The following is a 115,343-nucleotide window of genomic DNA, read 5'->3' on the forward strand; positions in this document are numbered from 1 at the left end:
AAAATCTATCAAGCCGATTTCGTCATCTAGGTGAATCCAGGGCATCCATTGCCGGCCATTGCCTTGCCGCCCACCCAAGCCCAAACGAAACAGCGGAAGCAGGCGCTGCAGAAATCCACCGTGCCGTGCCAGCACCAGTCCGGTGCGTACCAGCACAACCCGGATCCCGAGACGCTCTGCACGCAAGGCGCTTTCCTCCCAGGCATTGCAGAGCTGCGCGGCAAAATCGTTGGTGACCGGGGCATCGCCTTCGCGAAGTTCGCGCTCGCCGCCATCGCCGTACCAGCCCACCGCCGACCCCGAAATCAGCACTGACGGTTTCTGCTCGCGCTTCGACAGCCACTCGACCAGGGCCTCGGTTAGCTTTATTCGGCTGTTCCAGAGGAGCAGTCGCCGTGAACGGGTCCAGGGGCGATCAGCAATCGGTGCACCGGCCAGGTTGATGACTGCATCGAGCGGCACCTGATCAAGCTCTTGCAACTGACTAATGCCCGTAACCTGCTCGCCACAGTGCTCAGGCACATGCTCAGCGGAGCGGCTCCAGACCCAGAGGCGATGCCCCTCAGCCACCCAACGGCTGCACAGGGCCTTTCCGATCAGGCCAGTCCCTCCGGTTAGCAAAATATTCATGGACGACCCTCGTGTGTTCGACGGGTGAACCGGTCCGTACGGAAAAACCAGATCGGGTAAGTCGCTGAGAATAGCCCTATACGTCGCAGCAACGTTTGTACAGCTTTCATCAGCAACACCATCGCGCTCACACGAATCACCAGGTACGTGTAGGGGCTAGTCGCCGCTGACCCGCACGTCGTCAATGCCTAGCCTTTGATCTGCCTATAGGGCCGCCGGGAAATAATTGTACAAGACTAATTGACTTGTACAAGAAGAAACCTAAGATAGCCATAAAGTTGTACAGCACATCACTTTTGTACAACGGCACTGAGGCCACGCTAATGACTGACTCTTTACGCCCTACCATCAAGATCGGCATCAGCTCGTGTCTGCTCGGCAATCCGGTGCGCTTTAACGGCGGACACAAAGCGTCGCGGTTATGCAGCGAAACGCTGGCGCATCATTTCGAGTTCGTGCCGGTATGCCCGGAGGTTGCAATCGGCCTGGGCACGCCACGCGAGCCGATACGGTTGGTTGGTGACCCCGATAGCCCTCGTGCCGTTGGGACGAAGCATCCCGAGCTCGACGTTACCGAAGCCCTAACCGCCTACGGCAAGCGAATTGCCGCCGGGCTCACCGACGTGAGCGGCTACATCCTCATGCAGAAATCCCCGTCGTGCGGCATGGAGCGGGTAAAGGTCTACCAGGCCAACGGTCATCCCGTTGAAGGCGGCGGTTCGGGTCTCTTCGCCCACGCCCTGATGCAGGCGCGGCCGGACCTGCCAATCGAGGAGGACGGCAGGCTCAACGACCCGGTACTGCGTGAGAACTTTCTGACGCGAATCTTCGCCTATGCCGAGTGGCAGCGCCTGCTGGAGGCAGGCCTGACGCGCAAGCGCCTGGTGGAGTTTCATTCGCGCTACAAGTACCAGCTGATGGCGACCGACCCGCTGCAATACAAGGCGCTGGGACAACGCGTGGCGACGGTGGGCAACACGCCGCTCGAGGCGTTTGCGCCCGCCTATTTCAGCCAGCTGATGTCTGCCCTGAAAACAACCGCGTCGCGTGGCACCCACAGCAACGTGCTGCAGCACCTGAGCGGCTACCTCAAGCGCGATCTCGAACGTGAAGACAAGCAGGAGCTGCAACGGCTGATCGCCCAATACCGTGAAGGAATCGTGCCCCTTGTGGTGCCGCTGACGCTGCTAAAGCACCACTTCCGGCGGCATCCGGATCGCTACATCGCCAACCAGGCCTATATGCAGCCGCACCCCGAAAACCTCAGCTTGCGTAATGGAATCTGATCATGCCCCGTTTCTCTGATGCCAGCCTCGATGAAGATCTCGCAGACGGCTGGGTTCCAATCCGCGAAGTGGCCCGTCTGACGGGCGTCAACCCGGTCACGCTGCGAGCGTGGGAGCGCCGCTATGGTTTGATCGTGCCCAGGCGCACGCCGAAAGGTCATCGGCTGTATGACCAAGGTCATGTGCAACGCATCCAGGGCATCGTCAACTGGCTCAACCGAGGCGTTGCGGTAAGCCAAGTCAAACCGCTGCTGGACGGCAGACAGGCCGTAATCCTGGGTGAACACAATCAATGGAGCGGGCTGCAGGAGGAGATGATGCTTGCGGTCGCTCAGCTGTCTGAACGCCGCCTCGATGAAAGCTTCAACCGAGCCTTGGCGATCTATCCGCCTCGCACGCTTTGCGAGCATTTGCTTATGCCGCTCATGCTGGGTCTCGAACAGCGCTGGGTCGACGGGTTTGGTGCCGAACTCGAGCGCGGCCTCTTCAATTCCTGGCTACGCACCAAGGTCGGTATGCGCCTCTACCACAACAACCGTCAGCAAAACGGTGCGCCGCTGTTGCTGATCAGCCTGAGCGAACAGCACTTCGAGCCTGGTCTCTGGCTCTGTGCCTGGCTCGTCTCAAACACGGGCTGCCCCGTGGAAATAATCGAGTGGCCCGTTGCCCTGACAGAACTGCCCCTGAGCCTTGAACTACTGGCACCGCGCGGACTATTGCTATACGCGAGCCAATCGCTGGATGCCGGCTACCTCAGGCGCCAGTTGCCTCGACTGGTTCCCCACGCCGCATTACCCGTGCTGCTGGCTGGCCCAGCCGCCAGCATTCATCAGCTCGAGCTTCAGGATCTCCCTGATCTGACGCTGGCGAACGACCCTCTTAGCGCGGTTGAAGCTTTGCAAGCCAACCAGCTGATCGGCTGAAAGGAATCCGAGATGAACCAACTTTTCTGGCTACGCAGCGACCTGCGTGTGGCCGACAACACGGCGCTCGCCGCTGCGATGAACGCCGGACCGACGATTGCCCTGTACCTCATCACCCCGACGCAATGGCTGGCCCATGACGATGCCGCATGCAAAATCGATTTTCGCCTGCGCAACCTGCGGGCGCTTTCGGCTCGCCTCGCCGCGCTGAACGTACCCATGCTGATCCGCTGTGTGGCCGATTGGCAGGCGGTGCCTGCGCAGATCCTAGGGATCTGTCACGAGCATCACGTTGACGGTGTGCATATCAACGACGAATACGGGGTAAACGAACAGCGCCGGGATGACGCAACCGCAGAAGCGCTGCAGCGGAACGGGAAGACACTGCATCGCCATTTGGACCAACTGCTTTTTGCACCCGGCAGCGTGAAGACACTGGCAGGCGAATGCTTCAAGGTTTTCAGCCAGTTCCGCAAGGTCTGCTACGCGCGGCTGAGCTATTCATTGCCGCATTGTTTGCCCGTCCCGGCAGCGCAAGCGCCTATGTGTATTGCAAGCGATCCGGTTCCGAATACGGTGGATGGCTTCGCCCTGCCTGACGATGCGTTGCAGGCGTACTGGCCGGCCGGCGAGGATGCTGCGCTAACCCGCTTGGGAGCGTTTGCGCAGCAAGCATTGGCTGATTACCAGCTGAGTCGCGATTTTCCCGCCGAGCCAGGGACCAGCCAGATATCGCCCTACCTCGCTGCAGGCGTCGTCTCGCCGCGTCAGTGCCTGCACGCGGCGCTGGCTGAAAATCAGGGGGAGCTCGACAGCGGCAATCCGGGGGCGGTTACCTGGATCAACGAACTGCTATGGCGCGAATTCTACAAACACATCCTGGTCAGCTATCCGCGCGTGTCGATGGGCCGTGCCTTTCGAACCGAGACGGACGCCTTGCCCTGGCGCCACGCGCCCGACGAGCTGATCGCCTGGCAGCAAGGCCGTACCGGCTTTCCCATCATTGACGCTGCCATGCGCCAGCTTCTATCGACCGGCTGGATGCACAACCGCCTGCGCATGGTGACTGCCATGTTTCTGAGCAAGAACCTGCTGATCGACTGGCGCGAAGGTGAGCGCTGGTTCATGCAGCATCTGATTGACGGCGATCTTGCGGCAAACAATGGCGGATGGCAGTGGAGCGCTTCAACCGGAACCGATTCGGTGCCCTATTTCCGGTTGTTCAACCCACTTAGCCAGTCGACACGGTTCGACCCGGACGGGCGCTTTCTACGCCATTGGCTGCCGGAACTGGGCCATCTGAACGGACGGGAAATCCATAACCCCGCAAAGCAAAACGGACTGTTTGCCTCCATTGACTACCCGCCACCCGTTGTTGATCTGCCTATGAGCCGCGCGCGGGCGCTCACAGCCTTTCGGCAGCTGGGAGAGACGCTGTGAGCGGGCTGTGATCCGGGTATTTCACTGCGAGGGTGATTTGAGAACTGGGAACGCCAGCCGCGGCGTGGTCAGCGAATCGACCATAGCTCCTCCGCTCCTGTGCCGATCAACGGTATGCGTCACGCTTCTGAATCTGCCGATAACACGATGCGCATCCTGGCGCCAAAATGAGATGGGTCATGACTAACAAAACCGTCACGTTGCACGATCACTACCGCAAAGCCGATCGGATCATGCTCGGCGTCTTGTGGCTTCTGGCCCTGTATGCGTTCGGTTTGGCCGGACTCACGGGCAACTGGGCGCAGGCCCTGATTATCGGCGGCGGCACGGCGCTCGCCATGACGGCACTGCACGCGCTGCTCGCGGGCGAACGCCTGATGCGCTGTCTGATTGGCGCTGCCTTCATGGTCATGTCTGCGCTGCACATCAACTTGCAACACGGGATGCTGGAGATGCACTTCGGCATCTTCACCCTGCTCGCCTTTCTGGTGTTCTATCGCGACTGGCTTCCGATCGTCGTCGCGGCAGCCACCATCGCGGTCCACCACCTGGGGTTCTTTGCGCTGCAACAGCAAGACGCCGGGGTGTACCTCATGCCAGACGGTGACTGGGGCCAGGTTCTGCTGCATGCGTTATACGTCGTGGTTGAAAGTGCAATCCTCGTCTACCTCGCGGTGCGCGCCGCAACCGAAGCCCGCGAAGGCGAAGCCCTGTTGAGCGCAGCGGCCGACATCACCCGCGATCCTGAGAGGATTGACCTGCGTCAGCGCAGCTTGTCCGGTGGCGCCATCGCGCAGCGCTTCAACCACTTCCTCGAACAGCTCGCCGAACTCGTCGGTGCGGTAATCCAGGACACACGCGGCCTGGAGAGTACCGCCGGTAACCTTCACACAGCGACCCGGCATATGCGCGACGGCGCTGACCGACAGCTCGAAGAGACGGCATACATGGTCAATGCGATGCAGCAGATGTCGACCGCCATCGAAGAAGTCGCCAGCCACGCTGACCAAGCCGCACAGGCTGCGCAGTCGGCCAACATCAAAGCCGAACAGGGACGTGTTGCGGTATCGACCAGCCTCGAGGAAATCAGCCGACTCGCCCATCGCATTGACGGTACTGACGAGGTGATGCAGGACCTGGCGATGCAATCCGAACAAATCGGCCGGGTAATGGAGGTGATCCGAAGCATCGCCGACCAGACCAACCTGCTCGCCCTCAATGCTGCAATCGAAGCGGCCCGAGCCGGCGACCAAGGTCGAGGCTTCGCCGTCGTCGCCGATGAAGTGCGCAACCTGGCGCGCAAGACAGCCGCCTCCACCAGTGAAATCCAGGAGATCATCAGCCGGCTGCAACAAGGCAGCCGCAAGGCCGCCGAATCCATGCAGGAAAGCCGGGACAGCGTCACCAGCTGCGTTGCGGACAGCCAGCAGACCGCAGCGCTGCTCGCGTCCGTCGCTGGAGAGATCAACGCAATCAGCCAGATGAACGAGCTGATTGCCGCGGCGACACATCAACAGACTGCCGTGTCGGCTGATGTCGCGCGTCACCTGCAAAGTGTTCAGACCATCGCCGACCAGAACGCAGCGGACGCAAATCGCCTCGATCAAGACAGCAGCAGCCTCAGCGCGTTGGCCTCACGACTGGGGGCACTCAGTGGTCGCTTTGCGCTGAGCTAAGCCAACACGGGACGAAGCATCAAAGGGAATGGTCAAGCCGCACCCTCGTCGCTCGAGACGGTGCGGGGCTCGCTGCGCTAGCCCGACTCAATAAGCTGCTCGGTTGTTTTGCCGACTTGGAATCGGCGCGGTCCGGTGCTTTCATTCTGCGTTCAGGTGATAGCCCAAGGAGCCGCGACAATGATTCCAGATGCGTTGATCAATGCCGTGCGCGACGCGCGCCATATTGTGATCTTCACCGGCGCGGGCGTGTCGGCCGAAAGCGGGATACCGACTTTTCGCGACCCGCTGACCGGCCTCTGGGAGCGCTTCGACGCAGCCTCATTGGCGACGCCGGAAGCCTTCCGCGCCGACCCAGCGCTGGTATGGGGCTGGTATGAATGGCGAAGAATGAAAGTCCTGCAAGCCGAGCCCAATCCGGCGCACCGTGCCATCGTCGAATTGGCCCGCCACGTACCGCATCTCACGCTCGTGACACAGAACGTTGACGACTTGCATGAGCGCGCCGGCAGCACCGATGTTCTCCATCTTCACGGCAGCTTGCATCAACCGCGCTGTTTCACGTGCGGTAAACCACCTGAAGAGCCGTTAGGCACACCCGACGAGCCTGAGGGCGGTCGCCGGCTTCAACCGCCGCAATGTGAGCGCTGCGGTGGGCACTTACGTCCCGGCGTGGTCTGGTTTGGCGAGAGTCTTCCTGCCTATCAGCTGGACGCTGCGTTTGCAGCGGCGAAAGACTGTGACGTGCTGATATCGATAGGCACTTCAGGCTTTGTCTACCCGGCGGCGGAAGTACCGAACCTCGCCTGGCAAGCCGGCGCGGTCGTTGCGCACGTCAACCCCCTCGCGAATATCAGCCGTGGCGAACGGGAGTATGCGCTGGCCGGCGCGGCGGGTGAAACCCTGCCAATGCTCATCGAGCGGGCATTCGGACGCACCGGAAGTTGACGCTGCAAGCATTGACCGAGCGTTGTCAGGTCAGCGGTGTAACCACCGCCGTCTGATACCCCGGCCGGCGTTGCAGCTGTTCATACCAGCGCCGCAGGTGAGGCAAGTCCGGCCGTTCGATTGGCATTTCAAACCAGGCATAGGCATAGCAGCCCAGCGGAATGTCGCCCATGCCCAAGGATTCGCCGGAGAGATACGGTTGTGTCGCCAGCGCCTGGTCAGGAATAGCGAGCAGCTTCCCGCACGCATCCAATGACGCCTGCACAGAGGCCATGTCACGCTGTTCCGGCGCGGTGCGGACGATATTCCAGAAGACCGGTCGGAAGGGTGCGGCGAGTGTCGCCGTAACCCAATCCATCCACTTGTCCGCCTGCGCACGCTGGGCAGGATGGGATTCCCATAGCGAGCCCTGACCATATTGTGCCGCCAGGTACCGCACGATGGCGTTGGACTCCCACAGAACCAGCTCGCCATCCTCAAGACACGGCACCAACTTGTTGGGGTTCTTGGCGATGTAGTGCGTCTCGTCGACTACGCCGAACGCCCCACCCGCATCGACCCGTGTGTAGGGGATCTGCAGTTCTTCCAGACACCAGAGCGCTTTCTTAACGTTGGTCGAGTTCGTGCGTCCCCAGAGTTTCAGCATGGCGATTGCGCTCCTGTCCGGTCGTGTTGAGGGTATGGCCTCAACCCTAGCTGGAAAGTGTGACGGGCCGCCAGCCGCTACTCGCCTATCGAGCCTTCCCTTTATCCGCCAGCACCCGCGTCGCACCCTGGGCTTTCTGCGTGTACCAGAATACACGGCTGACACCACGCGTGATCGCGACATAAGCGAGCCTCAGACTTTCGTCAGCCATGGCCTGGTCATAACTGTTACGAAAGAAACCGCAATAGGCGTACAGCGCATTGCGCAACGGGTGGCGTTCCGGGGGCAGGCAGTCATCGACGATGAATACCACCTCAGCCTGCAGCCCTTTCGCACGGTGGATGGTGTAGGTCTTGACCGGTAATTTGCGGTCCAACTGCGCCTCGATCGCGCGCAGGGGTTCGTTACGCCGGCTCAGCACCAGCACGGCGTTTCGATCGGCGTTCGGGCGATTGGAGACGTGTTCGCACTGAGCGTGAATCTCCTTGATTAGTTGAGGCAGGCGCGCGCTCACATCGAAGCGGGTTACCAGCTTCGCCCCATGATCTCCCGGCTGTGCCGCCTTTGCGGCTTTGCTGGTTTTGGCTTGCTTGAACGTCACCCCAGCCAACACCGACTCTCCGTCCCGGATGATGGGCTCGATCGACCGGTAATTGGTTTCCAGCATCAACACCCTGCTTTTCTTCGAGGCCCCGCGGCCAGGGAAATACTTGTCGAAATCCATGAACAGCTCCGGAGAACTGCCGCGCCAACCATAGATCGACTGCCAATCATCACCGATGGCCATCAGACTGACCGCCTCACCCTGGCGTACCAATGCGCTGTGCACGGCCTGAAGCCATTGAACAATTTGCGGTGAAATGTCCTGGAATTCGTCGATCAGCAGATGACTGAAAGGTGCCAACGCGTTGGACGACGCGTCGCGACCGGAGGCAGTCAATCGCTGCGTCAGCGTTTGAAACGCGCCATTGAAGGTAATCAGACCTTGACTCTCAAGCAGCGCCTGGAAGCGTCTCCAGAACAATATCAACGCCTCGACGAAGGAGCGCTCCCGCGCCGAGCACTCCATCCGTGCAGGCTCAATCTGCTCGATCCGGATGCCGATGCTCTCGATGAAGCCCGCTTGCGCATAGAACGCTTCGTACAGCGGCATCGGCGTGAATTCGCCGGCCAGCTTGAAACCGTCCAATGGTGCTTTGGCGGTGCGTTTACCGCCCGACTCGTCTGGTTGTGGCAACTGCAACAAGGTATGCACCTGCGCGCGAAACGCCTCGTTTTCGCCATAGCAGCTCTGGTACGCCTGCTTAAGCAGGCGTTGCTGCGCAGGTCGCAAGCGCGAGGACGTGAGCGGATTATCCAGTTCGGTAGGCGATGCGCCCTTCTCATCCAACTGCTCGAACCACACCGGCTTGCCCAGTACCTCCTTGGCCAGCGACGCCATTGCCGAATGGAAGGTCCGCACGCAGTGTCGCGCAGTGGCGGGATCGAAATCGACATTCCAGAACCCCAGCACACGAACCAACTGCTCGCGTAGTTGCGCGCAGGACGCGTTTGTAAATGAGATCACCGTCAGTCGTTCTGGCGCGATGCTCATGTGGCACAGCATGAATACGACGCGGAGCACCAGCGTGGTGGATTTGCCCGAGCCCGCACCAGCAAAGATCCTCGTCACTGGACTGTCGCTCAGGATCATCGCCCACTGTTCGTCTGACGGCGCGCAGATCACACCAGCCTCGACAGCCCGGCCAACACGCAGGCGCATCGCCTGAGTCTGCGAGTCATCGACCGTCAGCTTTCCTGGGCCGTAGAGACCTTCGCTGGAGTCTTTTCGGGTTTTAGCGCGAGACTTGGGCGGCGTGTTAACGGCATGCGATGGCGTGGGTGTTCGACTCGCTTTGGCTGGTACCCGGCCGGGCTGCTTCTTCGAACGTGTGGCGATCTGCTTGACGCTTTGCTTGGCTTTGGCGCTCGGCCATCGCCGCAGGACCAGGTCCTCTTCGGACTTCACGTAGGCGGACGTACGTGGAAAGCAACGCGCCAGCGCTCCGGACAGCAGGCGTTTGTAGCGTTTGACGGCGGACAACATCGGAAACCAACCAGAGCATCAACAGGTGCTTGATATGGTAAGGGTTTTTCCCGGCCGGCTGGTGGTTAACGCGAGGAATGGTGCCAGCCGCACATACCAACTGGTTCGTCTATCCGCACTCTATTGGCAGTGCCAGCATGTGAATTTTGTGTGTCATTCGCACCGCAGCAACCCGCTACGTTCGTCAGCTGCACGGCACCTCAACGTTTCAACATGCACTAAACAGAACAGTCAATTAATGCAGCGTCTGGGTCTGAAGCAGCGCGCTGCCCAGACAGGTCGCTATGTACAGAATCGGTTTCGCCTGCATGTACCGTCACCCCGGCCACAGCGAATCGCTGAAGGAACTGGAAGCGATCGAGCGCGCGTTCAATCCGCGATCGACCACGCTGCGCTGGTTGAACAGCGTGTCCCAGGACGTGGCAAGGGAGAAACTGAACGGCATCATCGAGCACAATCTGGCCGCTCAGCTGCGCTTGCTTGAATACGTTGGAACCCTGCCGAAGCCGTTGCGTATGCTGCGGTTGAGCAGCGATCTGCTGCCGTTCTACAGCCACCCGGAAGCGCTCGACTTCTACAGCCAGGCGGACGTCCGCCACGCAATGGAAACGGGCTTCTCGAGGATTGGCGATTGCGCCAGGTCGCTCGACATTCGTCTCTCGTTGCATCCGGGACAGTACTGCGTGCTGGGTTCGGACAAGCCCAATGTGGTGGAGAACAGCCTGGCGGAGTTCGAATACCACGCCGATATGATCCGCATGATGGGCTTCGGCCAGCGGTTTCAGGACTTCAAATGCAACGTCCACATCGCCGGGCGGCTTGGCGTCGAAGGCATCCGCACGGTCTGGCCGCGGCTATCCAGCGAAGCGTGCAACTGCATTACGTTCGAGAACGACGAAAAGACGTATGGCGTCGATGATTGTCTGCAGCTGGCGGACCTGGCGCCTGTGGTCCTCGATATCCACCACTGTTGGATCAATGAGAACGACTACATAGATCCACAGGATGCTCGTGTGGAGAAAATCATCGGCAGCTGGCGCGGCGTGCGGCCAGCCATGCACTACTCGCAGCCCCCGGAGAGCCTGATGCAGCTGGGATTTGCCGCCGATACCAAGCTCGAAATGCCCGCCTTGCTCGAAAAGGTCAGCAAGCGCGACCTGTACAGCCACAGCAAGCGGATGTGGAATCACTGGACCAATCTCTACGCACGCGAATTTCTCGACCGCTTCGACATCATGTTCGAGGCCAAAGACAAGAACCTCGCAGCCCTGGACTACTACCGGGATTACCTCGAGAGCGAGGGCACAGGACTGGCACCCAGTGACCGGAGTGGGCAGCCGCTTCGAAAATGCAATCAAGCAGAGCTGACGCGCGAGAACACTAACCCGTTGAAATGACCAATGCAGTCAAAACTGGCATGGCGGGGCGGCGGAGAAAGTGATTTGGCTTCTGGCTTTTGACGCAGCGGGTGTACCGCCCACCTACGCGAGTCCTTAGCTGATCGCGTTGGGGGAGGCAGACGAAAAACTGGATGGACGCGCGGTCGGGTTACCCCGTCTCACCGGGCAGTCGATGAACAAGGTGGATGAACAGGCGTCTCCAATACTAGGCGGCCCGCTGGACTGAATCTCCTGAACCCTGCGCAAGCCCCGTGACGGTTTGCGCAGGCGAACAACGGTTAAGAATTCCTTACCTGAATTGCCTGTTCATGCCGCTTGGCCAGCACGTCCGCTGCCACAAGTGCCAGCAGCGGTAGCACGCCGACCTTAAGCGCAAGGTCCCAGGACCCAAAGAACCCGATAAGCACCGCGCCCACAACCACGATTATCGCTATGCAGTGCGCACAGAAGCGCCACAATTCGAGTGCAACGACCTGAGCATTCTGGTTGTTGATCATACTGAGCCCCTCTTTGTTGTTGTAGTAAGCCTTTGTATAACTTGAGCGTAGCTACCCTGCGCTCTTCTGCAAACACATTTTTGTTTCAACAATATGTCTAGCACGCGGGTTACAGCGATATTTCACAATAGTTCTGTTCAACTGAAACAGATCATGAGTGGAGCTCAGCGAGTGGTATCACGCCGTAGCGCTTACAACCCGCTTGAAGATCGAGCATCTCGCCAGTCCAAATTAACCGGCCAGAATGTCGTCCAGCGCACGCTCCAGGATATCCACGGTGCGCTGGACGTTTTGGAGCTTCTCCAGGCCGAACAGGCCGATTCGAAAGGTTTGGAAGTCGGCCGGCTCATCGCACTGCAAGGGTACGCCCGCCGCGATTTGCAAACCTTGGGCAGCGAATTTGCTGCCGTTCTTGATTCCGCCATCGGTGGTGTAACACACCACCACACCGGGCGCTTCGAAGCCTTCAGCCGCAACACTTTTGAAGCCTTTATCGGCGAGCAGCGCCCGCACACGCCGACCCAACGCCAATTGCTGCGTACGCAAGGTTTCAAAACCATATGCTTGGGTTTCCATCATGACGTCCCGAAAAAGCGACAGTGCGTCGCTCGGCATCGTCGCGTGATAGGCGTGCCCGCCCTGCTCATAGGCCTGCATGACCTGAAGCCATTTCTTCAGATCACACGCGAAGCTGCTGCTCTGCGTCGCTTCGACGCGTTTCAGCGCCGCCTCGCTGAGCATCACCAGTGCGCAGCACGGCGATGCACTCCAACCTTTTTGCGGTGCACTAATCAGAACGTCGACGCCGCTTGCTTGCATATCGACCCAAAGCGCACCAGAGGCGATGCAGTCCAGGACAAATAAGCCACCAACGGCATGCACGGCCTCCGCGACGCCACGCAGGTAGTCATCTGGCAGGACCATGCCGGACGAGGTTTCTACATGGGCCGCGAACACCAGGCCCGGCTTTTGCGCAGCAATGGTTGCGATGACTTCGTCGAGGGGCGGCGGTACGAATCCCGCCTGTGAGTCGTGGCTATGCGGTCGCGCCTTCAGCACGGTGGAGTGCGCCGGGATCCTGCCCATTTCAAAAATCTGGCTCCAGCGATAGCTGAACCAGCCGTTACGGATCACCAGGCAATTCTGATCCTGCGCCAACTGGCGTGCCACCGCTTCCATACCGTACGTGCCGCTGCCCGGCACCACGACGACCGCATCGGCGTTGTAGACAGATCTGAGGGTAGTGGATATCTCGTTCATCACCGTCTGAAACGACCGGGACATGTGGTTCAACGACCGATCGGTATACACAACCGAATACTCGATCAGCCCGTCGGGATCGACGCGGGGATAAAGGTCCGACATGGAATGGCTCCGCAACTGAAGACCTGTCTCGACCCTGCCCGAAGCGAGAGGGCTTTACAAGCACGCCACTGCGATCCCGTTTTGCCAGACTTCGTATTCAGTGCCCAACCGCGACGAGAGATATCAAACGGCACGCCCGCACGCCGCGAAATAAAGCGCCGAATACCTTTTTTTTAATTAGTTCAATTCGCCGACTACCGTTTGTCGGAATAATTGCACGCGCAACTTAGTGACCGACTTAACGGCTAATTCAAAAAAATGACGCCATCATTGCCGCAAACCCCGTGGCACCTAGGTTTCACGCCGTTACGTTGGAACCACCCATTGGCTATTTAATATCAAAATAGTAGCAGCATCACGCAGTGACAATTTACTGGCGACAATAACCAGCCGACTATAGTTCACTACATTGAAGAAACAAATTATAAATATATAACCGAAACGGTAGAGCGCCTGGCTATTGCCGTTTTGCCTAGTGGTTTGTTCTGTTGGTGGGATCCGTCTGCTTTGCAGCTCCGCTTATTGATCAACCTCCCCATGCCGCTTCATCGACACGCGCTGAATCGCGACTCGATGTCCCTACACGGTGAGCCAAATGTCCGTCACAGCCTTTCCCAGCGCCGTTAAGTCTCTTCTGTCTGCAATCGTCTTAAGTGCATTACTGGCCCCTCTTCCGGCCGTTGGCGATGCGCATGCAGCAACCACAAGCAGTTCAAGCGTCGCGGGGATTTCCTACTCGGCGTTGATCAACAAATTCACCAACAGCTCTTGGCTGAATGGTTCTTGGCGCGCATCCGCAGGCGTCTCGGTCGCCGCCACTCCACAGAACCTTGCGGCGTTCCGCCCAGGAACATCCGTGCGAACTGTCGATGGCCAGATCCGTTTTGTCACCTCAGTCAAACCCGCGAGTGGCGCGCTCACCGTATTCATGAGCGGGCCGGTACTGGACGGCGGTGTCATCGGCTACCCGAATCGCCTCTCCGTAAGCAGTATCCCCAGCACGACGCCGGTGGTTACCGTGCCGGACACCCAGCCCGTCGCAGCGCCTACTTACGCTGCCCTGATTAATAAGTTCACCAACAGCTACTGGCAGAACGGTTCTTGGCGGGCGTCCGCAGGGGTCTCCGTCGCGGCTACCGCGCAGAACCTAGCTACCTTCGTTGCGGGCGCATCGGTACGTACAGCCGATGGCCAGGTACGCACCATCACCTCGGTGAAGCCCGCCAGCGGAGCTCTGACGGTTTTCATGAATGGCCCGGTGCTTGATGGCAACGATATCGGCTACCCAAACAAACTCCGCCTGGTTGCGGCGCCAGCTAGTTTGCCGGTAGCCCCATCGAGCCCGATTGCTGACGTAACGCTGCCCACGCAGCCGGTGCAGCTGGTCGGAGTTGCGCTCTCGGGCGCTGCATTCGGTCCGTCGGTTCTGCCAGGCAAGCACGGCACCAACTACATTTTTCCTGCCGAGTCGTACTACCAAAAATACGCTGAGATGGGCATGAAGCTGGTTCGCCTGCCCTTTCTCTGGGAACGCATCCAACCGCAGCTGGATACAGAACTGGACGCAGCGTATCTGGCGTTGCTCAAGCAGTCGCTCGATTTTGCGCAGAAGCATGGCGTAAAGGTCGTGCTCGACATGCACAACTACTACCGCTACTACAAACAACCGATCGGCTCGGAGACCGTACCCATTCAATCGTTTGCCAACACCTGGAAACGCATCGCACAAAAAATTGGCAACCACCCGGCGCTCAGTGGCTACGGCCTGATGAACGAGCCAAACACCAAAGGGCTCTGGCCGGAGGCGGCACTGGCTGCAGCTAAAGAGATCCGCAAAGTGGATCGAGCCAACTGGATTTACGTTGCCGGGGATCGATTCTCCAGCGCTTGGCATTGGCCGCAGTCGAACACACAGCTCATCGCGGATCCCTGGATGCGTGATCCGAAAAACAACCTGATCTTCGAGGCGCACATGTACCTCGATCGCGATACGTCGGGGCTATATAAAGACAAGACTGAAACCTTCGCACCTGACCTGGGCATCAACCGCGCCAAACCCTTCGTGGAATGGCTGAGAGCGAACGAGCTGCGTGGCTTCATTGGCGAAATGGGCGTTCCGGCCTACGCGCCGGATGCGATCGTTGCGATGGACAATCTGCTCGGTTACCTACGCGAGAACTGTGTACCGCTTACCTATTGGGCTGCCGGTCCATGGTGGGGCAACTATATTCTTGCCCTGGACGTATCGGGAGGCGCACCACAGCCCCAGCTACCGGTTCTGAAGAAGCACGCCGCTACCCCGAACACCTGCACCGCTATTGGCGAACCGCTGTAGCGTCATCTCCATCCCGCTCGACTGAAAGGCCTGCCACCTCGCACGTGACAGGCCTTTTTTCATCTACGCGCTAACCAGCCCGTCGCCTTGTCCATTCTGTGCTGTTGGATTCAAGCGGAACCAATCAGCCATCGGCGGGACGAAATCCTTGTGCCTGAATTCAGGTTCCGAACGGGCGACATGACGTCGTGCCGAAAACGTTCGAGGAACGGGAATGACGGAAGGAATCTTGTTAGCGGCTACCGGCCTGCTGTTTGTGCTGACGTTTTTACCACTTTGGAAAAATCCCGCCTGGTGGGTGCGGGGGTGGGATTTCCCGCGGTTACAGCTCTGTGTATTGGCCTTCGCGCTGCTGCTGGCCCAAGCCTTGCTGCTGTCTTATTCCGAACCGCTGCAGATCCTTATATCCGGCGTCGCGCTCGTCTGCCTCGCCTATCAGGCCTGGTGGATCATCCCGTACACATGGCTATGGCGTCCCGAAGTGAAATCCGCCGACACGAGCCGCGACCGGCCTCGCATTCGCGTCATGGCCGCCAACGTCCTGACACCGAACCGCGGTGCAAACAAGCTGATCGCATTGGTGCGCGAGCACCGACCCGACGTCCTCGTCACGCTCGAATCCGATGATTGGTGGGAAACCCAGCTCAACGCGCTGAGCGAGGACTATCCTCACAGCATCCGCTGCCCACTGGATAACCTCTATGGAATGCATGTCTGGTCGAGGCTCCCGCTGGAGAATTCGGAAACCTGTTTTCTCGTGGAAGACGACGTACCCTCGATGCATGCACGGGTCCGGCTGAACACACAGGTCGCGATCCGCATGCACTTTCTTCATCCGGCCCCACCAAGCCCCACGGAGAATGATGAATCCACCGAGCGCGATGTCGAGTTGCTGCTCGTGGCGAAAAGCGTAAAGGACGACGAGCCTGACACGCCTATCATCGTCACGGGTGACCTCAATGATGTCGCGTGGTCCGCCAACACGCGACTGTTTCGCAAGATCAGCGGGCTGCTTGATCCTCGGGTTGGACGCTGCATGGTCAACAGTTTCCATGCGCAGCATTGGTTTCTACGATGGCCACTGGACCATCTGTTTCACAGCCACCATTTTCAGTTGGTTAGCATTCAACGATTGCCGTCGTTTGGCTCCGACCATTTTCCCGTGCTGGTTGAGCTGCAATATGACCCCGCGTCCGAGCAACAGAGCCTGCAAGGTGACGCCGAAGACGAGCGGGAGGCCGACGAGAAAATCAGCGAGAAGGACGTCAGCGAAACCGACGTGCCTGAGCCAGAGAAGCGTTGATGTGGGGCTTCTAGCGACCCTAGACCGCGAGAGGATGTGTAATCACACGCAGCCCCGGTGATGCATCGCAAATGCCACCATAGCCCTTTGTTCGCTACGTTAGACGCGCTGCGCCCGTGAGCAAAATCCACATAGCGTAACGATCCACAGCGCCGCGCGCCCTCTTAGAGACCGCCGCCGCTTGATGGCAGATAAAGCCACCTCCTCACCGTGAAATTTAGGAGTCTCAAATAAACCCTGCTATCGCTGGGACTTCTTGAGCCCCGTGGCGCTTTAGGCGCAGTCAGCGCAGGCTGATCTCATCGCGCCTATTAATACGAACGATTTGTATTTGATGTTGGTTCTCGATTGGCTTAGCATGCTGCCGCCTGTCAACCGAGCCCACCACCATGAATGCTGCCGTACCGACGAGGATCGCCGTACACCTTGCGATGCTGATCAACATGCTGTCGCTGGGCAGCTTGATGATGGTCATGCCGCTTGGGCCCGATCTGGTTCACGACCTTGGCATGGAGCCAAGCCATGTCGGTTACATCAGCGGCGGCGCGACTCTAGCAGCAGCATTGAGCGCCGTTGTGAGTGCACCCTGGCTTGATCGTTTTGCCCGTAAGCCCGCACTCGTCGTGCTGCTTGTCCTGCGTTTCGCGCTTTTGCTCAGTTGCGCGTTGGCGACCGAACCACAACAGCTGATTGCATTTTTCGTCCTCTCCGGGCTCGTCGCCGGTCCGATGGGTGCGATCCTGATGGCAACCATGCTCGACCTGATTCCACCCGCCGAGCGCGGTCGACAGCTTGCCTACGTTGGCATGGGCTTTTCACTTGCCGCCATTCTGATCATTCCACTGGCTCTTGAATGTTCGATGCGCTGGGACTGGACCAGCCCGTTTCTCCTGCTTGGCGGGGCCGGCCTGGCGCTCGCGCTGCTATGTCAGCTTTATCTTCCGGCGCCAGAGCCAGTTGCCCGTCCAAAGGCTTCGCTCAAGGCGTTGCTTGCATCGCGGCTTTGTCTTGTCGCGCTAGCCATCACGTCACTGCAGATGTTCGGGCACTTCCTGCTGGTGCCGCACTTCGCGACGTACTTCCAGTTCAACCTTGATTTCCCCCGTGAACAGCTCGGAATGCTGTACCTGGCCGGCGGCCTTGCAAGCCTTGCGGCCATGCGCATGGGCGGTGCGTGGATCGATCGTGGCGGCGCCATGACCGTCGTACTGGCCAGCAGTGGTGGTCTCACTCTGGTCACCCTCCTCGGGTTTGCCGCGCCTGTCGGGATATCGCTCTACATCATCTTCACCTTGTTCATGGCGCTGAGCGCAGTGCGCAGCAACAGCACCATGACCATTGCGGCTGGCGTGCCGCCTGCTCATCAACGCGCCGCATTCATGGCCTTCCAGGGCACGGTTTCAAACGTCGCCGCGGGGCTTGGCAGCCTCGTTTCAGCGCAATACCTGATGGGTGGCGCGCAGAACGAGCTGCTTGGTTTCGAGCGCTTGGCTGCCTTCTATGCAGCCGCCGGCATCGTAGCGGGCGCCGGTGTGCTGTATCTGATCCGTGCCATCAGGCAGCGCGATGTCAGCCAGACGCTTGCAGCAGAACAACAGGCGGGATGAACCCGCCGGGAAAACGTGATGAGTCGATTCCAAATAACGAGCAGCAACGGAGCATGCTATGAAAATCGCAACCAGTCGGGGCATCAGCCGCCCTCGTCACCTTTCCTTGACCGTCCTGGCCAGCCTTTTACCTTTCGCCGCACTGGCGGACGAGCCTGTAGCACTTGAACAACAAGTCATCACGGCCACCCAGACAGCCCATAGCGAACTCAGCGCACCGGCCAGCGTGTCCGTGGTGACCCGTGAAGAACTTGAGAAACGTCCGGTCTATAACCTCGCCGATGCTGTGAAGTATCTCCCCGGCGTCCATCTGAACCCGTCTTCGGCCTACGGCCGTCAGGAGATCAAGCTCCGCGGCATGGATTCGGATTACACCCTTTTGCTGGTTAACGGACGGCGCATTAATTCACGCGATGTCCTGACATCCGAATACGCCAACGATTTCGATCTGTCATCCATTCCAATAGCGGCAATCGAGCGTATCGAGGTAATACGCGGGCCGATGTCGTCGCTGTATGGCGCTGATGCTATCGGCGGCGTGGTCAACGTTATCCTTCGCCAACCAAGCAACCAGACTAGAGCTGGGGTGGCCTACGTCTACGAGACGCCGACCGAGGGCGAAGCGGGCGATAGCCACAAGGCCAGCGGCTATATCAGCGGTGCACTGATAGAGGACAAGTTGTTGGGCAATTTAATCCTCGAAGGTACAGATCAGGCCGCTTGGCGCTCCGACCAGACCGTCTCGCCTGATGCAGACGCCTCAGAACACAGCCAGGCGGGCAGCGCCTACGGCTCGCTGAGTTGGCTGCTTAACGAGCGTCAGACGCTCGACCTAGACGTAACCCATCGCCAGGATGATCGCGTGGCGAATTGGTACCCCGGCCTGCGATACGGCGTGGTGCAGAACGATCAAGAGATGGAACGCACTAGCCTTGGCCTAGCTCACACCGGTCGGTGGGATGGCTTCGATAGTCGTGTGCGTTATTACTACGAAGACGTCGAGCTGGCCGATGGATCAGCGCTCATGACTCGTTTCAATGGTGGCGTTGTCGGGCAGGCCGAACAGCAGAATCACACCTTTGACGGTCAACTCAGTGGTTCCGTTGCTGGACAGCTGCTCACCTTTGGGGCCGAGCGTCGGCGCACCGACTTCAAACACAACCAGAACCTTGGAACCGAGACCAACATCGACCAGTACGCGCTCTACCTGCAGGATGAATTTTCTGTGGGCGAGCTGGACGTAACCTTGGGAGCTCGCTGGGACCACCACGAAGCCTTCGGCAGCGAATTAAGCCCGCGTGCCTACGGCGTCTACAACCTCACCGACAACTGGGTAATCAAGGGAGGTGTCGGTCAGTCATTCAAGGCACCGGCGATCTACCAGTCCGACGAAACCTATAGCGTCGCGGCCTGCCAGGGGGGCTGCCGTGTCCGGGGCAACGCTCAACTCAAACCAGAGACGGCACTTAGTTATGAACTGGGTACGCTGTACCAGAACGGTCAGGTCGAGGCTGGCGTTACGCTGTTCCAGACCGAGATCGATGACATGATCGTCAGCGACCGGTGGGCCCCTGGCTATTTCCCAGCGGTGATGACCTATAACAACATTAGCAAGGCACGGATCAGCGGTTATGAATTACAGGGCCGCTATGCCTTGGATGATGCACTCGGTATCCGTGTTAATTACACGTATTCGGACGCCGAGGATCGCGAGGCCGAGACTCAGCTGAATAATGTTCCTCAGCATGTCGCCAATATCGGCGTCGACTGGCGAGCATTGCCTGCAGTGGCGTTGAACCTCGACTACCAGTACGTCGGTAGCCAGTGGCTGCCCACACCTGCGAGCGGAGCACAGGAAAGCGGAGCCTTTCATGTCGTCAATCTCAGCGGCCGCTACCAAGCCTCGCCCCAGCTAGCGCTGAATGCCGGCCTCAATAACCTGACCAACGAAAAACGCGACGATGTCGCTCAATCGGTCGACAACATTCTCATGGGTCGCACATTGTTCGTCGGCTTCAGCTACGACATCTGATTCACCACGACACCCCGGCAGCCGCGCTGCCGGGCCTTTGGAGTTCTCTGCTTTCGATGATCCGAACCGAATCCTTCCCTGCCTTCCAGCAAGCGGTACTGCTGGGAGGCGGCGGTCTTTTACTGGGCTTTTTGGTGCTGTCGATGAGTACCGGCGCCGGCGTATACGGTGCAGCCGAGGTGTTTCGCTATCTGACCGGTGATCCTGCGGCGGTGGCGGATGAAAAACTCGCCATGGTGGTCGATACGCTGCGTCTGCCGCGAACCCTGGCCGCATTGGTGGTGGGTGCAAGCCTCGCAGTTGCCGCATCGCTATTGCAAAGCGCCACCCGTAATCCGCTGGCAGAGCCCGGCTTGCTGGGGGTCAACGCTGGCGCCGTGCTCGGTCTGGTAATCGGATTGATCTTCTACAACGTGGAGTCGACCCGAGGCTATCTGCTGTGGTCCGGTAGCGGTGCCCTGCTGGGCAATGTGATCGTTCTGGGCATCGGGCTGATGCTGGGTCAGGCCAGTCCGCTCAAATTGATACTCGCCGGGGTCGCGCTTGCCGCAATCTTCGGCGGGCTCGCCAACTTCATGCTGCTGCGCACCCGCGTTGCGCTCGACCAGTTCCGTTACTGGAATCTCGGTTCACTGTCGGCTTCGAGGCTCGATGCCCTGGGGACCATCCTTCCGGTCGCACTGCTTGGCATCGTGCTGGCCGCCCTGCTCTGCCGGCAGCTGACGTTGATGCAGATGGGCGACAGCCAGGCCAGAGCGCTGGGCATTCACACCACCTGGGTGCGGGTTGGCGTATTGGTCGCTTCAACACTGCTCACCGCCTGCGCCATATCAATCGCTGGGCCGATAGGCTTTGTTGGCTTTCTAGCTGCTTATTGCGCGCGACTGATCGAACCCGTCGGGCTGCTCCGGCAACTGCTGTTTTCGACTCTGTTCGGCATGCTTTTCCTGCTTGCCGCGGATGTTCTCGCGCGATGGCTGCTGCAGCCCTATGAGTTACCCGTGGGTACGCTGCTGGCTGCAATCGGCGCTCCCGCCTTGATCACCATCGTGCTGTGCGGTGGTTTTCGTTCACTGCTGACCGTGAGGTAGACATGGCCTCCATCACCCCTAGCGGTTTCTGGACCGTCCGGCTGGGCAGCCTGAGCGTGTTGCTGCACCGGAGAAACTGGCTGATGTTCGGCCTGCTGACCACGCTGCTCGCCGGTTTCGCCGTTGTCGCCATCAGCCTTGGCTCCGGCAACATGGGCGTGCGCGATGTCATGGCAACGCTGGGCGGCAACGGCAGCAAACTGCACGAGATCACGGTGTTCAAAATCCGCATGCCGCGCATCGCTGCGGCTGTTGTGGCGGGTTTGGCCATGGGCATGGCGGGCTGCCTGATCCAGACGCTGGTACGAAACCGACTGGCTACGCCGGACATGATCGGGGTGAATGAAGGCGCTTCCCTCGCAGTGGTCGGCTTCGCCATGTACCTGACATTGGGCAGCTGGCCCTGGTGGGCGTCGCCGCTGGGCGCGCTCTTCGCCGCCGCAGCGCTGTTCACGCTCTGCCGACGCCCTGGCGAGCAAGGTTATCTGTTCATCGTCATCGGTATCGCACTCTCCGAGTTGCTCGGCGCTATCGGCGACTTCGGCATGTCCACCCAACCGCTGTCGCATCTGGGCAGCATTTACCTCTGGACGATGGGCCACTTCGCCGGGGTCAGTTATCAAACGGTCAAGCCCATCACCCTGGTGCTGCTGGTGCTATGCCCGCTGATGGCGCTGGTCAATCGCCCACTGGCATTGCTTCGCTTCGGCGATGCCACCGCGCAGAGCCTCGGCGTTCGTGTGCCGCTTATCCAACTCGGCGTACTGGCCTTGGCGATTCTGGTGGCGTCCCTGGGCACGGCTATCGCCGGCCCGGTGATCTTCATCGCCATGGCCGCGCCTATCCTGGCGAGCTGGCTGGCACGGGACAACCTTGCGCCGATCTGGCTCGCCGCGATGTGTGGTGCCGTGTTGATGCTGGGCAGTGACACGCTGGTCCGCGTGCTGGCTCAACCAGAAGAGATTCCGACGGGAATCATGACTCGCCTGCTCGGTGGCATTCTGCTGTTGGGCTTGCTCATCAAGGACAGACGAGGAGCTGACTGATGACCGTTCTCCAGGTGCGGAACCTGCACTTCGCCTATCAGGACAAGGTCGTGCTCGAAGACCTGTCCTTTTCGCTGCCCAAGGGGCGGCTGATCGGAATCGTCGGCCCGAATGGCAGCGGCAAATCCACCCTGCTGAAGCTCCTGGCGCGACAGCTACCCCAGCAACGTGGCGACATTGAAGTTCAGGGTGAATCACTGACTCGCTTCACGCTGAAGCGTCTCGCCAGGCAGCTGGCATTTCTGCCGCAACGCCCGGTCATGGCTGAAGGCATTCGCGTGGAACAGCTAGTGCAATACGGACGCCACCCCCATCAAGGCTGGTTCAATCAGTGGAGCGAAGAAGACGCCGCTCAAGTTGAAAAAGCCAGAGTGGCGATGCAGCTCGACGCCATCTGGCAGCAGCAGGCGTCCTCGCTTTCCGGCGGCCAGGCGCAACGCGCGTGGCTGGGCATGATCCTGGCGCAGAACACCGATCTGATCCTGCTGGATGAGCCCACCAGCGCGCTGGATATCGGCCATCAGGCCGAGGTCATGGAAGCCGTGCATCGAATCGCGACCGAGGGCCGCACGGTGCTGATCGTCATCCACGACCTGGGCATCGCAGCGCGCTATTGCGACGAACTGATCGCCCTCGCCGATGGCCGCATTCAGGCCATGGGGCCGGCGCGGCAAGTGATCACCAAGGAGCTGGTGGATCACCTTTACCAGACCGAAGTTGACATCCTCCCGGCACCTGGGGATGGCGCGCCGGTAATCGTGCCGCGCCGACGACCACTGACCCCATCCCTAGCGCCTGCATTCAAGGCAAGCGCCCATTACGAACTTGCACCACAGGATGAAACCCTATGAGCCTGAGATTCCCCCTGACCCTGACTGCCGCATTGCTGACCGGCCTGCTGACACTCAATACCCAGGCACAAACCCGTCAAGTCGAAGATGCGTTTGGCAACAGCGTAATCATCCCGACAGCGCCTGAACGCATCATCACCCTCAGCGAGATCGACCTCGACACCGCTTTGACCCTGGGCGTTACGCCGATCGGCACCGTCAACGGTCGCGGCCAGGCCGCGCCGCCTCGTTACCTTGAAGGCAAAGTGCCAAAGGGCATCAAAGTCGTCGGAGATCTCGACAACCCCAATCTGGAAGTGCTGCTTGAGCTCGAGCCAGACCTGATCCTCACCGGCCCGGTAAAGCCGGAGCAGCTCGCCATCCTCAACGAGATTGCGCCAACCGTCATCACCTTCAACTGGGCGCGCCCATGGCAGGAGAGCATGTTGCGAACCGCTCACGTGCTGAACAAGGATGCCGAAGCCCAGGCCTTTCTTGAGCGATACAAGGCCCGGGCTGCGGAAGCACGCCAAAGGCTGCAGGATCATCAGGGCGAAACGTTCAGCATCGTGCGCTGGAACCCAAAAGGCCCGTCCTACATGTTCAAGGACGCGTTCTCCAGCACCGTCCTCGAAGACGTCGGCTTGGTGCGCCCGGCCCATCAGCAGGACCCAGGGCACACCCATTCGATGGCCCTCAGCCTCGAATCGCTCGAACTGCTCGACGGCGACTGGCTGGTAATCGGCACCCTCGCCACCAGCGGCGAAGCGGTCGAGGCGCTGAACCAGGCCGAGGAGACGGCCGCCTTCCGTCAGTTATCGGCGATCCAGGCCAAGCGCTTCGCCGCCGTGGATGGTTCGCTGTGGACCTCGCTCGGTGGCCCGATGGCTGCCCTGCAAGTAATCGAGGACATCGAATCCATCATCGGCAAAGCGGACGCCGAGCCAGCAGCCAGGGACTGACCGATGCGGCGAGCCCGTTGCTGTGCTCAGCACGGGCTCGCCTCCTCATTGCTCAGACCGGCTCGGGCAGGCGCTTGCGATCGATCTTTCCACTGGGGGTTTTGGGTAACGCGTCGAGCATCACAATGCGGCTCGGAATCATGTAGTGCGGCAGGGTCAGATGAAGCGCTCGCCGAATCTGAACCCGACTGGGGGCGCCCTGGCATCCTGCCTCCACATAGCCCACCAGACAGGCATCATCGCCTGCGCCGAGCAAGCGCACCGCCGCATCCTGGACCCCGTCTATCTGCCTTAGGTTCGCTTCGATCTCCCCCAGCTCGATTCGGAAGCCACGCAGCTTGATCTGGTCGTCCAGGCGTCCGAGGTACAGGAACTCGTCGTCACCGGTTCGGCGTACCCGGTCACCGGTGCGATACAGACGCCGCCCCCGCCAGCTAATGAAAGCCTGATCGCTCAACTCGCTGCGTTGCCAGTAGCCTTGGGCCAGTGAAATACCTTCGATACACAATTCACCCTTGCCGCCGGATCCGACATCATCACCGTCCTCATCCACCACCCAGTGCCGATACCCATCAAGTGAGTGCCTGAGGCGTACGCCTTGCTCAGCCGACAAGTCGACCGGCGCCATCATTGACCAGATGGTCGCCTCCGTGGGTCCGTAGCAGTTCCAGAGTTGGCCAACCGATGCGCCGAGCCGGGTCGCGAGTGTCGTGTCCAGGGCTTCTCCACCGCACAACGCGATCAGGCCGGCGCGGCCCTGCCATCCTGCTTTGAGCAGCATCCGCCAGAACGCAGGGGTTGCTTGCAGCGTATTGAGATCCGGTCGGCTGTCGAGTAACTGCAGCAGTGCCACCGGGTCCTTGTGAGCAGGAGCACAGACCACCTCGACATAGCCGCCCGCCCAGAGCGGCCCCAGCATTTCCAGCAGGGAAATATCGAAAGCCGGGGTCGTGGTGAACAGCCAACGCGTATGCGGCCCGACTCCGATTCTTCGCGTCGCCGCATCGAGAAAATTGGCAAGGGCGGCGCGGCCGACGACCACGCCCTTGGGTCTGCCTGTGGAGCCGGAGGTGAACATCATGTAAGCCGGCAATTCATCACTCAGCACTGGCGAAGCGGGCATGTCCGCGATACCCGGTTTCAAGAGCAGCGACGGCGAAAGCGACCGCAAAGCCTGCTCATCCTGAATCACCCAATGCACCTGCGCGTCGTCAGCGATGCCTTGCAGCCGGTCGAGCGGAAAGTCCGGTTCGAGTGGCACGAAGCACAGACCTTCATGCACGCAAGCCAGCAACGCGGCGATCAGATCGGGCCCCCGACTCAGATGCAAACCGACGCGATCACCCGCAATCAGCCCTTTGCCACGCAGCTGCAGCACGATGGCCGCCACCCGCGCCTGCAGTTCGGCATAGCTGAAACTGACACCCATACATCCCAATGCCGGCTGGTCGGGGTGACGGGCAAAAACACCGGCGAATCGAGAATTGAGTGAGGTCATGGTGCGTCCTCATTCAAGGCCGCCAAGCGTTGAAGATTCATCTTCAGCGACGTCAGCAGCTGCGCACTCATATCCGCACGCAGTCTGCCGATCTGGCGCAGGGTCAGCAGCCCGTCGAACACACCGCCGTGCAGACTGATCAGCTCCGCGGACAGGTTGCCCTTACCGCTCGGGTTGCCTGCAGGCATTGGCAAGGGCTGCCAATGCCCTGCTCCACTGCCGTAGACGCCGAGGTAGTTCAGCGCCACAGGTGGTAATGGCAGCGAATCGCGATGGACCGGGTTGTTGCGCAGTGGGAGATAACCCACGCCCTTGTCGGGGACCTGGCACAGCTGGTCAGCGGCGTGCCGTAGCAGCGCCGTCCAGTCGGCCTGGTTGCACACCCTGACCGGAAACATGCTGGTGAACCAACCCACCGTACGGCCGACGTCCAGTCCAGCTTCGATGTGCTCGCGACCATGACCTTCGAGCATGATCCACTGCTGTTCGCCGAGGCCCAGGTCGCTCAGGGACCGCGTCAGCGCCGCCAGCAGGATTTCACGTACATCGCTTTGCAGTCGCACGATAGCAACCTGTGTCAGTTGCCGAGTGGTGGCCTCGTCAAGCTCCAGCAATTGCGGTTCGGCTCGCTCGTTCGAGGACCAGTCGGCAGGGCACCGGATATCCATCTCACCCACCTGCTCACGCCAATATGGCAGCTGCGCTTCAGCGCGTTTGGCATAAGCGGCAAGACCCTCACCCCACTGTCTGTAGCTGCTGCTCTTGTCCGGCAAGGTTTCGCCCCGGGCAAGACGCTGCATGTCCTCAACCAGGATGCGCCAGGACACCGCATCGACCACCAGATGATGGAGCGCCAGGAACAGGCCTCGCTCGCCGCTCGGCAAGTTCTCGATTACTGCCCACGCCAGCGTTCGCGCACTGGCCGGGTCCATGTGCGCCTGCAGCTCGGTCAACGCTTGCTGCACGCCCGAAGGCCCGAGTTCGGCTGCGTCCAGCCGCGCAGGCTCGGCCAGTGGCAGGAAGGCTTGGTAACACTGGCCGGACGGGATGACGATCAGGCGCAACGCGTCGTGATGTGCCAGGAGCTGCCGCATGTAATCCATCAGCTGCGGCGTCGTTGTGGCCTCTGGCAAATGCAGCACCACACCCTGATTCCAGTGCTGAGGCTGAGCGAATGGCTGTTCGTAAAACCACTGCTGGATCGGTTGCAACGGGAACTCGCCTGTCAGCAGGCCGTGCTCGGCGCGGATCGTCTCGGCGGCTCGCGGCATTTCGAGTACCCGACACAATCGCCGAACCGTTTTCGCCTCGAAGACTTCCTTTACGCTGCAGGGGTAGCCGGCGTCCCGAAGCCGCGTCGCCAGCTGAATGCTCAGGATGGAATCGCCTCCCAAACGGAAAAAATCACTTTCAACACCAAGCGGCTGCTGCAGGACGTCCTGCCAGATGCGCAGCACCTCGCTTTCCAGCGCTCCGGTCGGAGGCACAAGCGACTCATCCGAAGCCAGTCGAACCGCAGGCAGCAGCCTCACATCGAGCTTGCCGTTGGCGGTCAGCGGCATCTTGTCGAGTAGGACCAACCGTTGCGGCACCATGTATTCAGGCAGTCGCCGCGATACCTGCTGCAATATGTCGTCCGGCTGAGGGGCCGTTGTACCCAGGGTCACGGTCGCATAGGCCACCAGCGCCGGGCGCGTTTCCTGGCTCGCAACGATGACCTTTATCTCCTGCAGGCCTGGGTAGCTGGCGTGCAGTTGGGCTTCGATTTCGCCCGGCTCGATGCGATAGCCGCGCAGTTTGATCTGCGCATCCAGGCGTCCCAGATACTCGTATTCACCATTGGCGAGCTGCCGAGCACGATCACCGGTGTGATAAAGACGGACTGTGACACCGGCGATACGATGCTCACGAAACACGTCCGAGGTGCGCTCCGGCTGGTTGAGATAGCCTCGGGCAAGCCCCAACCCGGCCAGACAGAGTTCGCCGGGAACACCGGCTGGACACAGCGCGCCATGGCGATCGAGAACCACCGCTTGCAGACCGTCGATGGGTTCACCGATTGTCAGGCGTGCACCCACCACGAGCGTCTTGGTCAGCGCCGTCACGGTGACTTCGGTGGGCCCGTACATATCGATCAGGCGGAACTGCCGCGCCCAGCGGTGTGCAAGGGCCGGTGGACAGGCCTCACCGCCGAAGCCCACGGCTTTCATGGCTGGCAATCGCCGCTCGGGCAAGGTCGCCAGCAGCGCCGTGGCGAAGATCATATGGGTGGTCTGAGTTCGTTCGATTTCGTCCAGCAGCCCCTCACCCGGGTCTGCCCAGATCAGGCAGGCGCCATGGACCAGCGGCACCAGGGCGCACATGTTGCCGGCATCGAATGACAGGGACATGCAATCGAGCATGCGGTCGCCAGGCTCAACCATAAGTCGTCGGCCATGATCGCGCAGCAGATTGACCAGCGACCCGTGCTCCACCATGACGCCCTTCGGCGTGCCGGTCGAACCGGAGGTGTAAATCACCTGGGCGAGTCGCTGGGGCTCTTGCCGCAACGGCGGCGTGATGAGGGATTGGACGTCCAGCTGTGTCTGTACTTCATGGCTGCCGAGATCGACCCAACGTTGGCCCGAATCCAACGCAAAGGGTGCCTCACCTTGGCCGATGATCAGCCGCAGCTCGGCGTCGCGCATGATGTGCACAATACGCTGCTGCGGATAATCCGGGTCCAGCGGAACGTACGCGGCGCCGACTTTCCAGCACGCCAGCAAGGCGGTAACGAATGCATTCTCACGCCGGGCAAGCACGCCGACGAGGTCACCATCGGCGCAGCCCTGCACTTGCAGCCAGTTGGCCAGCCGGTTCGCCCGGGCGTCCAATTCTCCGTAACTGATCCAGCCGCTGCCCTGGCGCAGCGCGGGTCTGTTCGCATGGGACCGGACTATGTCATTAAACAGCGAAAGCGCAGTGAGCCCATCAGGATAGGCAACGGGCAGCGCGCTCAGCTTCTCGGCGGTCTGCTTCACCAGCGCCTGATCGTGCATCGGAAGCTGCCAGATATCCTGCCCCGGCGTCTCCACCACCGCCTGCAGCAGATTCAGCAGACGACTCGCATAGCCTTCGACGCTGCTGCGGTCGAACAGGGCCGTAGCGTAAAGCCAATCAACCCGCACCGAGTCGACCAGCTCGGTGACCTTGACCGAGATATCCGTCTTGGCTGGCAGCACGGGGGACGTCTCTTCCACCGCATTGCAACCGGGGATCAGGTCGTTGAAGTCCACGCGCGCCTGGTAGACCAGCATGATCTGGAAGATCGGGTTGATCGCGGTGTGGCGATCCATGCCAAGGGCCTCGCTCAAAGCTTCGAAGCGATACAGCTGATGATCGAATGCCTGAAGGTCTTCAGTTCGGCACTGAATCAGGTAGTCGACGAAGCGCTGTCGCTCGGGCAGTTGCGTGCGCAACACCAGCGTGTTGACGAAAAACCCTACCAGCGGCTCGACTTCAGGACGCTCCCGATACGCCAGCGGCGTGCCAATCACGATGTCGCGTTCCCCGGAGTGGCGCGCCAATAGCAACGCGAACACCGCGTGCAGGCCTATGAAGGGTGACGTGCTGTGTTGCTGGCATAGCGCTTTGAAGCGTGCCCAGAGGTTGTCGTCGATGGTCGAGAACACGACCTCACCGCCACTCGCCGGCTGTGCCGGGCGCGGCTTATCGAGTGGCAGGCTGTGTACATCGGGAATTCCCGCCAGCCGCTCAACCCAGAACGCCTTGAACTGTTCGTGGTAGTCGCGAAACAGCGGTGAATTGAACCAGTGCGCGTAGTCGATATAGCTCAGTCGCGGTTCTTCCCAGCTTGGCTGCTGACGATTCTGATAGGCGAGATACGCGACCTTCAGGTCGGCGAACATGTTCTTAACCGACCAGCCATCCGAGATGATGTGGTGCTGGTTGATCATCAGCACGTGCTCGCGTTCGCCCAGCTCCAGCAGCGTGACCCGGGTCAGCACCCCGCTGGTGATATCGAACGGCTGCAGAATTTCCTCGCGCACCCGCTGCGCTACTCGCTCTTCGCGCGCCTGAGGCTCCAGGTAACTCAGGTTCTCGCGCGCAAGATGGAACTCGGTGTGGGCCAGGATCTCCTGTTCCCCCCGGCCCTCAGCGCTACGCTGGAACCGCGTGCGCAGGCTGGCATGACGGGCGACCAGCGCATCGAATGCGAACGTCAGCGCATCCACGTCCAGTTCGCCAGTCAGGCGGAAGAACACCGGCATGTTGTACAGGTGTGAGCCTTGCTCGTACTGCTCGATGAACCAGAGCCCGCTCTGCGACGAGGACAGCGGTCCGGCGCTGCCGTGCTGCGCGGTGATGGGTGCATCGAACGCCTGCTGCGACCGCAGGCACTCAATGATGGCGTCGCGGTTATCGCGAATCTGCTGTCCGAGCGCCGGGGTGATGGCGTCCTTGCGGGCCTGCGAGACCAGCTGTTGCTGATCGTTGAGCGCAAGCTGCACCCCCTGCTGAGCGAAATGCTTCAGCAGGCCGATTATGTTGTTGTGCATTTGCTACCTCTCGGAAAGCTCAAGCCGCCAGGGTGGCGCCACCATCGACGACGATGTCCTGCAGGGTGATATGGCTTGCCAGGTCCGATGCCAGAAACAGCACCGCACGGGCGACCTCTTCCGGTGTGGCGATCTTGCGCAGCGGGATGCCTAGCTTGTACTGCTCAGGAAAGCCGGCGATGGTCCGTTCACGAGCGTCCTCGGTTTGCCACATGTCTCGCTGCATCGCGGTATCGGTGGAACCCGGCGAGACCAGATTGCAGCGCACGCCGTGCTCGGCCAGTTCGAGGCCGGCGGTGCGGATCAGGCTCGAAAGTGCAGCTTTCGAAGCGCTGTAGGCGGCCATCTGCATGCGCGGGACGTGGGTCGCGTTGCTGCTGACGGCGACCACCGCCCCGCTGCTCTGCGCCTTGAAATGTGGAATAAGCTCGCGCAGGAAATAAAACGGGCCGGATGCGTTGACCCGCAAGGAGTCGTCCCAATCGGCCGCACTCAGCGCCTCGATCGTCCCCAGTCGCAGGATGCCAGCGACACTGGCGAACACATCGACGCGCTGTTGCACTTCGAGTAGCTCGCCGCAGGTGTGTTTGACCGCCTCGGCATCACCGACATCGAGCACATAGGCGGTGAATCCGTAATTCTGCTCCGGGAAGGCGCGGTCGAAGCCGGTGACCTGCGCACCCAGCCGCGCAAACCCCTCAGCAACTGCACGGCCAATCCCCTGCCCGGCGCCGGTAACCCAAACGCACTGCCCGGTGAAACTCATCTGATCGTTCATCTGCCCGCCCTCACCAAACCAGTTCAACCTGCTCTTCTCGCTGCCCCATGCGGGCGTCGAGAAAACTGCAGAAGTCCGCGAGCCGCGGGTGATCGAATACGTCCGAGACTTTCACAGCGGTACCGAATTCAGCGCCCAGCCGGTTCACGATCTGGATGGTCTGCAACGACTGCCCGCCGAGTTCGAAGAAGTTATCGTCCGGCGCGATGGCACCGACGCCAAGAATCTGCTGCCAGATAGCGCTCACTCGCCGCTGTGTTTCGTCGTTCAGCACATGTTCGGTAGCGCCTTGCAGGTAGCTCTGCTGTAACCGCTTGCGGTCGATCTTGTTGCTTGCGGTACGGGGCAATGCGGAGAAATGACGGTAATCGGTGGGCACCATCGCGGCGGGCAACACGTCGGCCAACTCACGTTTGATCGCCCGAATGTCTTCACGAGGCCCGGCAATGAACGCAACCAGTCGCCGCACGCCGGCTTCAAGCTCAAGGCCGAGCACGCATGCCTCATCAATACCGGGCAGCGCAAGCAGTCCCGACTCCACCTCGCCAGGCTGTATGCGGTAGCCGCTGATCTTGAACTCGTGATCCACGCGACCGAGATAAACCAGCTGGCCATCGACCAGCCGAACCCGGTCACCAGTCCGGTAAACACGCTCCGTCTCGTCGCCAATACGCAGATGGGCGAACGCCGGCGAATCACTGTTCAGATAACCGTTCGCAAGCTGGGCGCCCAAGAGCACCAACTCACCTTCGCGCGCCGGACGATTACCGCGTTCGAGCACCAGTGCCTCGACACCTGCCAGAGGGCGGCCGATTGGCAATTGCCCGTCGTGCGGATCGAAGTCTTGCAGCTCGCTGGTGCAGGCCACGACGGTGGTTTCTGTCGGACCGTAGGTATTGATCAGTCGGATGCCCCTAGGCGCGACGCGCTGCCAGGCGAGCAGTTGCTCGGGGTAAACGGCCTCACCACCAATGATCACCGTTGCAAGGATTGCGGGGATCCGCACCTGGCCGCCGCGTAGCGCCACGACCCACTCGTTCCAGAACGCCGTAGGCAGATCGACCACCGTGACGGCCAGTTGCTCAAGCCCATCGACGAAAGCCGTCATCGATTGCAGCAGCGCGTCGGTCCGCAGTACCAGTGTCGCGCCGGCGGACAAGCTGACGAAGACTTCCTCGATGCTGGCGTCGAAGTTGAACGGGGCGAATTGCAGCACCCGGTCGGTAGCGTCAATGCCGTAACGCTGCCGGGCGGCCTGGCTGAAATGCGAGAGCGCGCGGTGGCTCACTTCGACACCTTTGGGTGTGCCCGTCGAGCCCGAGGTAAACATCAGATAGCAGGCATCGTCCGTCCCGCACGGGCTGTAAAGGCGATTGGCTGAAGTCAGCAGGCCGATCAACTGGATCGGGCCAGCATGAATTTCAGCCAATCGGTGACGATAAGCCGCCTCGGTGATGACGAGCGCCAGCTCTGCGGTCTCGCAGATAAGCCGCTGCCGATCGGCAGGCTGCTCCGGATCGAGCGGCACATACACCGCCCCGGCAAGCAACACGCCCAGCTGCGCAAGAATGGCCTGTGGCGCTCGACTCAACATCACACCGATCCGCTGCCCCGGTTGGACGCCCTGTTCAGCCAGCGCGGCGGCCACCATTTCGGCACGCGCCTGCAGCTCGGCGTAGGTCAGTGCCTGCTCATGCTGAACCAGCGCGATGCGCTCCGGCTGGGCCTGTGCCTGCTGACGAATCGCCTCCAGCACGCTAGCCGCCTGCGGCTGGGCTGTGACGCCCGGCGCCTTGATCACCTGCCACGCACGTCGAACCGCGTAGAGCTCATCGAGCAATACATCTCGCGGTTGCTGGGGATCGGCCAGCCAGCATTCGAGCAGATCGAACAGCTCTTCCTGCAGGCTGCGGACCTGATCAAGGCTGTAGCAGGATGGATTGGCGTCATAGTCCAGCACCGGCACGCCGTCGGTACCGATCTGCACTTCGAGGGTCAGGTCTTCCACTGGTCCGGCGCTGAGGTTCAGCGTGCGCGCCGGGCAATTGCCGTACGCCAGCGGCCGGTCGAACGGCATGATGTTGATCAGCGGGCCGAACAGTCGTTGCTCACCGCCGACACGGCCAAGATCACGACGCAGCGACTCGTAACGGTAATGCTGATGCTTGCGGCTGCTACGCCGTAATTTGCCGATGGTTTTGGCGCAGGCTATGAGGTCCGCGTCATCCGGGAGATCCAGGCACAGCGGAGCAATGTTCATCTGCATGCAGGGCACGTTGAACGATGCTGAACCGATGCGGTTCATCACCATCAGCCCCAGTACCTGTGTCCGGGCGCCACTGACCTGACGCAACTGAGCCGAAACACCGGCGAGCAGCAGATCGGGCCAACCGATCCCGTGGGCCTCGGCGGTGTTCTGCAGCGCATGCCAGAGGGGTGCCGGGAATGCTGCGCCGTGACGAATGAAGGTGGCTGAAATCGGCGCGCTACGGTCGCTGAAGCTGACCGGCTCGGGCATGCGTGACAGGGCTTCCAGCCAGTAACCGCGCGCCGCTGCTGTACGGCCATCTGCATGCCGCGCGGCGTCTTCGGTCAGGACGTCCTCATAGCAGCCGAAACCGTTTGGCGGTGTCGATTCGCCAAAAAGCGCAGCCCCATAAAGCTCGGCGATGCGCTGATACAGCAGGTTGGTGCCATAACCGTCCAGGGCGATGTGGTGGATGCAGCTGTACAGGAAGTCACCCGCCTCACCTTGCAGCAACACGAAACGGCACGGCAGGTCATTTTCCAGGTCCATCGGCTCCCGAATGTCGCGCATGGCCCAGTCGCGCACCCAGCTTTCAGCCTCGACACCCTGCGGAATCTCCAGCTGGCGCACCTCCAGCGGCAGCTTACATGGGTTGAAATACACCGCGTCTTCGTCAGCTACGAACAGCCCGGACAGTGCGTCGCACTCGCGGACCGCCCGCTGAACCGCGTCGATCAGCGTCGCTGCCTGAACTTTGCCGTCGAAGGCGATGCATTCGGCCGTGTTGAACATGGCACGGTCCTCGTTCAGCAAGTAGCCGAACCAGAGCCCTTGCTGGGCGATGCCAAGCGGCCTCATCGTGTACCTCCCTGTTCGGCGATGAGCGCCCACCACCCGTTAAGCGTCGGAGTTTTGGCCAGATCAGTGAAATTGAGCTCAAGGCCTTGTTCCCGCCACTCACTGAGCAGCGTCATCATCTGAATGGAGTCGAGGCCGTAGTCGAGCAGGTTCTCATCCGGATCGAAGGGCTCGTCCATCTCGTCGAGCAGCGTCAGCAATCGCGCCTTGAGGCCGTCGCGGGTGGGCAGTGATTGCGCAGCGGAGCCGAGCGAGACGACTTCACGACAGGTCACCACTCGCCCACACCGAGTCGCCACGTAATCGAGGGCCATTTGATGCTCGGCCTGACTGAAGTCAGCGATGCCATCGGCAAGCATGAAGGGCTGGATATCGCGCATGAAGGCGTCGCATGCGGTCATCAGGCAGCCAATGTGTCCGTAAATGCCGCCGATGATCAGCTGATCACGCCCGAGCTCGCCCATCATGGGCTCAAGCGGTGAACGCTGAAACGCGCTATAGCGCCACTTCACCAGTACGGTGTCGTCGTCAGCCGGCTCGAGTCCGGCAGTGATGGCTTGCCGATCGGGATGCTGGGTGATGCCTGGCCCCCACATGTCGGTAAGCAACGCACGATCCGCGTCGGTTTGTTGCCCCGGCTGCGCGGTGTAGATGACGGGAATCCCCAATGTCTTGCAGCGTTGGCGAACCTGCGCCAGACGCGAGACCAGCTCGGCAACGAAGGGGCTCTCCGCGCCCCAGAAATCGCAGAAGTACGCTTGCATGTCGTGAATGAGCAGCACAGCGCGACCGGGATCCAGCGTCCACTGAACCTTGTTTTCGCGCCATTCGCGAGGCAACGGGTACGGCGTGAGAGTGGGAATAGCCATTGAAACGGATCCTTATTCGGTCACTGTCAGTTTTTCAGCGGCACGGCGGCGCAGGCGGTTCTTGTCCACCTTGCCCACGGCGGTCATCGGGAGGGAGTCGAGTTTCTCGAAGCGATCGGGCAGCTTGTAGTCAGCAAGTCCGAGCCCGCGAAGGAACCTGCGCAGAGCGATGCCCTTGAGACTGAGATCGGGACTGACGATATAGGCGCAACTCTTCTCGCCCATCGCCTCGTCGGGGATCGAAACCAGCGCAGCCTGTGTCACGGCCGGGTGCGCCATGAGGAGGTTTTCCACCTCTTCGGCGGCGATCTTTTCCCCGCCACGGTTGATCTGGTCCTTGATACGACCGACGACGACGAGGTAGCCGTCCTCACGCAGCCGCACCAGGTCACCGGAGCGATAGAAGCCCTCGGCGTCGAAGGCGCTGGCGTTGTGTTCGGGGCTCTGGAAATAACCACGGATGGTGTAGGGCCCACGGGTCGTCAGCGCACCAACCTCCCCGTCTTGAACCGGATTGCCGGCTCGGTCGACGACCTTGAGCTCATCATCCGGGCTCATCGGCCGGCCCTGGGTGAGGTAAACCCGCGCGTCGTCATCCTCCAGGCGGGTGTAATTGACCAGACCTTCGGCCATGCCAAACACCTGCTGCAGCCGGCAGCCCAGCAAAGAAGGCACGCGCCTGGCCTGCGTTTCCGGCAGTTTGGCGCCGCCGACCTGTATCAACTCAAGCGTAGTGATTTCGTCCCGATGGGCCGGTGCCGCCTGCAGCCACAACGACAGCGCGGAAGGGACAAGCGCTGTCACGTTGACCTGCTGCTGCGCAATCAGCGGGAAGCAGCTGGCGGGACCTGGATCAGGGCTGAGCACCACCCGGCCACCGGCAAGGAACACGCCCAGCGCACCGGGCGAACTCAGCGGGAAGTTGTGCGCAGCGGGAAGCGCGCAGAGGTAACGAGTGTGGCGATCGAACTGGCAGATCTCGACGCTACGCCGAACGCTGTAGAGGTAATCATCATGGGTCCGCGGAATCAGCTTGGGCGTGCCGGTGCTGCCGCCGGAAAGCTGGAAGAATGCCACCTCACCGGCCGGCGTCGGGCTGAATGGACGCCCTGCTTCGACCGGCTCTAACCAGCTCTGCAGCCGCAACTCCGGCTGGGGATCCTCATGCAGCACGACGGTATCGAGCTCCGGAATGAGGTCGGCCAACTCTTCGACGAATGCATCGTCAGCAAATAACGCGTGACTACGGCTGGCGATCAACAGACGCGGGCGAATCTGAGCGGCATAGGCCACCAGCTCGAGGCGGTTGTGACTGAACAGTGCATTGACCGGCGCGATACCAGCCTTCATCAACGCGAAGAACACGATATAGAGTTCGGCCTGATTGCCCAGCTGCACCAACGCGCGATCACCCTGCCCCAGCCCCCGGTTAGCCAGCCGTCGAGCCAAGTGTGTAGAGGCCATGTCCAGCTCGACATAACTGATCGCCTGGGCGCCACTCACCACGGCTATGGCGTCCGGTTGGCTGCTTGCCTGGTCGACAAGCATCTGGCTCAGAGGCTCGCCGCGCCAATATCCAGCGCGCCGATAATGTTCGGCGAATGCTTCCGGCCAGGGTGTGAACGGAACCCGACTCATATCGCCTCCCGATCCAGACCGAACGCTGCAAGCATGGTCCCGAGCTTGGTACCGGTCTCGCGCCATTCCGATTCCGGACAAGAGGCCGATACCAACCCGGCCCCGGCAAACAGCCGAACCTTGTGCTGGTCGATCACTCCGCAGCGGATCACTACCGCCCATTCGCCGTTTCCAGCGGCATCGCACCATCCGACGATGCCGCCGAATACACCACGATCAAAGGGCTCCAGCTCGGCAATCAGTTGTTTGGCGGCCGCAGTGGGAAAGCCGCACAGGGCTGGAGTCGGGTGCAGCTGGCAGGCCAGATTCAAGGCGGAGACAGGCTCTGCCAGTTCGCCTTCAATCCGCGTCGACAAGTGCCACAGCTTGGCCGTATTCACCAATGACGGTGAGTCAGGTATGAACAGCTCGCGACACAGCGGCCGCAGTTGCCGCTCAATGTCACGAATCACTAAGCGGTGTTCGTGCTGGTCTTTACCAGAGGCCAGCAGAGATTGTGCCGCCTGTTTGTCAGCGTCTGGCTCGGCGTAGCGCCTGGCCGAGCCGGCCAACGGGTTGGTTTCGATTCGCGTCCCGCTCTTGCGCAGTAGCAACTCAGGGCTGGCACCAATCAACACGCCGCCGTCCGGCAGGTCTGCAAAGAAGTGATACGCCTGCGGATTCTGCTGCCGCAGCCCCTGAAAAATCGTTGACGCACATGGCTGCTCGTCAAACTCAAGCTGCAACAGCCGGGACAGCACCGCCTTATCCAAACGACCGCTACGCAGCTCGGCAAGTGCGCAGTTGACCGCCTGCTGGAAACCCGCCTGGTCGGGGTGCTCTTTGCACACACGCGCACTGCCGCAGCCGAACCCGCAGATGGCTATGGGTGGCGGCACGGGCGGAAGATGGCTGACGTGTCGTGGAATGAAAAGACTGGAGGGTTGACGCTTGTCAAACGGGATGACGCCGACCAGCACCGGGTTGCGTAGCCCGGCTGACTGGGCCTCGGCAAAGGACCGCTGCACATTGCTATCCAGGCCCGGTCCAGCGCCCTCCGCAGGCGTATCAATCGCCTTGAAACACCCACTGGCTTCGATGCCGCCTGCTCGTGAATAGAATCGATACGACGGTGGGAATTTGTATCCCAGCGCCGTTCCGTTGCAGGCAACGCGAGTCAATGCGTTCACCACCACCTCCGTAAATGCAAATGAGATTGCTTGTCATTTGCTGCGGAACGATAGATAGCGCGATCGAATGCGTCAAATTGTTTCTGTATGAAATGCCGAACGGCGTTTCATTGGCGCAATGCATCCCAAGCTAGCGCCGTCGGGGAGATCAAGAACAGTAAGAATTCTGGTGGTCGGCTGGGACTAATGGCTCGATAAGATATCGATGTTAATCATGCAATATTTCAATACGTTAGCTCACGTTACTAACGTTACTTATAAGAATTACGGCTCTACAGCATCAAGCCGAAGAAACACCTAAATATTTTATTAGGTTGGTTGGCTAACTCTATGACGCTGAACAGATTTTTTATCTAAGAGTGCCAGTAGGACGAGCCTGACGGAGCCACCACTAGCAGACCGTGATCAACTCGTAGTGCTGAGGACGGCCTTCAACGAGCACCTCGACCTCATCACCTTCGCAGCGACCGAGCAGTGCCTGCCCCAACGGGGCGTTTGGCGAAATAACCAGCACATTCGTGTCATCGACAACGACCCGTAACCCTGCTGCGTCCGGCCCCAGGAAAACCCAGCGTTGCTTCCCTGCAAGCTTCAATGCCACCAGTGCACCCATCGTGATTGCCTGGTCGACGTGCGAGAGCACTGGCAGGTTGCGGTAGCTGCTCAGGGCCACTTCAATTTCATGTACCCGTCGCCGCTGGCCGTCAGCCAGGTAGGCGGCCTCCAAGCCGCGCGTGTCGTATTTGTTCTCGGCTTTACTCTCGGCGTGCGTCGCGGCCTCGTGAGACGCCTGTAGCGCGTCCTTGGCAACAACCAGATCTGCCTGCAATTTGTCGATGATCGTTTGTTGAAGGCGATGCTTGTTCATGCGGGCTCAACGAGGTGGCGGGACGCCTAGCATGGCATCGGTACGTTCCGAGCACCAAAAAGTTCGGCTCTGGCTTATCGACCCAACGCAAGCAAACGCGGAGACACAAGCGGGGTGGACCTGATTTTTATAGTTCTACTGGCCGGCCTTCCCGGCGCACGGCACTATCGCAAGACTTGACTCGGTGTACCGACACCGGTCAGAACATGCCGCGCCTCAACCCAACGAAGATTAAGGAGCGATTCGATGACACTGCGCCTAGCGCTAACCCTAGCGGCAATGGCGGTCAGTCAGGCCGCCATTGCTGATGGCCTGCCGATGACTGTCCGGCTTAACGGTGTGGAACACGATAATGGGACCGTTCGAGTCGCGCTTTTTTCCGAGCCCAAGTCATTTCGCAAGGCCGATATGGCGTTTGCAACGGCTGAGGCGAATGCCAAGACAGGAACAATGACGATAGTTTTCAACGAGGTCCCGGCCGGCCAGTACGCAATCATGGCCTACCACGACGAGAACGGTAACGGTGAGTTGGACCGCCGCTTCGGGATGTTCCCAACCGAGGGTTACGGGCTGTCGAACAACCCCAAGATCATGGGGCCACCTACGTTTGAAGACAGCCAGTTCGAGGTGTCAACGGATCAGCCAAGCAACGTCGACATCGACATCCGCTACTAAAGTTGTAGGCGAGCCAGCCTTGATAGCGCGAACGGTCATCATGTTCTTCATTGTGCTGCCGGCGAAAGCGGCATCGAATGACTAAGCGCTGGTAATTCAAATGGCTAGCGAGGGCTGGTGCCATCCAGACGACATGCCCGGCGTCCGCTACCCAGCACCGTGTGGAGCCTATGCGGGTCCCGCGACAACGCTACCGCAGCCACGACCAATGAACCGATTCCGAAATCGTGCTGTCCAGACAGAAGCGTCTGGATCAGCTAAACACGCGATTTGTCTGTCCGAGCGGAAATTTTTCAGAAACAGGAGATTTGCCGCACGCGACGGAGCGAGACGCTGCTTATACTGACCACCCATTCCAATCTGGAGCCACACCCGTGAATAAAGCCGAGTTGATTGAAGCGATCGCAGCCTCTGCCGACGTACCGAAGAGCACAGCTATCCGTGTATTGGATGCGTTCACTGAAAGCGTAACCAACACCCTGCAGAAGGGCGACAGCGTAACGCTGGTCGGCTTCGGCACCTTTGCAGTCAAAGAGCGTGCCGCGCGTGACGGCCGCAACCCGCAGACGGGTGCGACGATCAAAATCTCCGCGGCTAAGCTGCCAGGCTTCAAGCCAGGCAAGTCGCTGAAAGATGCGGTGAACTAAACACCTGCATCCGATACCGGCCGCTGACGTCCCTCGCGGACGCAGCGCCTGTTCAGTTTCCCTCTCCTTTCGCTCTCGCCCTCGCTCCACGGTTGTCGCTCGATATCGCACTTAGCGACCGTGGACAGTCCCGCCTGCCGCACTAGCCAGAATGGTCACCGCTGGCAACAGGACCATGCGACCGGGTCGCGCCATCCGCACACTGCTTGTTTTGCCAATACATGGAATGGCGGGCTGACCCTAGCCCAACGGGGCCAGACGCAGTCACGCCGACTCGATTAGCCCTGCGGGCTCACTTGTCCCGGTCAACCGCAAAACCGGCCCACGCCTGACGCGACGGCATAATCTCCAGCCGGTTGATGTTGATATGCGCCGGCAACGTCGCGACGTAGAAAATCTGTTCAGCGATATCTTCAGCCGTTAGCGGCGTGGTGGTGCTATAGAGCGCGTCGGAAGCCGCTTGATTGCCCTTGGTCCGAACCAGCGTGAACTCCGTCTCGGCCATACCCGGGGCAATATCGGTGACGCGCACACCCGTCGCAATCAGATCGCAGCGCAGGTTGTAGCTGAATTGCTGAACGAACGCCTTGCTGGCGCCATACACGTGGCTGCCCGGATACGGCCATTGACCAGCGACCGAACCGATATTAACGATGCTGGCGCCCTTACCCGTTTCAATCAGCGTGGGTAGCAACGCATGCGTCACGTTGACCAAGCCGGTGATGTTCGTATCGATCATCGTGTGCCAGTCGTTCAGGTCGGTCTTCTGAGCGGGCTCGGGGGCCAGGGCCAGACCAGCGTTATTGACCAGGCAGGTGATGGAGCGGAAGCCCTCCGGCAGGGTGGCGACCACGTCTTTTACGGCTTCGTTCTTGCGTACATCAAGCGTCGCGACATGAACCGGCACTTTCACGCTCAGCTCTGCTTTGAGCTCATCCAGACGCTCCGAGCGGCGACCGGTCAGTACAAGTGACCAGCCAGCGTGGGCAAATCGACGCGCGGTGGCACGCCCGAACCCGGACGTAGCGCCGGTAATGAATACGACATTACTGTTCATGCTTTCCTCTTCTGGTGAGCAGCGCCGCTAAGCGCTTCGTTAGCGTTACCCGCTATGGTCCGACCCTGGTCGAAAAAATTCGAGCGGTTTATTTCGTACGCAACGTCGACCATTGCCCGGACCTAGGGGTATTCCTGCCTACATGTTTCTGTCGCCTAGGTTATCGCCAAAAGATTTATGGCAAAAAGCGCCATTTAGAACGCCAAAGCCCCGAGTTTCATTACCGACGGACTGCCGCGACGAGAGTTAATCCCCCGTTCGCTCCGGTTCGCCCATCAGGTGGATACCACGGACCAAACGCGACGGATAGAACTCAGTCTCCTTCACCCAAGGGACTCTGAAATGCGCACAACAAAAACAATACTGGCGGCGACTATTTCACTGCTAATTGCCACACCGTCATTCGCGGCCAGTGAATCCATCCAAGATCAGACAGGCTCCGATAATTACGCCGATGCGAAACAGCAAGGCGATGGCGGTACGATCAGCCAGGTTCAGGACGGCACCGGTAACGTCGTCTATACCGATCAAAACGGGTCTGGCCTCACGGCTACCAGTGACCAAGTCGGCATTGGCAACATCTCCACCGCTGATTAGACCGGTGCGAACGGAGACATTGCTATCAGCCAGGACGGGGAATACAACGTCGCGACCATCGGACAGTCCTCCGCAGAGGTAGGTCACTCGGCAAACATTTCCCAGGTCGGTGTCCGCAACATGGTCTATCTGGAGCAGCTGGACGGCGATGCCAGCGTTGCGTCGATCAGCCAGGACGGGCAGGACAACGTCACCGAGTTGTTTCAGGAAGGCGTAGGTAATCAGTACACAGGCATCCAGAGCGGTGATGGCAACACGGCGTATGTCGAGCAGTCAGGCGGCGCATTCGCCGAGACCGATCAAACCGGTTCCGGCAATCGCCTGACGCTCACACAGGATGGCTTCCCGTACGGTGCCAGCGCGTCGATTAGCCAGACCGGCACCAATAACCAGGCCACGGTCGAGCAGCCATCTGCCGTCCGCTACAGCTCAGGCTCGGTTGAGCTCGAGCAGATCGGCCCCGACAACGTTGCAAATGTGACGGCGTTCGTGGGGGACGGTTACTTTGCCTTTACCCAAGACGGCGTGGGCAACGAGCTAACCGCTGAGCAAGGGGGACGCGATTCGTCCGTCGAGGGCCGCTCCACTGGCGATTACAACCGCGTCGACATCCGCCAGGACTTTGATGGCAATAGCGTTGCCATCGATCAGAACGGCACGTCCAACGAGATCGATGTGGTTCAAGAGGGCTATTACAGCAACGGCGTCATCGAGCAGACCAGCACCGAGAACTACGCTTCGCTGGTCCAAACCGGTGGCTTGGATAGCGTGTCGCAATACGACGCGGTGATCATGCAGAACGGCACCGGTAACTCTGCCTTCGTGACCCAAGGCCCATAAAGGCAATCGCCTCATACTGCAGGCTCGACGGGGCTTGCTGTATGTCTGGCGACATGCGGCTAGCTGGCCGTCAGCGCTTGTTGCACCACCCGTTCGAGATCAGCGAAAAAGAAAGGCTTCTGCAAGGTCGGGATATTGGCGTAACGCGAATCCAAACCGCTCTTGCCGTACCCCGTCGCGAAAATCAGCGGGATACCGAGTTCTATTAGGCGATCCGCGATCGGCAGGCTGCTGACCCCGTCAAGATTAACGTCCAGAACTGCCAGCCCGAATTCGTCCTGTTCGGCCGCACGCATGGCCTCGTCGAAACGTGACGCCAACTGGACGGACTCGCAGCCAATGTCCTGCAGCATATCGTCAAGCAACATACCGACCAGCGCCTCGTCTTCGACGACCAGTACCCGCATGTTCTCGAGACGCCTTCCCGCTGCGACGTTTGAGTTGCTGGTGATCATCTCAACGTCACCTCCTTAATAAGTTACGTCACCGTTGGCAATGAACCGCCGAAATGCAGGGCTGCTCTCGACACGCTCCGCATTCCCCCAGTGAAGCGAGCCGGCGCGCCGTCGATGCACCGCACGCACGCGCTGACGCATTGAGCGAAACCTTTTTCAATGTGCATTTATGCAGATGTGCTATGCAACGAGCCGCATTGATGTAGAGAAATTTGCACTCTAGGATCAGGACAGCTCCAACGATTTGTTAATTCAATAACAACAATGCTAGGACCCGCCATGACCCAGTCAAGTGCCATTCCAACAGTCAAACTCCTGATCGGCGGTGAGCTGGTCGAGTCGTCCACCAGCGAATGGCGCGACATCGTCAACCCAGCCACGCAGGAGGTGCTGGCGCGAGTGCCCTTCGCCACCGAGGCAGAAATGAATGCCGCTGTGGCCAGCGCCAAGGAAGCCTTCAAGACCTGGCGCAAGACGCCTATTGGCGCGCGCTCGCGGATCTTCCTCAAGTACCAGCAGCTGATCCGCGAAAACATGAAGGAGCTCGCCGCCATTCTTACCGCCGAGCAGGGCAAGACCCTGCCGGACGCCGAGGGCGATGTGTTCCGCGGGCTCGAAGTGGTTGAGCACGCCGCCGGTATCGGCAACCTGCAACTGGGCGAGCTGGCCAACAATGTCGCCACCGGCGTCGACACCTACACCCTGCTGCAGCCGCTGGGTGTCTGCGCAGGCATCACCCCGTTCAACTTCCCGGCGATGATCCCGCTGTGGATGTTTCCCATGGCCATCGCCACAGGTAATACCTTCGTACTGAAGCCATCCGAGCAGGACCCGATGGTAACCATGCGCCTGGCGGAATTGGCCATGGAAGCCGGCGTTCCACCAGGCGTCCTCAACGTCATTCATGGCGGCGCCGACGCGGTGAACCTGATCTGCGACCACCCGGACATCAAGGCTGTCTCCTTCGTCGGCTCGACCAAGGTCGGTACGCACGTCTACAACCGCGCCAGCCAGGCCGGCAAGCGTGTGCAGTGCATGATGGGCGCGAAGAACCACGGCATCATCCTGCCCGACGCCCACAAGGAGCAGACCCTCAACAACCTCACGGGCGCTGCGTTCGGCGCGGCCGGTCAGCGCTGCATGGCGTTGTCGGTGCTGATCCTCGTGGGCGAAGCAAACAACTGGCTGCCGGATCTGATCGCCAAAGCCAAGACACTGAAAGTCAACGCCGGCGCTGAAAACGGCACCGATGTCGGCCCGGTGGTGTCCTGCGCCGCTCTGGATCGCATCAGCTCGCTCATCGAGCGCGGCGTGTCGGAGGGCGCCGAGTTGGTCCTCGATGGCCGCAATCCGCAGGTCGCCGGCTACGACAAGGGCAACTTCGTCGGGCCGACGATTTTCGCCGGGGTGAAAACTGAAATGAGCATCTACCGCGAAGAGATCTTCGGGCCGGTGCTCTGCGTGATGCACGCCGACACGCTCGATGAAGCCATCGAACTGATCAACGCCAACCCCAACGGCAACGGCACCGCCCTCTTCACCCGTTCCGGCGCGGCAGCCCGCCATTTCCAGGAAGAAATCGACATCGGCCAGGTAGGCATCAACGTACCCATTCCGGTACCGGTGCCGATGTTCTCCTTTACGGGTTCGCGCGCCTCGAAACTCGGTGACCTCGGCCCGTATGGCAAGCAGGTTGTGCAGTTCTACACTCAGACCAAGACCGTCACCCAGCGCTGGTTCGACGAGAACGAAGTCGGCGGCCCGGTGAACACCACCATCAACCTCAAGTGACCGCTCCGGCGCCCTGCCTGCGGCAGGGCGTCGAATCAGCCGCCAATAACAAGAAGGAAACGGCCATGCATATTGGATTTCTAGGTCTCGGCAACATGGGTGGGCCCATGGCGCGCAACCTGCTCAAAGCCGGCCATCAAGTCACTGTCTTCGACCTCTCCGCTGCGGCACTGTCAGGTCTTGTCGAAACCGGCGCCAAAGAGGCCACATCGCCGGCGGCCGTCGCCCAGTCGGGCGTCGAAGCAATCATCACCATGCTGCCTGCAGCAGCCCACGTGAAGCAGGTCTACCTCGGTGAGGACGGGCTGCTCGCGCACGTCCCGTCCGGCGTACTGCTTATAGACTCCTCCACCATCGACCCGATGTCGGCACGGGAAGTCGCAGCGGCCGCTGCGAAGAATGGCAACCCGATGCTCGACGCGCCGGTGTCCGGCGGCACTGTTGGCGCGGCCGCTGGTACCCTGACCTTCATGGTCGGCGGCAGCGAGGCGGACTTCCAGAAGGCGCAGCCAATCCTGGCGACGATGGGCAAAAACATCGTTCACTGCGGCGACACCGGCAATGGTCAGGTGGCCAAGGTCGCCAACAACATGCTGCTGGGCATCTCGATGATTGGCGTCGCCGAAGCCATGTCCCTCGGCGTCGCGCTGGGAATGGACGCCAAGGTGCTGGCCGGCATCATCAACTCATCCAGTGGTAGATGCTGGGCATCGGAGATCAACAACCCCTTCCCTGGCGTACTGGAGAACGGCCCGGCCTCGCGCGGCTACAGCGGCGGGTTTGGCACCGACCTGATGCTCAAGGATCTCGGACTGGCCAGCGAAGCGGCCAAACAGGTGCGTCAGCCGGTTATCCTCGGCGGTCTCGCGCAGCAGCTGTACCAGGCCTTCAGCATGCAGGGCCACGGTGGGCTGGACTTCTCCGCGATCATCAAACTCTACCGCCAAGAGGACTAAACATGACCCAGGCAGAAGCGCCGGTACTGATCGAGGTACGCAATCGCGTCGGCTATCTCACGCTCAACCGCCCCGCCGGGCTGAATGCCGTCACCCTGGAGATGGTGAGGATGCTGCACCGCCAGTTGCAGCAGTGGGCTGACGACCAAGACGTGCTGGCCGTGGTGTTGCGCGGCGCAGGCGAGAAAGCCTTCTGCGCCGGTGGTGATATTCGCTCGCTGTACGACAGTTACAAGAGCGGCGACAGTCTGCACCGGGAATTCTTCGAGGAGGAGTACGCGCTGGACCAGTACATCCATGCATACAGCAAACCGCTGATGGCGTTGATGAATGGCTTCGTACTCGGTGGCGGCATGGGCCTGGTTCAGGGCGCGTCGCTGCGAGTGATTTCCGAGCGCACGCGCATGGGCATGCCGGAAGTCGGTATCGGCTATTTCCCGGATGTGGGCGGCAGCTACTTTCTGTCGCGCCTGCCGGACAACCTCGGCATCTACATGGGCCTGACCGGCAACCATGTGAGCTCTGCTGATGCGCTGTATGCCGGGCTAGCCGATTACAGCGTGCCCTATGAACGTTTCGCTGAACTTGAAAGCTGCCTCGACCAGCAGGATTGGTCCATGCCAGCGCTGCAGGCACTGACCACTCTGCTGGTATCCGTGGGCTGCACCGAACTGCCGGACCCGCCCTTCGCCGCGCTCGCGCCGGCTATCGAACACCACTTCGCCCACGACAGCATCGCGGCTATCCGACAGTCATTGGCCGACGAGACTCGGCCTGCGTACCGCGACTGGGCGGCAGAAACCCTGAAGGTCATCGACAGTCGTTCGCCACTGTCGCTCTGCGTCACGCTTGAAATGCTCAGGCGCGGTCGCACGCTCTCGCTCGCGGAGTGCTTCGCCATGGAGCTGAAGCTGGATCGGCAGTGGTTCGATCAGGGCGACATCATCGAAGGCGTCCGTGCGCTGATCGTCGACAAGGACAGGAACCCTCGCTGGAACCCGCCTACGCTGGAGGAGGTGACGCCGGAGCGCGTGGCAGCCTTCTTCGCCTCCGCCTGATCAGGACCCGCCTATGCAAGACATCGAACTGAGCGAAGAACAACGGATGATCCGCGACATGGCGCGCGACTTCGCCCGCGCCGAAATCGCCCCCAAGGCCCAGGCCTGGGAGAAAGCCGGCTGGATTGGCGACGACACTGTGACCCAGCTCGGCGAACTCGGTCTGCTCGGCATGATCGTGCCTGAGCAATGGGGCGGCACCTATATCGACTACGTCGCCTACGCCCTGGCGGTCGAGGAAATCTCGGCCGGTGACGGCGCCATCGGCGCGCTCATGAGCATTCACAGCTCGGTCGGCTGCGGCCCAATCCTCAAATACGGCACTCCGGAACAGCAGGACGAATGGCTGCCGGATCTGGCTGCGGGGCGCGCCATCGGCTGCTTCGCCCTGACCGAGCCCCAGGCCGGCTCCGAAGCACACAACCTGCGCACTCGCGCCGTGCTGGAAAATGGCGAATGGGTCATCAACGGCGCCAAGCAGTTCGTCAGCAACGGCAAGCGCGCCAAGATCGCCATCGTCTTCGCCGTCACCGATCCGGATCTCGGTAAAAAAGGTCTGTCCGCGTTTCTGGTGCCCACCGACAACCCCGGTTTCGTCGTCGATCGCATGGAAAGCAAGATGGGCATCCGCGCCTCGGATACCTGCGGCGTCACCTTGCGCGACTGTCGCATTCCCGAGGCCAACCTGCTCGGCCCGCGCGGCAAGGGCTTGGCGATCGCTCTCTCCAACCTCGAAGGTGGCCGTATCGGCATCGGCGCCCAAGCGCTGGGTATCGCGCGTGCAGCATTCGAAGCGGCACTGGGGTACGCCCGCGAACGCATCCAGTTCGACAAGCCGATCATCGAGCACCAGAGCGTGGCGAACATGCTGGCTGACATGCATACCCGCCTCAACGCCGCGCGGCTGTTGATCCTGCATGCGGCACGCCTGCGCAGCGCCAACCTGCCCTGCCTGTCCGAAGCCTCCCAGGCCAAGCTGTTCGCCTCGGAAGTCGCCGAATATGTCTGCTCGAAAGCCATGCAGATCCACGGCGGCTACGGCTACCTAGAGGATTACCCGGTCGAGCGTTATTACCGCGATGCGCGCATTACCCAGATCTATGAAGGCTCGAGCGAAATTCAGCGGCTGTTGATTGCGCGGGAGTTGAATAACTACGGACTTTAAAGATCGCGGGTGGGAAACCTGAGCAACCGAGCGGGCTTCGTCATTCGCGAACAAGCTCGCTCTAAAGGTTTTGAGCGCGCGCAATGGCTGTTGAGAATGTGTAGGAGCGAGCTTGCTCGCGAAAGATGTTGAAGAGCCCGTGAAACGCTAGCCTCATCCAGCCGGTAAAGCCCGTACAAAAGACAAGCAGTAAGTGATCCGAACGACAGATGACGGCAAGCGCGACCGCCATCCAGACAACAATAAGAAGGATACGACGATGCTCAAAGGTACGATGCAGCAGACCCCGCTGATGATCAGCGGCATCCTGACCCACGCCGCCCTGGCCCATGGCGACCGGGAAATCGTGTCGCGGCTGGTGGATGAACCTATCTGGCGTTACGACTACGCAGGCCTGGCAAAACGCGCCGGCCAGGCCGCCGCCATGCTGCGCAGCCTGGGGGTCAAACCCGGCGACCTGGTGTCGTCGATGGCCTGGAACACGCATCGTCACTTCGAGCTGTTCTTCGCCGTCCCCGGCATTGGCGCGGCGCTGCACACCGCCAACCCTCGGCTGTCGGACGAACAGATCATTTACACGCTCAACCACGCCGGAAGCGCTGTGCTGCTATTCGATCGCAGCTTTCTGGCGGTGGTCGAGCGTGTGCGACCCCGGTTGGAACACGTTCGCACCTTCATCATGCTTTCTGATGCCGAACGCACTGAGCCGGGCGAAGTGGGTGCGTTGAGTTATGAAACACTGATCGCCAAGGAGCAGCCGGTCACCGACTGGCCTCAGTTCGATGAAAACGCCGGCGCCATGCTCTGCTACACGTCCGGCACCACCGGCAATCCGAAAGGCGTGGTCTACAGCCACCGCTCGGTGGTCCTGCACGCCATGGCAGCCGGCCTCACCGGCGCCTTCGGTTTCTCGGCGTTCGACTGCATCATGCCCTGCTCTTCGCTCTACCACGCGACCGCCTGGGGTGTTCCGTTCACCGCGGCCATCAATGGCTGCAAGTTCGTCCTGCCTTGCGACAAGATGGACGGAGCCAGCCTGCAGGAGCTGATCCAGAACGAGGGGGTCACCTTCTCCGGCGGCGTGCCGACGATCTGGACGATGTACCTCAATCACCTGGAACGCACCGGTGAAGACACCGGCAAGCTCAAGTGTCTGGTCATCGCCGGCTCGGCCGTGCCGCGCGCGCTGGCCGAGAAATTCGAGACGAAATATGGCGTCAGCGTTCGTCAACTCTGGGGCATGACTGAAACCAGCCCGCTCGGTGTCGTCGCCACGCCCACGCCCAAACTTGCCGCCATGGGCGAAGCCGCCACCAACGAAGCGATCTGGACCCGCCAGGGCCGGCTGCAATTCGGTATCGAATTGAAGATTGTCGATGAGGCAGGCAACGCACTGCCGCATGACGGCGCCACTTCTGGCGCCCTGCTGGTGCGCGGCCCCTGGACGGTCGAGCGCTACTTCCGTAGCGAAACCACGGCGCTGGACGCGGACGGCTGGTTCGACACCGGCGACATTGCCACCCTCGACCCCAACGGCTACATGCGCATCACTGATCGCAGCAAGGACGTGATCAAGTCCGGCGGCGAGTGGATCAGCTCCATCGACATCGAAAACATCGCCGTGGCCTGCCCCGGCGTGCGTATCGCCGCAGTGGTCGGCGTGACGCACGAAAAATGGGAAGAGCGTCCGATCCTGATCATCGAGCCGCACGATGACACCGAAATCTGCATCGAAACCGTGCTCGCCTTTCTCGAGCCTCAGATCGTCAAATGGTGGATGCCCGACGCCGTCATCATCGACAGCGTCCCGCTGACCGCGACTGGCAAGATCGACAAGAAAACCCTGCGCGACCGCTACCGCGACCATCTGATCGAGCAGGAGGAAAGCGCAGCCGACACGGCGAGCCTATAGCGCGGCAGAACCAGGGGACGCCGCTCCGTAGGGTGGGCTTCAGCCCACCGATTCCCCAGCCGAGCAAACTTAACAGGTCGTTTCGCGGATTCGTCCTGTCGTATTTAGCGATCTGCCTGGCGAGCCGCAGGGTGGGCTTCAACCCACCCTTTTCGTCTGCACAAAAGGATCTAACCAACCGCGTCGTTTCACTGACTCACCACGTCATATCCGTACGCATCCGGGAACCGGCCATCAACGTCACCTGACACGCCAGAGCGATCACAACCGTCCGCGCCGTTAACACACGGATGTTGGCACGTACTGGCGCGATGGGACCATCATCGAAAGGAACGCGCCTTATGTCGACCGCCACCGCCACACCCCGCCAAGGCCCGCTGCTCGGTCTGCGCGTGCTGGAGTTCGCCAGTATCGGGCCCGGGCCACACTGCACGATGCTGCTGGCTGACCTTGGCGCCGAGGTGATCCGCATCGAGCGCGAGGGCGGCAATGGCTGGCCCAATCCGGTGGTCGATCGCGGCCGCAAACGGCTGACGCTGGACATCCGCACCGAGGCCGGGCGGGACCAATGCCTGACGCTCGCTGAAGGCGCCGATGTGCTGATCGAAGGCCTTCGTCCTGGCGTAATGGAACGGCTGGGCCTCGGCCCGGAACAGGTTCATACGCGTAACCCACGGCTGGTGTACGGTCGCATGACCGGCTGGGGCCAGACCGGACCCTTGGCCCAGAGCGCCGGCCATGACATCAACTACCTGGCGATCACCGGCGCACTGGCGGCCATCGGCGCACGCGAAGGCCCGGCGATCCCGCCACTCAATCTGGTCGGCGATTTTGGCGGCGGGTCGTTGTACCTCGCCTTCGGAATCATGGCCGCGCTCTGGGAGCGAGAACGATCCGGCCAGGGCCAAGTGGTGGACGCCGCCATCGTCGATGGGGTGTCCTCGATGATGAGCTTCTTCGCAGGGCTGCTGCCCAGCGGCAGCATCTCGCTTGAACGCGACCGCAACCTGCTGTCGGGCGCCGCACCGCATTATCGCTGCTACACCTGTGCCGACGGCCGCGACATCGCCGTCGGGCCGCTGGAACCGCAGTTCCTGGCGGAACTCGTGCAGCGCATCGATGCGCCCGAATCATTACGTGAAGGCTGCAACGACCCGGCGCAATGGCCGGAGCTAAGCGAGCAGCTCGCCGCGCTGTTCGCCAGCCGAACCCAGGCCCAATGGTGCACCCTGCTCGAAGGCACCGATGCCTGCTTCGCCCCAGTCCTCACACTGGAGGAAGCCGCACAGCATCCGCATATGCGGGAACGTGGCGTTTACCGCGACATCGACGGCGCCCTGCACGCCGCACCCGCGCCACGATTTTCGCGGACGCCGGGGTCGGTACGAAATTCAACCAACGCAAGCGGCTGGGACGGGCGTTCGTAGGGTGGGCTTCAGCCCACCGGGGCTTCCGCATCATCTCGATGCGGTGGGCTAATGCCCACCCTACATTGGTTAGCCGCACCCAGAGGCGCGCTTTTCGCGAAACCTGGGGACCGTACGACATTTCATGAATGCTAGCGGCTGGAACTGACGCCGTAGGGTGGGCTTCAGCCCACCGGGGTTTCCGCATCACCTCGATGCGGTGGGCTAAAGCCCACCCTACATTGGTTAGCCGCACCCAGAGGCGCGCTTTTCGCGAAACCTGGGAGCGGTGCGACATTTCATGAATGCTAGCGGCTGGAACTGACGCCGTAGGGTGGGCTTCAGCCCACCGGGGTTTCCGCATCACCTCGATGCGGTGGGCTAAAGCCCACCCTACATTGGTTAGCCGCACCCAGAGGCGCGCTTTTCGCGAAACCTGGGGACCGTACGACATTTCATGAATGCTAGCGGCTGGAACTGACGCCGTAGGGTGGGCTTCAGCCCACCGGGGTTTCCGCATCACCTCGATGCGGTGGGCTAAAGCCCACCCTACATAGGTTAGCCGCACCCAAGGTGCGCTTTTCGCGAAACCTGGGGACCGTACGACATTCCATGAATGCTAGCGGCTGGGACTGACGCCGTAGGGTGGGCTTCAGCCCACCGGGGTTTCCGCATCATCTCGATGCGGTGGGCTAAAGCCCACCCTACATAGGTTAGCCGCACCCAAGGCGCGCTTTTCGCGAAACCTGGGGGCGGTGCGACATTCCATGAATGCTAGCGGCTGGGACTGACGCCGTAGGGTGGGCTTCAGCCCACCGGGGTTTCCGCATCATTCCGTTGCGGAGTGCTAAAGCTCACCCAACATTAGCTACGAGGGCAGCGTGACAGAAACGATCGGCGGGTCATTCCCCAAGATTGCGCGCAATCACCAATCGCTGGATATCACTGGTGCCTTCGTAGATCTGGCAGACCCGCACGTCGCGGTAGATGCGCTCCACAGGGAAATCCTTGAGATAGCCGTAGCCGCCGAGCGTCTGGATTGCCGCCGAGCAGACCTTCTCCGCCATTTCCGAGGCGAACAGTTTGGCCATGGACGCTTCAACCAGTGCCGGCTGGCCGGACTCTCGCAGCGCGGCGGCGTGCAGCACCATCTGCCGTGCAACCGCGATTTGAGTGGCCATATCGGCTAACCGAAAGGCGACCGCTTGATGCTCGCTAATGGCCTTGCCGAACGCCTCACGCTCGCGGGCGTAATCACGGGCTGCCTCGAACGCTGCGCGGGCCATGCCGACCGCTTGGGCCGCAATGCCGATGCGCCCGCCTTCCAGGTTCGCCAGGGCGATGCGGTAGCCCTCGCCCTCCTCGCCCAGGCGCTGAGATTCGTGCACACGCATGTCTTCGAAAGCCAGTTGGCAAGTATCGGAGGCGTGCTGGCCGAGTTTGTCCTCGACGCGCACCACCTGGTAGCCGGGCGTGTCGGTGGGCACGATAAAGGCGCTGATGCCGCGCTTGCCGGCTTCCGGATCGGTCACGGCGAACACGATCACCGTGCCGGCATGCTGACCCGAGGTGATAAATTGCTTGGCGCCGTTGAGCACGTAACTGTCGCCGTCACGCCGGGCGCGGGTGCGCAGGCTGCTGGCGTCGGAACCAGCGTGGGGTTCGGTCAGGGCAAAGGCGCCGATCTGCTCGCCGCTGGCCAGCGGTGTCAGGTAGCGCTGCTTCTGCTCATCGGTGCCGAACCGCAAAATCGGTACGCAGCCGACCGAGTTATGCACGCTCATGATGGTTGAGCAGGCGCCGTCACCGGCAGCAATCTCCTCCAGCGCCAGCGCGTAGGCGATATAGCCGGTGTCGCTGCCGCCCCATTGTTCTGGACAGAGCATGCCGAAAAAGCCGAGTTCGGCCATTTCGGCAATCGCTTCGGCGGGATAGCGATGCTCGCGGTCCCATTCCGCAGCGAAGGGTTTCAGCCGCTCCTGGGCGAACTGCCGGGCCATGTCGCGAATACTGGTCTGGTCATCATTGAGCAGCATGGAAAATCCTCAGTCGAGCAGCTCGACGGCCATGGCGGTCGCTTCGCCACCGCCAATGCAGATGGCCGCGATGCCCTTGCGCAGGCCGCGGTCGCGCAGTGCCGCGATCAGCGTCACCAGGATACGAGCACCGGACGCACCGATCGGGTGGCCGAGGGCGCAGGCGCCGCCGTTGACGTTGACCTTGGCGTGGTCCAGCCCAAGCTCGCGCATGGTGACCATGCTGACCACGGCGAAGGCTTCGTTGATCTCGAAGAGATCCACCTCGTCGAGGCTCCAGCCGGTGCGCTCAAGCAGCTTGTGGATGGCACCGATGGGCGCGGTCGGGAACAGATTCGGGGCATCGGCAAACACGGCGTGCCCATGAATCACGGCCTGCGGTTTGAGGCCATGCTGGTCGGCGTATGAGCGGCGAGTCAGCACCAGTGCCGCTGCACCATCAGAGATCGAACTGGAGTTGGCTGCCGTCACGGTGCCGCCCTCACGGAACGCCGGCTTGAGGGACGGAATCTTCTCCGGCATCGCCTTGGGAGGCTGCTCGTCGTCGCGGATGGTGCGCTGCTCGCGTCCCTGCGTGACGTCGAGCGGCACGATTTCAGTGGCGAACCGGCCGCTGGTGATTGCATCGCGGGCACGCTGTAGTGAAGTCAGCGCGTAGGCGTCCTGCTCTTCGCGGCTAAAGCCGTGATTCTGCGCGCAATCTTCGGCGAAGGTGCCCATCAGCCGGCCTTTGTCGTAGGCGTCTTCGAGGCCGTCGAGAAACATGTGGTCAAGCACCTTCCCGTGGCCCATGCGGTAGCCGCTGCGCGCCTTTTCCAGCAGATAGGGGGCGTTGGACATGCTCTCCATGCCGCCCGCGACGATCAGGTCGACACTTCCCGCACGCAATGCGTCATGCGCAAGGATGGCCGCCTGCATGCCGGAGCCGCACATCTTGTTCAGCGTGGTCGAGGCCGTCGCCTTGCCCAGACCGGCGCCAAGCGCGGCCTGACGCGCTGGCGCCTGACCGAGGCCCGCCGGCAGCACGCAGCCCATCAGAACCTCTTGTACCTGTTCGGATGCAACACCGCTGCGCTCGACTGCCGCACGAATTGCGGCCGCGCCAAGCTCCGGCGCGCTGACAGATTTCAGATCTCCCTGAAAGCCACCCATAGGTGTACGGGCGCTGCCCAGAATTACGATTGGATCGTTGTTCATGACTGTCTCCGAATTATTTCGCGGCCATACGCAGTGCGCCGTCGAGGCGGATCACTTCGCCGTTGAGCATGTCGTTCTCGATGATGTGGCGTACCAACGCGGCGTATTCACGGGCGCGGCCCAAGCGCGGCGGAAACGGCACGCCTGCGGCCAGCGAGTCGCGGACCTCCTGAGTCATGCCGGCCATCATCGGCGTTTCGAACACGCCGGGCGCGATGGTCATCACGCGGATGCCGTGTCGCGCCAATTCACGAGCGGCCGGCAGTGTCATAGCCACTACGCCACCCTTGGATGCCGCATAGGCGGCCTGGCCGATCTGGCCGTCATAAGCGGCAATGGACGCCGTATTGATGATGACGCCGCGATTGCCCTGCTCGTCCGGCTCGCCCTTGGCGATGACTTCAGCCGCCAGACGCAGCATGTTGAAGCTGCCGATCAGGTTAAGGCCGATCACCTTGCTGAAACTGTCCAGCCCATGCGCGCCTTGGCGACCCAGAATCTTTTCGCCGCTGGCGACGCCGGCGCAGTTGACCAGCCCGTGCAGCGCGCCGAAATGTTCGACCGCTGCGTTCACCGCCGCCTGAGCGGCAGTCTCGTCACAGACATTGGTCACCACACCGAGCGCGTTCACGCCCAACGCTTCACTACGCTCGTTCAACAACTCGGCGTTGATGTCCGCCAGTACCACCTTGGCACCGCCCGCGACCAGCGCTTCGGCTGCCGCGGCGCCCAGGCCGGACGCACCGCCCGTGATCAGGAAAACCTTGTCTTGAATATCCACAGCACGACCTCACGAATACGTTGCTGGGATCTTGGCCAGGCATGGACGGCCCGGCCTCTGAACGATCCCCATGCCGCATCTTCATCAGTGCGATCTGAGCGAACAATGGTCGATTTTCTCAATCAGGCTGACCATTTTTGCCAATCCACGCTCGAAAGAGTCTAGACCGCTCCGAGGATCAGCCCGCGGTACTGGCCCGGATTGGTCCCGGTCCACTTGCGAAACGCCTTGTAGAACGAACTGACATCGGCGAAGCCCAGTCGCTCAGCGAGTTCCACGTAGCTGATGCTGGCGTCCGCCAGCCAGAGGGTCGCCATTTCCTGGCGCACCAGATCCTTGATGGCTTGATACGGCAGCCCGACGTCGGCAAGTCGGCGACGCAACGTGGATGGCGACATGCACAGTTGGTGCGCGAGCTGTTCGCTCGTCGGCCATTGATCGGCAGGTAACTCGCGGAGCTGCGCCTTGATGCGGCTGGCGAGGCTGGTGTGATCCCGGTATTTGACCAAGATGTTAGCGGGCGCTTCCGCCAGAAAGCCGTGCAACTCCTGATCGCTGCGGCGCACAGGCAGATCCAGTACCTCAGCAGCGAAGATGATTCGCGTACTGGGCCGAGAAAACCGCAGGTTGTCGGAAAACATCACTTGATAGTCGTCGGTGTATACCGGCTCCTTGCAGCGCAACTCCACAGCGAGCAAGGGAATGCGTCGACCAATCAGCCAACACGCCAGGCCATGCACCAGCATCCAGAAGGTGAAATAGCTGAACGCGCGCAACGGCTCCGGCTGTAGCTCCGACAACCTGACCTCTGCCAGGCTTTGCGTGCGCTGCAGCTCCCCACGAAAACCTTCGAATGTCAGTGCAAAGAAATCCAGTGCCACCCGCAGCGCACGGTCGAGCGTCGGCTGCGCCATCGCTGCCCGGCAGACGAAGGCAAAGCTGCCGGTACGCATGCGCCTTGCGTTCATGCCGAAAAACTCGTCATCGAAATGCCGCGCAAGACGCCGCCAAAGCTTGCTGTATTCGATGACGTCTACGCGTCCACTGTCCTTTTCCAGTGTGATCGACGTGAGCCCGAGATTGTGCAGGAGCTGTTCTGAACTGAGCTGCGGTGTGGTGAAGGCATGCAGCGCCTCCGCTACCAGTCGTACGGAGATCGTGCCCTTGACCTCGTGCTTCATGCGCGCCCCATCATCTGGTCATGGCTGTTGGCGGCTACTTCACGGAGAAAGTCCCAACAGACCCGCATCCGCGCGAGGTCCTTGTTTTCCACCGGCATCAACATCCAAAACGTGCGGGTGAACTCGATCTCGTCCACCAGGACCTCCTTGAGCAACGGCTCCTTGCGTGCCGAGAACGCCGGCAGGATTGCCAGCCCTGCCCCGGCGGCGACTGCTTCCTGCTGGGCAAGGATGCTGGTGCTGCGCAGCGAGTGCTGGCGAGGGCGCACGATTTCATCGAGGTAGAACAGCTCTTTGCTGTACAGCAGGTCCTCGATGTAGCTGACGAATACGTGGCCGCTGAGGTCTTCACGGCTGCGGATAGGCGGATGGGACGCCAGGTAGGCTTCCGACGCGTAGAGCCTCAACACGTAGTCAGTGAGTTTGGTGATCACATAGGGGCCACGCTCAGGGCGTTCCAGTGTGATGACGATGTCCGCTTCATGCCGCGCCAGCCGCACCGAGCGCGGCACCGCCAGCAGATCCACGCCCAAGTGCGGGTAGTCGCGAGTGAGGTTGGCGAGTTGGCCTGCGAGCATCACGGTGCCGTACCCCTCGGTGGCGCCAATGCGTACTTGGCCGGAGAGCTTGTCAGCGGTCAGGCTCGGTTGCTCGATGGAGGCGATGGCGCTTTCCATCGCCTCGGCTTGGGCCAGCAGTTCGCGGCCCGCCTCGGATAATCGATAACCCGCCTTGGCACGGATGAAGAGCTGACGATCCAGGCTTTTTTCCAGCGCCTGGACGCGCCGGGCTACCGTGGTGTGGTCAACCGCCAGGCGCCGCGCGGCGATCGTCAGCTTGCCCGCACGCGAGAGTTCGAGAAAAAAACGCAGGTTGTCCCAATCCACTGCAAACTCCAGATCCATCGTGTTAGCGCGTGCCGTCCACGGCTCGCTGTGCAAAAACACAGAATACCTCTGCATTTCGCATCATGGGTTTACTATTTTTACGCTGTTAGGCTCGTCCATTGAGTCCGTTTTGCCGTACGGCATCCGCATCATTCCAAGAAGAAGGAACCGACATGAGCCAGAAGATCCAGCTCGAAATGCGCGACCACACGGCGCTGCTGACCATCGCCAATCCGCCTGCCAATACCTGGGATCGCGAGTCGTTGGCGGCGCTTGAACAGATGATTGGCCAGCTGAACGATGACCCCAACGTGTATGCATTGGTCATCACCGGCCAAGGCGAAAAATTCTTCTCCGCTGGCGCCGACCTCAAGCAATTTGCCGATGGCGACAAGCAACGCGCGCAGGAGGTTGCCGCCTTGTTCGGACGTGCCTTCGAAGCGCTGAGCCATTTCCGCGGTGTGTCGATTGCCGCCATCAATGGGTATGCCATGGGCGGCGGGCTGGAATGCGCGCTGGCGTGCGATATCCGCATCGCCGAAGAGCAGGCACAAATGGCCCTGCCGGAAGCCAAGGTGGGATTACTGCCCTGCGCGGGCGGCACCCAGAATTTGCCGTGGTTGGTAGGCGAAGGTTGGGCCAAGCGGATGATCCTCTGTGGCGAGCGCATCAGCGCGCAGAAAGCCGAGAAAATTGGGCTGGTCGAAGAAGTGGTTGGTCGTGGCGAGTCGCTTGAAGCGGCGCTCAAACTGGCAGCACTAGTGGACCAGCAAAGCCCCTCCTCCGTCAGCCGCTGCAAACGCTTGGTCATGAATGCGCGAACGGCGCCGCAAGACGCTGGCTGGGCAGCCGAGCGCGAACTGTTTGCCGAGCTGTTCGATACGCAGGACCAGAAGGAAGGCGTCAATGCGTTCCTGGAAAAGCGCAACCCGACGTGGCGCAACGCCTGAGCCGGACCCAGCCCCGCCCTGGCGGGGCTACGTCATGAGTTAATGAAGAACCAACCCTGATCACCTTGGGCGCGCCGTCGCGAGAATGGTTTTGCCGCGAGCGCCACGTTCGCCCTGGACGGTCGCAGGTTATGCGCACATCGACGCGAAAGACTTAGCCAATACCAGCGCAGCGCATAGGCTGCCTTCATTTCGTACGGCCGAACCATTCGACCTAACGAATCCGCCACGGGAGCAACAGTCACGGCTCCGTTTCTCGAAGCCAGATCTGTTCGCTCCCGCGCGCCATCGCGCACTGCGCTACTTGAAGTTGCGCTTCACCAGCCGCTCCAGCCAGCCCACGATGCCCGAGCGGAACAGCAGTACGCAGAGCACGAAAATAACCCCAAGAATCACGTGCACCCACTCGCCCAGTGGACCGTTGGACAGCGAGCCCTGCAGCGTCACCACGACCGTCGCGCCCACGATGGGCCCAAGAATGGTGCCGACGCCACCCAGCAGCGTCATCAGAATCACCTCACCGGACATGTGCCAGTGCGCATCTGTCAGCGACGCCAGCTGGAACACGACTGTCTTGGTCGACCCGGCGAGCCCGGTCAGGGCGGCCGAGATGACGAAGGCCAGCAGCTTGTGTGCGTCGACGTTGTACCCGAGCGAAATCGCGCGCGGCTCATTTTCGCGGATTGCCTTGAGCACCTGCCCATAAGGCGAATGAATGGTGCGTTGAATGATCGCGAAACCCAACACGAACACAGCCAGGACGAAGTAGTACAGGGACATGTTGTTCTGCATGTCGAAGAGGCCCAGCAAGTACCCTCTTGGCACCCCCTGCATCCCGTTCTCACCGCCGGTAAATGGCGCCTGCACAAACACGAAGAAGACCATCTGTGCCAGCGCCAAGGTGATCATCGCGAAGTAGATGCCCTGTCTGCGGATCGCCAGCAGCCCGAAGATCGCACCCAGCACTGTTGATGCCAAGGTTCCGGCGACGATGCCCAGTTCGGTGCTCAGGCCGCTGTAGGTGCTGAGCGTGTATCCAGTGATGTACCCGCCGCAGGCAAAGAACGCCGCGTGCCCGAATGACAACAATCCCGCGTAGCCGAGCAAAAGGTTGAACGCACAGGCGAACAGTGCAAAGCACAGCAGCTTCATCAAAAACACGGGATAGACCATCATCGGCGCAACCAGCGCCACACCCAGCAGCACGGTGTAGAAGAGGTACTGACGCCGCCGAGCAGATCGGCGGCGTTCGCGCTCGGCATTGGCGCGGACGGTTCCCGGAGACGCTTGAACGTTTTCTTGAGTCGACATGTTCATGCCTCCTTGCCAAACAGGCCTGCGGGGCGCACAAGCAGTACCAGAACCATGATCACGAAGATCACTGTGTTTGCTGCCTCGGGGTAGAACACTTTGGTCAACCCTTCGATCAGGCCCATGGCCAGGCCGGTAAGAATCGCGCCCATGATCGAACCCATCCCGCCGATCACCACAACCGCAAACACCACGATGAGCAAGTTTGAACCCATTCCCGGCGTGACCGCGTAGATGGGTGCAGCAAGCACACCGGCAAAGGCAGCCAGCGCAACGCCGTAGCCGTACGTCAAGGTGACGAGCAGCGGCACGTTGATGCCAAACGCCTGCATCAGCTTCGGGTTTTCGGTACCCGCGCGCAGATAGGAACCCAGGCGAGTCCGTTCAATCATGTACCAGGTCACGATGCACACCGAGAGCGCGGCGACGATGACCCATCCGCGATAGGTCGGCATGAACATGAAGCCCAGGTTGTGGCCGCCTTTAAGCATTTCCGGCATCGGGTAGGAAGAGCCCGACACACCGAACAGCTTGACGAAGCTGCCCTCGACGATCAGCGCGAGGCCGAAGGTCAACAGCAAGCCGTACAGATGATCTTCACCCGCGATGCGACGCAGCAGGCCACGCTCGATGCCCATACCCAATAGCCCGACTACCAGAGGCGCAAGCAACAACGCTGCCCAGTAGTTGATGCCCAGGTAGTTCAAGCCGAGGTACGCGGCGAAGGCGCCGAGCATGTATTGCGCGCCGTGGGCGAAGTTGATGATCTTCAGCAGGCCGAAAATGATCGCCAGACCAAGGCTCAACAGCGCATAGAACGACCCGTTGATCAGGCCGAGCAGCAACTGGCCGAACAGAACGCTCAGGGGGACGCCGAAAACGAGAGTCATGATTCACTTCCCAAAGGGATTCCGGGACACCCGGCCGATACCGGCCGGGCTGAGACGGGGTAGCGGGTCAGCTCTTGGGCGCCATTTTTTTGCACTGGCTCTCCGCCATCGGCCGGAACGCCTCGTCGCCAGGGATGGTGCTGACAACCTTGTACAGATCCCATTCACCCTTGGACTCGGCCGGCGTCTTGACCTGTACCAGGTACATGTCATGCACCATGCGGCCGTCTTCACGGATGCTGCCGTTCTTGGCGAACATATCGTTTACCGGTGTCTTGGCCATCTGTGCGCGGACGGTCTCGGTGTCATCGCTGCCGGTCGTTTTGACCGCGTTCAGGTAATGAGTGGCGGCCGAATAAATGCCTGCTTGAACCATGGTCGGCATGCTGCCCACGCGCTCTTCATAGCGTTTTGCCCAGGCGCGGGCCTCCTCGTTCATGTCCCAGTACCAACCGGTGGTGAGCATCAGCCCCTGGGTCACTTCCAAGCCCATGGCGTGAATGTCGTTGAGGAACACCACCATGCCGGCAAGGCGTTGCCCCGATTGGGTCACCCCAAACTCACTGGCAGTCTTGAGCGAGTTGACGGTGTCGGCGCCCGCATTGGCAAGCGCGACCACATCGGCACCGGAGCCTTGAGCCTGCAGGATGTAGGAAGAGAAGTCGCTGCTTGGGAACGGATGGCGAACAGCGCCAACCACGCTCCCGCCCTCGGCTTCGACGACTTTCTTGATGTCGTTTTCCATCGCGTGGCCGAAGGCATAGTCGGCGGTCAGGATGAACCAGCTTTTGCCGCCATCCTTGAGGACCGCGTTGGCGGTGCCGTTTGCCAGGGCGAAGGTGTCGTAGGTCCAGTGAATATGATTGGGCGAGCAGAACTCGTTGGTGATGCTCGAAGCGGCGGCCCCGGAAATCAGCGCCAGCTTGTCACCCTGCTCAATCACCTTGGCTGCCGCCAGGACCACAGAACTGGCAACCATCCCAGTCACCATGTCGACGTTGCGCTCGTCGATCCACTGCCGAACTGTGTTGGCGCCGACATCGGGCTTGTTGAGGTCGTCGGCGTTGAAGGCCACGATCTTTTTGCCATCGACCGTACCGCCGAAATCTTCGATGGCCATATTCAAGGCTTCAAGGCCACCGGGGCCGGATAGATCACGGTAGGTGCCCGACATGTCGGCGAGATAACCGATACGGATCTCATCGTTGCTGATTTCGGCTTGAGCGGCACCAGCGATGACGCTGGAAACGAGGATTGCGGCTGCGGTTTTCTTGAGACTTTTCATATTCACCCACTGTGATTGTTTTTGTTGTAGTGCCCTGTGTTGTTGCAATCGCCGGTCTACAGGTCGTACCGACTGGCTTCCGTGGCGAGGGTGGCTAGACCCCCAGACAGCTATTCAAAAACTCCTTTTTTGAATCCAGGTCTGCGGCAGTGATTTCTTCGATGATCTGCCCGTGCTCCATCACGTAATGACGGTCGGCCAGTGGCGCGGCGAAGCGGAAGTTCTGCTCCACCAGCACGATGGTCAGGCCGCGTTTTTTCAGTTTGATCAAGACCTCAGCAAGCTTCTGCACGATGACCGGGGCCAGGCCCTCGGTGATCTCGTCCAGCAGCAACAGGTTGGCGCCGGTTCGCAGAATGCGCGCCATTGCGAGCATCTGCTGCTCGCCGCCGGACAGCCGAGTGCCCTGGCTGAAGCGGCGCTCATACAGGTTGGGGAACATCTCGTAGAGTTCGTCCAGACCCATGCCGCCGCTGCGCACGGTTGGCGGTAGGAGAAGGTTCTCCTCGACATTGAGGCTGGAGAAAACGCCGCGCTCCTCCGGGCAATATCCGACGCCGAGCCGAGGAATCTGGTGGGCCGGCATACCCATGGTCTCATTGCCGTTGACGACAATCGAGCCGGTACGCCGGCCTACCATGTTCATGATCGCGCGCAGGGTGGTGCTACGACCGGAGCCGTTGCGACCGAGCAGCGTGACCAGTTCGCCGCGCCCGACCACCAGATCGACGCCATGCAGGATGTGGGATTCACCATAGAAGGCGTGCAGGTCATCAACCCGCAACTGATCGCGATCAGCCATGGGCGTCATGCGTGGGCCTCCTCTGCGTCGGCTTCACTGCCCATGTAGGCCTCGCGCACGTCGGGGTTGGCCGAGACGGTCTCGTAGTCGCCTTCTGCCAGAACCGAGCCGCGGGCCAGGACGGTGATGCGATCGCAGAGCCGGCTGACCACGCTCAGGTTGTGCTCGACCATCAGCACGGTGCGATTGACGGCCGCGCGGCGTACCAGTGCTACAACCATATCGACGTCTTCGCCGCCCATTCCCTGGGTGGGCTCATCAAGCAGAAGCACCACCGGGTCCAGCGCCAGGGTGGTGGCTAGCTCAAGCGCGCGCTTGCGGCCGTAAGGCAGTTCGATGGCCAGCGTTTGAGCGAAGGTCTCGAGGTCAACGTCTGCCAATAGCTGGATTGCACGTTCATCCAGCTCACGCAGCGTTCGTTCCGATTTCCAGAAGTGGTAGGAGTTGCCCAGTTTCTGCTGCAGCGCGACGCGGACGTTCTCCAAGACGGTCATGTGGCCGAACACGGCCGAAATCTGGAATGACCGCACAAGACCGAGGCGTGCAATTTCGTTGGCTTTCATCGAGGTAATGGACTTACCGCGATAGATGATCTCGCCACGGGTGGGCGTCAGGAATTTGGTGAGGAGATTGAAGACGGTTGTCTTGCCGGCACCGTTGGGGCCGATCAGTGCATGGATGTGTCCCTTCTCGACGCGCAGATCAACGGAATCCACAGCGGTAAAGCCACGAAACTCCTTCGTTAAACCACGCGTTTCCAGCACGAACTCTGGTGCCATGGGATGCCCTCTAACCCTGATTATTGTTGTTGGTTATGGCGCAGGTCGCTGGGTGACCTTTACGTAAACGATAACAATCGTTTCCAGCCCGAGGCAAGCTTCAAATTCAAACGACCGATTGAGCGGAAACCGGTGTATTCGCCATCGCCTATGGCACGGTCTCCATTGAAGGTAGCCTAAAAAAACCGGGCCACAATGGGCCCGGTAAAAAGATCAACGAGGAGGTATTGCGGTGTTACGTGTTGCTGTTACCAGAGTGCCAGCGTGTAGCTGAGGATCAGTCGGGTTTCGTCCAAATCGTTGCCGAAGTTGCTGCGCACCGTGGCGTTACGCACCTTCAACCCTAGATTCTTCAGCGGGCCGTTCTGAATCACGTAAGCGATATCCGTGTCACGCTCCCACTCCTTGCCTTCGTCAGCCATGTTGGGGACGTTGACGTTGTCACCTGACACATAACGCGTCATCAGGCTTAGCCCCGGAATGCCCATGGCGGCAAAGTCATAGTCATAGCGAACCTGCCAGGATTTCTCGTCTTCGTTGCCGAAATCGTTGATTTGCAGAAGGTTGATCAACGTGTTATCGCCGCCGGCAATGTACGCATAACCGGTGTCGCCACTCATTTTCTGATAGCCGCCCGTAAAGCCGTGCCCGCCGATCTTGTAGGTGAAGATGGCGCCGAACGCATTGTTGTCCACGTTGCTGCCACCATCATCGGTGGAGCGCACATAGCGCAGGTCGGTCTTGAAGCTCTGATTGTCACCGATAGGCAATACATGCACGACGTTGAAGTTGTGCTGGTCGTAAATACCGTCCAGCCCGCCGTAGTAGTAGCTGCCGGTCAGTTCAGGAGCGAACTGGTAACGGCCACCGGCGAACAAAAACTCATCGCTGGTTTTGGCGTCGCCCAAAACGATGCCCCTCGCACCGCCGGTGAGCGCAGTCATTTCTTCGTAATCGGAAGAGTCCCGATAGCTGGTGCGGTCGAGCATGCCCAGATCAAGGGTGAGCCCCTCGACCTCCTTGCTCTGCAACCAGGCGCCGCGGTACACGTTGGGCAGCAGACGGCTGTCGTTTCGCATCACTACTGGAATGATCGGCTGCAAAGTGCCAACGTGCAGCGTTGTGTTGGACATCTTGGCCTTGGCAGTCAGACCCGCAGTGCCGTAATCATCCTGCGCACGTTTGGGCGCTTCCTTGTCGCGCTGCAATATATTGGTGCCAGCGCGGTCCGGGCTCGAATCAAGCTTGACGCCAAGCAGGCCAATGGCATCTATACCGAAGCCAACCGGCCCTTCGGTATAGCCCGATTCCATTTTCAGAATAAAGCCCTGGGCCCACTCCTCGGCCTTGGACTGGTCCGCTCCGCTCTGGCGGAAGTCACGATTCATATAAAAGTTACGTGCCTCGACGCTCGCTTTGCTGTCGTCGAGAAACGCGGCTGAAGCCATCGTTGAGGTACCCAGGGCGGTGGCCGCCAGGCTGCTGAGGATGAAGTAACGGCTCAGGGGTTTCAGTTGCATAGTTATCTCTCTTGTTATTGTCTTGGTTGATGCAGCTGAGGACCCGACCTCGCTCCTGCCGGGTCTCACGTTTACCGCGCGAGCGGTAAATCCATTGGCTGCCGCTCAGCTCGCGGCAGCCCGGGGCACTCGGCCCAGTAAATAGAACTCGTCGTTGGGCGGCGTGCGCGCCATCGACACCAAGCGATTGGAAAGCCCGAACAGCGCCGCAATCGCACCGATATCCCAGATGTCGCTCAGAGTGAAGCCTAGATTTTCCAGTTGCGCCTGCCACTCGTCATCCAGAACCCCACGCTGCGCAGCCAGATGCAACGCGAAATCAAGCATGACCCGCTGGCGCTTGCTGATTGGCGCGGTGTGATAATTCACGGCGATCTGGTCAGCAATCAGGGTGTCCTTAGCCAAGATCCGCAAGATAGCCCCATGCGCTACAACGCAGTACAGGCAGCCGTGATCGGCGCTCACCGCCACCACGATCATCTCTTTTTCAGCCTTGGTCAGGCTGTCGGACTCACGCTCCATCAAAGCATCGTGATAAGAAAAAAACGCCCGAAATTCATCCGGCCTATGAGCCAACATCAGAAAAACGTTAGGCACGAAGCCGGCCTTCTCCTGCACCGCCAGGATTCGTTCGCGGACATCGTCCGGTAGCGAATCGAGGTCGTTGACGAGCGGAAAGCGACTGATGGATTGGGTCATGCAGTGTTCCTCAGATGGACGCGATCGCGGCTGAAGCGGTCGTCATTGATCGGCAAGCCCCAATTCGGCCACGCTCACTTCACGCATCTTGAACTTCTGGACCTTTCCGCTGATGGTCATAGGAAAGTCATCCACGAACTTGATGTGCCTGGGTGTTTTGAAGTGCGCAATCCGGCCTTTGCAGAACTCGCGAAGATCGTCAGCTGTAGCCTCGTGCCCCGGATGCAACTTCACCCACGCGACAATCTCTTCACCGTACGTCTTGTCCGGAACGCCGATGACCTGCACATCAGCGACCGCAGGGTGCGTGAAGAGAAACTCCTCCACTTCTCGCGGATACACGTTTTCGCCGCCGCGAATGATCATGTCCTTGTTGCGACCGACGATTTTCAGATAACCGTCGTCATCCATGATCGCCAGGTCGCCGGTGTGCATCCAGCGCGCGCCGTCGATTGCCCCGGCAGTGGCTTCCGAGTTGTTCCAATAGCCCAACATCACGCTGTACCCGCGGGTACAGAGTTCGCCGATCTGCCCGCGCGGCACGATCCGGTTGTGTTCGTCGACCACCTTGCTCTCGAGATGCGGCTGGGTGCGCCCGACCGTAGTGACTCGACGATCCAGGTCGTCATCCGGCCCGGTCTGAGTCGAAACAGGGCTGGTTTCGGTCATGCCATAGGCGATCTGCACCTCATTCATGTGCATGTCATCGATAACGCGCTTCATGACTTCGATCGGGCAAGTCGAGCCGGCCATGATCCCGGTGCGCAAATTGCTGAGATCAAGCGACTTGCGCTCCGGATGGTCGAGCATCGCAATGAACATGGTCGGCACGCCGTACATGCCGGTGGCCTTCTCTTCCGCAGCCGCCTGCAAAGCAGCCAGCGGTTCGAAGGCCGCGCTCGGGTAGATCATGGTGGTGCCGTGGGTGACGCACCCCAGATTGCCCATCACCATGCCAAAGCAGTGATACAGCGGCACCGGGATCACCAGCCGGTCGTGCTCGGTGAGCTTGAGGCTTTCACCGACCATGTAACCGTTGTTGAGAATGTTGTAGTGACTGAGGGTCGCGCCCTTGGGGAAACCGGTGGTCCCCGAGGTGTACTGAATATTGATCGGGTCATCGAACTGCAGCTGCTCACCGCATTGACGGAGCTGTTCGGGCCCTACACGTTCGGCCATGTCCATTAGGCCTTTCCACAGCAGCATGCCGTCCGCCGGCTTGTCACACAGGCTGATCACGCCGCGCAGCTCCGGCAGCATGTGGCTTTGCAAGGCGCCCACGGCGGAACGCTCCAGCTCAGGAAGCAGCTCATGAAGCATCGCGTGGTAGTCGGACGTTTTGAACGCATCGGCACAGATCATCCAGCGACAGCCGGATTGCTTCAGCGCGTACTCAAGTTCGTTGAGCCGATAGGCGGGGTTGATGTTCACCAACACCACGCCAATCTTCGCGGTCGCGAATTGGGTAATGCACCACTGTGCATTGTTCGGGGACCAGATGCCTACGCGCTCGCCCGCCTGCAGACCCAGCGCCAGCAAACCCCGCGCGCAACGATCCACTTCTTCAGCCAGCTGCGCCCAGGTGTAGCGCAGGTTCTGATGGCGCACGACCAAGGCCTCACGGTCGGAGAACCGCTCGACAGCCCGGTCGAACGCCGCGCCGATAGTCATCGGCAACAGGGGGTTGGTCTGCGGTCCGCAGGTGTAACTCGGAAGACTCATGTCGAAATTCCTCAGTCTTATGTTTGTTATGAGGCCTTGCTGCCCAAGCGTGCGGCTGTTGACAGCCATTCGGGACGTGGTTACGTTAACGTAAAGGTAACAGCGTGACAACCCACCGCACCCCTCTCCTGAAATCGGTGCTGGACCGCGACAGATAACGGACTGGACCGCAGGCGAAAACGCAGCTTTTCTCCTACCGATGCAGTCGAACCAGAACAACTACAAGATAGACAGGTGGCACATGAACTATTCCGGCCTCAACTTCGCTCTCGGCGAAACCGTCGACATGCTCCGCGACCAGGTGCGCGGTTTCGTTGCCAGCGAGCTGGCGCCTCGCGCCGAAGCCATCGATCGCGAAAACGTGTTCCCCAGCGACATGTGGCGCAAGTTCGGTGACATGGGCCTGCTCGGTATCACGATAGACGAGGAATACGGCGGCGCCGGGATGGGTTATCTGGCGCATGTCATCGCGCTCGAGGAAATCAGTCGCGGCTCGGCCTCGGTCGGCCTCTCTTACGGTGCGCATTCCAACCTTTGCGTCAACCAGATCAACCGCAACGGCACACCAGAGCAGAAGGCCAAGTACCTGCCCAAGCTGGTCTCCGGCGAGCACGTAGGCGCGCTGGCGATGAGCGAGCCGAACGCCGGCTCCGACGTGGTTTCGATGAAGCTGCGCGCCGATCGCAAGGGCGATCGCTTCGTCCTCAACGGCAGCAAGACCTGGATCACCAACGGCCCGGACGCCAACACCTACGTGATCTATGCCAAGACCGACCTGGACAAGGGACCGCATGGGATCACCGCGTTCATCGTCGAGCGCGACTGGAAGGGTTTCTCGCGGGGCAACAAGTTCGACAAGCTCGGCATGCGCGGCTCCAACACCTGCGAGCTGTTCTTCGATGATGTCGAAGTCCCGGAAGAGAACGTGCTGGGCGTTGAAAACGGCGGCGTGAGAGTGTTGATGAGCGGCCTGGATTACGAGCGCGTTGTCCTCTCCGGCGGTCCGGTTGGCATCATGCAGGCCTGCCTGGACGTCGTTGTGCCCTACATCCACGACCGCAAGCAGTTCGGCCAGAGCATCGGCGAGTTCCAGTTCATTCAGGGCAAGGTCGCCGACATGTACACCCAGCTCAATGCCAGCCGCGCTTACCTCTATACGGTGGCGCAGGCGTGCGACCGGGCCGAAACCACCCGCAAGGATGCCGCCGGGGTGATTCTCTACACCGCTGAAGCGGCGACCCAGATGGCATTGCAGGCGATCCAGATTCTGGGCGGCAATGGCTACATCAACGAATTTCCAACGGGCCGTCTGCTGCGCGACGCCAAGCTCTACGAGATCGGCGCGGGCACCAGCGAGATCCGCCGCATGCTGATCGGCCGCGAGCTTTTCAACGAAACCAAATAAGACAAAGCAGCAGAGACGGAACGCAGAAACCGTAGGGTGGGCTTCAGCCCACCATTCCCGGAGGTGGTGGGCTGAAGCGGAACGCCGCCCGGCCCGCCCTACCCGGGAGGAAGCGCCACTCCGGCCTTCGTCCAGCTTCAGTCTTCACCGCTCTTTTCGAGGGTTCTATGGCCATCCTGAATACCCAGATCAACACCCGCTCGCCCGAGTTCGCAGCCAATCGCGACGCGATGCTCGGGCAGGTGGAAAGCCTCCGCACGCTGCTCGGCAAAATCAGCGAGGGCGGCGGTGAGAAAGCCCAGCAGCGCCATGTATCCCGCGGCAAATTGCTCGTGCGTGACCGCATCAACGCCCTCCTCGACCCCGGCTCGGCGTTTCTCGAAGTCGCCCCGTTGGCGGCCTATGAAGTCTATGGCGAAGACGTCGCCGCCGCGGGCGTGGTGGCCGGCATAGGCCGGGTCGAAGGCGTCGAATGCATGATCATCGCCAACGACGCCACGGTGAAAGGCGGCAGCTACTACCCGCTTACGGTGAAGAAGCACCTGCGTGCGCAATCCATCGCCCAGCAGAATCGCTTGCCGTGTATCTATCTGGTGGATTCGGGCGGCGCCAACCTGCCGCGTCAGGACGAGGTCTTTCCGGACCGCGAACACTTCGGTCGCATCTTCTTCAACCAGGCCAACATGAGTGCGATGGGCATCCCGCAGCTGGCCGTGGTGATGGGCTCCTGCACCGCGGGCGGTGCCTACGTTCCGGCGATGGCTGACGAAACCATCATGGTGCGTAACCAGGCGACGATCTTTCTTGCCGGCCCGCCGTTGGTCAAGGCCGCTACCGGTGAGGTGGTGACCGCCGAAGACCTGGGCGGTGCCGACGTGCATTGCAAAATCTCCGGCGTAGCCGACCACTACGCTGAGAGCGACGAGCACGCGCTGGCGATCGCCAGGCGCTGCGTGGCCAACCTCAACTGGCAAAAGCTTGGCCAAGTACAGAGCCGCCAGCCGCGGGCGCCGCTGTATGCCGCGGACGAACTGTACGGCGTGATCCCGGCTCAGTCGAAGCAGCCCTACGATGTTCGCGAAGTGATCGCGCGGTTGGTCGACGGCAGCGAATTCGATGAGTTCAAGGCACTGTTCGGCAACACGCTGGTTTGCGGCTTCGCCACGCTGCACGGCTACCCGATCGCGATCCTGGCGAACAACGGCATCCTGTTCGCTGAAGCCGCGCAGAAAGGTGCGCACTTTATCGAGCTGGCCTGCCAGCGTGGCATCCCGCTGGTGTTCCTGCAGAACATCACCGGCTTCATGGTTGGGCAGAAATACGAAACCGGTGGCATCGCTAAGCACGGCGCCAAGCTGGTTACCGCCGTCGCTTGCGCGCAGGTGCCGAAGTTTACGGTGGTCATCGGCGGCAGCTTTGGCGCCGGTAACTACGGCATGTGCGGTCGTGCCTACGATCCTCGATTTTTGTGGATGTGGCCGAACGCACGCATTGGCGTCATGGGTGGTGAACAGGCCGCGGGCGTGCTGGTGCAAGTCAAGCGCGAGCAGGCCGAGCGTAGCGGGCAGACGTTCTCGGATGACGATGAAGCGCAGCTCAAACAACCGATCCTCGAACAGTACGAGCGCCAGGGGCACCCCTACTACTCCAGTGCGCGTCTGTGGGATGACGGCGTGATTGATCCGGCGCAGACGCGCGACGTTCTGGGCCTGGCAATTTCAGCCAGCCTCAACGCGCCAATCGAGCCCACCCGGTTCGGTGTGTTCCGGATGTGAGCCGCGCTCACGCCCCCTGTGCCCAAGGATTTATGTCATGACCGATTTCACCACGCTGCAACTTGAGCTGGACCCCCGCGGCTTCGCCACCCTCTGGCTGAATCGCCCGGAAAAGAACAACGCCTTCAACGCCGAAATGATTCGCGAGCTGGTGCTCGCCCTGGACCAGGTCCAGTCGAACAAGACGCTGCGATTCCTGTTGCTGCGCGGGCGCGGCAAACACTTCTCGGCAGGCGCTGATCTCGCCTGGATGCAGCAGTCAGCCAAACTGGATTTTGAGGCCAACCTCAACGATGCCCGCGAACTGGGTGAAATGATGTACAGCCTCTATCACCTGAAGCTACCAACCCTGGCGGTGGTCCAAGGCGCTGCGTTCGGTGGCGCGGTGGGGCTGATCGCTTGCTGCGACATGGCCATCGGCGCTGCCGACGCACAGTTTTCGTTGTCTGAAGTCCGCATCGGTCTCGCGCCGGCAGTAATCAGCCCCTTCGTGGTCAAAGCGATCGGTGAACGCGCCACGCGTCGCTACGCCATGACCGGCGAGCGATTCAGTGGCGAGCGGGCCCGCGAGCTTGGCCTGCTGTCGGAAACCTATCCAGCCGAAGCGCTGGACGACAGCCTTTGTGGCTGGATTGACACCCTTCTGCTGAACAGCCCGCAGGCGATGCGTGCCAGTAAGGACTTGATGCGTGAAGCCAGCAGCGGCTCGTTGAGCCCTGCGCTTCGTCGTTACACCGAGAACAGCATTGCGCGCATCCGCGTCAGCCCTGAAGGTCAGGAAGGGTTGAACGCCTTCCTTGAAAAGCGCAAACCGAACTGGACGCAGGAGCCACAACAATGATCACCACTCTCCTGGTCGCCAACCGCGGCGAGATTGCCTGTCGCGTGATGCGCACGGCCAAGGCCATGGGCCTGACCACCGTTGCGGTACACAGCGCCATTGACCGCAACGCCCGTCACGCGCGCGAGGCCGACATCCGTATCGACCTCGGTGGCGCCAAACCCGCTGAAAGCTATCTGCTGGTCGAGAAATTGATCGCCGCCGCCAAATCCAGTGGCGCCCAGGCGATTCACCCCGGTTATGGCTTCCTCTCTGAGAACGCGGGGTTCGCGCGCGCCATCGAGGACGCCGGGCTGATTTTCCTCGGCCCGCCCGCCTCGGCCATCGATGCCATGGGCAGCAAATCCGCCGCCAAGGCGCTGATGGAAAAAGCCGGTGTGCCGTTGGTGCCGGGCTATCACGGCGAAGCGCAGGACGTGGAAACCTTCCGAGTCGCGGCAGAGAAAATTGGCTACCCAGTGCTGCTCAAGGCCACCGCCGGCGGCGGCGGTAAAGGCATGAAAGTCGTCGAGCGCGAAGCCGACCTGGCTGAAGCGCTGCAGTCAGCTCAACGCGAGGCACAGTCCTCGTTCGGCGATTCGCGCATGCTGGTCGAGAAATATGTACTCAAGCCGCGCCATGTGGAGATTCAGGTATTCGCCGATCAGCACGGGAGCTGCCTGTATCTCAACGAGCGCGACTGTTCGATCCAGCGCCGACATCAGAAGGTCGTGGAAGAAGCCCCCGCGCCGGGCCTCTCCCCTGAGCTGCGCCGCGCCATGGGTGAAGCGGCAGTAAAAGCTGCGCAAGCCATTGGCTACGTCGGCGCCGGCACCGTGGAGTTTCTGCTCGACGCGCGCGGCGAATTCTTCTTCATGGAAATGAACACCCGTCTGCAAGTCGAGCATCCAGTCACCGAGGCCATCACGGGACTCGATCTGGTGGCCTGGCAGATCCGCGTGGCGCGTGGTGAGCCGCTGCCGATCAGCCAGGATCAGGTTCCGCTGACTGGCCACGCCATTGAAGTGCGCCTGTATGCCGAAGACCCAGACAATGACTTCCTGCCCGCTACCGGGACGCTCGATCTTTATCGCGAATCCGCCGCCGGCCCAGGTCGTCGAGTCGACAGCGGCGTCGCCGAGGGCGATACGGTGTCGCCTTTCTACGACCCCATGCTCGGCAAGCTGATCGCCTGGGGCGAGAACCGCGAGGAGGCGCGCCTTCGTTTGCTGGCCATGCTCGACGAAACCTGTGTCGGCGGCGTGCGGACCAATCTGGCGTTTCTGCGGCGCGTAATAGGTCATCCCGCCTTTGCGGCGGCCGAGCTGGACACCGGTTTCATTCCGCGCCACGAAGCCGAGCTGATGCGCACGCCCGGCGAATTGGCGGATGCGTTCTGGCAACTGGCGGGCGAGCTTTTCGTACAGACCGAGCCGGCCAAACAACGAGACGACGACGCCCATTCCCCCTGGGCCAGGCGTGACGGCCTACGCTTTGGCATGCCCGCGCGGGTGGGCGTGCACCTGGTGTGCAACGGTGAAAGCCGCCTCGTGCGTATCGATACCGCGCCTCAGCCTCGTGAACGTCAGCCCAAAGCCATTCGCCAGGGCAACACGCTGTATCTGGAATGGAACGGTGAGCTGCAAGCCGTTACCGCTTTCGATCCGATTGCCGAGGTGGAGGCCAGCCACCAGCATCACGGCGGCCTCACCGCACCCATGAACGGCAGCATCGTGCGAGTGCTGGTCGAGGTCGGGCAGCAGGTCGAAGCCGGTGCCACACTGGTCGTACTGGAAGCGATGAAAATGGAACACAGCATCCGCGCTCAGCAGGCAGGCGTGGTCAAAGGTCTGTTCTGCGCTGAAGGCGACATGGTCAATGAAGGCGCGGTATTACTCGAAATGGAAGAGGCGTGAAGCCGAACGAGCCGGCGCTAGCACCGGCGAATTGGTGGGCTGAAGCCCACCCTACGGTGGCAGACCTGCAGCTTGTGTAGGGTGGGCTTCAGCCCACCGGATTTGTCAAACCGCGCGGGCCTGCTCGGCGCAACCTTGGCGGGCCGAAGCCCACTCGGTCGACGACCGACCGCGACAACTTAACGACACGGGTGAACGACATGATGAGCTTTCACCCCCTGGAGGACATATGAGCCTGCCCAAACAGGTCCGCCTGGTCGAAGTCGGCCCGCGAGACGGCTTGCAGAATGAAAAGCAACCGATCAGCGTCGCCGACAAGGTGCGGCTGGTCGATGACCTCACTGCCGCCGGCGTGCGCTACATCGAGGTGGGTAGTTTCGTGTCGCCCAAGTGGGTGCCGCAGATGGCAGGCTCAGCCGATGTCTTTGCGCAAATCAGGCAGAAACCTGGCGTAACCTACGCGGCACTTACGCCCAACCTCATAGGCCTCGAAGCCGCGATCGAAGCGGGTGTCAGCGAAGTTGCGGTATTCGGCGCGGCGTCCGAAGCCTTCTCACAGAAAAACATCAACTGTTCCATCGACGAGAGCCTGGCACGCTTTGCGCCGCTGATGGAGGCCGCCCGTGAGAGCGGTATCCAGGTGCGCGGCTACGTGTCATGCGTGCTGGGCTGCCCTTATGAAGGTGAAATCGACCCGAAGCGCGTCGCCCATGTTGCGCTCGAGCTGTTCGCCATGGGCTGCTACGAGGTATCGCTGGGCGACACCATTGGTACCGGCACGCCGGGCAAGACGCGCCAGCTGTTCGAGACCGTTAGCCGCGACGTTCCCCGCGACAAACTCGCCGGGCACTTTCACGACACCTACGGCCAGGCGCTGGCGAACATCTATGCCAGCCTGCAGGAAGGCATTTCCACTTTCGACAGTTCAGTCGCGGGGCTCGGCGGCTGCCCCTACGCGAAAGGCGCCAGTGGCAACGTAGCCAGCGAGGATGTGCTCTACATGCTGGAAGGCCTCGGCATTGAGACCGGAATCGACCTGACGTCGCTAATCGCTGCCGGGCAGCGCATCAGTGACGTGCTGGGACGGCCGAACGGCTCGCGGGTAGCTCGGGCGCGTCTCAGCACGCAGTGACCCGTTCGGATGAACAGCCATAGATGAAAAACAAGAGGCTTACATGAACAAGATCTACCCTAACGCCCAGCAGGCTCTGGACGGCCTGGTCGAGGACGGCATGACGCTGGCCGTCGGCGGCTTTGGCCTGTGCGGCATCCCTGAAGCGTTGATCGAGGCGCTCCGTGATTCAGCGAAGAAAAACCTCACCGTGATCAGCAACAACGCGGGCGTGGACGGCTTCGGTCTCGGCCTGCTGCTGGAAACGCGGCAGGTGCGCAAGATGATTTCCTCCTACGTGGGTGAGAACAAGGAGTTCGAGCGGCAGTACCTCGCCGGTGAGCTGGAGCTGGAATTCACACCCCAGGGCACGCTGGCCGAGAAGCTACGCGCTGGCGGCTCGGGTATCCCGGCGTTCTACACAAAGACCGGCTACGGCACGCTGATCGCCGAGGGCAAGGAGACCCGCCAGTTCAAGGGCGAGTGGTATGTCATGGAAGAATCGCTGACCGCCGACATCGCCTTGGTCAAGGCCTACAAAGCGGACAAAGCCGGCAACCTGGTCTTCAACAAGACCGCACGCAACTTCAACCCGCTCGCCGCCATGGCCGGCAAGGTCTGCGTGGTAGAGGTCGATCATTTGGTGGAAACCGGGGAGTTGGACCCCGATCAGATCCACCTTCCCGGCGTTTACGTGCAGCGCATCATTCATAACCCGAACGCCGAGAAGCGCATCGAAAAACGTACGGTGAGGAGCTGATCATGGCCTGGACACGTGAACAGATGGCGCAGCGCGCCGCGCAGGAATTGCAGGATGGCTTCTATGTGAATCTCGGTATTGGATTGCCGACCCTTGTCGCCAACTACATCCCCGAGGGCATGGATGTCTGGCTGCAAAGCGAGAACGGCCTGCTTGGCATCGGCCCCTTTCCCACCGAAGACGAGATCGACCCGGATCTGATCAATGCCGGCAAACAGACCGTCACCGCCCTGCCCGGTAGCGCCTTTTTCGATAACGCCATGAGCTTCGGCATGATCCGCGGCGGCCATATCAACCTGGCCATTCTGGGCGCCATGCAGGTCTCCGAGAAAGGCGACCTGGCGAACTGGATGATCCCCGGCAAGATGGTCAAGGGGATGGGCGGCGCGATGGATCTGGTGGCCGGCGTCAAGCGTGTCGTCGTCCTGATGGAGCACACGGCGAAGGGCGCGCACAAGATCATCAAAGCGTGCGACCTGCCGCTGACCGGTGTGGGCGTGGTTGACCGGATCATTACGGACCTCGGCGTGCTGGATGTCACCGAGCAAGGCTTGAAGCTGGTTGAACTGGCGGATGGCGTGAGCGTCGAGCAAATCCAGGAAGCCACCGGCTGCGCTATTCAGCAGTAACCAGGCATGGCCCGATGCCACTGTGCATTGGGCCAATGCAGCATGTAGTCTTGGCACGCAATAAACCCGTACAAAACGCGCCCGGCTCGTTGAGAGCCGCGGGTGGATAAGCAGGACTGGAATCCTTCATGGCAAAGCAGACGTACAGCATTTCCGATTTAGCCAACGAGCTCGACATTACCACCCGCGCCATCCGCTTCTATGAAGAACAGGGCATGCTTTCACCGAAACGGCGTGGACAGGAGCGTATCTACACGCCGAAGGATCGCGTCGCGCTCAAGTTGATCCTGCGCGGCAAGCGCATCGGATTTTCGCTGGCCGAATGCAAGACACTGATCGAGCTTTACGATCCCAAGGCCGGCAACCAGAAACAGTTGAACATCATGCTCGGGATGATTGCTGAACGACGTGAGCAGCTAGAGCAGCAGCTTCTCGATATTCAGCAGATGCAGCTTGAACTCGATACCGCCGAGGAGCGTTGCCTGACCGCGCTGAAGACGACGCTAGGTCAAGAAGCAAGCTGATTCCGAGCCCCATCTCGCCTCAGCCAAGTGGCCGAGCGAAGGTGCGCATTTACACCTTTCCCGCGCGATTGATTGCACCTACCCCGCCGCTGTATGCAGCGGCGATGCCATGCCCGCCACCCTCACGGTCCAGCGAAATAGACATCAGTCCGGACTTATGGACATTCGCATGACCCATCAGTCCGGAGGTCCGTCACGCTGGACACTCGTAACGCCTCTCCAAGTATCCGGACCCTCTGGAACAGGCATTTCAGCGCATCTCGGCAGTCAGGCACAGAACCTGCTAAGTGATAAGCGCTAAAGCCAGAACACCTGGCGGAAGGGCAGCCGGATGATGCGCTTTCGCTTTCGGCTGCGTTGCGCGCCGCGCTGCAGCCTTCTGGTTATCAGAACAACAAAAACAAGGAAAACCCGAAATGTCCGTTAAGAAGAAGCTTTCCCGTCTCGCCTGCGCCATCGGCGCCACCACTGTTGTCAGCGCCGCTCTGCTCAGCAGTAACGCGATGGCCACCGAGAAGATTCGCTGGCAGGTGCCGCTGGCCTTCCCCTCTCACCTTGTTGGCCTGACGACACCGGTCAAGCGTCTTTCCGAGTCGCTCAAGGCCATCTCCGGTGGCGACATTCAGCTGCGCTACTACGAGCCCGGCGAGCTGGTGCCGCCGTTTGAGATCATGGATGCGGTGAGCAACGGCAAATATCCGGCCGGCTATACCTGGATTGGCTATGACCAGGGCACTATCCCGGCGCTCCCCCTGTATTCCGGTGCGCCTTTCAATATGGAGCCTCCCGCTTACCTCGCGTGGTACTACGAGGGCGACGGCAAGAAGCTGCTGGAAGAGATCTATGCCGAACGCAACATCCACCCGATGCTGTGCAGCATCATCGGGCCGGAAGGCGCCGGCTGGTTCGCCAAGCCCATCGAGAAACTGGACGACATCGACGGGCTGCGGATTCGCTTTGCCGGCATCGGCGGCAAGGTGCTGGAAAAGCTAGGCGCCTCAGTCACCATGATTCCAGGCGGAGAGATCTATCAGGCGCTGGAACGCAAAACCATTGACGCCACTGAGTTCTCCCAGCCGGCCATCGATAAGATGCTGGGCCTCGACCAGATCATCAAAAACTACATCATGCCGGGCTGGCACCAGACGCTGACCACCTCGCACCTGCTGGTAAACAAGGGCGTTTGGGACAAGCTGGAGCCGCAGAGCCGCGCACTGATCGAGATGGGCTGTGAATCCGCCACGCTCAAAGGTTTCGCCGAAAGCGAGTGGGCTCAGCCGACCGCGCTGCGTGACTATGAAAAGCAGGGTGTAAAGGCCCAGGTGCTGCCCGAAGAGGTGCTACGCGAGCTGGAGCGAGTGACCACCGAAGTGCTCGACGAGATCGCCGCCGAAGACGAGATGTTCAAGCGCGTGCTGACCAGCCAGCGTGAGTTCATGCAGCACCACTCCGTGTGGCACGGCAAGGGCTACCTGCCGCGTGATTACTACCAGTACGAGTAACCGTCAGAGCCGAGGGACGTCCGTCCCTCGCTTGGATGCGGGTCGTTGCAAGCCCAAGTTGTTGGCCTGCAACGGCTCACCCGTACCGAATCACCGAGGTGGTCATGGCTGTTCATCCCGTTTCTCCCAATAACGCAGTGCCCGCCTCTCAGGCGGACGCGCTGCCTCACAACAAGTTGTCGTTTTGGCTGGACAAGGGATTGGTCGCCATAGGCGAAGCCAGCGCCTGGATCTGGCTGTTAGTGCTGGCGGTTGTGCTGACCAACGTCTTTAGCCGCTTCGTTCTGTCGCGCGGCTCCATTGCGCTGGAAGAGCTGTCATGGCACCTGTTCGGCGCGGCCCTGATGCTCGCCCTCGCCTACGCCGTGGTGCGAGATGACCATGTCCGTGTCGACGTGCTGCGTGAGAAGTTCACGCTGCGCAGCCAGGCCATCATCGAGCTGCTGGCCATCCTGATTCTGGCGCTGCCTATCGTGTTGCTGATGGTCGATGCGCTGGTGCCCTTTGCCTACCAGGCGTTCATCTATGAAGAGCGGTCGCAGGCGCCGAGCGGTCTGCCGCATCGCTTCATCTTCAAGAGTGTGCTGCCGCTCGGTCTGTCGCTCGTCGCCCTGGCCTTGCTCTCTCGCGCCTCACGGTGCAGCACGCTGCTGCTCAATTTCCCGCGGGCTATGAGGCCCGCTACCGGTGACCGCGACCGCGGCCACTCGCAGCCCTGATGGAGCCGTCGTAATCATGGGTCTGGAACAAATACTCGTCATCAGCATGTTCGCCATCTTCATGGTGCTACTGCTGCTTGGTTTCCCCGTAGCCTGGTCGCTGGCCGGCATCGGGCTGTTGTTCGCTGTGCTCGGTCATGTGATGGTCGAGCACTTCGATGCCGATCTCTGGTTCACCTGGGACGGCACCATCGGCGTGCTCGATGCGCGCATCTACGGCATCGTCGCTAACGAACTGATGGTCGCCCTGCCACTGTTCATCTTCATGGGCATCATGCTCGACCGCTCCGGCATCGCCGAACGCCTGATGCACAGCCTCGTCCGGGTACTCGGCCCATTGCGTGGCGGTTATGCCGTGACGGTGGTGCTGGTGGGCATCTTGCTGGCCGCCTCCACCGGCATCGTCGGCGCCTCAGTGGCACTGCTCGGCATGCTCTCCATCGGGCCGATGCTGCAGGCCAAATACAACAAGAGCCTCGCCGTCGGCACCGCCTGTTCAGTCGGCACGCTTGGCATCCTGATTCCACCCAGCATCATGCTGGTGCTGATGGCCGACCGCCTCGGCACGTCCGAGGCCTCGGTCGGCAAGTTGTTCATGGGTGCGCTGATCCCCGGCATGATGCTGGCGCTGATGTACATCCTCTACATCGTCATCGTGTCGTGGGTGAAGAAGGACTTCGCACCCGCGCCGGCCAACCGCCCTAAGCTCGACGCCCGCGCCTTGCTCGATGTGTTCTGGGCCGTGGTGCCACCCTTCGTACTGATCCTGGCGGTGCTCGGGTCGATCTTCTTTGGCATCGCCACTACCACCGAAGCCTCTGCCGTCGGCGCATTCGGTGCGGTACTGATGGCCGCCTGCAGCCGCAAGCTGAACATGACCGTGCTGAAGGAGGCGCTTTACCAAACCAGCCGCACCTCGGCCTTCATATTCGGCATTTTCATCGGCGCCACGGTGTTCGCGGCCGTGTTGCGCGGCCTGGGCGGTGACGATGTTATCCGCGATGCGCTGACGGGGCTCCCCTTCGGCCAAACCGGGGTTTTGCTCACCGTACTGTTCATCACCTTCCTGCTGGGTTTCTTCCTGGACTGGGTCGAAATCACGCTGATCATCCTGCCGCTGGTGGCCCCGGTTCTGTTCTCCATGGGGGTGGATCCGCTGTGGTTCGCGATTCTCTTCGCGCTGTGCCTGCAGACATCCTTCCTCACACCGCCGGTAGGCTTCGCGCTGTTCTATATCAAAGGTGTGTGCCCGCCGGAAGTCACTACGCGTGACGTCTATCTGGGCGTATTGCCTTACATCCTGATCCAGCTCCTCGGCCTCGCGCTGGTGTTCTTCTTCGCGCCCCTGGCGACCTGGTTGCCCAACGAGGTGTATGGGCTCTGAACCATGCCCCGGCTGTCTTGCCCTTCTCAGCCGGGGCCTCCCATAATCGGTCGAACCCCAACGGACTCCTCTGCCCATGGCGATTGCGCGTAACGACCTCGACAGCGACGGCCTGATCATCGGCGTCTCACCGGAGCGGTTTCGCGCCGTGGCGATGCCGCTGCTGTTCGATCACCTGAATGCGCAATGTGAGGGCACCATTGCCGTCAATCGCCAGGCACGGATCGTCTGGATTAACGACAAGTACGCCGAAAAGATCGGCATCAGCGATCCGCGCAACGTCCTCGGCAAGGAAATCGAAGACGTGCTGCCCGCGAGCCGCTTGCGCGAGGTCGTGGAAAGCGGCCTGCCGAGCATGCTCGACCTGATGGCGTTCGGTGACGAGCATTTCGTGGTGACCCGTATTCCGCTGCGTGATGAGGACGGCACCCTCGTTGGGGCCCTGGGTTTCGTGCTGTTCGATCGGGCCCAGCATCTCAAGCCATTGATGTCCAAATTCAACATCCTTCAGACACAACTGGTCGCCACACAACACGAGCTGGCCAAGGCCCGCCGCGCGCGTTACACCATTGCCGGCTTCATCGGCACCAGTCCAGCGGCCAGCGAAGTCAAGCGCCAGGCCCGTCGGGCGGCGCAGCTGGACGCCACTGTGCTGATTCGCGGCGAGACCGGCACCGGTAAAGAACTACTGGCCCAAGGCATTCACAACCTGTCGCCGCGCGCCAATGGTCCCTTTGTTGCGGTGAACGTCGCAGCCATTCCGGAAACTTTGGTCGAAGCCGAACTCTTCGGTACCGCCCCTGGCGCCTTCACCGGCGCCGATCGCAAGGCGCGAATCGGCAAGTTCGAAGTCGCCAACGGCGGCACGCTGTTTCTCGACGAAATTGGCGATCTGCCACTCGCCTTGCAAGCCAAGCTGTTGCGGGTGCTGCAGGAGCAGGAAATCGAGCCGCTTGGTTCCAACCAGGTCAAACCGCTCAACGTGCGGGTGATTGCGGCCACCCATATCGACCTCGAAGCCAAGGTCGCCGACGGGCAGTTCCGTGATGACCTCTATTACCGCCTCAACGTGCTCGCGCTCAACGTACCCTCGTTACGCGACCGCGTTAGCGACATCCCCGCGCTGGTCGAGCACCTGCTCGATGACATCGCCAACCGGTCCGGCCAGGCACCGATGGAACTTACCGCCGAGGCCGTGGCGTTGCTCTGCGGCCAACCCTGGCGCGGCAACGTACGTGAGCTGAGCAACCTGCTGGAGCGCGCTCAGCTAAACGCCGATGGCCTGCCGATCGAAGCGGTGCATCTGCTGCCGCTGCTTGGCGATCAGACCCACCGGGCCGCACCGTCTGCACCACCTATAACTCCGGTTGCCGAGCCATCCGAGCTGGACGACGCGCCGTTGCAGTTGCTAGCTGAAAGCGTTGCCCAGGCCGAACGCCGTGCGCTGCAACACGCGCTGCAAGTCTGCAAAGGCAACCGCCGCCGCGCCGCTGTGGAGTTGGGCATATCCCGAGCGAGTCTATATTCCAAGCTTCAATTGCACGGGCTGAGCGAGCGGTAGCGCGCAAAGCCTGCAGCGGAAGGCTTTGTGCTTCGCGCAAAGGACAGCGTGCGAGCCTCTCATCATCCCAATGATCCAACCTCGGCGTTGCAGCTCGTAGGTGGGCTTTAGCCCACCGCGTGACACCCGTGCATATGCAAACAGCTGAGCCGTCATCGCCAACCGTTAGAAAAGCGAGTGGGCTGAAGCGGAGCGCCGCGCGGCCCACCCTACAACCCTTCGCTACTGCGCCAGCCAGCCACCATCGACGTTCCATGCCGCGCCGCGAACCTGACGGCCGGCATCGCTGCAGAGGACAACCATGACAAACGCTGGTGGGCTGAAGCCCACCCTACGAGCCTACAACCCTTCGCTACTGCGCCAGCCAGCCGCCATCGACGTTCCATGCCGCGCCGCGACTTTGCCGGCCGGCATCGCTGCACAGGAAGACCGCCAGCTCACCCCATCCCGTAGGGTGGGCTTTAGCCCACCACGTGACACCCGTGCATATGCAAACAGCTGAGCCGTCATCGCCAACCGTTAATAACGCGAGTGGGCTGAAGCGGAGCGCCGCGCGGCCCACCCTACAACCCTTCGCTACTGCGCCAGCCAGCCACCATCGACGTTCCATGCCGCGCCGCGAACCTGACGGCCGGCATCGCTGCACAGGAAGACCGCCAGCTCACCCAGCTCTTCAGGCGTGACGAAGTCCAGCGAAGGCTGCTTTTCCATCAGCAGTTCGCGCGTTGCTCGCATCGGGTCACCGTGGGCTTTGGCCTTGCTATCGATCTGCTGTTGGACGAGCGGCGTCAGGACCCAGCCTGGGCAGAGTGCGTTACACGTGATGCCGGTGGTGGCGGTTTCCAGGGCAACGGTCTTGGTCAGACCGATTACGCCGTGTTTCGCGGCGACGTAAGCCGCCTTCTGTGTCGACGCCACCAGGCCATGCACCGAGGATATGTTGATGATTCGGCCCCAGTTGCGCTCGCGCATGCCAGGTAGCGCGAGGCGCATCGTATGGAACACTGAGGACAGGTTGATCGCGATGATGCTGTTCCAGCGTTCGACGGGGAAACGCTCCACCGGAGCAACATGCTGGATTCCAGCGTTATTGACGAGGACATCAAGGGAGCCGAAGTCGCGCTCGGTCTGGCCGATCAATTCGCCGATCTGCTCGGCGTCGGCCATATCGGCCGGGTGGTGCAGGACGCGCGTGCCAAACGCCGACACGCGGGCCATGGCAGCGTCCACATCGCCGAACCCGTTGAGCATCACGTTGGCGCCCGCCTCCGCCAGCTTGCAAGCGATACCCAGACCGATGCCACTGGTTGACCCGGTCACGAGCGCGGTTTTGCCTTTCAAGATCATGCTTGTCTCCCGTAGCCAGGCGTGGCCGTCATGGCGGCACCGGGCACAGCGCGCCGATGGGAACAAGGATAGCGGGTGGCTGGGCGGTCGACGGAGTTGAGGGCGGCTAGGCAGCGCGATGACAGGCAGCGTGTCGCCCTTGCGTAGTGTTTGAGGACATTCATGAGCATTCCTTATTGTTCTAGTGCCTTCCCACTCCAGCCCGCAAGAAGCTGTGATTGGAAAGGAAAACCCGGCGAAACGAACCAACCAGAGCGAAACCCGTGCCAGCCTCTGTCGGATGTGATGATTTGGACCATCGCCAGCCAGAAAGCCAGTCAGACGCTCGTGCTGTAAGCAGAACGAGGGAAAAGAAGACCTTGAAATCTGGACATGCACAGCAGGCGGGACATAGGCGCGTGATCCATGTCCCGCGCGCTGGACACGGGCGAACCAATGGGGCGCTCTGGGTTTACGACACCATGGAGCTAACGTCATGGATGGGGTCGGTCACTGAGCGCAGCGATCGCGCCAAGCGACACATCACGCTGGTCATCCATCAGGTCTACGCTTACTCCAGCTTTTACCTTCACCCGACCCGTCACAGCCCAACACGAGCGCCGACCCATGCAATTGATCTATGCAGCAGCATCGCCCTTCGGCCGAAAAACCAGAGTGGTGGCCAGCGAAACGGGGCTTACGTCCCGGCTGGAGCTGATTGAAACAACCGTGCTACCCGTCGACGTGAACGAGCGAGTCAACGCGGTCAATCCGCTGGGCAAGATTCCGGTGTTACTGACGGATGACGGCGAAGCCCTGTACGACAGCCGTGTAATCTGTGAGTACCTCGACAGTCTGCACGACAAGCCTCGGTTGTTTCCGGCAGACCCCGCCCGACGCTGGCGGACCTTGCGGCTGGCCGCGCTCGCAGACGGCGTAATGGAAGCCGCGGTGTTGACGCGCTATGAGCGCGCGGCGCGCCCTGCGGAGCGGCAATGGGATGAATGGGTTGACGGTCAATTGGCCAAGGTACGCCGAGGATTGGCGTCGCTGGAGGTCAGCACCGACTTGCTGAATGAGCCGTTGGACATCGCCCAGATCGGGGTGGCCTGCGCGTTGGGCTATTTGGATTTTCGTTTTGCCGAACTGAACTGGCGACACGAGTCACCGAAGCTCGCCGCTTTTAACGAGCAGTTTGCCGACCGGGACTCGATGCGCAGCACCGCACCGGTTTGATCACCGCGCGGTCGTCCAGCCGCCACCCGCGAGGCGGCGGCTAATCAACTGTCAGCTGTTCAACACACCATCAACCAACGCCTTCGCTTCATCCTGAATGCGTTTGAGGTGCGCCTCGCCCTCGAAGCTCTCGGCGTAGATCTTGTAGACGTCTTCGGTGCCGGATGGCCGCGCCGCGAACCAGCCGTTATCGGTGACGACTTTCAGCCCACCGATAGCGGCGCCATTGCCTGGCGCTTCGGTAAGAATCTGGGTGATGGGCTGGCCTGCCAACTCACTGGCCGTGACCTGCGAGGCGGAAAGCTTGCCCAACTTCGCTTTCTGCTCGCGATCAGCCGGGGCGTCAATCCGCTGGTACACAGGCGCGCCGAAGCGTTCTATCAGCGCCTGGTAGCGCTCGCCCGGGTCCTTACCGGTGACCGCCGTAATTTCTGCGGCCAGCAATCCGAGGATTATGCCGTCCTTGTCCGTGGACCAGGCGCCACCGGCCCTACGCAAAAACGACGCGCCCGCTGACTCTTCGCCGCCAAACCCGAGGCTGCCATCCATCAAGCCGTCCACGAACCACTTGAAGCCCACCGGCACTTCGACCACTTGACGCCCTATTCCCTTGGCGACCCGATCGATCATCGAAGAGGACACCAGCGTCTTGCCGATGCCTGCCTGTGGGCTCCATTCAGGACGATGGGTGAAGAGATATTCAATAGCCACCGCCAGGTAGTGATTCGGGTTTAGTAGCCCTACCGAGCGCGCCACGATGCCGTGCCGATCGTGATCCGTATCGCAAGCGAAGGAGACATCAAAGCGGTCCTTGTTCTCGATCAGACCCGCCATGGCATGCGGCGAACTGCAATCCATGCGGATCTTGCCGTCCCAGTCCAAGCGCATGAAGCGGAAGGTCGGATCGACGCGGGTCGAGAGCACCTCGAGTGGCAGGCCGTAGCGCTCCGCAATGCGCGTCCAGTAATGCACGCCCGCACCACCCAGCGGATCGACGCCAAACTTCAGACCCGAGCCGCGAATTGCTTCGAGGTCGATCACCTGGCCCAGCCCACCCACATAGTGGTCGATGAAATCAAAGCGCTGCGTCGTCGGTGCATCCAGGGCCTGCGAATAATCTATCCGCTGGACGCCCTTGAGGCCCGCGGTCAGTAAGGCGTTAGCGCGCTCCTGAATCCACTTGGTCACGCTGGTGTCAGCCGGGCCACCGTTGGTGGGGTTGTATTTGAAGCCGCCGTCGGCCGGCGGGTTGTGCGATGGGGTGATTACGATGCCGTCGGCCAGCCCGCTGCGGCGCCCGGCGTTGTATTCGAGGATCGCGTTGGAGATGGCTGGGGTCGGCGTGTAACCGGGCTCCCCATTGGTTTCGCTGCACCCTGCGTCAATACGCGTCTCGACACCGTTGCCCGCTAGCACTTCCAGGGCGGACACAAAGGCCGGTTCGGACAGCGCGTGGGTGTCCATGCCTACGAAGATCGGTCCGTCGATGCCCTGCTCACGGCGATAGTCACAGATCGCTTGGGTAGTGGCGAGAATGTGCCACTCGTTGAAGCTGTTCTTAAGCGACGAACCCCGATGACCGGACGTACCAAAGGAAACTTGCTGTGCCGGGTCCGAAGGGTCGGGACGCTCGCTGTAATAGCGCGAAATCAGACGCGGGATATTGGTCAGGGTACGTTCGTCCGGCAGGCGTCCTGCGTTGAGGTCGAGACTCATCTGTCGTTCCTTTGGAAGGGAGGGAAATATCACCGGTGGCAGAGCCAATCGCGTCGCACGGAAGGTGATCAGACGCAAAAAGGCCGCGGCAACGCCGTTAATCTTGGCGCTAAGACCATCACTCCTTGGGTTTTGGTTCCCCATCAAGCGAGGTGAATATCCAAGCTGAACCGCCCCACATGATATTGCGCCCACCCAGCGCCGCCAAACGGGGTGGCTGCGCGCGTCTGTAGCGGCAACTATCGAACGCTTCGGGGGCATACAGAGGCCGGTTCAAAGGCCCCCATAAATGATTCTGACGGATCGGCAGTCGGCCAGCGAAGGCCTTGGTAGAACTGGAACATGCGACTGCAGACGACGATCCCATGGTTCAGGGCATGGCTTCGACGAACTGCCTGACGGCCGTGAGAACGACCTCCGGCTGCTCGCGATGCGGGACGTGGAAGCAGCCGTCGAGCATCAAGGTCTGTGCCGCTCCGGTCGCAAGCTCGGCGATTCGACGCGGGTGCACAGCCGAGCCGTATTCGTCCTCGGCACCGTGGAGCGCAAGCAGTGGACAGGCGATGCTGGGCGCGCTGTCCTCTAGCGTCCACCCGGCATAGGCGTCGGACAACCAGGTATCGAACCATGCTGAAAGCACCCATTCGGCTTTCTCGCCGTGGTATTTGCGCAACCGGTCCAGCTGATCAGGCGCAGCGAATGCCGCTTGCGCCTGGCGGATACCGTGCAACGTGCGGTCTTCGACAAAGGCCTGCGCCGATTCGGTGATCACGCCAAGGCAATGCCGCGAATGATGCGCCGCCAGGCTGGCCGCCATTGCGCCGCCTACGCTGTGGCCGAAGGCAATGAAACGCTCGGCGTCCAAGACGCCCCAGACCGGCAGGAAGAAGCGCTCGGCCTCATCACGGATAAAGCGAGTCGACCAGCCGCCCGGATGCGGCGCCGAACGACCGAAGCCCAAGCGATCATAGGCGATGACGTCGCGTGCGGTCGCCGCCGCGAGGCGTTCTGGAAAATCACGCCACAACTCGACGCAGCCGAGCGAATCATGCAGCAGGACAATGGGGACCTTGGTTGTGTTGGTGCGCCAGCGCCGGATAAACACGTCGCCATCTTCGGTTGGAAGATGGCGGTCCTCACGTTCGATGATCATCCTGGAAACCTCTTCGCGCGCACCATCGGCCTAGCCGCATGTGGTAGCGCGGGCGAGCGTGACGGAGCGGATTGCGTTATGGACATACGCGCCGAGAACGCAGCGCCTGGGAAGACGATGACTGCGGCCCTTGCGTAACGAGCCAGCCATTCGATAACCACGAGACGCGCGGAACGTGCGCGTCAGGCAGAGCGAAACCTCTGACCGACTTCAGCTGGCCAATGACGCCGAATGCTGTGCAGCTTTTTCCCGATCACGCAGCAGGAATCGTTGGATCTTCCCGCTTGGTGTTTTGGGAAGCTCGTCGACGAACTCGATTTCGCGCGGGTATGCATGCGCAGACAAGCGCTGACGTACATGCTGCTGCAGCTGTTCCGCCAGCATCGCGTCGCCGTTATGCCCGGCATGCAGCACAACGTACGCCTTGACCAGCTCAGTACGCTCGGGATCCGGCTTGCCGATCACCGCCGCTTCGATCACCGCCGGATGTTCGACCAAGGCACTTTCCACATCGAACGGGCCGACACGGTAACCGGACGTGGTGATGACATCGTCGGCGCGCCCTACAAAACTGATGCTTCCGTCGTCGTTCATCTCGACGGTATCGCCGCTCAGGTAGTAGTGACCGACGAAGGCCTTGGTTTTCGTACCGGTGTAGCCCGGGAACCAGAGCAGCGGCGATCGGCTGCGGTCCAGTGCAAGCATTCCGGGTGTGCCGGGCTCCAGCTCACGCTGCTGATCATCCAATACCACGACGCGGTGTCCCGGCATGGCATAGCCCGCGGTTCCGATACGGACGTTGTGGCTCAAGGCGTGATGGTTGCACAGCACCATACCGAGTTCGGTCTGGCCATAGTGATCGTGGATGGTGCAACCGAGACCGTCGCGGAACCAGCGGATGACCTCCGGTGTTAATGGCTCGCCCGCGCTGCTCACGGCGCGCAAGCGGCCCTTGATTCTGCCTTCCACGTCCTTGCGGGACGCCAGCAGCAAGCGGAACGCGGTCGGTGATCCCGCCATGTTGGTAATACCGTATTCGTCGACGACCCGACAGGTGCTCTCGACCGTGAAGCCGCCTTCATAGAACAGCGTGGTGTGCCCCATCGCCAGAGGGCCGGTGACGGCGTAGTACAGCCCATACGCCCAACCGGGATCCGCAATGTTCCAGAACTTGTCGTCGGGCTGCAGATCCACCGCGTCCCGCATGTACGTGACGAAGGCGACGATGGCTTTGAGCGGCACATGCAGTTGCTTCGCAGGCCCGGTTGTGCCCGACGTGAACATCGCCATGAAAGGCGACTCGCCGTCCATGAGCACCGACTCGAACTCGGCCGATTGGCGATTCACCTGGGTCCAGAAATCATCATCGCCATTGCCCACCACCAGCCGGCGCGGCGCGGCGTCGATGCTGTCCAGCTTTTCACTGTTGGTGGTGTCGGTAACGACCATCTTCGCGCCGGACTCCTTGATCCGATGCTCCACCGCTTTGGGGCCGAAAGCCGTAAACAGGGGCTGATAGATCGCGCCGATGCGCCAGGTGCCAAGGATGGTGACGAGCAGTTCGGGCGTGCGCGGCAAAAGACCGGCCACGGTATCGCCCGGTTGAATGCCCTGACTGACCAACAGATTGGCGAAACGTGAAGACGCTTCCTTTAATTGAGCAAAGGTCCAGATAGCGCGCTGCCCATCGCGGCCTTCCCAGCGAAGCGCAACCTTGTCCGAATCCGCATGCCGGTCGCAACATTCAACGCACGCGTTCATGGCAGACAGGTCCCCTGAAAGGATCGCTGATACCGTCTGGTCGTAGTCAAATTCACTGGCCGCAGTGACGTAGTCGCGCATGGCTGGCTCCCGGGTTCTTGTTATTGGGCCCTTGGATATTGGCTCTGCGTACCGCCCGCAACAATGGCAAAAGCCTTCAAGCTGGATGAATGTTTTGGACAAACTATCCGGGCGTTGCGTTGGCGGCACGCAGCGTTTTTACGTCGAGTGCGTGGCAGACACTGCGAGATGGCTCCCGCTGCACTCGCGCCAATCCAACTATAGGTTGCTAGCGGTGCAGCTGCCGGCCTGCTCGTCAGCTTTACTCCCGCAGCCAGCCGTCTCCAACCCGAACAATCAACCTTCCGGTGGGAGCTTCGCGATCACCTTGATTTCGAACTGGAAGCCATAGAGCCAGGTGACGCCAACAGCAGTCAGTGTCGGGTGCGGCGCGCTCCCCCAGAATTCGGGGACGACCTTCCAGATGGTTTCGAACGTTGATTGGGGATCGACAATAAACACGGTCACGTCAATCACGTCATCGAAGGTGCAGCCCGCAGCCTTCAGAATCGCGTTCAGGTTTTCGAAGGCGAGCCGGACCTGGGCCTCAAGGTTCGGTTCAGGCGAACCGTCCTCGCGGCTGCCCACCTGCCCCGACACGAATAGAAAGCCATCGGAGCGGATGGCCGGCGAGTACCGATTACGCTCGTAGAGCGCTTGACGTCCGGGTGGAAAAACAACGTTGCGTTGGGTCATGGGATACCTCCATCAGCAGGCCGAAGCTGGCCTGTTACTTACGACGAGATGAATCTAGGCGGCCTGGCCTGCTGGATAAACTGGCGTTTCCACCCATCACTGTTTGTAAAATGCAAACAATCCCAGGATCCGGAGCAGAGATGGACCGTTTTGATGCAATGAAGGCGTTCGCTCGCGTGGTGGAAACCGGCAGCTTCACCAAGGCCGCCGACACCCTGCACGTCAGCAAGACCAGCGTGACGCAACTGGTCCAGCAGCTGGAGGCCCGGCTGCGTGTTCGGCTGCTCAATCGAACCACGCGCAAGGTCAACGTCACCGCTGATGGCGCTGCCTATTACGAACGCGTCATCCGTCTACTGGCAGACCTGGACGACGCCGAGACCAGCCTGTCCAGTGCGTCGGCACTGCCAAGAGGCCGGTTACGGGTCGATGTGCCCAGCCCGTTTGCACGGTTGATCCTCATGCCAGCGTTGCCGGCCTTTCATGCGCGCTACCCGGACATCCAGCTGGATATGGGCGTCAGTGATCGCACGGTCGACCTGATCGGCGAGAACGTGGATTGCGTCGTGCGCGGCGGCGAGCTGACCGATCAGTCGTTGATGGCCCGGCATGTAGGCGATCTGCAGCTCGGCGTCTACGCCGCGCCGAGTTATCTGGAGCGCGCCGGAACGCCTTCTCACCCGCGCGACCTCCAGGACACGCATCACCGCATCGTCGGTTTTCTCTGGGCGCGAACCGGCAAGGTGTTCCCCTATGCCATGCACTGCGACGGCGAGCGCATCAACGTGCTCGGCCGGTACGTGCTCTCGGTCGACGACGGCAACGCCTACCTCGCGGCCGGCCTGGCCGGTATGGGCGTGCTCTGGTTGCCGAACTACATGGCAAAGGATCACGCAGCACGCGGCGAATTGATTCCCCTGTTCGAAAACTGGCAGCTCGATCCGATGCCGATGTACATCGCATTCCCACCGAATCGACACGTGAGTACCAAACTGCGCGTGTTCATTGAATGGATCGCCGAGCTGATGGCGGATCAGGCGCCTGTCCTCGGGCGACGCGGCACATAACCGGTTACCGGGGCAAGATGTCAGCGGACGCAGCCGCGAAACACAGGCCAGTCACGGGAGCAGCGTCGCTAGCGTCGAGAGCACCAACAGCACCGCCAGGATCCGGTTGAACAGCACCCGCCTGGCCTTCGAGCCCAGCAGCGCCGCGGCGCCTCGCCCGAGCAGCGCCCAAGCCGCCAGACACGGCAGGGAAATACAGAAGAACACCACTGATAGCTGCATCACATCATGCCAGCGCTCGACGCCGGGACGCGCAAATACACTGATGACCGCAATCGCCATCATCCAGGCCTTCGGATTGACCAGTTGCAGGCCCGCCGTCGCGAGAAAACCGATGCGGGGCCCCGTCGGCTGCCCGTCCACTCGCTCGGGCTCCGGGCTGGAATAGATTTGCCAGGCGAGATAGCTCAACCACAGGATGCCAAGCCCTTTCATCACGGTTTGCAGCACGGTATGCGTCGCTACCGCGTCGCCAATACCCAAGCCGACCGTCAATACCACGAGCGCAGCGCCTGCGCAGCCTCCCAGTACGATCGGCATGGCACCGACAAAGCCGAAGCGGACGCTGTGGCTGAGCACCAGCACGTTGGTTGGCCCCGGTGTAATCGATGCGACAAAGGCGAACAGCGCAAAAGGCAGGAGTTCGATCATTGCTGACGCCACCCCAACGTCTGATCACGCAGGGCAAATCGAAAGTCATCGTTCATCGTCATTCGGCTCCTGAATCGCTACAGGTGCCAGTCTGGGTGCAGACAGATCAGCCGTCTGGAAGATTCGAGCAGCGCGTGCGGTAGTGCGCCGGTGTCAGGCCATACGCGCGGCGAAACCAACGCCCAAGGTGACTCTGATCGGCGAATCCGAGCATCGAGGCCACCTCGGCGGGTGCGTGCCCTTGCGCCAGCAAGTGTCTGCCCCTGGCGAGGCGTAACTGGATGAGGTACGCATGCGGCGCCAGCCCGTACGCCGCCTTGAACGCTCGGGACAAGCGAAAGCGACTGGCGCCCGTAATCGCGGCAAGCGCTTCCAGGCCGATATCCTCGTCGAAATGCGCATGCAGATACTCACGCGCTCGAATGGCGACGCGAGGCAGCCATGGATCGTCCTGCCGGGCCTGGCGCCAACGCAGATGCTGGCTCAGGTTAAGCAGTAGCGTATCCAATGCGGTCTCGCGAACGATGCGCAAGTCGTGCTGTTCCAGTGCGTGGAAAGCACCGGCAATAGCCGCGAGTAACGCCGGCCGCTCGGTGAGTGTGAGGGCGAACCCGGGTTCGCCATGGACCAGCGGCGCGTCATCCAGCGTGCGCAACTGCCGCTCCAGCCAGGCCGGCCGCAGATACAGCATCGAGTAGGTGAACCCACCCGCGGCGGGTGCATCGCCGTCATGAATTTCACCCGGTTCGAGGAGAAAAATCTGACCCGGGGTGCTCTGGTGCACCGCTCCCCTGCAACTGAACTGCTGGACGCCCTGCTCGGTAAAACCGATCAGGTAGCTGTCATGCCAATGAGGGTCGTACGCATGCCCCTCGAAGTGCGCACGAATGGTCTCGATGCCGGTATCGGCATCTTGGCGAAGGGATATCCAGCTGCGATCGTCAGTGTGCATCCGGCGCTCGGGAATCGTTGTTAGCGTGCGATCGCTGATCCTAGTACGGAGCTAACCCTGAAAGCTGGAACATTCGTGCAGGCGCTCACACAGCCTTATTGCCTTCGCCGCCCACCTCGCTGTGCAGGCAGCGCCGGAACAACTGATGCAACGGCTGCTGCTGCACGCTGTGGCGACTGATCAGAACGAGCTCTCGATAGAACGTGGCGTCCCCGAGCGACAGAATACGGACCGTCGGCTCGCGCTCCAGCCACAGCCCGGCTTTGGGTACCAATGCCACGCCCAGTCCGCCTTCGACCATTTTGACGATGGCGTCGAGTTCGTCGAGTTCGAGTCCGGATTGCACGTCCAGGCGGTGTTTACGAAGAAAGTGACTGACCTGGCGTCCGCCGAACGAACTCCGGTCGTAACGCACGAGGGGATGATGCGTGAGCAACAGGAAGGGGTCGTCACCTTTAACATCCAGGGGTGCGATCAAAACGAACGGCTCCCGCTGAATCAGCTCGGCATGCAATTCCTTTGGCAGCGCGAAGGGCGGGCGGATCATGACCGCCACGTCGATATCGCCAGCATCGACCTGCGACAACAGGTTAAGCGAAACGCCGGGGACGAGCTTTGGCGCAACGCCCGGCGCGTCATGCCGCAAGCGCAGCAGAACCGGCGGCAGCAAACCGGTCTGCACCGTCGCGATCGCACCAATGCGCAGCTCGCCACGGAATTCGGCTAGCGATTCTGGCTGGGCCATCAATGCGAAGGTTTCAAGAATCTGCTCAGCCAAGGGTAAGGCGCGCAACCCGGCGGCGTTGAGGTGCGCCGAGCGTCCTGTTCGATCGAACAAACGCAGGCCTAGCGCTTCTTCGAGATTCTTGATCTGCGCACTTACGGCCGATTGCGTCAGCCCGATCTGGTTACCAGCCGCGGCGAAACTGCCGCAGCGGGCAATGGTTAGAAAGGTCCTTATCTCGCGAATCATAGGCACCGGATTGATCGAAATTTTTGAGGCTCGAATCAAAACATATCCATTGTCGGAGGGTGCGGCAAATCGACCAGAATAAGCGTCACTGTCCCACTGAAAAGAAGGTAGCCCAGATGAGCCTCTCCCCTTTCCACCTTGCGATCCCCGTTTACGACTTGCCCGCCGCCCGCCATTTCTACGGAGAAGTGTTCGGCCTTGCGGAAGGACGTTCGTCCGAGCATTGGGTCGACTTCGACTTCTACGGCCATCAGTTGGTGATCCACGAGCATCCGAAGACCCAGTCGCAAGATGCGGCACACACCAACGCGGTAGACGGCCACGACGTCCCGGTGCCGCACTTCGGCATCGTCCTGAGCTGGCCGGAGTGGGAAGCCTTGGCTGAGCGCCTGCGTTCACTGGGTACTCAGTTCGTCATCGAGCCCTATGTGCGCTTCAAGGGCCAGGTGGGCGAACAGGCCACGATGTTCCTCTTCGATCCCTGCGGTAATGCGCTGGAATTCAAGGCGTTCAAAGACATGAGCCAGCTGTTTGCAAAATAACCGCGGCCATTAACTCGCCAATATCAGAGCATCGGTGTTGTAAACAACGCCGCAACCAGCCGGGACGAACCCAAAATAGTTGCTCGTGCAGACGCACAGCCAGAGCTGAACCGGCGCGATCAGACGGTTCCGGCGACGCCCCGGCGCACGACGTATGCGTTACTTTCTCAGCGCGTAAACATAAGCCTCGACGGTTTGTCCGGTGCCGAGCCGCACGGCGGCGGGCGTTCGTATATAGGCATCGCCTTCGAACGCGTCGAGCGCTGCCCACTGTGCCGGAAGCTGATGGGAACTGAACACGAAGCCTTCGATCCGCTCGCCTTGCTCATTCAGGTCGAGCCCGGGGAAACCCATTGCCGCGCCCCACCCTTCCTCACGTAACGTGCCCGTCACACTCGCCGCTTCCCATGAGCCAGCTACGCCGGCCAGGATGTGTTCATTGGGGCGACCAGGCGCCAGCGAACCGTAAACGAAAAGCCGCTCCATCTAGTTTCCTCATTGATCCCGCGCGAGCACTTACGGCCGCAAGCAGAGCCTGTTTGTACCCTGGTTCGGCATTCCGGTGGCAACCGTGACTGCTACCACCAAATTTTCGCGCCTGGGGCGGGCTAAGGTGTTATCTCTGCGTGTCGTTCGATGGCCGGAGTTCAGCTAGGCGCTCGCTGCGGCCTGCCATTCCCGTGGACTGGCGCCGGTCTTGCGACGAAACGCGCGGGCCAGCGCTGACGGGCTCTCGTAGCCGACTTCGTCGGCAATCAGCGCAATCGGTCGGCCCTCGCGCAAGCGCTTCTGCGCCAGGCTGATGCGCCAACTGGTGAGGTAATCCGCAGGCGTTTGCCCTACCACCTCGCGGAAGCTGGCGGCAAAGCTGGCACGGGACATGTTCGACTCAGCAGCAAGTTCGGCTACCGACCATGCACGCTCCGGCTCGGCATGCATGAGCGTGATCGCTCGTGCCAGGCGCAAGTCCGCAAGGCCGGCCATCATCCCGGACGTCATCGTCTGGCTGGACATGAGATGACGCAACATCTGCACGATCAGCAGCTCGAACAGGCGGCCCATCACCGCTTCGCGTCCGCAGTAACTGGCGAATGCCTCCTCGAACAGCCAGACCAATGCGCCGTCCAGAATCGGCGCTTGTGCGACCGGTAGCAGCAACACATCGGGTAGCGCCGCAGCAAGCGGATTGTTCGCGCCGCCATCGAAACGCAACGTGGCGCAAACCAGCCGCGCGCCCTCTGACTCCTTCGCAATCATGCGGTGACGATACGGACGAGGAAAAACCATCACGGTCGGCTCGGTCAGATGCACGTCGGAATTATCAGCCAGGCGCAACGTCATGGTGCCTTCTTGCAGGACATGGATGTAGCCCACCCTGTCAGCCGTTTCGAAGGCGGCCACGCCGCAGAGATCTCCGCTGTGATAGAGCCCCGCATGCATGCCGAAGTGGGTCAGCAGGCTTGATAAACGATCCATGGGTGTCAGCCTCGATTAGACGATCAGTTGCTTATTACAGACGATTCGATCCCTACGCGACGTCCCGCCTGCCCATTATGTGCCTGCACCTGACGCATGGCGCTCTCGAAGTTCTGAGCCGCTTCAAATGCTGGTGCCCCGGTCCGCTGAGCAAAGCCAGCGACTGATACCCGAACCGAGCAACCTCATCGAAAGGTAGAACAACGTCATGACCACTGCAGCCAAAACCCGCAAAACCCTCGCCGCCGCCCTACTCGCCACGTCGGCTCTGGGCAGTGTCACCAGCTTCGCCGCTAACAAGCCTACTGTCATTCTCGTGCACGGAGCTTTTGCCGAATCGTCGAGCTGGAGCGGTGTGGCCTCTCGCTTGATGGACCAGGGCTATCCGGTCATCGCTGCCGCAAATCCACTGCGGGGCGTGGCACACGATGCGAAGTATGTCTCGACGCTCATCGAGCGGACCTCCGGCCCTATCGTCCTGGTTGGTCACTCCTACGGTGGCAGCGTCATAACCAACGCCGTAAACGGCAGCGATAAAGTGAAGGCGTTGGTCTACGTTGCCGCCTTCGCACCGGCAGCCGGTGAAAGCGCCGCGGCACTGGCGGGCAAGTTTCCGGGCGGGACATTGGGCCCAACGCTGGCCGAACCGCTGCAGCTGAGCGACGGCAATCAGGACCTCTACATCCAGCAAGACAAATTCGCCGAGCAGTTCGCCTCTGATGTCGCTCCAGCCGAAGCAGCACTCATGGCCGCCACCCAACGCCCGATCACCGCAGCAGCCTTGAACGAGGAAAGCCGGAACACCGCCTGGGACCATGTACCGTCCTGGTTCGTCTATGGCTCGGGTGACAAGAATATTCCGGAAGCCGCGCTGAAGTTCATGGCTGACCGCGCCGGCTCGAAGAAAACCTTAACTATTCCCGGCGCCTCCCACGTCGTCATGACCTCCTACCCCGACGAGGTCGCCGCCCTGATAACCGAAGCGGCTGAGGCCACGGCCAGATAACAATCAACCACCAAACGCCGGCCGATGAGCAATGACTCATCGGCCGGCGCTTTGCGTTGTCGTTTGGCCTCTACCGAGCGTACAGCGATACCTTAACCCGCCGTGACCGTCATGCCGCCGTCGGCCATGACGACGGAGCCAACGATAAAGCTCGCACGACCAGAGGCAAGAAAGGCGACGATCTCGGCAATTTCCTCTGGCTGCGCGGCGCGGCCGATAGGTGCAGCCTGGCCGTGTTGGGCCAGAAAGCCGGGGCCATCATCGACGACATCATTGAGGATGTTGGTAACCACGTCACCGACACCAATGGCATTCACGCGGATGCCATGCTCAATGGCTTCGAGTGCCAGCGTGCGGGTCAACTGCGCCAGCGCACCTTTTGACGCGGCATAGGCAGCGATGGTCGGAAATGCAAAGTACGACGCGTATGAAGCGATGTTGACGATGGCGCCTGACTTGTTGGGCGTCATTGCTTTGATCGCTTCGCGGCAATGCAGAAACGCCGCCGTGACATTCACCGCCTGGATGCGCTCCCAGTCTTCGCGGGTCATCTCGACCACGGGCTTGTTGATGATAATCCCAGCGTTATTGACGAGTATGTCCAGCCGGCCGAAGGCTTCTACAGCCATGCCGACCGCGCGCTCGGCGGCGCCATCGTCTGTAATGTCTGCGACCAGCGGCACCAATCCAGGCCGACCCAGCGTCTCGACGGATGGATCCAGATCTTCGGCAACCACCTTGGCGCCACTGGCGTGCAGCAACAGGGCAATGGCCTTGCCGATGCCACTGGCCGCGCCGGTCACCAATGCGACCTTGCCTTCGACTTCTTGCGGAATTTGATAAGTGAAATCAGTCATGGTGCTCTCCTCCTCTGCGAGCTAGCGAGGTGTTCGCCGCTCGGCGCGCATCAGGCGCTGTCACTATCGACACCTTCACTTTCGCGCAGGATCAGGTGTGACGCCTTGGTGCTTTTGCCGAGGCTGTCGGAGTTTTGCGCCAACCTGAGCGCGGCGCTGCTCCGGCAGTCAGCCTGAACGCCGGACAATCGTGTTCTGCGGGTGCGCTACGCTAGCGACCGCAGCCCAAGCAAGACTTTCGCAATGGAGTCCCCCTTGACCGTCCCCACCACTCAACGCCAGCCCACAATCGACGTCCAGCGCATCACCGCTGACTCAATGTTGCGTTACCTTCCGAGCGAATCACGGGTCATGCCGGCGCGCCCGGAATGGCAGGACGTAGTGATACAGCTGTACACCCATCATTCCGTCATCGAGCCGATACTCGTGCCCGCTGTTGTGGAACCGCTGCTGGTGTTGGTCCTGTCGGGCGCCGCGCGGGTCGAGGAACGCACGCCTGGTGGAGAGTGGGAAGTCGCCAGCGTTCAGTCCGGCGACTTTTTTCTCACCCATACGGACACGCCTTACGAGATGCGTTGGCAGACGCAAGGCTGCGATACCTTCGAAGTGATGCACCTGTACCTCGGCTTGCCGTTGATCGATCAGGCCGTGCGCGAACTGTTTGGCGAACGCGCCGCCCCGGTGTCACTCCTCGATGTGTCCGGCGCTCGGGATGAACGCGTGAGCTTCCTGCTCGATCAGCTACGCATCGAACTGATCGACAAGCATCAGCCCAGCCAGTTGTTCATACATGGTCTGGCGCAGGCGCTGGCGGTGCACCTGGTGCGTCGGTACCGCGACCCGCACAGCCGCGTCCGACGCAGTAACGCGCTGCAAGCCTATAAGTTGCGTCGGGTCGTCGGTGCGATGAATGATCAGCTGACAGATGATTTCAATCTGCACCACCTGGCCCAGATTGCAGGCCTTAGCACTTACCACTTCAGCCGGATGTTCAAGCGCGCCACTGGGCTTTCACCGTCTCAGTACTTCATTCGCCTGCGCATGCGCCGCGCTCGGGATCTATTGCTCGAGACGGATCGCAGCGTCATCGACATTGGGCTGGACGTTGGGTACTCGAGCCCGAGCCATTTTTCCCAGGTGTTTCGTCGCGAAATGGGTATCACACCCAGTGCATATCGCCAGGCCTGAGCGCTGGTCAGCAGGCGTCGCGCGTTCACGCAAAACGCGAGCACTACCGGATCGGAAGTGACCACGATGGCAAACTGGCCTAAAAACGCCTCCCACCCAATTTCTCTCGGTCTTTCCCCTGTTCTACCTGTTCAACACGATCCACGCTCATCAAGCCGAATACCTCAACTCGGCGCTCAGGCGCCATGGTGTGGATTCTGTCGTGCTGACCAACGGCCTGAGCCCCGAGGGTCAGCCTGTCTATTCCATAGTCTGTCCGCACGCTGCGGAGGCTGAACAGGCCAGGCACTTGTTGCTCACCGACAGAGCATTCATCAATGACCTGCATCCTGAATGCGCAGGCGAGGTCCGAATCCTGCGCCGCGAAAATACTGCCGTCCTGACGCGGCTGTTGTCGTCGAGACGCCTGTTGATTCTGTCCGGATGCGCGCTTGTGATTGCTTTATGCGGGTACGTGTTCGAGCTGTGATGCACTGCCACGTGCATCCCGCGTTATGACACCGGATGCCGACCCCAAAGCAGCAGTAGGACGAGCCCACTGCAGCGCGGGCTCGCCAACCTTTCAAGGAACGTCTTCACGCGTCTGCTCAGTCAAGGCTCGGCGCAGCGCTTGAGCCACCGGCCCAAGGGGCTCATCCAAGCGGTGCGCCAGATAGGCTTCGTAATTCACCAAGCCGCCTCGGCCTAGGTCCGCTACGCCAAGACGAACCACACGGCCTGCGTGAAGATCGTCCTGCACCAGCCATGCGGGCAGACGTCCCCATCCGAGGCCTGCCCGAATGAGGGCAAACTTCGCCTCCTGCGTGTTGACTCGACAGGTATGCGGCGAGAGGACGCCAAACGTTCGGCCTTCGGACAGCCGACTGGGATCGGTCAGTACGATCTGCAGATGGTCAGCAAGCTCCGGCAGCCCGAGCGAGGCACTACCGGCCGACTTGGCAAGGGGATGGTCGGCCTGCACCACGGCGATTTGCTGAACCGCGCCAATCGCTTCGAGTGCAATTCTAGGGTTTCGGAAATCCTCACCCACAATCACAGCCAAGGTGCAGCGCTTTTCTTCAAGCGCCGCCAGAGGTCCTCCCAGCGGCTGGGACTCCAGGCGAAACGTGGTCGAAGGAAACTCAGCCCTCACCTTCGCCAAGGCCTCCCCCACCTCGGCGATCGGGTAAAGCGTATCCACGACAAGCGCCAATTCCAGCTCAACGCCCCCGCCGAGTGCTCGGGCGCGTGCCCGCATGGCATCTGCTCTCAGCAGAAGATCACGGGCATTGGCCAGCAATGCCTGCCCCTCCGGCGTCAAGACCGGGCGGTACCCGGTACGGTCGAACAGCGCCAGGCCAAGCTCAGACTCCAGGTTAGCGATGGCGTGGCTAACCGCCGATTGAACCCGAAGCAACCGACTTGCACCCGAACGGAAACTTCCGCTGTCCGCCACTGCGACGAAGGTCCTGATCTGATCAAGCGTCATTCCATCCAACATGATCTGTTCCTTCGATCGAGTTCTTCGATTTTTTATCACTCCTGCTGAACATTTGGAATGGATAGGCTTGACCCGTCCCAAGCTTAGCGAGGTGAACCATGACTAAAGTACTGGTGCTTTATTACTCCTCTTACGGCCACATCGAAACGCTGGCACAGGCAGTGGCCGACGGCGTACGTCGGGCAGGGGCCTTGGCCGTCGTGAAGCGCGTACCCGAACTCGTTCCGGAGTCGGTCGCAGAGAAGGCTGGCTACAAGCTGAATCAACCCGCACACATCGCGACCGTGGCGGAGTTGCCTGAATACGACGCTATCGTCATCGGCACGCCCACACGCTTCGGCAATATGGCCTCACAGGTAAAGAACTTCCTCGACCAGTGCGGCGGGTTGTGGTTCGAGGACAAACTCGTCGGCAAAGTCGGTAGTGTCTTTACGTCGACCGGAAGTCAACATGGTGGACAAGAGAGCACGATCCTGGCGACTCATACCGTGCTGCTTCATCTCGGGATGGTCATCGTAGGGCTGCCGTATAGCTTCAAAGGGCAACTACGGATGGATGCAATCACCGGTGGCTCCCCGTACGGCGCCTCGACCCTGGCGGACGACGGCAGCGGTGGCGATCGTCAGCCGAGCGACAATGAGCTGGAGGGTGCCCGCTTCCAGGGCTGGCACGTTGCGCACGTCGCCGCAGCGCTTGCCGCGTCGCCGGTGGGCGTGCCGCAGTGAACACCGCGGTTCACCAGGCGCGGCCCACTTCGCTGGTCTGGATGGTCCTGGGTTGTGGCGTCGTTGCGGCCCTGCATGTCGGTAAAGCGGCTATCGCGACCCCATTGCTCCAGGCAGATCTGGCCCTGAGCCTTGGCCAAGCCGGATGGCTTACTGGCATATTCGCCGTACTGGGGGTGGTAGGCGGTGCGCCGGCCGGTGCCTTGGTGGCCGCTGTCGGGGACCGGCGATCGCTGCTCGTGGGACTCTTGACCATGGCGATCGCCGGCGCGGTTGGTGCACTAACCGACGCCTATTCTGTCTTGCTGGCATCACGGCTGGTGGAGGGGCTCGGCTTTCTACTGACTATCGTGGCAGGACCCGCACTGCTGCAGCGGCTAACCACAGGCGCTCAACGAGACATGGCGTTCTCGCTATGGAGCTGCTTCATGCCGTGTGGGATGGCCATTGCGATGCTGGTTGGGCCTTTTTTCCAGACGTGGGCGTCGTTCTGGTGGGCAAGCTCGGCGCTTGCCGCGATGGCAGCCGTAACGACACTCTACTGTGTTCCCGAAGGCGGCTCGCACGCTGGCCTTGCGCTGAGAAGCATGATTGGCGGCATTCGCCAGCTGCTCTCCTCGAAAGGCACCGTTCTCTTGGCATGTTGCTTCGCGCTTTACAGCCTGATGTTTTTTGCGCTTTTCAGTTTTCTCCCCGTCTTGTTGATGGAGCGCATGAACGTCACTTATCAGACCGCTGGTCTCTTGGCTGCCCTGGCCAGCGTCATTAACGTCAGCGGCAACCTCGCAGCGGGCCACTTGATGGCGCACGGTGCGGGTCGCACCTTACTCATTGCGGTCGCAAGTTGCTTGATGGGGTTGTCGGGGATCGGCATCTTTCTCGGCTTGTTTCCAGCGATGCCTACATTCCTGCTATGCCTTCTGTTCTCGGCCATCGGTGGGCTTATCCCAGCCACGTTACTGGCATCCGCCCCGCTGCTAGCGCCTCACGCCTCGCTCGTACCGATTGCTGTCGGTTTGATCATGCAGGGCAGTAATCTCGGCCAACTGGTTGGCCCGGTAGCCGTTGGTAGCGCCACCGCAGCGTATGGCTGGAGTGCCGCCGGCGCGGTGGTACTCATCTCCGCCACCGCGACCTGCTTCATCGCCGCGCGTCTACGTCCGTCCTTTCGGCAATAAGTCACTGGTCCCGGATGATGAGACGATGATGTCGGAACAAAGAGCGATCGACGGCGGACGTTGTCGACGCGCCATCGGTAGCGGTGACGCGTGCGGTTTGTGATGCGGTTCACGCCGTTACGCGGCGGCTATGCCATCCACTGCCCTATCATAGGAAGCGATCGGTCTTCTCTCTCCAAACCGGCCGATCACTTCCCCGCGCTGCTTGGCGCGGTTTTTTTTGAAAATTTTCGCGGGAGAACACACCCGCCTACAGTCGACCCTCAGGAAAGACTGTGCAAAGGCAAGCACCGATCCCGGCGAGGCTGGTTTGAGCTGACGCGTAGCGATTCTTACCAGGCATTACCAGATGATCGCCTCGTCAGCGACGACACTCCATTGCGGTTCGCTGAGCTCGAGCTTTCTGCTATCGCTCCGGCTCCTACCGCCCCCCTCTTCGAATGTCATCGCGCATCCATCGGACCAGCAGTAGCGAAAATCGCATTGAGTTCAGCGCCGGTTGGCGAGTCTGGAAAGGCATCGAACCTGCCATCAGCCAAGGCATGAGCTGCGCGATGGAAGCCATTCCACGCGGCCCTCGCCAGGGCCCCGCCAACGCTGACGCGCCTCACGCCCATCTCCGAAAGTTCTTCTACCGTTAGGTCACTGTTCCAGCCGATCAGTACATTGACCGGTTTTGGTGCGACGGATGAAACGACTGTCGCGATCTCGTCACGCGTTCGGATCCCTGGCGCATACAGACAGTCGGCGCCTGCTTCGGCATAGGCTTGCAGACGCTTGACCGTATCTGGCAGATCCGGGCGACCAACAAAGAAGTTTTCGGCACGAGCGACCAAAAGTGTGTTGGAGCCATTCGCATCGATTGCGGCACGTGCTGCACGGATACGCTCAGCCGCTTCTTCGATACCCCGAACGGGCGCTTGCGCATTGCCCGTAGAGTCCTCGACAGACAACCCGGCAACCCCGGTTGCAACGGCAAGCTGCACGCTTTCAAAAACGTCGCCTGGTGTTTCCCCAAATCCGCTTTCAAAGTCCGCATTGATTGGCAAAAGTGTGGCCTGGACTATGCTCCGTATATGTTCCAGAACCGCATCGCGCTTCATAGCGCCGTCAGGCTTTGCGCAGGACCAAGCATGGCCAGAGCTCGTCGTTGCCAATGCCCGGAACCCCATGCTCGCAAGCAGCTGTGCACTGCCAGCATCCCAGGGATTGGGTAGCACGAAGCATCCGGAGTCATGCAGCTTTCTAAACATGTCGCGCTTTTGCGAAACAGTCGAACCGATCATAGATCCACCTTTCTTGCCATGCAGTTTCGGTCAGGGAACACGGGCTCATGATGGCATCCACGGGATGCGGGACGTCGTCAAAACTCCATCCCAGTGCCATACACAGTGATTAATCGAGATACCTGCTGAGCGCTGAAGGGCACCGGGAAAGGCATCTACTACCCTCCTTTCCTAGGGGCAGCACCTGCAGGATACGCCGGGCAAGGTTCTTTCCACTCCCATTGACGGTGCGCCTTACGGCCTTACGAAACTGCCATCCGAGGCGAGAACCGTTTATTCGCCCAGCAAGGTTCCTGCTGTGGGGTGTCGAGTGAAGACGATGGGCTGACTGAAATTCAACCAGTCGACTCTAGCCCCCGCGCGCCGTGAGGCCAAGATGCCATCACGCCTGTTATCCAACTGCTTATCCACAGATTCTGTGGATAACGACGATGTGTCAGCGGCCAAAATGCGGACCACGGCGGAACTGGCTGTGCTTGGTTGAGCCTCTCGCGCGAACGCACGAGGCGATGCCGAACGCCGATGAAGATCCAACGCGTGGCGGCCGGGAACACCCTCAGCGAAACAAGGCTACGGCTGCGTGATTCCCTTAACTGGGGCTAATGTTTCAAGTCGGCCAATGCTCGTATTCGGGCAGTCACGCATGTGTCGCTGAGCCGCCGTGAATCCTGGCGGGCTCGGGTGAAGGTCTGCATGAGTACGGCGTAGCCGACTGGATACAGGGCATTACTTCGGCAATACCTGGTCATTTAGATCGCGTTGCGCATCAGATAAAACAACTGAAGTCATTTCAATCGAATGGCCGATACCGCTCGGTAGAACGCGGTTCACTATGACGCGACATCGTTTGGGCAAGAACGAGATGCGCGCGAAAGTGCCGTTAGCATGGACACAGCGCTGGGGTTAGCGAGCCTGTCGAAGGCGGCTCCTATTGCTTATTCAGCGCAAGCGATAACCGTGCCTCGTCAGCAGCCCACGCCCCTGCTCTAAACGTCAAGAGCAGTACGGTCGTGATTCGTCAGGAGCGATCAAAAGCCGGAACTTCCTCGTAGGAGATCCACCATGCGTACCCTGAAGCCCTTGGCACTAGTCGTTGCCGCTGCGATATCGCCCCAAGCCTACGCCGAAGAGAACCTTGTGCTCATCGAACAAAGCGGAACCCGCCTTACAGCGGCAGCTACGCAAATGGGCGGTGTGGGTAATGAGGTCAGGCAGTTTCAGAACGGCACTGCTAACGAGGCTGAAGCGATTCAGGACAATGGATCGAACAACGCCATCACCCAATCGCAAAGTGCAGCATCAAATCTGGCTGTTGCCAGACAGTCCGAGGGCGCGGATAACCTGATCCTCCAGTATCAAGCCGTTGGCTCTGATAATCAGACTGGCGCTTTTCAGAGAGACGGGACGTCCGGAAGCACTATCTCTTTTGGCCAGCACGGTGACGCCAACTATGCCGCTGGAACGCAGTCGGACGTTCTCGATTCGGCCACATACGGCCTACAAGTCGGGTCGGATAATGATGTCTACAGCGTCCAGCTAATCAGCAGTGATGCACAGGGGGCTATACAACAACATGGCGACTCCAACTATGCATCCATAGGTCAGACCTTGAGCGCCAATGTAGAGGTCTATATATGGCAAGACGGCGAAGCCAACCAAACAACCATTTGGCAATTTAACGGGTATCAATCCAGTGCCACTAGCGAAGCTTTTGGTAATGGCAACGTTGTATCGATCACCCAGAACGGTAGCGAGTTAAACGCAAACACAGAGGCATTTGGCGAGCGCAATACGGTCATGCTCACGCAATCCGGCTCGAATATGCAGGCGACGGGTGAGCAGCGCGGAGCCCACAATTCCATGTTGGTCACCCAATCAGGCAGCCGGCTCACCAGCGCCTCTCTGCAATCGGGCAATGACAACACGATCAGTGGAGCCCAAGCAGGCGACGATGTGGCAGCGGACATCGATCAACAAGGCGAAGGCAACGTCACTACGTACCTGCAAACGGGCTCCAGCATGGTAGTGACAGCAGACGTAATGGGGCACGGCAACGACATCCTCGCCCATCAAATGGGCTCAGGCCACGTGTTGGAGCTGGCTCAGGATGGAGAAAGCAATCTGATCAACGCTACCCAGCTTGGTTCAATCAACAGGGGTGTGATCACACAGGTAGGTGCAGGCAACTCTGCTGAAACCGGTCAGTTTGGCTCAAACGATGCCGCCACCATTGCTCAAAGCGGTACAGGCAACTGGGCTGGGTTAACCCAGCGTTAACGAGTCCGGCGCTACGGCCCGCGACCACTGAGGGCCAGCCCTTACAGACGTGGTTTCTGTCTTCGCCGGCGCCCAATTAGCCGATGTCGTTTCGGCACGGCCGAACATGCCGACCAACGATGTTGGCGTAACGAACACAGCGGGTAATAGCGAACCGGCGATGAGCGAAACTCCTTCGTTCATCTACCGCTATTGTCATGCGAGCGCTTAACTTCTATTAGCCAATGCACCGACATGAAAACAAAAGAGCGAGACGAGCTGCTCCGGATTTTGAAAGAGCGCTTTGACAACTACACACACCGCCACCCGCATCTATCGTGGGCTGAGATCGAATCACGGATCGAAGGCAGGGCTGACGTACTGCGCTCGCTCCATTTGATGGAGACGACCGGCGGAGAGCCGGACGTTGTCGTCCTCGGCTCGGAGGACGGCCTGATCACATTTTGCGATTGCTCGAAAGAAAGCCCAATCGGCCGAAGAAGCCTGTGTTACGACCGAGCGGCGCTGGATGAGCGCAAGGCGAACAAGCCTAAGGGCAGCGCCGTCGAGGCGGCAGCGGATATGGGCATCGAGTTGATGGGCGAACAGCACTATCGCGCCCTGCAGTCATCCGGCGAGTTCGACGTCAAGACGTCGAGTTGGGTGCTGACCCCTGCGGACATCCGCACCCTCGGCGGCGCGCTGTTCTGTGATCGCCGCTATGGTGCCGTGTTCATCTACCACAACGGCGCACAGTCGTACTACGCAGCCAGGGGGTTTCGCGGACTGCTGCGGGTTTGATGGTGGCAGGCCCGCGCAAGACCGCCCAGGTTCAATGGGAACCTGCTAACGCGGCGGTGGATGCTACGGCTGCTAATTCAACTCGCCCGTCGCTCGCGTTGAAGCCGCAAACCGTTGGTCCTAGCCGTTAGGGCACACCTCAAATCGACCGCGTTCGCCTCCCATGTCACGACTGTCTATGCGCTGCCTCGAATGACCCATGTTCAAGCAAAACCAATCCAGCGACCCGCGATGAGGATCGAAAGCCAAAGAACGGCAGATGCGGCGGCCAGGATGCGAACTCGTGAAGTGGGCTGGCCGGCTTCGATAGCGGTATCAAAACGTTCGCCGCGATGCTGGAGTGCGATGTTGCCGATTGCCAGCACTAGCAGTGCGGTTTTGCAGAGAAAGGCTGGATTCGCTGCATACTCCACCGGCTTGACTGAGAACAACCAAAGCCCCGTGACCACTGCGAGTGTGGCGCCCGCTGCCGCTGTGCGTACGAGAAAGGGGCCAAGGACTGGCAGGTCCCGCCGATGTAATGAGCGCATAAGAAGCAGATCGAGCGGCAGGATCGAGCCAAGCAATAGCCCTACGCCAAGGATGTGAGTTGCGTTGACGACGAGATAGGCTATCCAGTGTTCCTGCAGGAAGACGGCACCTGGCCAGCCGGCAATCGACTGCAGGAAATGAGTCTTCACCCTCTCGTCATTCCTCGATGCGCTCCGGATACATGTCGTACTGCTTGCCGCCGACCGTAATGCGCACGGCTTTCATATGCGCTTCGTTCGGCTCTTTGGTGCGGTTGCCGAGTACGGTGATGTCATCCCCGACCTTGGCGGTATCACCGGCGAAACCTGAACGCTTCGTCTGGTTTGGGTTTCCCAGATCTACTTGCCATATACGGCCGTCCTCGGCCTTTACACGCAAGGCCGGATGAGGGGGTGCCATCGAGATTTCGTCAATTGTGCCCTTTAGCTCTGATTGCTCTTCCTCCGCCCAGGCCCAGCCGTGGTGAGCGAAGGTCTGCGCTGCAAACAGCGCGATAGCGGTGACGCAAAGTGTTAAGACCATACGACGCGCAGCATCGCGCTCCGTGATAACGATCGCTCGGGCGGCTGTTCGGCTTTCGCGTGAAATCGACATAATCATGCTCCTCAGCGAGTAATGATTGAGGGTTCGACACATCGAATGCAGCTCTCCGTTTTTAATCACAACAGACGCAGTGCCTACCGCCCCTAATAATGTGTAGCAGCTACTTCGACCTTCCGCCTCAGCCAAAGCAGCCAGCCGCCGGGCCAGCGATAAGCCACGAGCAGACGCTAGCCGTACTCGGTTCGGCGAGTGCGGTAGGTCGTTGCTGTTGCGAACGGCTCAATGAAGTAGCAGCGCCCTTCCGCTTACAGGCAAACGCTATCCGCGACTGGGATCCCAGCGCCTGAACAGCACGCTGGCATTGACGCCGCCGAATCCGAACCCATTCGACAGGGCGTACTCGATCGGCATCTTCCGCGCGCTCAGGGCCACCAGATCGAGTCCTTCCGCTGCCTCGTCGGGGTTATCCAGGTTCAGCGTCGGCGGCACGATCTGGTCGCGTAACGCCAGAACAGTAAAGATGGCTTCGAGACCGCCGGCAGCGCCCAACAGGTGGCCGGTACTGGACTTGGTCGAGGTGATGGCGACACCTGAACCCGCCCCGAACAACGAGCGGATGGCTGCCAGTTCGCCGCGGTCGCCAACCTGAGTGGAGGTCGCATGGGCGTTGATGTGTTGGATCTCATGGGAGGAAACGCCACCCTGCTTGAGCGCCTGCTCCATCGCCCGTCGCGCACCGTTTCCATCGGCAGGGCCGGCTGTCAGGTGATAGGCATCGGCACTCGTACCGTAGCCGACCAGCTCGGCCAAAGGTTGCGCGCCGCGAGCTAGCGCGTGCTCGAGCGATTCGATAACCAGCAGGCCCGCGCCCTCGGCCATGACGAAGCCCTCCCGGTCACGGTCGAACGGACGAGACGCCTGCTGCGGCCAGTCATTAAATCCTGTTGAAAGTGCACGTGCCGCCGCAAAACTCCCCAAGGTGACACGGTGAATCGCTGCCTCGGTCCCGCCGCAGATGGCGATGTCCGCTTCACCACTCCGAATCAGTCGGGCCGCATCACCAATCGCTTGCACGCCCGCGGCGCAGGCCGTTACAGGCGCGCCGAGCGGACCCTTGAAACCATGCTGTATGGAGATGTGCCCGGCTGCCATGTTGGCTAGAAACGACGGCGCCGTGAACGGCGAAAGCCGGCGTGGTCCCCGATTGTCGGTGGTGCGCACGGCCTCGGCGATGGCATCGAACCCACCGACGCCCGAGGCGATGATGGTCGCGGTTCGCTGCTGCCCCGCCTCATCGGCCGGATGCCAGCCTGCTTGCCCAAGCGCCTCCTGCGCCGCGACCAGGGCGAACTCGATGAAACGATCCATCTTCTTGCGGTCCTTTGCAGCGATGTAGCGGTCCGGGTCATAGCCCGCCTCGCTATCCTCCGCCACGCTTGGCACGCGCCCTGCGATGCTGCACCCGGTTCCCTCTGACAGATCCTCAGGCAGTGCCCGAATACCCGATTGGCCAGCCAACAGACGAGACCACGCGGCTTGCGTCCCACAGCCCAGCGGGCCTACAAGCCCAGTTCCCGTGACGACGACACGGACAGCATTCCTAACACTCATATCAAACCTCGTCTCTTTGATGACCGAGACACGGTCAGAGGCCCCGTCTCGCGGCCTTGAGGGTGCTTACGTGTTCGTAAGCACTAACGTTCCATCAGCGCCGCGAGCGGTTAACCTCACGCGCCGGCCCCAAGAATCAAGCAGCTAGTCGAGCCGATGGCATAGAGTCGATCGTCCACGTCGTACAGCCGACCCTCGGCCACCGCAGTCGAGCGTCCGACATGCACGACCCGCCCCTCTGCACGCACCGGTCCGACGCCGGCACGCAGCGCGCGGATGTAGGTAGTGCGCAGATCTGTCGTCGTGTAGCCCTGCCCCGCTTCCAATCGGGTATGCACGGCACATCCCATGCAGGAGTCGAGCAACGTCGCGGCATACCCGCCGTGTACGCTTCCCAGCGGGTTGTAGTGGCGGTCATCAGGTGTGCCCTGAAAGACGAAGTAGCCTGGCGCCCACTCCACCGGTACAAAATCCAGCAGGTCGCCCATGGGCGGGCGCGGCAGTTCACCCCGGCCGATCGCATCGAAGAAATCCAGCGGGGCCATCCCCAGCGCCTTGCTCCGCGGCACGGTGCCGACAGGTCCCATTCGGGCACGCATGGCTTCTTCGGTATCGAGCCAGGCGGCTAACCGAGCTTCACGGTCTGCGTAGTTCATAACGATCCTCTACTGTCGGCAGTTATAAGCGCATTAGATTATGGCCAGCATATAAAACATATGATGCCTATCATGTAAAGGACTGAGCCGCGTACGGATCGGCTGCGCCACCGCAACGACGACGGCAACGAAGGGTTATGGGCTCAGCCTGTCAAAAGTCGTGCAGTGAGAACTGGCGCCTGGTGGTGCGGGTGCACGCCGTGCCGCCTGGCATCACGCGCATCAACTATTGAAGCGCAGCAGGGCCGGCAGAGCAGTTGCCAGCGCAATGGGGTGATTGAGGTCTGGAGATTGAAGTGGTGGAGGACGCAGCGTTGCACGGTTGCACGGTTGCGCGAGTCCGTTACCTTCCCCTCATTACCGGATGCCAAGAAGTGGAACCGAATGGTGGCAGCACGCGCAGCGCTCGGACCGATCCTGTCGCATGCTCAGGTGGCACTCCCGCTATCGAAGCGAGTTTAGTTTTCGGGCAGATCGGCGTCGATGAGCCTAAGCAGGCTGGCGCGGGTTTCATCGAGCAGGCGATCCGACAAGCCCGGGTCAACCACGCTGCGCGACAGCAATAACGCGCCAACCAGGGCACTGAGGATAAGTGCCGCATCCTGGTTGCCATCGATGTGATCGCTGATCTGATCGAGCCGTTGGTTCACCGCCTCGTCGGTGACTGGGCTGGCCTGCCCCCGCCGGCCCAACTCGGCAGAGATGGTGGGAAACACGCACCCCTTCGCCGGCTCGGCTCTATGGGTCTTGGATAGGTAACGGCCTATGAAGGTCTCCAAGGGTTGGTCGCCACCCAGGCTGGTGGGCGTGACCGCATCGAGCTCGATCGCGCAATGACGCAGGGCTTCCTCCACCAGGTCATCCTTGGATTGGAAATGGGCATAGAACCCACCGTGCGTGAGGTTCAACGCCTTCATCAGCGTCGGCACGCTGGTCGCGCTCACACCGTCGCGACGAAAGCGGCGCGCGGCCTCTTCAACGATGCGCTGGCGAGTCTGAGCCTTGTGATCTTCGGAATACCGCATGGTCGGCCTCGGTAATTCATATGTTGCCCGTCATGCTACGCCTCTGACCTGATTCGGCAAGCCGCCGCACAAGCGCACATCAAGGTGATGTCCCAGAGTACCGGCAGGAATCTACTTGGCCGGTTCGTGAGGCCACTAAGCTTGCCGGCGCGGCAAGTCGTCATGCCACACCAGCCTGCTAGACTGCCCGCCTCTCCCCCGAAAACAAGAAGAGAGCGTCCGCGTGACAGTCGCCCATTCGCTGCATCCCACCGTTTTCAATGAAAAGATCGCTGAAGCGCGGCCGGTCCGTATCGATCTGATTTCGTGTTCCCGGCCAGTCGCCGCTTGCGCCCTGGACGGCTTGATTGCCCGCGCGGACGCGGCCAGGATCGCTGGCAGTAAACAAGGCATGGGCGGCGCGCGGGCATGCCCGGCTCTGCGATGCGAGCTTGATCATCATGACGCGAGGTATCGCACATGACGGGCACCGATGGCATCGCGCTGGATACGTGGTGCGCCAGCGCTCGCGAGTTTGCTTTCGGCAATAAGCGCATTCGCTACTGGACGGCCGGCGAAGGCGAGCCGCTGCTGCTGATCCATGGTTTTCCCACCGCCAGTTGGGACTGGAATAAGGTCTGGCAGCCGCTTGCTGCGCGCTATCGGCTGGTTGCCTGCGACATGCTCGGCTTCGGCTATTCAGCCAAGCCGCGCGGGCACGCCTACAGTCTGATCGAGCAGGCCGATCTGCAGCATGCAGTCTTGCGAGAGCTCGGAATCGACGGTGCGATCCATGTGCTGGCTCATAATTATGGCGACAGCGTCGCTCAGGAGTTGCTGGCGCGGCACTGCGAAGGGCGCATCGCGCTAGCCAGCTGCGTATTCCTTAATGGCGGGCTATTCCCTGAAACACATCATCCGGTACGGGTACAGAAACTGTTGCTCGGGCCCTTCGGCTCCGTGCTGGGCAGGCTGTTCTCGCGGCGCTCTCTAGGGAAGACCTTCGGACGGGTGTTCGGTGCGCAGACACAGCCGAGTGAATCCGAGCTGGACGATTACTGGCGACTGATCGCCGAAAACAATGGACCTGCGGTCATGCACCGCCTGATCCGCTACATGCCAGAGCGGGTCGCACAACGCGAGCGCTGGGTTACGGCCATGCAGCGCTGCAGTGTGCCGCTGCGGGTGATCGACGGCGCGGCCGATCCGATCTCTGGCGCACACATGGTGGCCCGCTACCGCGAGCTCATTCCGGCACCAGACACCGTGCTACTGGAGGGCATCGGTCACTACCCGCAGGTCGAGGCCCCGGAGCGGGTACTCGAACACTATTTCGATTTTCGCGCGCGCCTTGCGTCTTGAGAGCTGGGCCGTTGAATCGACGGCGCTTTAATCCGTTTTTCTGCGGCTGCTAGGTCAGGCGTTGCGTCGAGCAGTGAGCCCAACCTCAAACCCCATGCAGTTATTGATCCGCCGATTTCGTCCCACCTGCGTCGACGGCGGCCCAGACCGACGCCGCGAACTGCGCCAATTGAGTTCGCTGTCTGGTGCTTGGCTAGCACGAGGTCGTCGAAGAGCAGTTCGTTGACGATTGCCTGGCAGACGGTACGTCTGAAACGCACCGTCTGCCAGGCTGAAACAAGCCGCCACCCCATCACTAAAAAGCCCGAACGGGGTGAACCATTCGGGCTTCCTTGACAGCCCAACCCGCAGGCTCGGCCTAGGCGCTCAGCCAGATCAGCTGGCTACAGTGCTCCCTTTGTCCATCCTGGTCTGCAGGTTGCTTCCATCGCCGCCGTAGTCCACGTGCTCGACATCATCGAAGCCTGGCGACGGGAGATATCCGCCGTCGGCGAAGAACTCGTATTCCTCCTTGCGGAAGTCGAAGATGGATTCGTCATCGGGCGCGTCGCGTTGCCCATAGTTGTACATGTAGGCGTCAAGAAACTCATACCGCTCCAAGCCGTCCTCTGTGAGCAACCCCTGCTTATCCAGATCGGCAAACAATTGCTGCAGGTCGTCGCGGTGGGCATCCATGCGATTGTTGTGCTTGATGTCCTCAACAATGAGGAACGGCGTCAACGCTACCGTTAACGCCGCGCCTATCCAGAGCAGCGGTGCCGCAATAGCCCGGGCCGCATTGGAACCGAGAAGCGCGGCCATTTGCGCACCGCCACCTGCGAAGTTGAACGCGCCTGCTGCGACAGTGATCGCACCCTGCGCCACCGCCACCTTGTCATTGCTGGCCAGCCCGGATTTGATCTTCAGCCCGCCAAGCACGATATCTGCCACGCCCGTGAAGGTGTTGGCGCCAGCGTCCATTACCCGCAGGAATGCCGAGACGCTTCGGCTCGTGGGCGTGCTGCCATTCAATCCCGGGTTTTTGGCGAAACCGTCGCGGAAACCGTCGTTGAGCTGCGTCCACTGCTCCCGTGTAAGCTCGAGTTTTTTGGCCAGCTTGTCCTGCGAATCGATGGGCGTGGCTTCGACCGCGTTGCTGAAGTCGGTAAGAAGCTTATGCAGATCCCCTTCGATCAGCCCCATGTTACGACCGGCACCACCGGGTGCATCCTTGCCGAAAATCTGCGGCAGCGACTTGTCCAGCCCCAGCATCTGATTGACGTGAGTGCCGCGAACGCTATCGATGATATTGCTGCCCAGGTTGACGAAGTGCTGCCCAGCACCCAGCACGCTGACGAAATCCTTCGCGATTGCCAGTCGCTCTTCGGGGGTGTCCGCGAGCGTGCCGCCCTTACCGGCAATCTGGTAGATGCCCGAAGCCAGTGAAATCAGCCCCCCTGCTGAACCGAGCGCACCGTTGCCGTTGAGCTCAGTGATCGTCTTGAGCATGCTGCCGTGGGCACCCTCACCGAGGGTCTTGTAGATATCCTTGCCCATGACCTTGTTGATGTCGGCATCGGTAACGGTGCCATTCTTGGCAAACGTCGCGCCCAGCTCTTTCAAGGCTTCGCCGAACGCCTTCGCGGTCTGCTTGTTGCCCAGAAACTCCTGCACGAATCGCTCGGTTTCCACCGTGCGACGGGTCATGTCGACGCCACCTTTTTTCAGCGCGGTGAGCAGCGTCTTGATGGTGTCCTGCGTGGCGAGCACCGTGTTTTCATCATTGATGCCTGACGGGTCGGCAAGCAGCTTGTCGAGGTCGATCGTGGTCGCATCGATCATCATGTGCTGCGAAAACTGTGCAGCTTTTTCCGGATCGAATGCGGCAAGCGAGGCGTACATCTTGCCTATATCGTCTTGCGCCAAGCTGTCCTTCTTGTCGGTCTTCAACTCAGCGATGTAGCGCGAATACTCCTCGGAAAACGCCATCTTCTCTAGCTTCTCCAGCACCGCGTCCTTGTCGGGCAACGCATCGAGCGCCTTGCTCTGCTGGGCCTGGAAATCTTTCTGCACGCTTTCGGAGCCAAACAGTGCTTTCGTTTGCTCGTCGAGCTTTTTCCCATCGATGATCGAGGCGAAATCTTCACCGTTGACCTTGGCCGTGCTCTGGCCCTTCGACATGTCCAACGTCACCATATTCAGGCCGTTCTCCTTGGCAGCCTGGGCCCGCAACGCGTTGTATAGCTTGGCTCGGTCGTCGTCCTTGCCAATGCTGCCGTTGCTGATACCGGTCTTCCAGTCGTTTACCAGGTTCTGCCAGGTCAGCTCGCCGACGGTGAGCTTGCGATTCTTGTCGTTCGGATCCGCCGTGGTGGTTTCCAGCGCGATGACATCCGTTTCGCTCATCAACGGCAGGCCGGCGCTTCTGCGTTCGAAATCCTGCCGGCTGGCGTCCGTCTGCTCGGGGCCTTTGAGGCTGGCGAAACCGTACTTGCCGAAATCCTGCAACCGCCCCGCTTCGGTGCCGTGCCTGGCCTCGCCGTCCTTGGTGATCCCGTCGATGCTGCCGTTTCCTACATCGCCGCCTGTGATCGTCTTGCCATCGGCATCATGCGTCTCGATGTGCTTGAGCACCTGGGACGCCCTGTAAGCAGCGTCGGCGTCCTTCTCGAAGTCGCCAACCTGTTCTTTCAGCCGATCCTTGATGCCGCTCTGGTTACCGAGGTTCTTGAGCAGCGGGTCGCTATCGATAATGTCTTTGGCCGAACGTTTGTCGTTGTCAGGCCGCTCCCAGACGATACCGAGCTTTTCCGCCTGCTCCCGAGCGCTCTTGTCATCACCGACCGACGCTGAATCCTTGAGCTTGCCCTTGAGATGGGAAAAACCATACTTGCCGAAATCCTGCAGGCGACCCGCCTCGGTTCCGTTTCTCGCTTCGCCGCTTTTGGTAAAGCCATCCACGCGGCCGTTAGCGACATCTCTTCCGGCAATGACCTTGCCATCACCATCCAGTGTCTCGATGTGCTCGAGCACCTGTACGGCTCGATAGGCGGCGTCTGCGTCCTTCTCGAAATCACCGACCCGCTCCTTGAGCATGTCCTTCACGCCGCTCTGATTGCCCAAATTCCTGAGCAGCGGGTTGCCATCGATGATGTCGCGGGCTGAGCAATCATCTCCGTCTGGGCGCTCCCACTCAATGCCGACTGCTTCGGCGTCATCACGGGCTTTGGGGTCATTGCCTGCCGAACTCACGTTATTGAGCTCGCCCTTGAGGTGCGAGAAGCCGTACTTCCCAAAGTCCTGAAGGCGGCCCGCTTCGGTGCCATGCCTTGCGTCGCCACCCTTGGTGAAACCGTCCACCCTGCAGTTGTTCACGTCGTCACTGGCGATGCGATTACCGCGTTCGTCCAGCTTCTCGATGTGCTCCAGCACCCTCGCTGCCCGATACGCAGCGTCGGCATCCCTATCGAAGTCGCCAACGCGTTTCTTCAGTTGGTCCTTTACGCCGCTCTGGTTACCGAGATTCTTCAGCAATGGGTTGTCGTCGATGATTTCCCTTGCCGAACGGCCATCGCCCTTAGGCCTTGTCCAATGGATGCCCGCATTTCTCGCCTGCTCCGCCGCCTGCTCCCACGCTTGCGAACCGCCGCCGTTGGCGTTTGAACTTGGCCCAGCACTGGAGGTAGCTTTTATGCTCATTAGCTGTTCCTTTCTTGAAGCACCAGAAAAAGTACAGTGACCACATGAACTCGCGTGGGCCAGGCGCAGAGTTGCTACTGGTTTGGGGCAGCTATTGCCGCCTCTCCATGAGAACTCTCAACGGTGAAAATACGATGACAGTGAATTGACCATCAGCGCCGTTGGGGTTGGCAGCCATGGCAAACCTTCCGAGGACCGCTGAGACCCTTCGACCTGGTTCGTCGTGTTATGGGTATTCGCGTACTGAAAGGGCATCTACAACACGGGTACGCTTTCTGC

Annotated in this window: 96 protein-coding genes and 1 pseudogene (1 of these 97 running past the window's edge); 49 read left to right on the forward strand and 48 right to left on the reverse strand. The window is 60.8% G+C overall.

The features are described 5' to 3' along the window. On the reverse strand, positions 1 to 630 hold the 5' portion of the coding sequence (locus tag K4O48_RS10580) for a TIGR01777 family oxidoreductase (RefSeq protein ID WP_222908191.1). The gene continues 270 nt to the left of window position 1, outside the view; only the first 630 of its 900 coding nucleotides appear in the window; it begins with the start codon at positions 628 to 630; the stop codon falls past the left edge of the window. A gap of 323 nt (positions 631 to 953) precedes the next feature. On the opposite strand from K4O48_RS10580, the gene K4O48_RS10585 reads away from it, so the two are divergent. The 5 genes from K4O48_RS10585 to K4O48_RS10605 all read left to right on the forward strand — a co-directional run bounded on the left by K4O48_RS10585 (position 954) and on the right by K4O48_RS10605 (position 6,903). After that, positions 954 to 1,916 (forward strand): YbgA family protein, encoded by a 963-nt coding sequence (locus K4O48_RS10585; protein ID WP_222908192.1) that lies wholly within the window; start codon positions 954 to 956, stop codon positions 1,914 to 1,916. Positions 1,917 to 1,918: 2 nt separating this feature from the next. Beyond that, positions 1,919 to 2,839 carry a MerR family transcriptional regulator gene (locus K4O48_RS10590; protein WP_222908193.1) on the forward strand — a complete coding sequence of 307 codons (921 nt, stop codon included), beginning with the start codon at positions 1,919 to 1,921 and terminating at the stop codon, positions 2,837 to 2,839. Between the two features lie 12 nt (positions 2,840 to 2,851). After that, positions 2,852 to 4,279: a deoxyribodipyrimidine photo-lyase gene (gene phrB / locus K4O48_RS10595; protein ID WP_222908194.1), complete on the forward strand. Its 1,428-nt coding sequence runs from the start codon at positions 2,852 to 2,854 to the stop codon at positions 4,277 to 4,279. A 968-nt stretch (positions 4,280 to 5,247) separates the two neighbouring features. Continuing rightward, complete coding sequence (locus K4O48_RS20735; RefSeq protein WP_409518947.1) at positions 5,248 to 5,955, forward strand: methyl-accepting chemotaxis protein; 708 nt, start codon at positions 5,248 to 5,250, stop codon at positions 5,953 to 5,955. A 180-nt stretch (positions 5,956 to 6,135) separates the two neighbouring features. Next, entirely contained in the window at positions 6,136 to 6,903 is a 768-nt protein-coding gene (locus tag K4O48_RS10605) for an SIR2 family NAD-dependent protein deacylase (protein ID WP_222908196.1), read from the forward strand. Positions 6,904 to 6,928: 25 nt separating this feature from the next. On the opposite strand, the gene K4O48_RS10610 is transcribed toward K4O48_RS10605, so the two are convergent. Then, positions 6,929 to 7,549, reverse strand: a complete 621-nt coding sequence (locus K4O48_RS10610; protein ID WP_222908197.1) for a glutathione S-transferase — start codon at positions 7,547 to 7,549, stop codon at positions 6,929 to 6,931. A gap of 85 nt (positions 7,550 to 7,634) precedes the next feature. Then, on the reverse strand, positions 7,635 to 9,635 hold the full coding sequence (locus tag K4O48_RS10615; protein ID WP_222908198.1) for a DEAD/DEAH box helicase: 2,001 nt from the start codon (positions 9,633 to 9,635) through the stop codon (positions 7,635 to 7,637). 284 nt (positions 9,636 to 9,919) lie between these two features. On the opposite strand from K4O48_RS10615, the gene K4O48_RS10620 reads away from it, so the two are divergent. Then, positions 9,920 to 11,032: a UV damage endonuclease UvsE gene (locus K4O48_RS10620; RefSeq protein ID WP_222908199.1), complete on the forward strand. Its 1,113-nt coding sequence runs from the start codon at positions 9,920 to 9,922 to the stop codon at positions 11,030 to 11,032. A 281-nt stretch (positions 11,033 to 11,313) separates the two neighbouring features. Here K4O48_RS10620 and K4O48_RS10625 read toward each other — a convergent pair whose 3' ends face one another. Next, the gene (locus K4O48_RS10625; RefSeq protein ID WP_222908200.1) at positions 11,314 to 11,532 is read right to left on the reverse strand and encodes a hypothetical protein; all 219 of its coding nucleotides are present in this window, start codon (positions 11,530 to 11,532) and stop codon (positions 11,314 to 11,316) included. 231 nt (positions 11,533 to 11,763) lie between these two features. Then, positions 11,764 to 12,897, reverse strand: coding sequence for an aminotransferase class V-fold PLP-dependent enzyme (locus K4O48_RS10630; RefSeq protein ID WP_222908201.1), 1,134 nt, complete (start codon positions 12,895 to 12,897; stop codon positions 11,764 to 11,766). An 856-nt stretch (positions 12,898 to 13,753) separates the two neighbouring features. Between K4O48_RS10630 and K4O48_RS10635 the strand changes: the two genes are divergently transcribed. The 8 genes from K4O48_RS10635 to K4O48_RS10670 all read left to right on the forward strand — a co-directional run bounded on the left by K4O48_RS10635 (position 13,754) and on the right by K4O48_RS10670 (position 24,103). After that, entirely contained in the window at positions 13,754 to 15,232 is a 1,479-nt protein-coding gene (locus K4O48_RS10635; protein ID WP_260523611.1) for a glycoside hydrolase family 5 protein, read from the forward strand. A 214-nt stretch (positions 15,233 to 15,446) separates the two neighbouring features. After that, a complete protein-coding gene (locus K4O48_RS10640; RefSeq protein ID WP_222908202.1) occupies positions 15,447 to 16,535 on the forward strand; it encodes an endonuclease/exonuclease/phosphatase family protein in 1,089 nt (362 codons plus the stop codon). A 389-nt stretch (positions 16,536 to 16,924) separates the two neighbouring features. Further along, positions 16,925 to 18,142: an MFS transporter gene (locus K4O48_RS10645; RefSeq protein WP_222908203.1), complete on the forward strand. Its 1,218-nt coding sequence runs from the start codon at positions 16,925 to 16,927 to the stop codon at positions 18,140 to 18,142. A gap of 58 nt (positions 18,143 to 18,200) precedes the next feature. Next, positions 18,201 to 20,174 carry a TonB-dependent receptor domain-containing protein gene (locus K4O48_RS10650; RefSeq protein WP_222908204.1) on the forward strand — a complete coding sequence of 658 codons (1,974 nt, stop codon included), beginning with the start codon at positions 18,201 to 18,203 and terminating at the stop codon, positions 20,172 to 20,174. A 56-nt stretch (positions 20,175 to 20,230) separates the two neighbouring features. Beyond that, complete coding sequence (locus K4O48_RS10655) at positions 20,231 to 21,265, forward strand: iron ABC transporter permease (protein WP_222908205.1); 1,035 nt, start codon at positions 20,231 to 20,233, stop codon at positions 21,263 to 21,265. Positions 21,266 to 21,267: 2 nt separating this feature from the next. After that, positions 21,268 to 22,311 carry a FecCD family ABC transporter permease gene (locus K4O48_RS10660; RefSeq protein WP_222908206.1) on the forward strand — a complete coding sequence of 348 codons (1,044 nt, stop codon included), beginning with the start codon at positions 21,268 to 21,270 and terminating at the stop codon, positions 22,309 to 22,311. Continuing rightward, on the forward strand, positions 22,311 to 23,162 hold the full coding sequence (locus K4O48_RS10665; protein ID WP_222908207.1) for an ABC transporter ATP-binding protein: 852 nt from the start codon (positions 22,311 to 22,313) through the stop codon (positions 23,160 to 23,162). The genes K4O48_RS10660 and K4O48_RS10665 overlap by 1 nt, the downstream gene beginning before the upstream one ends. Further along, positions 23,159 to 24,103: an iron-siderophore ABC transporter substrate-binding protein gene (locus K4O48_RS10670; protein ID WP_222908208.1), complete on the forward strand. Its 945-nt coding sequence runs from the start codon at positions 23,159 to 23,161 to the stop codon at positions 24,101 to 24,103. Before K4O48_RS10665 ends, K4O48_RS10670 begins: the two co-directional genes overlap by 4 nt. A gap of 52 nt (positions 24,104 to 24,155) precedes the next feature. Here K4O48_RS10670 and K4O48_RS10675 read toward each other — a convergent pair whose 3' ends face one another. The 8 genes from K4O48_RS10675 to K4O48_RS10710 form a co-directional block, all read right to left on the reverse strand. Then, positions 24,156 to 25,601, reverse strand: a complete 1,446-nt coding sequence (locus K4O48_RS10675; protein WP_222908209.1) for an amino acid adenylation domain-containing protein — start codon at positions 25,599 to 25,601, stop codon at positions 24,156 to 24,158. Then, the gene (locus K4O48_RS10680; RefSeq protein WP_222908210.1) at positions 25,598 to 30,160 is read right to left on the reverse strand and encodes a non-ribosomal peptide synthetase; all 4,563 of its coding nucleotides are present in this window, start codon (positions 30,158 to 30,160) and stop codon (positions 25,598 to 25,600) included. The genes K4O48_RS10675 and K4O48_RS10680 overlap by 4 nt, the downstream gene beginning before the upstream one ends. A 19-nt stretch (positions 30,161 to 30,179) precedes the next feature. Further along, entirely contained in the window at positions 30,180 to 30,938 is a 759-nt protein-coding gene (gene dhbA, locus K4O48_RS10685) for a 2,3-dihydro-2,3-dihydroxybenzoate dehydrogenase (protein WP_409518898.1), read from the reverse strand. Positions 30,939 to 30,948: 10 nt separating this feature from the next. Next, positions 30,949 to 34,044, reverse strand: a complete 3,096-nt coding sequence (locus K4O48_RS10690; protein ID WP_222908211.1) for a non-ribosomal peptide synthetase — start codon at positions 34,042 to 34,044, stop codon at positions 30,949 to 30,951. Continuing rightward, on the reverse strand, positions 34,041 to 34,913 hold the full coding sequence (locus K4O48_RS10695) for an isochorismatase family protein (RefSeq protein ID WP_222908212.1): 873 nt from the start codon (positions 34,911 to 34,913) through the stop codon (positions 34,041 to 34,043). The genes K4O48_RS10690 and K4O48_RS10695 overlap by 4 nt, the downstream gene beginning before the upstream one ends. Before the next feature lie 12 nt (positions 34,914 to 34,925). Then, complete coding sequence (locus K4O48_RS10700; RefSeq protein WP_222908213.1) at positions 34,926 to 36,551, reverse strand: (2,3-dihydroxybenzoyl)adenylate synthase; 1,626 nt, start codon at positions 36,549 to 36,551, stop codon at positions 34,926 to 34,928. After that, the gene (locus K4O48_RS10705) at positions 36,548 to 37,720 is read right to left on the reverse strand and encodes an isochorismate synthase MenF (protein ID WP_222908214.1); all 1,173 of its coding nucleotides are present in this window, start codon (positions 37,718 to 37,720) and stop codon (positions 36,548 to 36,550) included. The genes K4O48_RS10700 and K4O48_RS10705 overlap by 4 nt, the downstream gene beginning before the upstream one ends. A 391-nt stretch (positions 37,721 to 38,111) precedes the next feature. After that, positions 38,112 to 38,588 carry a GreA/GreB family elongation factor gene (locus tag K4O48_RS10710; RefSeq protein ID WP_222908215.1) on the reverse strand — a complete coding sequence of 159 codons (477 nt, stop codon included), beginning with the start codon at positions 38,586 to 38,588 and terminating at the stop codon, positions 38,112 to 38,114. Between the two features lie 246 nt (positions 38,589 to 38,834). Here K4O48_RS10710 and K4O48_RS10715 point away from each other — a divergent pair, with 246 nt between their 5' ends. Further along, the gene (locus tag K4O48_RS10715; RefSeq protein ID WP_222908216.1) at positions 38,835 to 39,263 is read left to right on the forward strand and encodes a DUF2141 domain-containing protein; all 429 of its coding nucleotides are present in this window, start codon (positions 38,835 to 38,837) and stop codon (positions 39,261 to 39,263) included. Between the two features lie 374 nt (positions 39,264 to 39,637). Further along, positions 39,638 to 39,910 (forward strand): HU family DNA-binding protein, encoded by a 273-nt coding sequence (locus K4O48_RS10720; protein WP_222908217.1) that lies wholly within the window; start codon positions 39,638 to 39,640, stop codon positions 39,908 to 39,910. 292 nt (positions 39,911 to 40,202) lie between these two features. Here the strand turns inward: K4O48_RS10720 and K4O48_RS10725 are convergent, their stop codons facing one another. After that, positions 40,203 to 40,967 (reverse strand): SDR family NAD(P)-dependent oxidoreductase, encoded by a 765-nt coding sequence (locus K4O48_RS10725; RefSeq protein WP_222908218.1) that lies wholly within the window; start codon positions 40,965 to 40,967, stop codon positions 40,203 to 40,205. 342 nt (positions 40,968 to 41,309) lie between these two features. Here K4O48_RS10725 and K4O48_RS10730 point away from each other — a divergent pair, with 342 nt between their 5' ends. Together K4O48_RS10730 and K4O48_RS10735 are read left to right on the forward strand one after the other, a co-directional pair. Next, the gene (locus K4O48_RS10730; RefSeq protein ID WP_222908219.1) at positions 41,310 to 41,564 is read left to right on the forward strand and encodes a hypothetical protein; all 255 of its coding nucleotides are present in this window, start codon (positions 41,310 to 41,312) and stop codon (positions 41,562 to 41,564) included. Positions 41,565 to 41,684: 120 nt separating this feature from the next. Continuing rightward, a complete protein-coding gene (locus tag K4O48_RS10735) occupies positions 41,685 to 42,404 on the forward strand; it encodes a hypothetical protein (protein WP_222908220.1) in 720 nt (239 codons plus the stop codon). Between the two features lie 59 nt (positions 42,405 to 42,463). On the opposite strand, the gene K4O48_RS10740 is transcribed toward K4O48_RS10735, so the two are convergent. Then, on the reverse strand, positions 42,464 to 42,859 hold the full coding sequence (locus K4O48_RS10740; protein WP_222908221.1) for a response regulator: 396 nt from the start codon (positions 42,857 to 42,859) through the stop codon (positions 42,464 to 42,466). Between the two features lie 279 nt (positions 42,860 to 43,138). Here K4O48_RS10740 and K4O48_RS10745 point away from each other — a divergent pair, with 279 nt between their 5' ends. The 6 genes from K4O48_RS10745 (at position 43,139) to K4O48_RS10770 (ending at position 51,168) form a co-directional block, all read left to right on the forward strand. Then, complete coding sequence (locus K4O48_RS10745) at positions 43,139 to 44,650, forward strand: CoA-acylating methylmalonate-semialdehyde dehydrogenase (RefSeq protein ID WP_222908222.1); 1,512 nt, start codon at positions 43,139 to 43,141, stop codon at positions 44,648 to 44,650. A gap of 65 nt (positions 44,651 to 44,715) precedes the next feature. Next, entirely contained in the window at positions 44,716 to 45,606 is an 891-nt protein-coding gene (gene mmsB, locus K4O48_RS10750) for a 3-hydroxyisobutyrate dehydrogenase (protein WP_222908223.1), read from the forward strand. Positions 45,607 to 45,608: 2 nt separating this feature from the next. Then, positions 45,609 to 46,664, forward strand: coding sequence for an enoyl-CoA hydratase/isomerase family protein (locus tag K4O48_RS10755; protein WP_222908224.1), 1,056 nt, complete (start codon positions 45,609 to 45,611; stop codon positions 46,662 to 46,664). A 13-nt stretch (positions 46,665 to 46,677) separates the two neighbouring features. Continuing rightward, positions 46,678 to 47,829: an acyl-CoA dehydrogenase family protein gene (locus K4O48_RS10760; RefSeq protein WP_222908225.1), complete on the forward strand. Its 1,152-nt coding sequence runs from the start codon at positions 46,678 to 46,680 to the stop codon at positions 47,827 to 47,829. Between the two features lie 259 nt (positions 47,830 to 48,088). Next, on the forward strand, positions 48,089 to 49,741 hold the full coding sequence (locus tag K4O48_RS10765) for a long-chain fatty acid--CoA ligase (protein ID WP_409518899.1): 1,653 nt from the start codon (positions 48,089 to 48,091) through the stop codon (positions 49,739 to 49,741). Between the two features lie 341 nt (positions 49,742 to 50,082). Continuing rightward, entirely contained in the window at positions 50,083 to 51,168 is a 1,086-nt protein-coding gene (locus tag K4O48_RS10770) for a CaiB/BaiF CoA transferase family protein (protein ID WP_222908226.1), read from the forward strand. An 881-nt stretch (positions 51,169 to 52,049) separates the two neighbouring features. Here the strand turns inward: K4O48_RS10770 and K4O48_RS10775 are convergent. The 5 genes from K4O48_RS10775 to K4O48_RS10795 all read right to left on the reverse strand — a co-directional run bounded on the left by K4O48_RS10775 (position 52,050) and on the right by K4O48_RS10795 (position 57,229). Beyond that, on the reverse strand, positions 52,050 to 53,183 hold the full coding sequence (locus K4O48_RS10775) for an acyl-CoA dehydrogenase (protein ID WP_222908227.1): 1,134 nt from the start codon (positions 53,181 to 53,183) through the stop codon (positions 52,050 to 52,052). Positions 53,184 to 53,192: 9 nt separating this feature from the next. Further along, positions 53,193 to 54,380, reverse strand: a complete 1,188-nt coding sequence (locus K4O48_RS10780; RefSeq protein WP_222908228.1) for an acetyl-CoA C-acyltransferase — start codon at positions 54,378 to 54,380, stop codon at positions 53,193 to 53,195. A 13-nt stretch (positions 54,381 to 54,393) separates the two neighbouring features. After that, positions 54,394 to 55,161: an SDR family NAD(P)-dependent oxidoreductase gene (locus tag K4O48_RS10785; protein WP_222908229.1), complete on the reverse strand. Its 768-nt coding sequence runs from the start codon at positions 55,159 to 55,161 to the stop codon at positions 54,394 to 54,396. A gap of 161 nt (positions 55,162 to 55,322) precedes the next feature. Further along, positions 55,323 to 56,342, reverse strand: a complete 1,020-nt coding sequence (locus K4O48_RS10790) for an AraC family transcriptional regulator (RefSeq protein WP_222908230.1) — start codon at positions 56,340 to 56,342, stop codon at positions 55,323 to 55,325. Beyond that, positions 56,339 to 57,229 carry a LysR family transcriptional regulator gene (locus K4O48_RS10795; protein WP_222908231.1) on the reverse strand — a complete coding sequence of 297 codons (891 nt, stop codon included), beginning with the start codon at positions 57,227 to 57,229 and terminating at the stop codon, positions 56,339 to 56,341. Before K4O48_RS10795 ends, K4O48_RS10790 begins: the two co-directional genes overlap by 4 nt. 173 nt (positions 57,230 to 57,402) lie before the next feature. Between K4O48_RS10795 and K4O48_RS10800 the strand changes: the two genes are divergently transcribed. Beyond that, a complete protein-coding gene (locus K4O48_RS10800) occupies positions 57,403 to 58,179 on the forward strand; it encodes an enoyl-CoA hydratase (RefSeq protein WP_222908232.1) in 777 nt (258 codons plus the stop codon). A 300-nt stretch (positions 58,180 to 58,479) separates the two neighbouring features. Here K4O48_RS10800 and K4O48_RS10805 read toward each other — a convergent pair whose 3' ends face one another. From K4O48_RS10805 to K4O48_RS10840, 8 genes are all read right to left on the reverse strand, one after another. Beyond that, positions 58,480 to 59,490: a branched-chain amino acid ABC transporter permease gene (locus tag K4O48_RS10805; protein ID WP_222908233.1), complete on the reverse strand. Its 1,011-nt coding sequence runs from the start codon at positions 59,488 to 59,490 to the stop codon at positions 58,480 to 58,482. A 2-nt stretch (positions 59,491 to 59,492) separates the two neighbouring features. Then, entirely contained in the window at positions 59,493 to 60,380 is an 888-nt protein-coding gene (locus tag K4O48_RS10810) for a branched-chain amino acid ABC transporter permease (RefSeq protein WP_222908234.1), read from the reverse strand. A 67-nt stretch (positions 60,381 to 60,447) separates the two neighbouring features. Continuing rightward, complete coding sequence (locus tag K4O48_RS10815; RefSeq protein WP_222908235.1) at positions 60,448 to 61,665, reverse strand: ABC transporter substrate-binding protein; 1,218 nt, start codon at positions 61,663 to 61,665, stop codon at positions 60,448 to 60,450. Between the two features lie 94 nt (positions 61,666 to 61,759). Next, positions 61,760 to 62,476: an ABC transporter ATP-binding protein gene (locus K4O48_RS10820; protein WP_222908236.1), complete on the reverse strand. Its 717-nt coding sequence runs from the start codon at positions 62,474 to 62,476 to the stop codon at positions 61,760 to 61,762. Continuing rightward, on the reverse strand, positions 62,473 to 63,246 hold the full coding sequence (locus tag K4O48_RS10825; RefSeq protein WP_222908237.1) for an ABC transporter ATP-binding protein: 774 nt from the start codon (positions 63,244 to 63,246) through the stop codon (positions 62,473 to 62,475). The genes K4O48_RS10820 and K4O48_RS10825 overlap by 4 nt, the downstream gene beginning before the upstream one ends. Before the next feature lie 248 nt (positions 63,247 to 63,494). Further along, a complete protein-coding gene (locus K4O48_RS10830; protein ID WP_222908238.1) occupies positions 63,495 to 64,766 on the reverse strand; it encodes an OprD family porin in 1,272 nt (423 codons plus the stop codon). A gap of 105 nt (positions 64,767 to 64,871) precedes the next feature. Continuing rightward, positions 64,872 to 65,465, reverse strand: a complete 594-nt coding sequence (locus K4O48_RS10835; protein WP_222908239.1) for a peroxidase-related enzyme — start codon at positions 65,463 to 65,465, stop codon at positions 64,872 to 64,874. 42 nt (positions 65,466 to 65,507) lie between these two features. Then, positions 65,508 to 67,187 (reverse strand): AMP-binding protein, encoded by a 1,680-nt coding sequence (locus K4O48_RS10840; RefSeq protein WP_222908240.1) that lies wholly within the window; start codon positions 67,185 to 67,187, stop codon positions 65,508 to 65,510. 241 nt (positions 67,188 to 67,428) lie between these two features. Between K4O48_RS10840 and K4O48_RS10845 the strand changes: the two genes are divergently transcribed. The 12 genes from K4O48_RS10845 to K4O48_RS10900 all read left to right on the forward strand — a co-directional run bounded on the left by K4O48_RS10845 (position 67,429) and on the right by K4O48_RS10900 (position 81,293). Further along, the gene (locus tag K4O48_RS10845; RefSeq protein WP_222908241.1) at positions 67,429 to 68,592 is read left to right on the forward strand and encodes an isovaleryl-CoA dehydrogenase; all 1,164 of its coding nucleotides are present in this window, start codon (positions 67,429 to 67,431) and stop codon (positions 68,590 to 68,592) included. A gap of 167 nt (positions 68,593 to 68,759) precedes the next feature. Next, complete coding sequence (locus K4O48_RS10850; protein ID WP_222908242.1) at positions 68,760 to 70,367, forward strand: carboxyl transferase domain-containing protein; 1,608 nt, start codon at positions 68,760 to 68,762, stop codon at positions 70,365 to 70,367. A gap of 37 nt (positions 70,368 to 70,404) precedes the next feature. After that, positions 70,405 to 71,208: a gamma-carboxygeranoyl-CoA hydratase gene (locus K4O48_RS10855; protein ID WP_222908243.1), complete on the forward strand. Its 804-nt coding sequence runs from the start codon at positions 70,405 to 70,407 to the stop codon at positions 71,206 to 71,208. Continuing rightward, positions 71,205 to 73,103, forward strand: coding sequence for an acetyl/propionyl/methylcrotonyl-CoA carboxylase subunit alpha (locus K4O48_RS10860; protein WP_222908244.1), 1,899 nt, complete (start codon positions 71,205 to 71,207; stop codon positions 73,101 to 73,103). The genes K4O48_RS10855 and K4O48_RS10860 overlap by 4 nt, the downstream gene beginning before the upstream one ends. A 229-nt stretch (positions 73,104 to 73,332) precedes the next feature. Then, positions 73,333 to 74,235: a hydroxymethylglutaryl-CoA lyase gene (locus tag K4O48_RS10865; RefSeq protein WP_222908245.1), complete on the forward strand. Its 903-nt coding sequence runs from the start codon at positions 73,333 to 73,335 to the stop codon at positions 74,233 to 74,235. A 43-nt stretch (positions 74,236 to 74,278) separates the two neighbouring features. Beyond that, complete coding sequence (locus K4O48_RS10870; protein ID WP_222908246.1) at positions 74,279 to 74,974, forward strand: CoA transferase subunit A; 696 nt, start codon at positions 74,279 to 74,281, stop codon at positions 74,972 to 74,974. A gap of 2 nt (positions 74,975 to 74,976) precedes the next feature. Continuing rightward, on the forward strand, positions 74,977 to 75,603 hold the full coding sequence (locus K4O48_RS10875; protein ID WP_222908247.1) for a CoA transferase subunit B: 627 nt from the start codon (positions 74,977 to 74,979) through the stop codon (positions 75,601 to 75,603). A 128-nt stretch (positions 75,604 to 75,731) separates the two neighbouring features. Next, positions 75,732 to 76,127: a MerR family transcriptional regulator gene (locus K4O48_RS10880; protein WP_222908248.1), complete on the forward strand. Its 396-nt coding sequence runs from the start codon at positions 75,732 to 75,734 to the stop codon at positions 76,125 to 76,127. A gap of 416 nt (positions 76,128 to 76,543) precedes the next feature. Beyond that, a complete protein-coding gene (locus tag K4O48_RS10885; protein WP_222908249.1) occupies positions 76,544 to 77,629 on the forward strand; it encodes a TRAP transporter substrate-binding protein in 1,086 nt (361 codons plus the stop codon). A gap of 104 nt (positions 77,630 to 77,733) precedes the next feature. After that, entirely contained in the window at positions 77,734 to 78,348 is a 615-nt protein-coding gene (locus K4O48_RS10890; protein WP_222908250.1) for a TRAP transporter small permease subunit, read from the forward strand. A 16-nt stretch (positions 78,349 to 78,364) separates the two neighbouring features. Continuing rightward, positions 78,365 to 79,732: a TRAP transporter large permease subunit gene (locus tag K4O48_RS10895; RefSeq protein ID WP_222908251.1), complete on the forward strand. Its 1,368-nt coding sequence runs from the start codon at positions 78,365 to 78,367 to the stop codon at positions 79,730 to 79,732. Positions 79,733 to 79,808: 76 nt separating this feature from the next. Then, the gene (locus K4O48_RS10900) at positions 79,809 to 81,293 is read left to right on the forward strand and encodes a sigma-54-dependent Fis family transcriptional regulator (protein ID WP_222908252.1); all 1,485 of its coding nucleotides are present in this window, start codon (positions 79,809 to 79,811) and stop codon (positions 81,291 to 81,293) included. 576 nt (positions 81,294 to 81,869) lie between these two features. Here the strand turns inward: K4O48_RS10900 and K4O48_RS10915 are convergent. Beyond that, on the reverse strand, positions 81,870 to 82,640 hold the full coding sequence (locus K4O48_RS10915) for a 3-hydroxybutyrate dehydrogenase (protein ID WP_222908253.1): 771 nt from the start codon (positions 82,638 to 82,640) through the stop codon (positions 81,870 to 81,872). Between the two features lie 606 nt (positions 82,641 to 83,246). On the opposite strand from K4O48_RS10915, the gene K4O48_RS10920 reads away from it, so the two are divergent. Beyond that, positions 83,247 to 83,855 (forward strand): glutathione S-transferase N-terminal domain-containing protein, encoded by a 609-nt coding sequence (locus tag K4O48_RS10920; protein ID WP_222908254.1) that lies wholly within the window; start codon positions 83,247 to 83,249, stop codon positions 83,853 to 83,855. A gap of 51 nt (positions 83,856 to 83,906) precedes the next feature. Here the strand turns inward: K4O48_RS10920 and pgm are convergent, their stop codons facing one another. The 4 genes from pgm to K4O48_RS10940 all read right to left on the reverse strand — a co-directional run bounded on the left by pgm (position 83,907) and on the right by K4O48_RS10940 (position 89,241). Beyond that, the gene (gene pgm, locus K4O48_RS10925; RefSeq protein WP_222908255.1) at positions 83,907 to 85,571 is read right to left on the reverse strand and encodes a phosphoglucomutase (alpha-D-glucose-1,6-bisphosphate-dependent); all 1,665 of its coding nucleotides are present in this window, start codon (positions 85,569 to 85,571) and stop codon (positions 83,907 to 83,909) included. Positions 85,572 to 85,941: 370 nt separating this feature from the next. Beyond that, entirely contained in the window at positions 85,942 to 86,724 is a 783-nt protein-coding gene (locus K4O48_RS10930) for an alpha/beta fold hydrolase (protein ID WP_222908256.1), read from the reverse strand. 210 nt (positions 86,725 to 86,934) lie between these two features. After that, entirely contained in the window at positions 86,935 to 88,566 is a 1,632-nt protein-coding gene (locus K4O48_RS10935) for an acyl-CoA synthetase (protein WP_222908257.1), read from the reverse strand. Between the two features lie 276 nt (positions 88,567 to 88,842). Further along, positions 88,843 to 89,241, reverse strand: a complete 399-nt coding sequence (locus K4O48_RS10940; protein ID WP_222908258.1) for a RidA family protein — start codon at positions 89,239 to 89,241, stop codon at positions 88,843 to 88,845. Between the two features lie 140 nt (positions 89,242 to 89,381). On the opposite strand from K4O48_RS10940, the gene K4O48_RS10945 reads away from it, so the two are divergent. Further along, positions 89,382 to 90,308 carry a LysR family transcriptional regulator gene (locus K4O48_RS10945; protein ID WP_222908259.1) on the forward strand — a complete coding sequence of 309 codons (927 nt, stop codon included), beginning with the start codon at positions 89,382 to 89,384 and terminating at the stop codon, positions 90,306 to 90,308. A 51-nt stretch (positions 90,309 to 90,359) separates the two neighbouring features. Here the strand turns inward: K4O48_RS10945 and K4O48_RS10950 are convergent, their stop codons facing one another. The 3 genes from K4O48_RS10950 to K4O48_RS10960 all read right to left on the reverse strand — a co-directional run bounded on the left by K4O48_RS10950 (position 90,360) and on the right by K4O48_RS10960 (position 92,884). After that, positions 90,360 to 90,959 carry a LysE family translocator gene (locus tag K4O48_RS10950; protein ID WP_222908260.1) on the reverse strand — a complete coding sequence of 200 codons (600 nt, stop codon included), beginning with the start codon at positions 90,957 to 90,959 and terminating at the stop codon, positions 90,360 to 90,362. A 106-nt stretch (positions 90,960 to 91,065) separates the two neighbouring features. Then, positions 91,066 to 91,911: an AraC family transcriptional regulator gene (locus K4O48_RS10955; RefSeq protein ID WP_222908261.1), complete on the reverse strand. Its 846-nt coding sequence runs from the start codon at positions 91,909 to 91,911 to the stop codon at positions 91,066 to 91,068. Between the two features lie 85 nt (positions 91,912 to 91,996). Further along, complete coding sequence (locus K4O48_RS10960; protein ID WP_222912069.1) at positions 91,997 to 92,884, reverse strand: LysR family transcriptional regulator; 888 nt, start codon at positions 92,882 to 92,884, stop codon at positions 91,997 to 91,999. A 116-nt stretch (positions 92,885 to 93,000) separates the two neighbouring features. Here K4O48_RS10960 and K4O48_RS10965 point away from each other — a divergent pair, with 116 nt between their 5' ends. Next, positions 93,001 to 93,426, forward strand: coding sequence for a VOC family protein (locus K4O48_RS10965; RefSeq protein ID WP_181297318.1), 426 nt, complete (start codon positions 93,001 to 93,003; stop codon positions 93,424 to 93,426). A gap of 159 nt (positions 93,427 to 93,585) precedes the next feature. Here the strand turns inward: K4O48_RS10965 and K4O48_RS10970 are convergent, their stop codons facing one another. Next, positions 93,586 to 93,912, reverse strand: coding sequence for a gamma-glutamylcyclotransferase family protein (locus tag K4O48_RS10970; protein WP_222908262.1), 327 nt, complete (start codon positions 93,910 to 93,912; stop codon positions 93,586 to 93,588). Positions 93,913 to 93,943: 31 nt separating this feature from the next. On the opposite strand from K4O48_RS10970, the pseudogene K4O48_RS10975 reads away from it, so the two are divergent. Then, positions 93,944 to 94,045, forward strand: a pseudogene (locus tag K4O48_RS10975) (lipid A biosynthesis lauroyl acyltransferase); the annotation flags it as partial. Between the two features lie 32 nt (positions 94,046 to 94,077). Here the strand turns inward: K4O48_RS10975 and K4O48_RS10980 are convergent. After that, entirely contained in the window at positions 94,078 to 94,902 is an 825-nt protein-coding gene (locus tag K4O48_RS10980) for an AraC family transcriptional regulator (protein ID WP_222908263.1), read from the reverse strand. A 208-nt stretch (positions 94,903 to 95,110) separates the two neighbouring features. On the opposite strand from K4O48_RS10980, the gene K4O48_RS10985 reads away from it, so the two are divergent. After that, positions 95,111 to 95,908, forward strand: coding sequence for an alpha/beta fold hydrolase (locus K4O48_RS10985; protein WP_222908264.1), 798 nt, complete (start codon positions 95,111 to 95,113; stop codon positions 95,906 to 95,908). Positions 95,909 to 96,000: 92 nt separating this feature from the next. Here K4O48_RS10985 and K4O48_RS10990 read toward each other — a convergent pair whose 3' ends face one another. Further along, on the reverse strand, positions 96,001 to 96,765 hold the full coding sequence (locus K4O48_RS10990) for an SDR family NAD(P)-dependent oxidoreductase (protein ID WP_222908265.1): 765 nt from the start codon (positions 96,763 to 96,765) through the stop codon (positions 96,001 to 96,003). Positions 96,766 to 97,083: 318 nt separating this feature from the next. On the opposite strand from K4O48_RS10990, the gene K4O48_RS10995 reads away from it, so the two are divergent. Both K4O48_RS10995 and K4O48_RS11000 read left to right on the forward strand, forming a co-directional pair. Beyond that, entirely contained in the window at positions 97,084 to 97,953 is an 870-nt protein-coding gene (locus K4O48_RS10995) for a helix-turn-helix domain-containing protein (protein ID WP_222912070.1), read from the forward strand. Between the two features lie 190 nt (positions 97,954 to 98,143). Beyond that, positions 98,144 to 98,422 carry a hypothetical protein gene (locus tag K4O48_RS11000; protein ID WP_222908266.1) on the forward strand — a complete coding sequence of 93 codons (279 nt, stop codon included), beginning with the start codon at positions 98,144 to 98,146 and terminating at the stop codon, positions 98,420 to 98,422. Positions 98,423 to 98,515: 93 nt separating this feature from the next. Here the strand turns inward: K4O48_RS11000 and K4O48_RS11005 are convergent, their stop codons facing one another. Further along, positions 98,516 to 99,433 carry a LysR family transcriptional regulator gene (locus K4O48_RS11005; RefSeq protein ID WP_222908267.1) on the reverse strand — a complete coding sequence of 306 codons (918 nt, stop codon included), beginning with the start codon at positions 99,431 to 99,433 and terminating at the stop codon, positions 98,516 to 98,518. A gap of 98 nt (positions 99,434 to 99,531) precedes the next feature. On the opposite strand from K4O48_RS11005, the gene wrbA reads away from it, so the two are divergent. Then, on the forward strand, positions 99,532 to 100,158 hold the full coding sequence (gene wrbA / locus K4O48_RS11010) for an NAD(P)H:quinone oxidoreductase (protein WP_222908268.1): 627 nt from the start codon (positions 99,532 to 99,534) through the stop codon (positions 100,156 to 100,158). Then, positions 100,155 to 101,336 (forward strand): CynX/NimT family MFS transporter, encoded by a 1,182-nt coding sequence (locus K4O48_RS11015; RefSeq protein WP_409518900.1) that lies wholly within the window; start codon positions 100,155 to 100,157, stop codon positions 101,334 to 101,336. The genes wrbA and K4O48_RS11015 overlap by 4 nt, the downstream gene beginning before the upstream one ends. A 443-nt stretch (positions 101,337 to 101,779) precedes the next feature. On the opposite strand, the gene K4O48_RS11020 is transcribed toward K4O48_RS11015, so the two are convergent. Then, positions 101,780 to 102,622: an oxaloacetate decarboxylase gene (locus K4O48_RS11020; RefSeq protein ID WP_222908269.1), complete on the reverse strand. Its 843-nt coding sequence runs from the start codon at positions 102,620 to 102,622 to the stop codon at positions 101,780 to 101,782. Between the two features lie 1,062 nt (positions 102,623 to 103,684). Here K4O48_RS11020 and K4O48_RS11025 point away from each other — a divergent pair. Both K4O48_RS11025 and K4O48_RS11030 read left to right on the forward strand, forming a co-directional pair. Continuing rightward, positions 103,685 to 104,899, forward strand: coding sequence for a hypothetical protein (locus tag K4O48_RS11025; protein ID WP_222908270.1), 1,215 nt, complete (start codon positions 103,685 to 103,687; stop codon positions 104,897 to 104,899). A gap of 234 nt (positions 104,900 to 105,133) precedes the next feature. Next, positions 105,134 to 105,679: a DUF4256 domain-containing protein gene (locus K4O48_RS11030; RefSeq protein WP_222908271.1), complete on the forward strand. Its 546-nt coding sequence runs from the start codon at positions 105,134 to 105,136 to the stop codon at positions 105,677 to 105,679. A 203-nt stretch (positions 105,680 to 105,882) separates the two neighbouring features. Here K4O48_RS11030 and K4O48_RS11035 read toward each other — a convergent pair whose 3' ends face one another. From K4O48_RS11035 to K4O48_RS11060, 6 genes are all read right to left on the reverse strand, one after another. Then, positions 105,883 to 106,359 (reverse strand): DUF2214 domain-containing protein, encoded by a 477-nt coding sequence (locus tag K4O48_RS11035; RefSeq protein ID WP_222908272.1) that lies wholly within the window; start codon positions 106,357 to 106,359, stop codon positions 105,883 to 105,885. A 7-nt stretch (positions 106,360 to 106,366) separates the two neighbouring features. Then, positions 106,367 to 106,804 (reverse strand): DUF6152 family protein, encoded by a 438-nt coding sequence (locus K4O48_RS11040; RefSeq protein WP_260523612.1) that lies wholly within the window; start codon positions 106,802 to 106,804, stop codon positions 106,367 to 106,369. A 267-nt stretch (positions 106,805 to 107,071) separates the two neighbouring features. Further along, the gene (gene fabF / locus K4O48_RS11045) at positions 107,072 to 108,364 is read right to left on the reverse strand and encodes a beta-ketoacyl-ACP synthase II (RefSeq protein ID WP_222908273.1); all 1,293 of its coding nucleotides are present in this window, start codon (positions 108,362 to 108,364) and stop codon (positions 107,072 to 107,074) included. Positions 108,365 to 108,480: 116 nt separating this feature from the next. Further along, positions 108,481 to 109,020: a PaaI family thioesterase gene (locus tag K4O48_RS11050; RefSeq protein WP_222908274.1), complete on the reverse strand. Its 540-nt coding sequence runs from the start codon at positions 109,018 to 109,020 to the stop codon at positions 108,481 to 108,483. A 458-nt stretch (positions 109,021 to 109,478) separates the two neighbouring features. Then, positions 109,479 to 110,045: a TetR/AcrR family transcriptional regulator gene (locus K4O48_RS11055; protein WP_222908275.1), complete on the reverse strand. Its 567-nt coding sequence runs from the start codon at positions 110,043 to 110,045 to the stop codon at positions 109,479 to 109,481. A 178-nt stretch (positions 110,046 to 110,223) separates the two neighbouring features. After that, complete coding sequence (locus K4O48_RS11060) at positions 110,224 to 110,487, reverse strand: hypothetical protein (protein ID WP_222908276.1); 264 nt, start codon at positions 110,485 to 110,487, stop codon at positions 110,224 to 110,226. Between the two features lie 17 nt (positions 110,488 to 110,504). Between K4O48_RS11060 and K4O48_RS11065 the strand changes: the two genes are divergently transcribed. Next, complete coding sequence (locus K4O48_RS11065) at positions 110,505 to 111,386, forward strand: alpha/beta fold hydrolase (protein ID WP_222908277.1); 882 nt, start codon at positions 110,505 to 110,507, stop codon at positions 111,384 to 111,386. A gap of 375 nt (positions 111,387 to 111,761) precedes the next feature. On the opposite strand, the gene K4O48_RS11070 is transcribed toward K4O48_RS11065, so the two are convergent. Then, positions 111,762 to 115,064: a hypothetical protein gene (locus K4O48_RS11070; protein WP_222908278.1), complete on the reverse strand. Its 3,303-nt coding sequence runs from the start codon at positions 115,062 to 115,064 to the stop codon at positions 111,762 to 111,764. Between the last annotated feature and the right edge of the window lie 279 nt (positions 115,065 to 115,343).

Source organism: Pseudomonas sp. DNDY-54 (genome assembly GCF_019880365.1).
Classification (GTDB): Bacteria; Pseudomonadota; Gammaproteobacteria; order Pseudomonadales; family Pseudomonadaceae; genus Stutzerimonas; species Stutzerimonas stutzeri_P.

What these genes read in the sequence shown, in the direction of transcription:
- K4O48_RS10780 (WP_222908228.1), bottom strand. Translation starts at nt 54,380, where the DNA reads ATGAACAACGATCCAATCGTAATTCTGGGCAGCGCCCGTACACCTATG.
- K4O48_RS10815 (WP_222908235.1), bottom strand. Translation starts at nt 61,665, where the DNA reads ATGAAAAGTCTCAAGAAAACCGCAGCCGCAATCCTCGTTTCCAGCGTC.
- pgm (WP_222908255.1), bottom strand. Translation starts at nt 85,571, where the DNA reads ATGAGTCTCGACCTCAACGCAGGACGCCTGCCGGACGAACGTACCCTG.
- K4O48_RS11005 (WP_222908267.1), bottom strand. Translation starts at nt 99,433, where the DNA reads ATGTTGGATGGAATGACGCTTGATCAGATCAGGACCTTCGTCGCAGTG.
- K4O48_RS10590 (WP_222908193.1), top strand. Translation starts at nt 1,919, where the DNA reads ATGCCCCGTTTCTCTGATGCCAGCCTCGATGAAGATCTCGCAGACGGC.
- K4O48_RS10740 (WP_222908221.1), bottom strand. Translation starts at nt 42,859, where the DNA reads ATGATCACCAGCAACTCAAACGTCGCAGCGGGAAGGCGTCTCGAGAAC.
- K4O48_RS10870 (WP_222908246.1), top strand. Translation starts at nt 74,279, where the DNA reads ATGAACAAGATCTACCCTAACGCCCAGCAGGCTCTGGACGGCCTGGTC.
- K4O48_RS10855 (WP_222908243.1), top strand. Translation starts at nt 70,405, where the DNA reads ATGACCGATTTCACCACGCTGCAACTTGAGCTGGACCCCCGCGGCTTC.
- K4O48_RS10980 (WP_222908263.1), bottom strand. Translation starts at nt 94,902, where the DNA reads ATGGATCGTTTATCAAGCCTGCTGACCCACTTCGGCATGCATGCGGGG.
- K4O48_RS10880 (WP_222908248.1), top strand. Translation starts at nt 75,732, where the DNA reads ATGGCAAAGCAGACGTACAGCATTTCCGATTTAGCCAACGAGCTCGAC.
- K4O48_RS10715 (WP_222908216.1), top strand. Translation starts at nt 38,835, where the DNA reads ATGACACTGCGCCTAGCGCTAACCCTAGCGGCAATGGCGGTCAGTCAG.
- mmsB (WP_222908223.1), top strand. Translation starts at nt 44,716, where the DNA reads ATGCATATTGGATTTCTAGGTCTCGGCAACATGGGTGGGCCCATGGCG.
- fabF (WP_222908273.1), bottom strand. Translation starts at nt 108,364, where the DNA reads ATGAGTGTTAGGAATGCTGTCCGTGTCGTCGTCACGGGAACTGGGCTT.
- K4O48_RS10920 (WP_222908254.1), top strand. Translation starts at nt 83,247, where the DNA reads ATGCAATTGATCTATGCAGCAGCATCGCCCTTCGGCCGAAAAACCAGA.
- K4O48_RS10930 (WP_222908256.1), bottom strand. Translation starts at nt 86,724, where the DNA reads ATGATCATCGAACGTGAGGACCGCCATCTTCCAACCGAAGATGGCGAC.
- K4O48_RS10730 (WP_222908219.1), top strand. Translation starts at nt 41,310, where the DNA reads ATGCGCACAACAAAAACAATACTGGCGGCGACTATTTCACTGCTAATT.
- K4O48_RS10860 (WP_222908244.1), top strand. Translation starts at nt 71,205, where the DNA reads ATGATCACCACTCTCCTGGTCGCCAACCGCGGCGAGATTGCCTGTCGC.
- K4O48_RS10585 (WP_222908192.1), top strand. Translation starts at nt 954, where the DNA reads ATGACTGACTCTTTACGCCCTACCATCAAGATCGGCATCAGCTCGTGT.
- K4O48_RS10875 (WP_222908247.1), top strand. Translation starts at nt 74,977, where the DNA reads ATGGCCTGGACACGTGAACAGATGGCGCAGCGCGCCGCGCAGGAATTG.
- K4O48_RS11065 (WP_222908277.1), top strand. Translation starts at nt 110,505, where the DNA reads ATGACGGGCACCGATGGCATCGCGCTGGATACGTGGTGCGCCAGCGCT.
- K4O48_RS10845 (WP_222908241.1), top strand. Translation starts at nt 67,429, where the DNA reads ATGAACTATTCCGGCCTCAACTTCGCTCTCGGCGAAACCGTCGACATG.
- K4O48_RS10945 (WP_222908259.1), top strand. Translation starts at nt 89,382, where the DNA reads ATGGACCGTTTTGATGCAATGAAGGCGTTCGCTCGCGTGGTGGAAACC.
- K4O48_RS10700 (WP_222908213.1), bottom strand. Translation starts at nt 36,551, where the DNA reads ATGAGTCGGGTTCCGTTCACACCCTGGCCGGAAGCATTCGCCGAACAT.
- phrB (WP_222908194.1), top strand. Translation starts at nt 2,852, where the DNA reads ATGAACCAACTTTTCTGGCTACGCAGCGACCTGCGTGTGGCCGACAAC.
- K4O48_RS10765 (WP_409518899.1), top strand. Translation starts at nt 48,089, where the DNA reads ATGCTCAAAGGTACGATGCAGCAGACCCCGCTGATGATCAGCGGCATC.
- K4O48_RS10735 (WP_222908220.1), top strand. Translation starts at nt 41,685, where the DNA reads ATGGTCTATCTGGAGCAGCTGGACGGCGATGCCAGCGTTGCGTCGATC.
- K4O48_RS10885 (WP_222908249.1), top strand. Translation starts at nt 76,544, where the DNA reads ATGTCCGTTAAGAAGAAGCTTTCCCGTCTCGCCTGCGCCATCGGCGCC.
- K4O48_RS10900 (WP_222908252.1), top strand. Translation starts at nt 79,809, where the DNA reads ATGGCGATTGCGCGTAACGACCTCGACAGCGACGGCCTGATCATCGGC.
- K4O48_RS10665 (WP_222908207.1), top strand. Translation starts at nt 22,311, where the DNA reads ATGACCGTTCTCCAGGTGCGGAACCTGCACTTCGCCTATCAGGACAAG.
- K4O48_RS10810 (WP_222908234.1), bottom strand. Translation starts at nt 60,380, where the DNA reads ATGACTCTCGTTTTCGGCGTCCCCCTGAGCGTTCTGTTCGGCCAGTTG.
- K4O48_RS11030 (WP_222908271.1), top strand. Translation starts at nt 105,134, where the DNA reads ATGAAAACAAAAGAGCGAGACGAGCTGCTCCGGATTTTGAAAGAGCGC.
- K4O48_RS11040 (WP_260523612.1), bottom strand. Translation starts at nt 106,804, where the DNA reads ATGTCGATTTCACGCGAAAGCCGAACAGCCGCCCGAGCGATCGTTATC.
- K4O48_RS10995 (WP_222912070.1), top strand. Translation starts at nt 97,084, where the DNA reads ATGTTGCGTTACCTTCCGAGCGAATCACGGGTCATGCCGGCGCGCCCG.
- K4O48_RS10830 (WP_222908238.1), bottom strand. Translation starts at nt 64,766, where the DNA reads ATGCAACTGAAACCCCTGAGCCGTTACTTCATCCTCAGCAGCCTGGCG.
- K4O48_RS10790 (WP_222908230.1), bottom strand. Translation starts at nt 56,342, where the DNA reads ATGAAGCACGAGGTCAAGGGCACGATCTCCGTACGACTGGTAGCGGAG.
- K4O48_RS10865 (WP_222908245.1), top strand. Translation starts at nt 73,333, where the DNA reads ATGAGCCTGCCCAAACAGGTCCGCCTGGTCGAAGTCGGCCCGCGAGAC.
- K4O48_RS10800 (WP_222908232.1), top strand. Translation starts at nt 57,403, where the DNA reads ATGAGCCAGAAGATCCAGCTCGAAATGCGCGACCACACGGCGCTGCTG.
- K4O48_RS10825 (WP_222908237.1), bottom strand. Translation starts at nt 63,246, where the DNA reads ATGGCACCAGAGTTCGTGCTGGAAACGCGTGGTTTAACGAAGGAGTTT.
- K4O48_RS11055 (WP_222908275.1), bottom strand. Translation starts at nt 110,045, where the DNA reads ATGCGGTATTCCGAAGATCACAAGGCTCAGACTCGCCAGCGCATCGTT.
- K4O48_RS10820 (WP_222908236.1), bottom strand. Translation starts at nt 62,476, where the DNA reads ATGACGCCCATGGCTGATCGCGATCAGTTGCGGGTTGATGACCTGCAC.
- dhbA (WP_409518898.1), bottom strand. Translation starts at nt 30,938, where the DNA reads ATGAACGATCAGATGAGTTTCACCGGGCAGTGCGTTTGGGTTACCGGC.
- K4O48_RS10640 (WP_222908202.1), top strand. Translation starts at nt 15,447, where the DNA reads ATGACGGAAGGAATCTTGTTAGCGGCTACCGGCCTGCTGTTTGTGCTG.
- K4O48_RS11070 (WP_222908278.1), bottom strand. Translation starts at nt 115,064, where the DNA reads ATGAGCATAAAAGCTACCTCCAGTGCTGGGCCAAGTTCAAACGCCAAC.
- K4O48_RS10990 (WP_222908265.1), bottom strand. Translation starts at nt 96,765, where the DNA reads ATGACTGATTTCACTTATCAAATTCCGCAAGAAGTCGAAGGCAAGGTC.
- K4O48_RS11060 (WP_222908276.1), bottom strand. Translation starts at nt 110,487, where the DNA reads ATGATGATCAAGCTCGCATCGCAGAGCCGGGCATGCCCGCGCGCCGCC.
- K4O48_RS10770 (WP_222908226.1), top strand. Translation starts at nt 50,083, where the DNA reads ATGTCGACCGCCACCGCCACACCCCGCCAAGGCCCGCTGCTCGGTCTG.
- K4O48_RS11020 (WP_222908269.1), bottom strand. Translation starts at nt 102,622, where the DNA reads ATGATCGGTTCGACTGTTTCGCAAAAGCGCGACATGTTTAGAAAGCTG.
- K4O48_RS11050 (WP_222908274.1), bottom strand. Translation starts at nt 109,020, where the DNA reads ATGAACTACGCAGACCGTGAAGCTCGGTTAGCCGCCTGGCTCGATACC.
- K4O48_RS10960 (WP_222912069.1), bottom strand. Translation starts at nt 92,884, where the DNA reads ATGATTCGCGAGATAAGGACCTTTCTAACCATTGCCCGCTGCGGCAGT.
- K4O48_RS10955 (WP_222908261.1), bottom strand. Translation starts at nt 91,911, where the DNA reads ATGCACACTGACGATCGCAGCTGGATATCCCTTCGCCAAGATGCCGAT.
- K4O48_RS10775 (WP_222908227.1), bottom strand. Translation starts at nt 53,183, where the DNA reads ATGCTGCTCAATGATGACCAGACCAGTATTCGCGACATGGCCCGGCAG.
- K4O48_RS10950 (WP_222908260.1), bottom strand. Translation starts at nt 90,959, where the DNA reads ATGATCGAACTCCTGCCTTTTGCGCTGTTCGCCTTTGTCGCATCGATT.
- K4O48_RS10755 (WP_222908224.1), top strand. Translation starts at nt 45,609, where the DNA reads ATGACCCAGGCAGAAGCGCCGGTACTGATCGAGGTACGCAATCGCGTC.
- K4O48_RS10965 (WP_181297318.1), top strand. Translation starts at nt 93,001, where the DNA reads ATGAGCCTCTCCCCTTTCCACCTTGCGATCCCCGTTTACGACTTGCCC.
- K4O48_RS10680 (WP_222908210.1), bottom strand. Translation starts at nt 30,160, where the DNA reads ATGCACAACAACATAATCGGCCTGCTGAAGCATTTCGCTCAGCAGGGG.
- K4O48_RS10625 (WP_222908200.1), bottom strand. Translation starts at nt 11,532, where the DNA reads ATGATCAACAACCAGAATGCTCAGGTCGTTGCACTCGAATTGTGGCGC.
- K4O48_RS10675 (WP_222908209.1), bottom strand. Translation starts at nt 25,601, where the DNA reads ATGACCTCACTCAATTCTCGATTCGCCGGTGTTTTTGCCCGTCACCCC.
- K4O48_RS20735 (WP_409518947.1), top strand. Translation starts at nt 5,248, where the DNA reads ATGTCGACCGCCATCGAAGAAGTCGCCAGCCACGCTGACCAAGCCGCA.
- K4O48_RS10610 (WP_222908197.1), bottom strand. Translation starts at nt 7,549, where the DNA reads ATGCTGAAACTCTGGGGACGCACGAACTCGACCAACGTTAAGAAAGCG.
- K4O48_RS10605 (WP_222908196.1), top strand. Translation starts at nt 6,136, where the DNA reads ATGATTCCAGATGCGTTGATCAATGCCGTGCGCGACGCGCGCCATATT.
- K4O48_RS10940 (WP_222908258.1), bottom strand. Translation starts at nt 89,241, where the DNA reads ATGACCCAACGCAACGTTGTTTTTCCACCCGGACGTCAAGCGCTCTAC.
- K4O48_RS10620 (WP_222908199.1), top strand. Translation starts at nt 9,920, where the DNA reads ATGTACAGAATCGGTTTCGCCTGCATGTACCGTCACCCCGGCCACAGC.
- K4O48_RS10985 (WP_222908264.1), top strand. Translation starts at nt 95,111, where the DNA reads ATGACCACTGCAGCCAAAACCCGCAAAACCCTCGCCGCCGCCCTACTC.
- K4O48_RS10645 (WP_222908203.1), top strand. Translation starts at nt 16,925, where the DNA reads ATGAATGCTGCCGTACCGACGAGGATCGCCGTACACCTTGCGATGCTG.
- K4O48_RS10970 (WP_222908262.1), bottom strand. Translation starts at nt 93,912, where the DNA reads ATGGAGCGGCTTTTCGTTTACGGTTCGCTGGCGCCTGGTCGCCCCAAT.
- K4O48_RS10725 (WP_222908218.1), bottom strand. Translation starts at nt 40,967, where the DNA reads ATGAACAGTAATGTCGTATTCATTACCGGCGCTACGTCCGGGTTCGGG.
- wrbA (WP_222908268.1), top strand. Translation starts at nt 99,532, where the DNA reads ATGACTAAAGTACTGGTGCTTTATTACTCCTCTTACGGCCACATCGAA.
- K4O48_RS10655 (WP_222908205.1), top strand. Translation starts at nt 20,231, where the DNA reads ATGATCCGAACCGAATCCTTCCCTGCCTTCCAGCAAGCGGTACTGCTG.
- K4O48_RS10615 (WP_222908198.1), bottom strand. Translation starts at nt 9,635, where the DNA reads ATGTTGTCCGCCGTCAAACGCTACAAACGCCTGCTGTCCGGAGCGCTG.
- K4O48_RS10915 (WP_222908253.1), bottom strand. Translation starts at nt 82,640, where the DNA reads ATGATCTTGAAAGGCAAAACCGCGCTCGTGACCGGGTCAACCAGTGGC.
- K4O48_RS10760 (WP_222908225.1), top strand. Translation starts at nt 46,678, where the DNA reads ATGCAAGACATCGAACTGAGCGAAGAACAACGGATGATCCGCGACATG.
- K4O48_RS10840 (WP_222908240.1), bottom strand. Translation starts at nt 67,187, where the DNA reads ATGAGTCTTCCGAGTTACACCTGCGGACCGCAGACCAACCCCCTGTTG.
- K4O48_RS10890 (WP_222908250.1), top strand. Translation starts at nt 77,734, where the DNA reads ATGGCTGTTCATCCCGTTTCTCCCAATAACGCAGTGCCCGCCTCTCAG.
- K4O48_RS10895 (WP_222908251.1), top strand. Translation starts at nt 78,365, where the DNA reads ATGGGTCTGGAACAAATACTCGTCATCAGCATGTTCGCCATCTTCATG.
- K4O48_RS10660 (WP_222908206.1), top strand. Translation starts at nt 21,268, where the DNA reads ATGGCCTCCATCACCCCTAGCGGTTTCTGGACCGTCCGGCTGGGCAGC.
- K4O48_RS10710 (WP_222908215.1), bottom strand. Translation starts at nt 38,588, where the DNA reads ATGAACAAGCATCGCCTTCAACAAACGATCATCGACAAATTGCAGGCA.
- K4O48_RS10935 (WP_222908257.1), bottom strand. Translation starts at nt 88,566, where the DNA reads ATGCGCGACTACGTCACTGCGGCCAGTGAATTTGACTACGACCAGACG.
- K4O48_RS10745 (WP_222908222.1), top strand. Translation starts at nt 43,139, where the DNA reads ATGACCCAGTCAAGTGCCATTCCAACAGTCAAACTCCTGATCGGCGGT.
- K4O48_RS10850 (WP_222908242.1), top strand. Translation starts at nt 68,760, where the DNA reads ATGGCCATCCTGAATACCCAGATCAACACCCGCTCGCCCGAGTTCGCA.
- K4O48_RS10630 (WP_222908201.1), bottom strand. Translation starts at nt 12,897, where the DNA reads ATGTCGGACCTTTATCCCCGCGTCGATCCCGACGGGCTGATCGAGTAT.
- K4O48_RS10695 (WP_222908212.1), bottom strand. Translation starts at nt 34,913, where the DNA reads ATGGCTATTCCCACTCTCACGCCGTACCCGTTGCCTCGCGAATGGCGC.
- K4O48_RS10690 (WP_222908211.1), bottom strand. Translation starts at nt 34,044, where the DNA reads ATGAGGCCGCTTGGCATCGCCCAGCAAGGGCTCTGGTTCGGCTACTTG.
- K4O48_RS10835 (WP_222908239.1), bottom strand. Translation starts at nt 65,465, where the DNA reads ATGACCCAATCCATCAGTCGCTTTCCGCTCGTCAACGACCTCGATTCG.
- K4O48_RS10650 (WP_222908204.1), top strand. Translation starts at nt 18,201, where the DNA reads ATGAAAATCGCAACCAGTCGGGGCATCAGCCGCCCTCGTCACCTTTCC.
- K4O48_RS10805 (WP_222908233.1), bottom strand. Translation starts at nt 59,490, where the DNA reads ATGTCGACTCAAGAAAACGTTCAAGCGTCTCCGGGAACCGTCCGCGCC.
- K4O48_RS11025 (WP_222908270.1), top strand. Translation starts at nt 103,685, where the DNA reads ATGCGTACCCTGAAGCCCTTGGCACTAGTCGTTGCCGCTGCGATATCG.
- K4O48_RS10670 (WP_222908208.1), top strand. Translation starts at nt 23,159, where the DNA reads ATGAGCCTGAGATTCCCCCTGACCCTGACTGCCGCATTGCTGACCGGC.